The sequence below is a fragment of the Collinsella sp. TF11-5AC genome, from assembly GCF_003436775.1.
GTDB lineage: Bacteria > Actinomycetota > Coriobacteriia > Coriobacteriales > Coriobacteriaceae > Collinsella.
In genome coordinates, this window is sequence record NZ_QSQO01000001.1 from 171,868 (window position 1) to 254,853 (window position 82,986).

General features: G+C 61.0%; 78 protein-coding genes and 2 tRNA genes (1 of these 80 only partly in view). 16 read left to right on the forward strand and 64 right to left on the reverse strand.

Going from position 1 to position 82,986, the window contains the following annotated elements; genetic code table 11:
- The 14 genes from rpsT to pyrR all read right to left on the reverse strand — a co-directional run.
- Positions 1–126, reverse strand: partial view of a 30S ribosomal protein S20 gene (gene rpsT / locus DXD16_RS00840; protein WP_022094714.1) — the beginning only. 141 nt of this gene lie to the left of the window's left edge; the window shows 126 of its 267 coding nt (coding positions 1–126); it begins with the start codon at positions 124–126; its stop codon lies off the left edge, out of view.
- Positions 127–259: 133 nt separating this feature from the next.
- The gene (gene holA, locus DXD16_RS00845) at positions 260–1,222 is read right to left on the reverse strand and encodes a DNA polymerase III subunit delta (protein WP_117654809.1); all 963 of its coding nucleotides are present in this window, start codon (positions 1,220–1,222) and stop codon (positions 260–262) included.
- 78 nt (positions 1,223–1,300) lie between these two features.
- A complete protein-coding gene (locus tag DXD16_RS00850) occupies positions 1,301–3,604 on the reverse strand; it encodes a DNA internalization-related competence protein ComEC/Rec2 (protein WP_117654810.1) in 2,304 nt (767 codons plus the stop codon).
- A complete protein-coding gene (locus tag DXD16_RS00855) occupies positions 3,601–4,314 on the reverse strand; it encodes a helix-hairpin-helix domain-containing protein (RefSeq protein WP_158551484.1) in 714 nt (237 codons plus the stop codon). Before DXD16_RS00855 ends, DXD16_RS00850 begins: the two co-directional genes overlap by 4 nt.
- A gap of 213 nt (positions 4,315–4,527) precedes the next feature.
- Positions 4,528–5,772, reverse strand: a complete 1,245-nt coding sequence (gene thiI / locus DXD16_RS00860; RefSeq protein ID WP_117654812.1) for a tRNA uracil 4-sulfurtransferase ThiI — start codon at positions 5,770–5,772, stop codon at positions 4,528–4,530.
- A complete protein-coding gene (locus DXD16_RS00865; RefSeq protein WP_035138532.1) occupies positions 5,773–6,054 on the reverse strand; it encodes a DNA-directed RNA polymerase subunit omega in 282 nt (93 codons plus the stop codon).
- A gap of 5 nt (positions 6,055–6,059) precedes the next feature.
- A complete protein-coding gene (gmk, locus tag DXD16_RS00870) occupies positions 6,060–6,629 on the reverse strand; it encodes a guanylate kinase (protein ID WP_099431806.1) in 570 nt (189 codons plus the stop codon).
- Entirely contained in the window at positions 6,630–6,938 is a 309-nt protein-coding gene (gene mihF / locus DXD16_RS00875; RefSeq protein WP_006236130.1) for an integration host factor, actinobacterial type, read from the reverse strand. It abuts the gene before it with no gap.
- 239 nt (positions 6,939–7,177) lie between these two features.
- A complete protein-coding gene (gene pyrF, locus DXD16_RS00880) occupies positions 7,178–7,894 on the reverse strand; it encodes an orotidine-5'-phosphate decarboxylase (RefSeq protein ID WP_117564271.1) in 717 nt (238 codons plus the stop codon).
- On the reverse strand, positions 7,888–8,796 hold the full coding sequence (locus tag DXD16_RS00885) for a dihydroorotate dehydrogenase (RefSeq protein ID WP_006236128.1): 909 nt from the start codon (positions 8,794–8,796) through the stop codon (positions 7,888–7,890). The genes pyrF and DXD16_RS00885 overlap by 7 nt, the downstream gene beginning before the upstream one ends.
- 14 nt (positions 8,797–8,810) lie before the next feature.
- The gene (locus DXD16_RS00890) at positions 8,811–9,578 is read right to left on the reverse strand and encodes a dihydroorotate dehydrogenase electron transfer subunit (protein ID WP_117564270.1); all 768 of its coding nucleotides are present in this window, start codon (positions 9,576–9,578) and stop codon (positions 8,811–8,813) included.
- A 116-nt stretch (positions 9,579–9,694) separates the two neighbouring features.
- Positions 9,695–10,984 (reverse strand): dihydroorotase, encoded by a 1,290-nt coding sequence (locus DXD16_RS00895; RefSeq protein ID WP_117635262.1) that lies wholly within the window; start codon positions 10,982–10,984, stop codon positions 9,695–9,697.
- On the reverse strand, positions 10,968–11,912 hold the full coding sequence (locus tag DXD16_RS00900; RefSeq protein ID WP_117654813.1) for an aspartate carbamoyltransferase catalytic subunit: 945 nt from the start codon (positions 11,910–11,912) through the stop codon (positions 10,968–10,970). The genes DXD16_RS00895 and DXD16_RS00900 overlap by 17 nt, the downstream gene beginning before the upstream one ends.
- A gap of 4 nt (positions 11,913–11,916) precedes the next feature.
- Positions 11,917–12,501 (reverse strand): bifunctional pyr operon transcriptional regulator/uracil phosphoribosyltransferase PyrR, encoded by a 585-nt coding sequence (pyrR, locus tag DXD16_RS00905; RefSeq protein WP_117654814.1) that lies wholly within the window; start codon positions 12,499–12,501, stop codon positions 11,917–11,919.
- A gap of 451 nt (positions 12,502–12,952) precedes the next feature.
- Here pyrR and rpmB point away from each other — a divergent pair, with 451 nt between their 5' ends.
- From rpmB to DXD16_RS00925, 3 genes are all read left to right on the forward strand, one after another.
- Complete coding sequence (rpmB, locus tag DXD16_RS00910; RefSeq protein WP_022094725.1) at positions 12,953–13,141, forward strand: 50S ribosomal protein L28; 189 nt, start codon at positions 12,953–12,955, stop codon at positions 13,139–13,141.
- Positions 13,142–13,657: 516 nt separating this feature from the next.
- On the forward strand, positions 13,658–16,306 hold the full coding sequence (adhE, locus tag DXD16_RS00920) for a bifunctional acetaldehyde-CoA/alcohol dehydrogenase (protein WP_055250041.1): 2,649 nt from the start codon (positions 13,658–13,660) through the stop codon (positions 16,304–16,306).
- A gap of 88 nt (positions 16,307–16,394) precedes the next feature.
- Positions 16,395–17,159 (forward strand): aminoglycoside phosphotransferase family protein, encoded by a 765-nt coding sequence (locus tag DXD16_RS00925; RefSeq protein ID WP_006236119.1) that lies wholly within the window; start codon positions 16,395–16,397, stop codon positions 17,157–17,159.
- Between the two features lie 176 nt (positions 17,160–17,335).
- Here the strand turns inward: DXD16_RS00925 and DXD16_RS00930 are convergent, their stop codons facing one another.
- The 26 genes from DXD16_RS00930 to rpsP form a co-directional block, all read right to left on the reverse strand.
- Complete coding sequence (locus tag DXD16_RS00930) at positions 17,336–19,057, reverse strand: proline--tRNA ligase (RefSeq protein WP_233502546.1); 1,722 nt, start codon at positions 19,055–19,057, stop codon at positions 17,336–17,338.
- A complete protein-coding gene (gene ispG, locus DXD16_RS00935) occupies positions 19,058–20,140 on the reverse strand; it encodes a flavodoxin-dependent (E)-4-hydroxy-3-methylbut-2-enyl-diphosphate synthase (protein ID WP_117654816.1) in 1,083 nt (360 codons plus the stop codon).
- Positions 20,141–20,153: 13 nt separating this feature from the next.
- A complete protein-coding gene (locus tag DXD16_RS00940) occupies positions 20,154–21,515 on the reverse strand; it encodes an RIP metalloprotease (protein WP_117654817.1) in 1,362 nt (453 codons plus the stop codon).
- A gap of 25 nt (positions 21,516–21,540) precedes the next feature.
- Complete coding sequence (gene dxr / locus DXD16_RS00945; protein ID WP_117654818.1) at positions 21,541–22,728, reverse strand: 1-deoxy-D-xylulose-5-phosphate reductoisomerase; 1,188 nt, start codon at positions 22,726–22,728, stop codon at positions 21,541–21,543.
- A complete protein-coding gene (locus DXD16_RS00950) occupies positions 22,728–23,627 on the reverse strand; it encodes a phosphatidate cytidylyltransferase (RefSeq protein WP_231500749.1) in 900 nt (299 codons plus the stop codon). The genes dxr and DXD16_RS00950 overlap by 1 nt, the downstream gene beginning before the upstream one ends.
- 2 nt (positions 23,628–23,629) lie before the next feature.
- Positions 23,630–24,424 (reverse strand): isoprenyl transferase, encoded by a 795-nt coding sequence (locus DXD16_RS00955; protein WP_117654819.1) that lies wholly within the window; start codon positions 24,422–24,424, stop codon positions 23,630–23,632.
- A 1-nt stretch (position 24,425) separates the two neighbouring features.
- On the reverse strand, positions 24,426–24,962 hold the full coding sequence (gene frr / locus DXD16_RS00960; RefSeq protein WP_117654820.1) for a ribosome recycling factor: 537 nt from the start codon (positions 24,960–24,962) through the stop codon (positions 24,426–24,428).
- Positions 24,963–24,964: 2 nt separating this feature from the next.
- Positions 24,965–25,687, reverse strand: a complete 723-nt coding sequence (pyrH, locus tag DXD16_RS00965) for a UMP kinase (protein ID WP_035138557.1) — start codon at positions 25,685–25,687, stop codon at positions 24,965–24,967.
- Between the two features lie 117 nt (positions 25,688–25,804).
- Positions 25,805–26,674, reverse strand: a complete 870-nt coding sequence (tsf, locus tag DXD16_RS00970; protein WP_022094736.1) for a translation elongation factor Ts — start codon at positions 26,672–26,674, stop codon at positions 25,805–25,807.
- Between the two features lie 45 nt (positions 26,675–26,719).
- The gene (gene rpsB / locus DXD16_RS00975; RefSeq protein WP_006236109.1) at positions 26,720–27,448 is read right to left on the reverse strand and encodes a 30S ribosomal protein S2; all 729 of its coding nucleotides are present in this window, start codon (positions 27,446–27,448) and stop codon (positions 26,720–26,722) included.
- A 219-nt stretch (positions 27,449–27,667) separates the two neighbouring features.
- A complete protein-coding gene (locus tag DXD16_RS00980; RefSeq protein WP_117654821.1) occupies positions 27,668–28,588 on the reverse strand; it encodes a tyrosine recombinase XerC in 921 nt (306 codons plus the stop codon).
- Positions 28,585–29,922 carry a methylenetetrahydrofolate--tRNA-(uracil(54)-C(5))-methyltransferase (FADH(2)-oxidizing) TrmFO gene (trmFO, locus tag DXD16_RS00985; protein WP_117654822.1) on the reverse strand — a complete coding sequence of 446 codons (1,338 nt, stop codon included), beginning with the start codon at positions 29,920–29,922 and terminating at the stop codon, positions 28,585–28,587. The genes DXD16_RS00980 and trmFO overlap by 4 nt, the downstream gene beginning before the upstream one ends.
- Positions 29,923–29,936: 14 nt before the next feature.
- Positions 29,937–30,872, reverse strand: a complete 936-nt coding sequence (locus tag DXD16_RS00990; RefSeq protein ID WP_117654823.1) for a DNA-processing protein DprA — start codon at positions 30,870–30,872, stop codon at positions 29,937–29,939.
- Positions 30,869–32,392 (reverse strand): YifB family Mg chelatase-like AAA ATPase, encoded by a 1,524-nt coding sequence (locus DXD16_RS00995; protein WP_117654824.1) that lies wholly within the window; start codon positions 32,390–32,392, stop codon positions 30,869–30,871. The genes DXD16_RS00990 and DXD16_RS00995 overlap by 4 nt, the downstream gene beginning before the upstream one ends.
- On the reverse strand, positions 32,392–32,877 hold the full coding sequence (locus DXD16_RS01000) for a YraN family protein (protein WP_117654825.1): 486 nt from the start codon (positions 32,875–32,877) through the stop codon (positions 32,392–32,394). Before DXD16_RS01000 ends, DXD16_RS00995 begins: the two co-directional genes overlap by 1 nt.
- Positions 32,878–33,066: 189 nt before the next feature.
- Positions 33,067–33,855: a ribonuclease HII gene (locus DXD16_RS01005; protein WP_117654826.1), complete on the reverse strand. Its 789-nt coding sequence runs from the start codon at positions 33,853–33,855 to the stop codon at positions 33,067–33,069.
- A gap of 93 nt (positions 33,856–33,948) precedes the next feature.
- The gene (gene rplS / locus DXD16_RS01010) at positions 33,949–34,290 is read right to left on the reverse strand and encodes a 50S ribosomal protein L19 (RefSeq protein WP_006236098.1); all 342 of its coding nucleotides are present in this window, start codon (positions 34,288–34,290) and stop codon (positions 33,949–33,951) included.
- Between the two features lie 209 nt (positions 34,291–34,499).
- Complete coding sequence (ppdK, locus tag DXD16_RS01015; protein ID WP_117654827.1) at positions 34,500–37,250, reverse strand: pyruvate, phosphate dikinase; 2,751 nt, start codon at positions 37,248–37,250, stop codon at positions 34,500–34,502.
- A gap of 327 nt (positions 37,251–37,577) precedes the next feature.
- Positions 37,578–38,453 carry a pyruvate, water dikinase regulatory protein gene (locus DXD16_RS01020; protein ID WP_117654828.1) on the reverse strand — a complete coding sequence of 292 codons (876 nt, stop codon included), beginning with the start codon at positions 38,451–38,453 and terminating at the stop codon, positions 37,578–37,580.
- 34 nt (positions 38,454–38,487) lie between these two features.
- A complete protein-coding gene (glyS, locus tag DXD16_RS01025) occupies positions 38,488–40,584 on the reverse strand; it encodes a glycine--tRNA ligase subunit beta (RefSeq protein WP_117654829.1) in 2,097 nt (698 codons plus the stop codon).
- A gap of 3 nt (positions 40,585–40,587) precedes the next feature.
- A complete protein-coding gene (locus DXD16_RS01030) occupies positions 40,588–41,499 on the reverse strand; it encodes a glycine--tRNA ligase subunit alpha (RefSeq protein ID WP_117654830.1) in 912 nt (303 codons plus the stop codon).
- Positions 41,500–41,558: 59 nt separating this feature from the next.
- Complete coding sequence (gene lepB, locus DXD16_RS01035) at positions 41,559–42,122, reverse strand: signal peptidase I (RefSeq protein WP_117654831.1); 564 nt, start codon at positions 42,120–42,122, stop codon at positions 41,559–41,561.
- Positions 42,123–42,124: 2 nt separating this feature from the next.
- Positions 42,125–42,883 (reverse strand): tRNA (guanosine(37)-N1)-methyltransferase TrmD, encoded by a 759-nt coding sequence (trmD, locus tag DXD16_RS01040; protein WP_117654832.1) that lies wholly within the window; start codon positions 42,881–42,883, stop codon positions 42,125–42,127.
- 10 nt (positions 42,884–42,893) lie between these two features.
- Complete coding sequence (gene rimM, locus DXD16_RS01045) at positions 42,894–43,385, reverse strand: ribosome maturation factor RimM (protein WP_233502560.1); 492 nt, start codon at positions 43,383–43,385, stop codon at positions 42,894–42,896.
- Between the two features lie 34 nt (positions 43,386–43,419).
- A complete protein-coding gene (locus DXD16_RS01050) occupies positions 43,420–43,665 on the reverse strand; it encodes a KH domain-containing protein (RefSeq protein ID WP_171021534.1) in 246 nt (81 codons plus the stop codon).
- Positions 43,666–43,707: 42 nt separating this feature from the next.
- A complete protein-coding gene (gene rpsP, locus DXD16_RS01055; RefSeq protein ID WP_022094749.1) occupies positions 43,708–44,049 on the reverse strand; it encodes a 30S ribosomal protein S16 in 342 nt (113 codons plus the stop codon).
- 201 nt (positions 44,050–44,250) lie between these two features.
- Between rpsP and dinB the strand changes: the two genes are divergently transcribed.
- Complete coding sequence (gene dinB, locus DXD16_RS01060; protein WP_117637234.1) at positions 44,251–45,504, forward strand: DNA polymerase IV; 1,254 nt, start codon at positions 44,251–44,253, stop codon at positions 45,502–45,504.
- A gap of 99 nt (positions 45,505–45,603) precedes the next feature.
- Here the strand turns inward: dinB and rsfS are convergent, their stop codons facing one another.
- From rsfS to DXD16_RS01155, 19 genes are all read right to left on the reverse strand, one after another.
- Positions 45,604–46,059, reverse strand: a complete 456-nt coding sequence (gene rsfS, locus DXD16_RS01065) for a ribosome silencing factor (protein ID WP_035138582.1) — start codon at positions 46,057–46,059, stop codon at positions 45,604–45,606.
- Between the two features lie 28 nt (positions 46,060–46,087).
- A complete protein-coding gene (yqeK, locus tag DXD16_RS01070; RefSeq protein WP_192924102.1) occupies positions 46,088–46,621 on the reverse strand; it encodes a bis(5'-nucleosyl)-tetraphosphatase (symmetrical) YqeK in 534 nt (177 codons plus the stop codon).
- An 86-nt stretch (positions 46,622–46,707) separates the two neighbouring features.
- On the reverse strand, positions 46,708–47,385 hold the full coding sequence (nadD, locus tag DXD16_RS01075; protein ID WP_117637231.1) for a nicotinate-nucleotide adenylyltransferase: 678 nt from the start codon (positions 47,383–47,385) through the stop codon (positions 46,708–46,710).
- A 3-nt stretch (positions 47,386–47,388) separates the two neighbouring features.
- Positions 47,389–48,855 carry a GTPase ObgE gene (gene obgE / locus DXD16_RS01080; RefSeq protein ID WP_199408034.1) on the reverse strand — a complete coding sequence of 489 codons (1,467 nt, stop codon included), beginning with the start codon at positions 48,853–48,855 and terminating at the stop codon, positions 47,389–47,391.
- Between the two features lie 84 nt (positions 48,856–48,939).
- Positions 48,940–49,197 carry a 50S ribosomal protein L27 gene (gene rpmA / locus DXD16_RS01085; protein WP_006236075.1) on the reverse strand — a complete coding sequence of 86 codons (258 nt, stop codon included), beginning with the start codon at positions 49,195–49,197 and terminating at the stop codon, positions 48,940–48,942.
- A gap of 33 nt (positions 49,198–49,230) precedes the next feature.
- Positions 49,231–49,605, reverse strand: coding sequence for a 50S ribosomal protein L21 (rplU, locus tag DXD16_RS01090; RefSeq protein ID WP_035138585.1), 375 nt, complete (start codon positions 49,603–49,605; stop codon positions 49,231–49,233).
- Between the two features lie 67 nt (positions 49,606–49,672).
- Positions 49,673–50,485: a TIGR03936 family radical SAM-associated protein gene (locus DXD16_RS01095; RefSeq protein ID WP_117654835.1), complete on the reverse strand. Its 813-nt coding sequence runs from the start codon at positions 50,483–50,485 to the stop codon at positions 49,673–49,675.
- The gene (locus DXD16_RS01100) at positions 50,482–52,359 is read right to left on the reverse strand and encodes a TIGR03960 family B12-binding radical SAM protein (RefSeq protein WP_117654836.1); all 1,878 of its coding nucleotides are present in this window, start codon (positions 52,357–52,359) and stop codon (positions 50,482–50,484) included. The genes DXD16_RS01095 and DXD16_RS01100 overlap by 4 nt, the downstream gene beginning before the upstream one ends.
- 10 nt (positions 52,360–52,369) lie before the next feature.
- The gene (locus DXD16_RS01105; RefSeq protein WP_117654837.1) at positions 52,370–53,299 is read right to left on the reverse strand and encodes a YcjF family protein; all 930 of its coding nucleotides are present in this window, start codon (positions 53,297–53,299) and stop codon (positions 52,370–52,372) included.
- 18 nt (positions 53,300–53,317) lie between these two features.
- Positions 53,318–54,544 (reverse strand): FtsW/RodA/SpoVE family cell cycle protein, encoded by a 1,227-nt coding sequence (locus DXD16_RS01110; protein WP_055249988.1) that lies wholly within the window; start codon positions 54,542–54,544, stop codon positions 53,318–53,320.
- A 9-nt stretch (positions 54,545–54,553) separates the two neighbouring features.
- A complete protein-coding gene (gene mrdA, locus DXD16_RS01115; protein WP_117654838.1) occupies positions 54,554–56,623 on the reverse strand; it encodes a penicillin-binding protein 2 in 2,070 nt (689 codons plus the stop codon).
- A gap of 13 nt (positions 56,624–56,636) precedes the next feature.
- On the reverse strand, positions 56,637–57,203 hold the full coding sequence (locus DXD16_RS01120) for a hypothetical protein (RefSeq protein WP_117646379.1): 567 nt from the start codon (positions 57,201–57,203) through the stop codon (positions 56,637–56,639).
- Positions 57,204–57,214: 11 nt separating this feature from the next.
- Entirely contained in the window at positions 57,215–58,156 is a 942-nt protein-coding gene (gene mreC, locus DXD16_RS01125; RefSeq protein WP_117564242.1) for a rod shape-determining protein MreC, read from the reverse strand.
- A gap of 78 nt (positions 58,157–58,234) precedes the next feature.
- Positions 58,235–59,266, reverse strand: coding sequence for a rod shape-determining protein (locus tag DXD16_RS01130; protein WP_006236061.1), 1,032 nt, complete (start codon positions 59,264–59,266; stop codon positions 58,235–58,237).
- A 127-nt stretch (positions 59,267–59,393) separates the two neighbouring features.
- A complete protein-coding gene (locus tag DXD16_RS01135) occupies positions 59,394–60,698 on the reverse strand; it encodes a tetratricopeptide repeat protein (RefSeq protein ID WP_233502548.1) in 1,305 nt (434 codons plus the stop codon).
- A gap of 11 nt (positions 60,699–60,709) precedes the next feature.
- Positions 60,710–61,252 (reverse strand): peptidylprolyl isomerase, encoded by a 543-nt coding sequence (locus DXD16_RS01140; protein WP_055249980.1) that lies wholly within the window; start codon positions 61,250–61,252, stop codon positions 60,710–60,712.
- 107 nt (positions 61,253–61,359) lie between these two features.
- Positions 61,360–62,502, reverse strand: a complete 1,143-nt coding sequence (locus DXD16_RS01145; protein ID WP_158551486.1) for a zinc ribbon domain-containing protein — start codon at positions 62,500–62,502, stop codon at positions 61,360–61,362.
- Between the two features lie 119 nt (positions 62,503–62,621).
- On the reverse strand, positions 62,622–65,342 hold the full coding sequence (locus tag DXD16_RS01150; protein ID WP_117654840.1) for an HAD-IC family P-type ATPase: 2,721 nt from the start codon (positions 65,340–65,342) through the stop codon (positions 62,622–62,624).
- 76 nt (positions 65,343–65,418) lie between these two features.
- A tRNA-Arg gene (locus DXD16_RS01155) sits at positions 65,419–65,495 on the reverse strand.
- A gap of 204 nt (positions 65,496–65,699) precedes the next feature.
- On the opposite strand from DXD16_RS01155, the gene aroF reads away from it, so the two are divergent.
- The 11 genes from aroF (at position 65,700) to glf (ending at position 77,007) form a co-directional block, all read left to right on the forward strand.
- Positions 65,700–66,722: a 3-deoxy-7-phosphoheptulonate synthase gene (gene aroF, locus DXD16_RS01160; RefSeq protein ID WP_117654841.1), complete on the forward strand. Its 1,023-nt coding sequence runs from the start codon at positions 65,700–65,702 to the stop codon at positions 66,720–66,722.
- 3 nt (positions 66,723–66,725) lie between these two features.
- Positions 66,726–67,640 (forward strand): prephenate dehydrogenase/arogenate dehydrogenase family protein, encoded by a 915-nt coding sequence (locus DXD16_RS01165; protein WP_117564237.1) that lies wholly within the window; start codon positions 66,726–66,728, stop codon positions 67,638–67,640.
- 36 nt (positions 67,641–67,676) lie between these two features.
- Positions 67,677–68,783 carry a 3-dehydroquinate synthase gene (gene aroB / locus DXD16_RS01170; RefSeq protein WP_117654842.1) on the forward strand — a complete coding sequence of 369 codons (1,107 nt, stop codon included), beginning with the start codon at positions 67,677–67,679 and terminating at the stop codon, positions 68,781–68,783.
- A complete protein-coding gene (gene aroA / locus DXD16_RS01175) occupies positions 68,777–70,096 on the forward strand; it encodes a 3-phosphoshikimate 1-carboxyvinyltransferase (RefSeq protein WP_117654843.1) in 1,320 nt (439 codons plus the stop codon). The genes aroB and aroA overlap by 7 nt, the downstream gene beginning before the upstream one ends.
- A 1-nt stretch (position 70,097) precedes the next feature.
- Positions 70,098–71,195 (forward strand): chorismate synthase, encoded by a 1,098-nt coding sequence (aroC, locus tag DXD16_RS01180; protein ID WP_117654844.1) that lies wholly within the window; start codon positions 70,098–70,100, stop codon positions 71,193–71,195.
- A gap of 43 nt (positions 71,196–71,238) precedes the next feature.
- Entirely contained in the window at positions 71,239–72,384 is a 1,146-nt protein-coding gene (locus DXD16_RS01185; protein WP_117654845.1) for a bifunctional chorismate mutase/prephenate dehydratase, read from the forward strand.
- Positions 72,385–73,635 carry a shikimate kinase gene (locus DXD16_RS01190; protein WP_117654846.1) on the forward strand — a complete coding sequence of 417 codons (1,251 nt, stop codon included), beginning with the start codon at positions 72,385–72,387 and terminating at the stop codon, positions 73,633–73,635.
- Between the two features lie 64 nt (positions 73,636–73,699).
- On the forward strand, positions 73,700–74,137 hold the full coding sequence (gene aroQ / locus DXD16_RS01195; RefSeq protein WP_117654847.1) for a type II 3-dehydroquinate dehydratase: 438 nt from the start codon (positions 73,700–73,702) through the stop codon (positions 74,135–74,137).
- Positions 74,138–74,267: 130 nt separating this feature from the next.
- Positions 74,268–74,717 (forward strand): DUF4869 domain-containing protein, encoded by a 450-nt coding sequence (locus tag DXD16_RS01200; RefSeq protein ID WP_117654848.1) that lies wholly within the window; start codon positions 74,268–74,270, stop codon positions 74,715–74,717.
- A complete protein-coding gene (locus DXD16_RS01205; protein WP_117654849.1) occupies positions 74,717–75,718 on the forward strand; it encodes a translation initiation factor 2 in 1,002 nt (333 codons plus the stop codon). The genes DXD16_RS01200 and DXD16_RS01205 overlap by 1 nt, the downstream gene beginning before the upstream one ends.
- 164 nt (positions 75,719–75,882) lie before the next feature.
- Complete coding sequence (gene glf, locus DXD16_RS01210; protein WP_117654850.1) at positions 75,883–77,007, forward strand: UDP-galactopyranose mutase; 1,125 nt, start codon at positions 75,883–75,885, stop codon at positions 77,005–77,007.
- Positions 77,008–77,231: 224 nt separating this feature from the next.
- Here glf and DXD16_RS01215 read toward each other — a convergent pair.
- The 3 genes from DXD16_RS01215 to DXD16_RS01225 all read right to left on the reverse strand — a co-directional run bounded on the left by DXD16_RS01215 (position 77,232) and on the right by DXD16_RS01225 (position 78,987).
- Positions 77,232–77,308, reverse strand: a tRNA-Arg gene (locus DXD16_RS01215).
- Positions 77,309–77,362: 54 nt separating this feature from the next.
- Positions 77,363–78,130, reverse strand: coding sequence for an ABC transporter ATP-binding protein (locus DXD16_RS01220; protein WP_022094777.1), 768 nt, complete (start codon positions 78,128–78,130; stop codon positions 77,363–77,365).
- Positions 78,131–78,141: 11 nt separating this feature from the next.
- Positions 78,142–78,987, reverse strand: a complete 846-nt coding sequence (locus DXD16_RS01225) for an ABC transporter permease (RefSeq protein ID WP_233502550.1) — start codon at positions 78,985–78,987, stop codon at positions 78,142–78,144.
- 160 nt (positions 78,988–79,147) lie between these two features.
- Here DXD16_RS01225 and DXD16_RS01230 point away from each other — a divergent pair, with 160 nt between their 5' ends.
- Positions 79,148–80,119 carry a glycosyltransferase family 2 protein gene (locus DXD16_RS01230; RefSeq protein ID WP_117654851.1) on the forward strand — a complete coding sequence of 324 codons (972 nt, stop codon included), beginning with the start codon at positions 79,148–79,150 and terminating at the stop codon, positions 80,117–80,119.
- A 102-nt stretch (positions 80,120–80,221) separates the two neighbouring features.
- Here DXD16_RS01230 and DXD16_RS01235 read toward each other — a convergent pair whose 3' ends face one another.
- Together DXD16_RS01235 and rfbB are read right to left on the reverse strand one after the other, a co-directional pair.
- A complete protein-coding gene (locus tag DXD16_RS01235) occupies positions 80,222–81,676 on the reverse strand; it encodes a sugar nucleotide-binding protein (protein WP_117654852.1) in 1,455 nt (484 codons plus the stop codon).
- A gap of 112 nt (positions 81,677–81,788) precedes the next feature.
- Positions 81,789–82,808 carry a dTDP-glucose 4,6-dehydratase gene (gene rfbB, locus DXD16_RS01240; protein WP_117654853.1) on the reverse strand — a complete coding sequence of 340 codons (1,020 nt, stop codon included), beginning with the start codon at positions 82,806–82,808 and terminating at the stop codon, positions 81,789–81,791.
- Positions 82,809–82,986: the final 178 nt, after the last annotated feature.

Sequence of the window (82,986 nt, forward strand, 5' to 3'; positions counted from 1 at the left end):
GCCCTCGGCGACGGCGGACTGGACGTGCTTGGTCAGCGTCTTGAGCTCGGACTTGACAGCCTTGTTACGCATGCGAGCTGCCTCATTGGTGCGGATACGCTTCTTCTGAGACTTGATGTTTGCCACTTCTGGAGTTCCTTTCGAGTTCCTTGCAAAAAATGTATGACACCTCTGAGACACGGTGAGGTCATGCAAGCGCCTACTATAGCACGCTCCCCCTCAAAGGGATAGAACGAATTTGTCAAATAGGCAGGTATCATCACGATTTTCTCAAGATGTTCGTAATCCAGAGCAAAAGCGCCGTCTGAGAATCGGCCGAACCCTTGAGCGCGAGCTCCACATCAACGGCACCCTCGAGCGCTGCGACGAGCTCGGTCATCGAAAAACGACGCGCCCAGGTAAGGTGATTCTTGACCTGCCAGGACTGGAGCTTGAGCGTTGCGGCCAGCTCGCGACCCTGCCCACGCGCGTCGAGCGCCTTGGCGACGATAAGCTCGCGAATGCGACCGCACAGCAATGTGTAAGTCCACACGTAGCTCTTGGAGGGCAGGAGCTTAAAGAGCTCGAGCGAACGCCGCATATCGCGAGCCGAGACGGCGTTGAGGAAGTCCCAGGGTTGGACCTCGGCCGTACGTACAATCCAGCGCTCAACATCGGCAAGTTCAATCTGGGGCGACTCGACCATCTGGGCAAGCTTAGCCAAGTCGTTATCGAGCATGCGCGTGTTTTCGCCCGAACGCGAGACGAGCTCCTCGGCGGCCGCCGTCGAAATCGACTTACCGCGCTGCGTCGCCATCTGCTGAACACGGCGCGGCAGTTCCCAGCGCTTGGTACCCGAGCAATCGACGATAGCCTTCTTGTCGATCTTGGCGATTGCCTTATACAGGCGCGTATTCTTGGCAAGTGAGTCAGCGATGATGAGGCAGACCGTTGTTGGGCTGGGACTCGCCAGATACCCAACGAGCGGCTCCGAGACCGCCTTGGCGAGCTTTGAGCAGCCATCGAGGATTACCAGACGAAACTCGCTGCCCATCGGAAAGGTGTTAAGCGATCCGATAATGGACTCGATATCGGGGTCCTTGGTCATGTCTCGCTCGTCGAGGTTGAACTCGACCATACCCGATTTTTCCAGACGCGCTTTCATACGCGAGACGGCGTGGTCGCGCTTAACTCCGTCGGTACCGACGATCAGATATGCCGGCAGCAAACCGGTTTCGGACATTGCGCTCCCCTCCCGCAGGCCTTCGTATTCGTTCCGTGCCATTCTAGCCCAGGGGCCCACCACACGCCAACGACGTCGTCACGGTAGCTGGCATCGCATCGCAAAGCCATTCGCAGTCGGTGTGACGGTAATGTCGCCGTGTTCGATGGTACACGCGAACACACCACCCGCTTCCTTAACGGCATCGATGCAGGCATCGGACGGATGGCCGTATCGATTCCCCTCACCGGCGCTTGCGAGGGAAAGCTCGGGCTTCAGGACGTCCAGCAACTCGCCATCGACTGAAACCTTGGAGCCGTGATGCCCAAGTTTAAGGACATCGATATCCCCCACCTCCTGCACGAATTCCCGCTCTTGGTCGAGCTCGGCATCACCGGTGAGAAGTATTCGCAGGCCCTTGCCTTCCTGAACATAAGAGAGCAGCAGGACAAGCGAGTCCTCATTTCCCTCGCCATCCACGAACTCGAATGGCCACATCACGCGAGCGCAAAATGAGCCAATGTCGACCGTATCCCCACGGCGCACCTGCCGATACTCCACGCCAGGTCGGTTCAATACCTCGGCAGGAGCATCCTCCAGCGCATCCGCCGCCACGGCAATCGTTCCGACCGAAAACTGTTCGAGCACGGCAGGCAAACCACCCCAGTGGTCCTCATCCCAATGCGTCACAAAGACGGCATCGATATGGTGCACGTTATTGCGAACCAACGCCGCAACCACACGCTCGTCGAGCCCGCAGTCGACGAGAGCTACTGCGCCGCCTTGGCGGATAAGAATCGCATCGGCCTGGCCCACATCGAGCACCGTCACTGAAGGCGGAGCGAATCGATCCCAATAGACGTACGGAATCGCAGCCAAGAGCATCAGGCATGCAAGCCCCACCGCCATAGGACGTGTACGGGGACGCGGCCACCAGACCAGCAGAACCGCCAGCAAACACGGCACTAGGTAAATCCACATGCTATCGGGCGGCACGCTCACGGATGCACCCGGCATGGCGGCAAACAGCTGCTCGAAGAACAGCGCGCAACGGGCGGCAATCATGGGCACAACGAGCGCCCAAGTCCGCAACGGTCCCACAAGCGAAAAGGGAGCCAGAACGATCGACACAGCGAGCAGTACGCTCACCACCGGACCGATGACCGCATTTGCCAACGGAGCAATGAGCGAGAATGTACCGAAGGCAGGAATGGTGATGGGAAGTGTCGCCAGTTGCGAGCATAGCGTGACGGAAAGCATGCTGGCAAAGCCCGATGGCACGCCCAGCTCACCCAAAGCGTAGGTCGCATAGGGGCAAAAGCACAGAATGGCTAAGACGCTGGCACATGAAAGCTGAAAGCCCATCTCGAACAGCACCGTCGGCCGCAGTAGCACAAAGATGGACATGGTTACGAAGAGTGCCGAAAGGCCGTGCCGACGACGCCCCGCGCCGTTTACGACAAGCGTCACGAACACCATGCAGCACGCGCGCACGGCCGAGGGAGACGCGCCCGTAAAGGCAGCGTAGCCCACAAGCGTTATCGCCAATATCGCCCGCTGAAGACCACGTGAGCACCGAGTCTTTTGCAATACGCCCTCGATTACAAACCCCACGATAGCCAAATGGCTGCCCGAGACTGCGATAAGATGCGCCGTTCCCGTCACCGAAAACCAGTCGCCCGCCGGCTGGGCGCGCAGCTCGGCCGAACGACCGCAGACGACACCGGCTATGAGCGCACGCGCCGGGTCGGTCGCAGGCGCGATGGACGCAAGCAGCCCATTTCGCAGCCGATGCAGCGGCCTCGGAGAACCCTCATCGACCGACACAATCCGAACGGCTTTAACCTTGCGCACCTCGCCTCGAAGCACGCGCGATCGTCCATACGCATCGTTCTCAAAACGTGACACGCGACCGATAACACGCACGTGCGCCCCGACCTTGAACTCACGGTCACACGATAGGCGAACCGTTGCCAAGTTCTTACCGTCCGAGCGTGCCTCGCAGGTATAGGAATACACGTCGTCATTTATGGATGGGTCACCCTGCACGACAAACTCGAGACTGCTTGCCGCTCGACCGTCGAGCGTCTTCGAGGCGTTGAGCGCACCCACGGCCCACCACGCCGAAACGACCGCACCCGCTATGAGACCGACGGACGCGGCATACAGCCACCGCTTCAAAGGGGCAAGCCTCGCACAAGAGTGAGCCAGCACAACGAAAACCGCTGCCGCAACGGGAATGGCCCATAGCGGCCCGACCGCCGTCGCCCGCTCCCTCAGCAGCGCATCAGCGGCTATGCTGAGCACCAAGGCGCAGCTCACGCACATGCCGGCACACAGGGCCATCGTCCACGGAATCAGGGGCCGCGGAGGCATCACGTGCTCTCGCTCGGTCGCACTCATACGCAGATGCAATCTTTGATTTTGGCAAGCTTCTTCTCGCCGATTCCCGACACGCGCATCAGATCGTCAACCGAAGCAAAAGCACCGTTCTTTGTCCGCTCATCGATAATCGACTGTGCCATTGAGGGACCGATTCCCGAGAGCGTCTGCAGCTCTGCCGAGCTTGCCGTATTAATGTTTACTAGGCCTGTTGCGCCACCGACGCCTGATGATGCGGAAGCCCCACCATCAACACCGGCTTCCGCAATGGACACCTGCTGCTCCCCTACCGTTGGAACGTGAATTTTTTGTCCATCAGTGACCTTGGATGCACGATTAAGCCCCGTAACGTCTGCTTCGGGCGCCAGCCCGCCGGCGGCATCAATCGCCTGAGCCACCCGCGCCCCGTCTTTGAGGCGATATACACCGGGTGACACCACGGCGCCATCAACATCGACATAGACCTCTGCCGCGGCAGACGCCTTAGGCGAAGAGCCTTCGGATGTCTTTCCGCTCGAAGCATCGCCGGATCCCGGCTCCACTAACGTGCCCGAACCATCAGTGCGCTCAAACGACACACCGCCGGCACCGCCGCCAAGGTTCGCCATCGCCAGCCCACTCGCCATCGCAATGACGACCAGTATCGCCATCACCACTGCCTTATGACCGAGCAGTTTGCCCGCCCAGCGGTCCATCTTTTTGACTCGTTCGTGTTGTTCGCGCTGCGCCATAGCAAAACCTCCCAACACCATCGTGTCAGGAAAGGAGCTCCACAACAGCCACGCCCCAAAACCGGTTTTTGCGGTCAAACCAAAAACCGACCAAAACCTTGCACAAATCTGTCCATTTATTCAGGCACACGTCAGCAAATGAACACTTAGCCGCAAAATGCCCAGATAGCAAAAGACCGACGATGCAGGCGCATCGTCGGTCTATGCACAAATTTACTCGTGATCTTGGTAAATCTCACGCGGAGCAAGCTCCGAATGTTTGCGTTTTAAGGTCTTAGGGGCCTTATATGTGTTGCTCTCGAAGTCGATGTACTCGGTCTGCTTGAGCAGGCGCTCAATCATCTCCTCGTGGTCGAACAGTTCCCAGGCCTCATGCACGGCATCGAGTTTAGCGTGCGTCTCGGGACGGCGCGGCATAAACAGCGTGCAGCAGTCGGGAGCGGCCTCAGTCGAGATATCGAACGTACCGATCTCCTCGGCGCGCGCGATGATCTCCTGCTTGTCCGAACCGATGAGAGGACGGAACACGGGGATCTTCACGGCCTCGTTGACGGCCATGATGTTCTCAAGCGTTTGGGAGGCAACCTGCCCAAGCGATTCGCCCGTAACGATGGCCTTGGCACCCTCGATGTGCGCAATGCGCTCGGCAACCGAATACATAATGCGACGATACATGATCACACGCAGGTTGCTGGGGCAGGTGACCGAAATCTCACGCTGGCAGTCGCCAAACGGCACCACGTACAGGCGGCCGATCTGGACACCCGGTTCAAGCGCACGGATGATATCCTGCACCAAATACTCGCTCGTATCGGGCGTCTGCGGACGACCGGAAAAATGCACCGGCACGCAGACCGCGCCGCGACGCGCGAGCATCCAAGTCGCCACCGGAGAATCGATACCCGACGACAGCAGCGTCACGACCTTGCCGGCAGAACCCACCGGCAGACCGCCCACGCCGCGCTCGGAGTGCGCGTACACATAAACGCTACCCTGGACCACCAGTACGTGCACCATCGCATCGGGGTCGTGCATTTGAACCTTTTTATCGGGAAAGGCCTCACATAGCACCTCGCCCACCTGACGATTGATATCGATCGAGGTGAGCTCATAGTCAGTATTGGAGCGCTTGGCGTGCACCTTAAACGAATCAAAGGAACCAAACTCGCGCAGCGCCTTCACAGCGGCGGCGCAGTACTCCTGCGGGTCGCGGTTGGTGTGATACGCCAAAGACACACGGGCAACGCCGGGGACGGTGCGGATGACACGCGCCGCCTCGTCGGCCTGATGCTCGTTAAAGGTCACGAGGATATAACCGGAAATTCGAGACACGGCATTCACGGAAAAGGCGGCCAAGGCCGCCTTGATGTTATCCATGAGGATATGCTCAAAATGTGCGCGGTTCTTGCCCTTCAGCCCAACCTCGTGATAGTGGACTAGGCAGACGCGAGCCGCCATTTAGGCTTCAGCAACCTTGTGGCCGAGCGCCTTCTCGTAACGGGCCTCGTCGTAAGAGATGTCACCGTCGACAATCTCGTCCATAGCCATCGAGATGGTATCGGCACCGGAAAGCCCGATGGTGATGTCATCGACATCCTGGACGGCAAGCACGCGGTTGTGCTGGCCACGCAGCATGCTATTGATGTCGCAGGCGCGCTTGGAGGCAAGCGAAGCGAGCAGGAAGCGGTTGTGATCGGTCTTCTCCAGAAGATCGTCAATGCAAGGCTTTACAACGGACACGGACCTCAGATCCTTTCATGCATATCGAGAACGCGAACGAGCTCATCGGTCGCGCGGTCGAGATCGTCATTCACCACGACGTCGTCGTAGCGGTCGGCAAGGGCAAGCTCATCGGCGGCGTTTGCCATACGCAGCTCAATCGTCTCGGGCGTCTCGGTACCGCGACCGACTAGACGCTCGCGGAGCACCTCAAGCGAAGGCGGCTTGATAAAGATCAGCACGGCCTCGGGGAAACGCTCCTTCACCTGCAGGGCGCCCTGGACATCGATCTCCAAAATCAGAGACGAGCCCGAGGCGAGCTTGGATGTGACCTCGCTCACCAACGTGCCGTAGCAATTACCGTGGACCTCGGCCCACTCAACAAACTCACCGTTTGCCACGCGGCGGTCGAACTCCTCGCGCGTCAGAAAAAAGTAGTTGACGCCGTCGACCTCACCTTTGCGTGGTGCTCGCGTGGTAGCCGAAACCGTCAGACCCAGGTTCGAGCGGCGCTCGCGCACACGAGTGACGAGCGTACCCTTGCCTGCGCCTGACGGTCCAGAAATCACAAAGAGCTTGGAATCCTGAGCGCTCACTTATTTGGTCAGCTGCTCGAGGAGCTGCTCGCGCTGACGGACGCCGAGGCCCTGGACGCGACGAGTAGCGGAGATACCGAGCTCCTCCATGATCTTGGCGGCCTTGGCCTTGCCATAACCGGGGAGAGACTCGATGAGGGTGGAAACCTTCATGCGGGAAGCGATGGGGTCATCGGAGTTGAGCACGGACTCGAGGGACTTCTCGCCCTTCTTGATCTGCTCGCGAAGCTCAGCGCGGGCGTGACGTGCGGCAGCAGCCTTCTCAAGAGCCTGCTTGCGCTGCTCGTCGGTAAGCTGAGGGAGTGCCATTCGTACCTCCAAATAGTTGGGTTATATCTGATTCAATAATTGGCATTTTAGCACGTAGAACGTACAAAATGCCTAATCGCGGCTCCATAGGTTAGACGATACCCGCAAAAAGTGCAATATACTGCGCCCAAAGTTAAGCCCCTGACCTGCGATTCCACACAAAGGATGGGAAAGTTTACGCAGGCACAGGGGCTATTTTGTGCTAATGAGACCCAAAAGTGGTGACTTAGGGGAATCTTTTACGCGACGTTTTCGACCAGCTCGGCGACGATGGCGTCAAAGGCGGCAACCGGATCGTCGGCACCGGTGATGGGACGGCCCACCACAATGTGGCTTGCGCCACGCTCGATAGCCTGGGAAGGCGTCGCCACGCGGGACTGGTCACCAAGGGCGGCACCCACCGGACGCACACCCGGAGTCACGATCAGGGCATCAGGACCCAGCAGCTCACGCATGTCGTGAGCCTCCATCGGTGAGCACACGATGCCATCGATGCCATTGGCCTGAGCAAGCTTTGCCAAGCGGGCGGCCTCCTCGGCCACGGGAGACTCGACGCCGATCTCGCTCAAGGCATCCTGATTCATGCTCGTGAGCACGGTGATGGCGACGAGCTTGGCGCGGTCCTCACGCGCCTCCTCGGCACCCTCGCGGCAGGCAGCGAGCATAGCACCCGAGCCCAGGCCGTGGACCGAAAGCAGGTCGGCACCAGCAAGCGAGGCCGAGCGGGCAGCGCCGCGCACCTGATGCGGAATGTCATGGAACTTAAGGTCGAGGAAGACCTTAAAGCCAAGGTCCTTAAAGGTCTTGACGATCTGGGGACCCTCAGCGTAATAGAGCGTCATGCCGACCTTGAGCCAGGCGGCATGGCCCGAAAGCTCGTGGGCGAGCTCGAGCGCGCGCTCACGGTCGCAGTCGAGGGCGACGATAACACGGTCGCGGGCATCATTCTCTAGCATTCGAAAGCACCCACCAGCTCGTTGATGTCCTTTACGCCCTGGGACTCGGCCCAGGCCTCGAGCTCATGCGCGATCTTAAGCGAAGCACACGGATCGACGAAGTTGGCCATGCCGACCGACACGCAGGTGGCGCCGGCCAGGATAAACTCAGCCGCATCCTCGCCGGTCATGACACCGCCGACACCGTTGATGGGGATATCGACGGCCTGAGCGACCTCCCAGACCATGCGAACGGCGATGTGGTGGCACAGCGGGCCCGAAAGGCCGCCCTTGGGCTTGGCAACACGGGACTTGCGGGTGTGCACGTCAATGGCCATGCCCTGGATGGAATTGATGACCGAAAGGCCGTCGGCGCCGGCGGCCTCGAGAGCCTTGGCAATCTCGGCGACATTAACCGGAGCCATCTTTACGAACAGCGGCTTATCGGTCACCTTGCGGCAGGCAGCCATAACGGAAGAGGCGCCCTCGGGCGTGGAGCCCATGGCGGCACCGCCGGCGGCGATATTAGGGCAGCTCACGTTGATCTCGTACCCGGCAGCCCAGGGGCACAGCTCGACATACATCTCGAGCGCGCGGACAAACTCGTCAACGGAGTGGCCGGCAACCTGACAGATGACCTGGCAGCCGTCCTTGGACAGCTGTTCGAGCCACGGGCCGGACTCACGGGCAAAGGCAGCCACGCCGGGGTTCTGAAGACCCACGGAGTTGATCATACCGCCGGGAATTTCGGCCATGCGGGGCGCGGGATTGCCGGGCCAGGGCTCGGCAGCGCAACCCTTGGTAGTGATGGCGCCCAGCTGGGAAACATCAAAGAAGTTCTGGAACTGCCAACCGTAGCCAAAGGTACCGGCTGCGGTGTTAATGGGGTTCTGCATCTTGACGCCGCCGAAATCGACGGCCATGTTCACGGTACCCACTAGAAGACCACCACCTTGGAAGCATCGAACACGGGGCCGCACATACAAGCACCCTTCATACCGTCAACCGTCTCGACATTGCAGGTGTTGCAGGCGCCAAAGCCACAGCTCATCATGCGCTCGAGCGACACCTCGCAGTACACACCGGCCTCGGCGGCAGCGGCGGCGACCTTCTTCATCATGACGGCGGGGCCGCAGCTGGCGACGTAGTCGTAGCCGCCCTCTCCAAGCAGCTCGGCTGCCGGATCGGTGCAAAAACCGTGCGTGCCGAGCGAACCGTCGTCGGTGCACACGTTAACCGTGGCGCCAAGCGCACGGAACTCATCGACACCCACGACTTTGGAAGCGGTGCCAAAGCCCAGGCACACGTCCACATCAACACCCTGCTCGGCAAGCATGCCGGCAAGACACAGCACAGGCGGAACGCCGATGCCACCGGCGACGAGCAGTGCCTTCCTGGTGCCCTCGGGTACCATCCAGCCACGGCCACCGGGGCCCAACAGGTTAGAGGTGGAGCCAGGGCCCATCTGGGACAAACGGCGGGTATCGTCGCCCACGACGGCGTACCACAGCTCGACGGTGCCGGCCTCGGCGTCGGCGCGATAGAAGCTCAGGGGCACGCGAAGCAGCGAGGAGGCATCGCCGGGCACGGCAATGTTCACAAACTGACCGGGCTTGAGCGCACTTGCAAGCTTGGGGGCCGAGATGACGAGCGAGAAGATGCCGTCGGCGATCTCCCGGTTCGAGACGACCTCGAAGTCGTGCATGCGTGCAGTGGAAGGTGTGGGCATAGACGCTCCAATCCCCCATGCGGTTGCATGGTCTAAACGAACAGAAAGCGCGGCACCGCAAGGGCGCCGCGCACAAAAGCGATAAGGCTATGCTAGCAGATGCAGCCGTCGGCGAGCGTCTGCTTGCCACCGACAAATACATCGGTGGCACGACCGGTGAGCGTGCGGCCGGCAAAACCGGAGTTCTCGGCGCGCGACTCGTAACCGTCCTCGCCAACCGTCCAGGTTGCGGAGGGGTCGAACACGGTCAGGTCGGCGACAGAGCCCGCCTTGACCTGAACCTGATCGAGGCCCAGAATCTCACGCGGCTTGATGGCCATGAGCTCGACCATGCGGCTCACGCTCATCTTGCCCGTGTTGACCAGCTCAGTGAGCACGAGCGACAGCGAAGTCTCGAGGCCAATCATTCCAAAGGGCGCGAGCTCGAACTCGCGGGCCTTCTCCCACGGGGTGTGGGGAGCGTGGTCGGTAACGATAGCGTCGACGGTACCGTCGATGACACCCTGACGGATGGCCTCGGCATCCTCGTCGGTGCGCAGCGGCGGATTGACCTTGAGCGAGGTGTTGTAGGTCTCGTCCAGGTCGTTCTCGGTCAGGAACATGTGGTGCGGGGTGGCCTCGCAGGTCACCTGGACACCGGCAGCCTTACCGGCACGCACGAGCTCCAGGCCATGAGCGGTGGAGATGTGCTGGATGTGCAGCTTGGCACCGGTCAGCTTGGCAATCTCGATGTCGCGGGCAATCTGAAGCTCCTCGCCGGCGGCCGGCCAACCCTCGAGGGCCAGACGGGTCGAGACCTTGCCCTCGTTGATCTGGCCGTGGCCGACCAGATCCTCGTCCTGGCAGTGGCTCATAAAGACCTTGCCGAACATCTTGCCGTAGTCCATGCAGCGACGGAGCATGCCCGCACCCTGCACGCCGCGACCGTCATCGGTGAAGGCGACGGCGCCGTGGGTGACCATATCGCCCATCTCGGACATAGCCTCGCCCTTAAGGCCGCGAGTCATAGCACCAGAAGGATAGACGCGGCAGTGGCCGACCTCGGCAGCGCGGGACTTGACGAACTCAACGACGGTTCCGTTATCGGTAACGGGGTCGGTGTTGGGCATGGCGCACACGCCGGTGAAGCCGCCCTTGGCAGCAGCGCGGGTGCCGCTCTCGATGTCCTCTTTGACCTCGTAGCCAGGCTCGCGAAGGTGAACGTGCATATCCACCAGGCCGGGGACGAGGTACTTGCCGGAAAGGTCGCGGACCTCGGCTCCCTCGACGGCGAGATTCTCGCCGACCTCGGCGATCTTATCGCCGTCAATCAGGACGTCAACGACACCGTCAAGCTCGACGGACGGGTCGACGACGTGGGCATTCTTAAGAAGCAAGGCCATTATCGGCACCTCCAAGCAGCAGATACAGGATAGCCATACGCACGCAGATACCGGCGTAGACCTGCTCCAGGATGACGGAGCGTTGCGGGTGGTCGGCCATATAGGAGTCGAACTCGACGCCGCGGTTGATGGGGCCCGGGTGACAGATGATCGCGTCGGGCTTCATGAGCTTCTCGCGGTCCTTGGTCAGACCGAAGAGCTTGTGGTACTCGCGAATGGTCGGGAACGGGGCACCCTCGAGGCGCTCCTGCTGCACGCGCAGCATATAGACGACGTCCAGCTCGGGCAGGACGGAATCGAGGTCGCTCGTCACGTGGTCGCAGCCCAGAACCTCGGGCGCCGGCGGCAGCAGCGTGCCGGGGGCGACGGCGTAGGTCTCGCAGCCCATAATCTTAAGGGCAGGGATCAGCGAGCCGCAGACGCGGGAGTGCGCGATATCGCCGACGACGGCGACCTTCAGACCGTGGAAGTCACCCTTGTGCTCCCAGATGGTGTACAGGTCGAGCAGGGCCTGCGTGGGATGGTTGTGCTTGCCGTCGCCGGCGCAGATAACGCTCGCGGGCGAGTTCTGCGTGACGATGTAGGGAGCACCGGCGTGCTTATCGCGCACGACGATGCAGTCGATCTTGTAGGCGTTGAGGGTCTCGACGGTGTCGACGAGGCTCTCACCCTTGACCGTGGAGGTCGAGGAGCCGCCAAAGTTGAGGCTGTCGGCCGAAAGACGCTTCTCGGCGAGTTCGAAGGAGCTGCGGGTGCGCGTCGAGGGCTCGTTGAACATGTTGACGATGGTCTTGCCCTTGAGCGTGGGGACCTTCTTGATCGCACGCTCGTTGACCTCGCAGAACGCCTTGGCGGTCTCGAGGATGAGCTTGATGTCCTCTTCGGAGTACTCGGTAATGTCGATCAGGTGCTTATGGTTGAACGCCACGGTACTACTCACCTCCCAGCGGCGCGGAGCCCACGTGGGAACCCGGCGCGACGTCGTTAATCTCGACAGCGGTGCGGCCGTCTACTTCCTTCATATATAGGTGCACGTTCTCCTCATGCGACGAGGGAACGTTCTTGCCGACAAAGTCCGGCGAGATGGGGAGCTCACGGTGACCGCGGTCAACGAGAACTGCCAGCTCGATGCGGCTCGGACGGCCCAGGTCCATAACGGCGTCCAGAGCGGCGCGGATAGTACGGCCCGTATACAGGATGTCGTCCACCAGCACGACGCGCTTGCCGTCGACGCTGAAGGGAATGTTGGTAGCGTGGATCGCGGGAGCGAAATTGGTCGCATAGTCATCGCGGTAGAAGCTGATGTCCAGGCTGCCGAGCGGAACGTCGACGCCCTCGATCTCCTTGATCTCCTCGGCGAGCTTCTTTGCCAGAAGGTCGCCGCGCGTGACGATGCCGACCAGAGCGAGGTCTTCACAGCCCTCGTTGCGCTCGAGAATCTCGTGCGCGATGCGGGTCATCGCTCGATTGACGGCGGTCTCGTCCATGATGACCGCCTTGGGGGAAGTCGTGCCCATCGATCTCCTTCCTCACATGTCTTGACTGCTGACACAGTCAAAAAAATAGATGCCCGACCGCTTAAAGCGGACCAGACACCCACAGGAAGGGCTGCTCTTTGGCAGCTATGTAATTCCATGTGGGTATCTCGTACCCCTTTAATGGTCAAGGGATAGTGTAGCCAACCTCGAGCTTAATTGCGAGCATAAATACAGAACAATCCGTAAACGGGCGCAGGCGCTCCATAAACCTATATATATTTGTGGGACGAGCTTGAAAACGCACGCACGAGCTGGCATAATCCCCTCTGCTGCACGCAAATCGGATCTACGTCCAGGGCCGTGGCGTGAGCACTATCGCCAAAAGAGGAATATCTCTGTGTAGATTACGCACAGGGAGCTGCTTCTGTGCTATAGTTCAGGCTTGTTTGTTAACGCGACATGTTCGTTTGTCGCCCAAGGAGGGTCAGTTATGTCCAAAGTTTGCGAAGTTTGCGGTAAGCACCCCGTTGCCGGTCGCTCCATCAGCCACTCTCACCGCGTCACCAACCGTAAGTTCCGCCCCAACATCCAGCGCGTTTACGTCGTCGTCGATGGTCACCGTCGCAAGATGAACGTTTGCTCCACCTGCCTCAAGTCCGGCAAGGTTGCGCGCTCCTAAATAAGGTCTTACCAACAAGTACCTCGGACTCTCCGGGTCAAAGACCTCGCGTTCATATAGAACTTACCAAAGGCGTCCTCCCCCACGGAGGGCGCCTTTTTGCACTCATTGGGGACAGACTTACATGAGTGTTTGCAGATGTCAAAGGAATCATAGCCCAGCTGATATGCCTTGAAGCTTGACCAGCGGTACGCATCGAGCGAGTCGAGCGCGCCTTTCACAGGATTGAGATGGATATAATCGAGCAACTGGACCGCCTGCGTGTCCGACTCGACCGCGACCCGCAAATAGCGATTGTCAAACAGGTGCCCCGTTCTCCCCGTTTTCCCATTGAAATACTCATATAAGTCTGTCCCCAATGAGCGGGGCGATGCATTGGGCTGATGGATTAAGTTGAAACGGTTCATTTGATTGAAGCGTTTTAGTATGCCTTTTACGGGAATCTTGCCGTTCGCCGAATAATTTCTTGCTATCATGCAAGTCGTAGGGTAAATCTCCGATCGCAAGGAGACACAAATGGTGAAAAAGTCACCGGAAAACACTACTCCCGCAATTGTGGACAACGTAGAAGCGCTTGAGGCTAAGCTCGCTCAGATGCGAGAGGCCCAGGCGCTTTTTGCTACGTACACGCAGGAGCAGGTCGACAAGATCTTCTATGAGGCCGCCATGGCCGCCAACAAGGCTCGTATCCCGTTGGCGAAGATGGCCATCGAGGAGACCGGCCGCGGCGTTCTTGAGGACAAGGTCATCAAGAACCACTACGCCGCAGAGTACATCTACAACGCTTACAAGAACACCAAGACCTGTGGCGTTCTGGAGCGCGACGAGGCTTACGGCATCACCAAGATCGCCGAGCCCATCGGCATCGTGGGCGCCGTCATCCCGACGACCAACCCCACCTCCACCGCGATCTTCAAGACGCTGATCAGCCTGAAGACCCGCAACGCCATCATCATCTCCCCGCACCCGGCTGCCGCCAAGTGCACCATCGCCGCCGCTAAGCTCGTGCTTGACGCCGCCGTCAAGGCCGGCGCCCCCGAGGGCATCATCGGCTGGGTCGATGTCCCCTCCATCGAGCTGACCAACATGGTCATGCGCGACGTCGACATCATCCTCGCCACCGGTGGCCCGGGCATGGTCAAGGCCGCCTACTCCTCGGGCAAGCCCGCCCTGGGCGTTGGCGCCGGTAACACCCCGGTCGTCATCGACGACACCGCCGACGTGCTGCTCGCCGTCAACTCCATCATCCACTCCAAGACCTTCGACAACGGCATGATCTGCGCTTCCGAGCAGTCCGTGACCGTCATCGACACCATCTATGACCAGGTCAAGGCCGAGTTCCAGAAGCGCGGCTGCTACTTCGTCAAGCAGGGTGCCGAGATGGAGGCACTGCGTGCCGCCATGTTCAAGAACGGCGCCCTCGATCACCGCATCCCCGGCATGGCTGCCGCCAAGATCGCCGAGCTCGCCGGCATCGAGGTTCCCGCCAAGACCAAGATCCTGATCGCCGAGGTCACCTCCACCGACCCCGCCAAGGAGGAGTTCTCCCACGAGAAGCTCTCCCCGGTCCTGGCCATGTACCACGCCAAGGACTTCCAGGAGGCCGTCGACAAGGCCGAGCACCTGGTGCTCGCCGGTGGCCCGGGCCACACCGCCTCTCTGTACGTGCACCCCGCCCAGGCCGAGAAGATCAGCCTGTTCGAGCACGTCATGAAGGCCTGCCGTATCGTCATCAACACCCCGTCCTCGCACGGCGGCATCGGTGACCTGTACAACTTTGGCATGAAGCCGTCTCTGACCCTGGGCTGCGGCTCCTGGGGCGGCAACTCCGTCTCCGAGAACGTTGGGGTGAAGCACTTGATCAACGTTAAGACTGTGGCCGAGCGCCGTGAGAACATGCTGTGGTTCCGCGCTCCCGAGAAGGTCTACTTCAAGAAGGGTTCCACGCCCGTCGCTCTCGACGAGCTCGGTACCGTCATGGGCAAGAAGCGCGCCTTCATCGTCACCGACCAGTTCCTCTTCAAGAATGGCAACACCCGCGCCATCGAGGCCAAGCTCGACGAGATGGGCATCGCCCACGACTGCTTCTACGACGTCGAGCCCGATCCGTCGCTGCAGTGCGCACGTCGCGGCGCCAAGCAGATGGCTCTCTTTGAGCCGGACGTCATCATCGCCGTCGGCGGTGGCTCCGCTATGGACGCCGGCAAGATCATGTGGATGATGTACGAGCACCCCGAGTGCAAGTTTGAGGACATGGCCATGGACTTCATGGACATCCGCAAGCGTATCTTCACTTTCCCCGAGATGGGCAAGAAGGCCTACTTCGTCGCCGTCCCGACCTCTTCGGGTACCGGCTCCGAGTGCACGCCGTTCGCCATCATCACCGACAAGGAGACCGGCATCAAGTGGCCGCTCGCCGACTACGCGCTGCTCCCCAACATGGCTATCGTCGACGCCGACAACTGCATGACCGCCCCGCGCGGCCTGACCGCTGCCTCCGGCATCGACGTCATGACCCACGCCATCGAGTCCTACGTCTCCATCATGGCTTCCGACTACACCAAGGGCCTCTCCGAGCGCGCTGCTAAGCTCGTCTTCGAGAACCTGCCCTCCAGCTTCACGAACGGCGCCAAGGACCCGCATGCCCGCGAGGAGATGCACAACGCCTCTTGCATGGCCGGTATGGCCTTCGCCAACGCCTTCCTGGGCCTCAACCACTCCATGGCTCACAAGCTCGGCGCCTTCCATCACCTGCCTCACGGCCTCGCCAACGCCGTCATCCTGACCCGCGTTATGCGCTACAACGCCGCCGAGGCTCCCGTCAAGATGGGTACCTTCTCCCAGTATCCTTACCCCAACGCGCTGCACAACTACGCCGAGATGGCCAAGTACTGCGGCATCGAGGGCAAGGACGACAAGGAGGTCTTCGAGAACTTCATCACGAAGCTCGAGGAACTCAAGGACTTCATCGGCGTCAAGAAGACCATCGCCGACTACGGTGTTGACGAGCAGTACTTCCTCGACACCCTCGACGAGATGACCGAGCAGGCATTCAACGACCAGTGCACCGGCGCAAACCCGCGCTACCCGCTCATGAGCGAGATCAAGGAGCTCTACCTGGACGCCTACTACGGCCGCGAGCCTCAGGACTACGCCGTCTGCTAGTTTTAGCACGGTTTTTAACGGCGGGGGTGCACGGGTGTTTCACACACCCCCGCCGTCGCTTCTATCGCATCGTTGAAAGGATGCAACCATGCTGCTACCCGATTCCAAGACCGAGCTCGTCCGCCGTGGCAACAAGGTCGTTTACGACCTGGGCGACAAGATCGTCAAGGTCTTTAACGAGACCAAGCCTGTCTCCGACGTGTTCAACGAGGCTTTGAATCTTGCCCGCATCAATGAGTGCGGCATCCGCAGCCCCAAGGCTCTCGAGGTTTCCCAGCTCGAGAACGCCAACGGCTGGGCGCTCGTGACCGAGAAGGTTCCGGGCACCACCCTTGCCGAGAAGATGACTGCCGAGCCCCAGCGCTTTGGTGAGTATCTCGAGATGTTCGTCGACCTCCAGATCGAGATCCACGGCTACACCTCCCCGCTGCTCAACCGTCAGCGCGACAAGTTCGCCCGCATGATCGACAGCCTTGATCAGCTCAATGCCACCACGCGCTACAACCTTCAGGAGCGTCTGGACGGCATGACCAAGGAGTTCAAGGTCTGCCACGGCGACTTCAACCCCTCCAACGTCATCGTCGGCGACGACGGCCAGCTCTATGTGTGCGACTGGGCACACGCCACCCAGGGCTCCCCTGCTGCCGACGTTGCCACCACCTACCTGCTCTTCGCCCTCAACAGCAAGGATCAGGCTGAGGCCTACCTGGAGCTCTACTGCGACCGCGCCGACATGCCCATGCAGGTCGTGCGTCAGTGGACGAGCATCGTCGCCGCTTCCGAGCTCGCTCGTAAGCGCAACGTGAACGATGAGTTCCTGAAGAACTGGATCGACGTCGTCGATTATCAGTAATATCTGAGCGATTTATTTCGCATCGGAGGCACAAGAAAACCCCGCAGCTCATATGGGCTGTGGGGTTTTCCTTTACCCATCGAGTTTATTCACGCAACAAAATAGACTGCTCCGCATCTCTTCCTAAGAGAGATACGGAGCAGTCCCGCGATTACATCTAATAGCAGAAACGTCGATTAACGGCGGGCCGCCTTAACAAGCTCGGCAACCTTGGCGACGACCTCGTCAATCGCCACGTCCTCGCGCTCGCCCGTGGCACGGTCCTTGAGCTCAACGGTGCCATTCTTAAGGCCACGCTTGCCAAGCACCACCTGATACGGGAATCCCATAAGGTCGTTATCGGCAAACTTAAAGCCGGGACGCTCGTCACGGTCGTCGACGACGACCTCGATACCCTCGGCGCACAAGCCCTCGACGATTTGGTCGCAGACGGTTGCGCACTCCTCCTTCTTGGGATCGAGCGGAATCACCGCGACCTCGTACGGGGCAACGGAAACCGGCCAGACGATACCGTGCTCGTCGTTGTGCTGCTCCACGACGGCAGCAAGCGAGCGGGACACGCCCACGCCGTAGCAACCCATGATAAGCGGCTTCTCCTTGCCGTCCTCGTCCATAAAGGTGGCGCCCATGGCCTCGGAATACTTGGTACCCAGCTGGAAGACCTGCGAAACCTCGATGCCGCGAGCAGCAGAGAGCGGCTTGCCGCAGTGCGGGCAGGGATCGCCGGCAACGACGGTTACCAGGTCGGCCCACTCGTCGACGGTAAAGTCGCGCTCGGGGCAGGCACCGGTAAAGTGATAATCGACCTCGTTGGCACCGCAGGCCCACTGCTTGGACTCGCGCAGGCTCTCGTCGCACACCAGGCGAATGCCCTCGGGCAGGTTAACCGGTCCGATAAAGCCCTTATGCAGACCGTAGGTCTGGAGCTCCTCATCAGTCATCATGCGATAGCCCTTGCCAAAGACATGCTCGGCCTTGCAATCGTTGAGCTCGTGGTCGCCCGGAACAATGGCCACGACGGGCTTGCCCTCGGCGTCGATGAGTGCCAGAGACTTACGCGTGCCGTTCTCGGGGAAGCCGAAGAACTTTGCAACGGCCTCGATGGTGCCCATGCCCGGAGTCTCGACCTTGGTAAGCGTACCGTCGCCAGGACCCTCGGTCACAACGACCTTGGTGCTTGCGGCCTCGTCATCGGCAGCAAAGCCGCAATCGTCGCAGTAGACGAGCGAAGCCTCGCCGGCGTCGGCCAAAGCCATGTACTCGACGGAGGTATCGCCACCGATCTCGCCGGAGTCGGCGACAACGGGCAGAGCCTTGATGTAGCAGCGCTCGCAAATGTTGGCATAGGCCTGCTTCATCTTGTCGTACTCCTCCTGCAGACTCTCCTGCGTGGCGGAGAAGCTGTAGGCGTCCTTCATGATGAACTCGCGACCGCGCATCAGGCCAAAGCGAGGGCGGAACTCGTCGCGGAACTTGTCCTGAATGTGATACAGGTTGACGGGCAGCTGCTTATAGGAGCGCAGCTCATTGCGCACTAGGGCCGTGACGGTCTCCTCGTGCGTGGGTCCGAGCACAAACTCGCGGCCGTGGCGGTCATCAAAGCGCACAAGCTCCTTGCCATAGGCATCGATACGGCCGGACTCACGCCACAGCTCGGCATCGACCATGATGGGCATCATAAGCTCCTGGGCGCCGGCAGCGTCCATCTCGTCGCGCACGATGTTCTCAATCTTGCGGATCGAGCGCCAAGCAAGCGGCAGATAGGAATACAGGCCGGCGGCCTCCTTGCGGATCATGCCGGCACGGAGCAACAGGCGGTGGCTGGCGAGCTCAGCGTCCGCCGGATCCTCTTTAAGCGTCGGCGCATAGAGCTTAGACATATACATTGCTCGAGTCATTTACTTCTCCTCAATAAGCTTGTCGACCTCGGCCATAAGCGCGTCGACAATTTGGTCCTCAGCTACTTTACCAATGATCTGGCCATGCGAAAAGAGCAAGGCCTGACCACGTCCGCAAGCAACGCCCAGGTCGGCATCAGAAGCCTCACCGGGGCCATTAACGGCACATCCCATGACGGCAATCGAAAGCGGCGCGGAATAGTTCTTAAGCCGCTCGGTGACCTCCTCGGCGATGGGAATGAGGTTAACCTGGCAGCGGGCGCACGTGGGGCACGAGACAATCTCGGGACCACGGCGACGCAGGCCCAGCGACTGTAGAATTCCCCAGGCGACCGGCGGCTCCTCAACCGGATCGGCCGTGAGCGACACACGCATGGTGTCGCCGATGCCTTCGGAAAGCAAGATACCCAAGCCTACAGAGCTCTTGATGGTGCCCTGAAGCTTGGTCCCCGCCTCCGTCACGCCCAGGTGAAGCGGAACGTGGGAAATCTCACGTGACAGGGCTCGATAGGTATCGAGCGTCGTTTGCACGCTATGGGCCTTGGCCGAAAGCACAATGTTCGTAAAGCCGCGATCCTCAAAGTGCTTGACGAAGCGCTCGCTCGACATCACGAGCTTTTCGGGCTGCGTGAGGTCGTCGCGCTCGGCAATATCTTGCTCAAGCGAGCCCGCGTTCACGCCAATGCGAATCGCACAGCCCGAGGCACCCGCAGCATCGATCACCGCGTCGACCTTGGCCCAATCGCCGATATTGCCGGGATTGATGCGCAGCTTGGCGGCACCGGCCTCAACGGCACCAATGGCGAGCTTATGGTTAAAATGGATATCGGCGACAATCGGCACCGGAGACTCGGCACAGATGGTGCGGAAGCCCTCAAGCGCGGCCTCGGAGGGCACGCTCACGCGCACGATATCGCAGCCAGCCTGCGCCAACGCGCACACTTGCGCAAGCGTTGCCTGGGCATCAGCGGTATCGGTGCAGGTCATAGATTGGACCACCACCGGCGCGCCGCCACCGATCTGCACGCCGCCCACATGCACGGGGCGCGTCAGCTCGCGAGGCAAAGGATGGGATAAAGACAATCCAAACACTCCCCTACAGAATAAATCGAAGGATGTCGGAACGAAGCATATAGACAAACAGCAGCGCAAAGAGCGCGATGCCCACATAGCTCACAATCGTCTGGACCTTGAGCGGAAGCTCGCGGCCCGCAATCTTCTGAATGATCTCGATGACTAGCTTGCCGCCATCGAGTGGCGGGATGGGCAGCAGGTTCATAAAGCCAAGCGAGAATGAAATGAGGGCGGCAAACGAAAGGAACGTGGCAGGGCCGGCAGCAGCAGCCTGTGAGGACATAACGCTAATACCCACGATCGAAGAGGACTGATCGAGAATCTCCATCGTATGCTGCGGCTGGAGCAGGCGCATCACGCCCTCCGCTGTCTGCACAACATAGGAGAACGACAGGCGAGCCGACGTGATGGGGTCTAAACGGACCACCTGCGTAGAGGCATACACACCTAGGCGATCGTCCTCTTTGAGCGCAACCGTGGTCGAATGCTGCTTGCCGTCACGCTCGTACTCAATGGCGATATCGTCCTTACCGGCAGCCTTGCCGATGGCATCGTAAACGTCCATCCAGGTAGAGCACGATAATCCGTCGACCGAAAGAATCGCGTCGCCGCCCTCGATTCCCGCCGAGGCGGCAATCGAGCCTTCGTCAACCTGGCCAATCACATTGGTATCCACCGGCACAGTGACACCTGCGATGGAATAGATGCTCATAAGGAGCAAAAAACCCGTCAGGATATTGACGATAATGCCCGCAAGCAGCATAAAGGCACGCTTGACAAAGCCCTGGCCCAAATAGGTGTGCGAGCGCTCTTGCGCAAGGAACTCGGCCTCGCCGAACGGCAGCTCCCACACATCGCCCTCGGCAGTCGCATGTTCGCGATCGAAACGGCGACCATCAAAGGTGGTATAGCCTGCCGTGTCTCGCGGCAACGTCTGATATTTGGTGGGATAGTAGCTCGGCGAGGGCTTCTCCCCTTCCTCATACCAGGGAGCGATAGAGCCCCAGCCCAACAGCAAAGCACAGGCCTCGAGCACATCCTCCTCGGACAGCTCGAGCTCGACGGCAAGATCGGCCACCGTCACCCGGCCGTGGCGATAGATGGCCGCGAGCACGCGATCGGCACACGAGACGTCGGTCGGATCCATACCGCAGATGGCAGCGTAGCCACCCAGCAGCAGCGGGGTCACGCCAAACTTGGTTCCAATGCGACGCGACGTGTAATGGATGTCAAAGCGGCACGGCAGACCCAAAAAGAACTCGGTCACACGGACGCCGCAGGCACGCGCCGCCAAAAAGTGGCCGCCCTCGTGCAAAAACACGAGGACGGAAAGCATCAGCAGGCCCCAAAAGACCGATGAGAGAACGCTCAGAACAGTATCCATAAAACGAAAAAGCAATCCTTATGGGTTAGGAACGGGTTGCGGCGAGCACCTGCGCAGCCTTTTCACGCGCCCACGCATCGGTGTCGCGAAGCTGCTCAAACGAATCGACCACCTGCATATCGTGGGCGTCCATGCAGGATTCCACAATGCGATCGATATCGGTAAAGCTGCAGCCATCGTGCAGGAAGGCATCGACGGCGACCTCGTTGGCGGCATTGAGCACGCACGGCATGGTGCCACCCGTCTTGCCGGCACGCTCGGCCAGTGCCAGACAGCGGAAGGTATCCATGTCGGCAGCATCAAACGTGAGCTGCCCCAGCTCGCGGAAATCGATACGAGGCGCCGGAGTATCCCAACGCTCGGGATACGAGAACGCGAACTGGATGGGAATACGCATGTCGGATGCACCGAGATGCGCCATCACGGAGCCGTCGGCGAACTCGACCATAGAGTGAATCTTGGACTGACGCTGCACGACCACGTTAATGAAATCGAGGTCGCAGTTAAACAGATGCATGGCCTCAATGCGCTCCAGGCCCTTGTTCATGAGGGTGGCGGAGTCAATGGTAATCTTGGCACCCATGGCCCACGTGGGATGCGCGAGGGCATCGGCACGCGTCACGCGATCGAGCTCGTCGCGCGTGCGGCCAAAGAACGGACCGCCCGAGCAGGTGAGCCAAATGCAGTGGGCCTCGCGCGGGTTCTCCCCCAGATAGCACTGGTAGATGGCGGAATGCTCAGAGTCGACCGGAATAAGCTGGCCCGGTTGTGCCAACGGCATAAGCAAGTCGCCACCGACGACGAGGGACTCCTTGTTGGCAAGGGCAAGGCGCTTATTCGAGGTCAAGGCCGCATGGCTCGCCTCGAGACCGGCGGCGCCCACAATAGCGACAAGCACGCAGTCGACATCGTCGCGATGCGCGAGCTCGCAAACCGCCTGCGCGCCAACGCCGAGCTTCGTTCCCTCGGGCAACTCCTGCAGCACGGCGTCATCGCCATGATCGACATCGGCCACGGCAACCGCCGGAACCGAGAACTCGCGGGCAGCGGCAACGAGCTCGGAGGTACTGGAGTTAACGGACAGCGCCGTCACCTGCAGGCGATCGGCATGCTGGCGGCACACATCGAGCGCCTGGGTGCCGATAGAGCCCGTACAACCCAGGATGGCAACGCGAAGGCGTCCATCGGGGCCATACGTCGTCTGGAAGGACATTACAGCACGCCTCCGATCATCAGCAACAGCTGCGCGGTGATGCAACCGAAGATAAGCGAATCGCTACGATCGAGCATGCCGCCGTGGCCCGGGATAAGGTTGCCGGAATCCTTGACGCCCACACCGCGCTTGATGCGCGACTCGATAAGGTCGCCGATAACGCCCAGAATGGACACGACCACGCCGCACAGCAGCGCATAGGGCAGGCTGAGCTTGTAGAAGTGCGTCGCCCACAGGATGAGCCAAATCAAAACCGAGCCCAAGATGCCGCCGGCAAACCCCTCCCAGCTCTTTTTGGGAGAGATCTTGGGAACCATCTTGTGCTTGCCGATACGGCTGCCCACGATGTAGGCAAACGAATCGGAGACCCAAAGGGACGCGCAAACGCCCACTGAAAGCAGGGCGCCGGCAAAACCGGGCACGGCATCGCGCAGCAGCACGATAGCCGACAGCATAAAGCCAGTGTAGATGGGACCCATGAGCGTCACGGCCACATCAGAGATGCGGGTACGCGGCGACCAGACATACCAAATGCCCACAGCGAGCATCAAGGCAAAAAGCAGGGCATTCAGCAACATCGAATCGCCCAACGCCGACAGCGGAAAGAGTACGGCGGCAGCGATACCCATGCGCTCGTTAGCCATCTTGCCATCGAGCCTTGTCATACGGAAAAACTCATAGCAGCACAGACCGCTCATGACAGAAACAAAGATGGCCGTGGGCACGATACCCAAAACCAGGCACAGGATAAAGACAACGGCGTAGACGATACCGGCGGCGGCACGGGTAATAAAGCCCGCCAGCCACGAACCGGTGCCGCTCTTCGCTGCAGGCGCTCCCGCAGTGGCAGCTTTGCGCACAGGCGTCTTGGGAGCAGATGCCTTGGGACGATCGGACACGATTAAGCCTCCTCGGTCTTGCTCAGTCCACCAAACCTACGGTCACGGCCCTGATAGGCCAAAATGGCGTCGACAAGGCCCCAACGATCAAAGTCGGGCCAATAGGTATCGGTGACGTAGAATTCGGAATAAGCCACCTGCCACAACAGATAGTTCGAAAGGCGCAGCTCACCTGAGGTGCGAATCACAAGCTCAGGATCGGGAAGGCCGGCGGTATAGAGGTGGGAAGCCACCATGTCGTCATCAATTGCGGCAGGATCGATCTTACCGGCGGCAGCGTCGAGTGCAATCTGACGGACAGCGCGGGTAATCTCGGCACGCGCGCCGTAGTTGACGGCAAGCGCCAGCGTCATACCGGTGTGATCGGCGCACTCGGCAAGACCGCGTTCAAAAACGTCGCGGGTCTTCTTGGGCAGCGCGGAAATGTCGCCCAAAAAGACAACACGCACATTTTCGCGCTTAAGAAGCGGCAGCTCGTCATTAAACGTCTTGGCAAACAGATGCATCAAGACGTTGACCTCATGCTGCGGACGGTTCCAGTTTTCGGTAGAAAACGCATAGGCAGAAAGCACGTCGACGCCCAGGCGCACGCAGGCGGTAATGATCTCGCGCAGCGAGAGGATACCTGCCTTATGACCCTCGGTGCGTGCAAGACCGCGCGACGTGGCCCAACGACCGTTGCCGTCCATGATGCACGAGATATGGTGCGGAATGTTATTGAGGTCAAGGTCGGAAAAACCGACGCCCGCAGGGGCGTCGGCAAAGTACTCGACCAGTTTATGCTCGTCGTATTGCACCTTAGATCTCCATGACCTCGGCTTCTTTTTCCTTCAGAAGCTCCTCGACCTTGGCGACATACTCATCGGTGTGCTTCTGGACCTTGGCCTGCTCGCGACGGACATCGTCCTCGGTGAGCTCCTCATCGCGCTCAAGCTTATTGTTGAAGTCGCGACGGATGTTACGGATAGATACCTTGGCCTGCTCGGCGTACTCGCGGCACTCCTTGACGAGTTCGCGACGGCGCTCCTCAGTGGGCGCCGGGAACGGCAGACGAACGACGGTGCCATCAGAGTTGGGGGTAATACCCAGATTGGAAGCGCCGATGGCCTTGACGATAGCATTGATGAGCGCCTTGTCCCACGGCTCGATGAGCAGCATGTGGGCCTCGGGGGTCTTGACGGCGGCAACCTGCGTGACCGGCGTGGGAACACCGTAATAATCAACGGTGATGTCGGACAGAATGTTGGCATTGGCGCGGCCGGTACGAACCTTGGAGAAGTTATGCTTGAGGGACTCGAGCGACTTGTCCATATGGGCGGTGATGTTCTCTGCCATGCTTAATCCTCCTGATAGACGAGCGTGCCGACGGGCTCACCCGAAAGCGCGCGCTTGACGGTGTCCTCGCCATCGATGTTGAGGACCAAAATCGGCATACGGTTATCCTGGCACAGAGCCGTAGCCGTGGAATCCATAACCTGCAGGCCGCGAACGAGAACCTCGTGATAGGTAATCTTGTCAAAACGGACGGCATCGGCGCACTTGACGGGATCCTTGTCGTAGATGCCGTCAACCTTGGTGGCTTTAATCAGAATCTCGGCGCCGATCTCGCACGCACGAAGAGCCGCGGCGGTGTCGGTCGTAAAGTACGGATTGCCCGAACCGGCGGCAAAAATAACGACGTTGCCCTTGGAAAGGTGGTTGATGGCGCGACGGCGAATATAGGGCTCGCAGATCTCGTTCATCTGGATAGCGCTCATCACGCGGCAGGGAACATCGTTATGCTCGAAGGCATCCTGCAGAGCGAGCGCGTTCATAACGGTTGCCAGCATGCCCATGTAGTCGGCCTGAGCACGCTCCATGCCACCGGCAGCGCCTGCCATGCCGCGGAAAATATTGCCGCCGCCGACAACGACGCCGACCTCATGGCCAACGGCGAGCAGCTCCTTGACCTGCTTGGCAAGATGATCGGTAACCTTGGGGTCGATGCCATATTGGCCGTCGCCCATCAGCGCTTCGCCGGAAAGCTTAAGAAGCACTCGTTTATATCGGATGTCGGACAAAGCGATCCTCCTTTAATTAGACTCTCAATATGATATCAAAGGCTCTGATAAGAGCCATGAAAAAGCAGGCTGTGAGTAAAACCCACAGCCTGCTCATTACCAGCTACAAGAGCTTATTTACTCGCCACGGACCAGACGGTCAAAGGCAACGACGGTAATGGTGTCGCCGAGCTCCTTGGAGACCTGCTCAGCGTACTTCTTGATGGTGAGGGAGCTGTCCTTGATGAACTCCTGCTCGGTGAGCACGGACTGCTTGTAGAACTTCTCCAGACGGCCAACAGCCATCTTCTCCTGGATAGCCTCGGGCTTGCCGGACTCGGCAGCCTGGGCCATGTAGATCTGCTTCTCGTGCTCGACGGTCTCGGCCGGAACCTGATCGCGGGTAGCGCAGATCGGGGCGACGGCGGCAACCTGAAGGGCAACGTCGTGAGCGAAGGTCTTGAAGGACTCAGCCTGAGCGGTCTCGGCCTTCTCGAAGGCGAACTCGACGAGGACGCCGATCTTACCACCCATGTGGATGTAAGAAGCGAGCGCGCCGTTCTCGGCCTTGCGGGCAGCGAAGCGGGAGATCTTCATGTTCTCGCCCATGATGTGAATCATCTCGGTGAGCTCGGAGGAAACGGTCTCCTCGCCCATCGGCTTCTCGAGCAGAGCGTCGACGTCAGCAGGCTCGGTGGTAGCGACAACCTCAGCGACCTTAGAAGCAAAGCCGGTGAACTTGGCGTTGGAGCCAACGAAGTCGGTCTCGCAGGAGAGCTCGAGCAGAGCGCCGGTCTTGCCATCCTCGGAGACGAATGCGGCGACAGCGCCCTCGTTGGTCTCACGGCCAGCCTTCTTGGCAGCCTTGGCAAGGCCGTTCTTACGCAGAACGTCGACAGCGGCGTCCATGTCGCCGTCAGCCTCGACGAGAGCCTTCTTGCACTCCATCATCGGGGAGTCGGTCATCTCGCGGAGCTGCTTGACCATAGCGGCGGTAATCTGGGCCATTGTGGTTCCTTTCAAAGAGATGAAAAAGAATTAACTAAGACTGATTTACTCGGCCTTGGGCTCAGCGGCCATCTCGGCCTCGGAGACCTGCTCCTTACCGGAGCCAGCGAGGCAGGCGTCAGCCATGAGCTCGCACATAAGGGTGACAGCGGAGATAGCGTCATCGTTGCAGGGGATGCCGTACTCGACCTCGTCGGGATCGGAGTTGGTGTCGATCAGAGCGACGACGGGGATGTTCAGGCGCTGAGCCTCCTTGATGGCGTTCTCCTCGCGCTTAGTGTCGATGACGAAGAGAGCCTGGGGCAGACCCTTCATGTCGCGGGCGCCACCGAGGTTGGTCTGGAGCTTGGTGAGCTCCTTGCCGAGCACAGCCTGCTCCTTCTTGGGGAGCACTGCCATGCGGCCGTCCTCGACCATGGCCTCGAGCTCCTCCATGCGGTTGATGCGGGAGCGGATGGTGACGAAGTTGGTCAGCATACCGCCGAGCCAACGCTGGTTGATGTAGGGCATATTAGCGCGCTCAGCAGCGTTCTTGACGGCCTCCTGAGCCTGCTTCTTGGTGCCGACGAACAGCACGTTGCCGCCCTTGGCGACGTTCTTGACGAAGGTGTAGGCCTGGTCGGCGTCGAGGATGGTCTGCTTGAGGTCGAGGATGTAGATGCCGTTGCGCTCACCGAAGATGAACGGCTTCATCTTGGGGTTCCAGCGACGGGTCTGGTGACCGAAGTGGCAGCCGGCCTCGAGCAGGGTGCGGATATTAATCTTGGTAGCCATGTTAAACCTCCTGTGGTTTGCCTCCGCGCGGGGTCATCCTCCAAAACCAACCCGGACATGTGCTACCAAAGCCCGGGCACCACGGTATGAAGTAGCCGCGCGTGCGTGATAAAAACCTGTTGCCGTGAAGCAACCCGACGAATGATAGCAGGAATGCATCTTCCTGCCAACCCGCAATCAAAACCACACACCTGAGCGCGGCGCGGGACGTCCCAGCCACTATTCGCCGCGGGGATGGGCTTGAGCCACAGCCCGCTTAAGCCGATCGGGTGTGAGATGCGTGTAGATCTGCGTCGTGGACAGGCTCGCATGACCTAGCAGCTCTTGAACCGAGCGCAGGTCCGCGCCGCCCTCGAGCAAGTCGGTCGCAAAGGTATGGCGCATCGCATGCGGGGCGATGTCGGCCGGAATGCCGGCGAGCGTCGCCAGCATATGAAACCGCCGCCTGAGCATGGCGGCACTCATACGGTTTCCGCGCGCCGAGATAAACAGCGGATGCACGCCGTTCACGCCGTCGCCGCGCTTTGCCTGTGCAAGGAGCTGTGGCCTCCCCTCCTCAATATAGTGACGAGTCGCCTCGAGAGCGCGCCGATACAAGGGTACGATACGCTCTTTGCTCCCCTTGCCCCAAAGTCGCAGCGTTCGCTCGGACCAAGCAATGGACTCCACGTTGAGCGCCGCGAGCTCCGAGATTCGCGCGCCGGAGGCATAAAGTAGCTCGAGCATCGCCGCATCGCGCAGCCCCGCAGGCGCCGAGGTATCGGGGGTCTTGAGCAATGACTCGACTTGCCGGGTCGTCAGCACACCGGGAAGATCGCGCGGCAGTTTGGGAGAGGATATCGCCGAGACCGCATCGCCCTCAACGATTTCCTCGGCAGCCATCCACCGATAGAGCGAGCGAATGGCAGACAGGTGTGCCGCAAGGGTCCGAGCCGCCACTTGGCCACGCGACAGCTCGGCCAAATAGGAACGAACGGTCCGTACGTCGGCGGCGCGAGCGTCGACGTCCTCACGTTCGCACCACGCGGCGAAGCGCTCGAGCCGCGAAGCGTAGGCTGTTACTGTATTGGGAGCGAGCCCTTCGACACGTGCGATATAGGTGATAAACGAGTCGACGGCATCGTACAGGTCAAAAGTTATGACCTCTCGCCTCCAAACAGATCGGAGCGCGTTTCCAGATAGGCATCCAGGGCCTTAAGGGCCCGGTCCGCGTAGGCCTGGTAACGATCGCGCTTGCTGCGACGCTTACCGTCCTCGAGCGGCGGCACGAGGCCAAAGTTGACGTGCATGGGCTGGTAGCCCACCGTAGCCGGGTCGGTCGCATACCCCACGAGCGCGCCCAGGGCGCCCACGCGCGGCAGCTCGACGGGAGCAGCCTCGACAGCCTCGGCATAGGTGTTGAGCGCGGCGAGCAGACCCGTCGCCACGGCTTCCATGTACCCCTCGGTGCCGGTAATCTGACCGGCCAGGCGCACGCTCGTGCCGGGCACGGCAAAGGTGCCATCGAGCACGTGCGGCGCATCGACAAAGGTGTTGCGGTGCATGACGCCGTAGCGGAAGAACTCGGCGTTCTCCAGTCCGGGAACCATACGAAAGACGCGCTTCTGTTCGCCGAAGGTCAGGTTGGTCTGGAAGCCAACCAGGTTATAGGCCGTCTTCTCCTTGTTCTCGGCGCGCAGCTGGATCGCCGCCCAGGGACGGCGACCGGTGCGCGGGTCGGTGAGCCCGACGGGCTTCATGGCACCAAAACGGATGGCATCCTTGCCCGTGCGCGCAACCTCCTCGGCAGGCTGGCAGGCCTGAAACAGGTCCCCGCCCTCAAAATCCTTGAGCACCACGCGATCGGCCGTGGTAAGCGCCTCGATAAAGGCCTCGTACTCTTCCTTGTTGAGCGGGGCATTGAGATAGTCGCCACTCCCCTGCTCCTCGTAGCGCGACTGCGAGAACAGCACGTCCATATCGAGCGTCGAGGCATCGACAATCGGGGCGGCCGCGTCAAAGAACGCCAGGGCGTCACCACCGACAAGCTTCATGACCTCCTCGCTCAATGCCGGCGAGCACAAGGGGCCCGCGGCGATAACCACATGGCCCTCGGGAATCTGGGTGACCTCACCGTGGACGACCTCGATATTGGGGCGGGCGGCAACCTCGGCCTCGACGAGCTCGGAGAATGTAACACGGTCGACCGCCAGGGCGCCGCCAGCGGGAACGGCGGCGCGATGAGCGCAGTCGAGCAGCACCGAGCCCATGCGCTCGAGCTCGGCCTTCAGCAGACCGGCGGCGGAATCGGGGCGGGTCGACTTAAACGAATTGGAGCAGACGAGCTCCGCCAAGTGATCGGTATGGTGGGCAGGAGAGCTTACTTGCGGGCGCATCTCGCACAGCTTTACGGCGAACCCGCGATCTGCCAGCTGAATCGCACATTCCGATCCCGCCAGACCGCCACCGATAACCGTCACCTGATCAAACAGCATCTGCAAACACCTTTCTAATTGACACGTTTTCCATTGTGACCGAAGGGCGTCTGGGCGTGAAGGGCAAACTTGGAGGGCGCATACCTTCCATCCATCATGCGCTCGATGAGGCCCTCAAGCTCGAGCGAACCCAGGAGCTTGAGTACGCCGACGGCATCGAGGGAGACGAGCGCGGCGATATCATCGACCTTGAGCGGCGAGGCAATGAGGGCATGCATCACGACCTGCTGCGTGGCATCCAGGTCGGCGATACCGGGCGCATCAGGGCGCGAGTAGCGCAGGGTGCCGTATATGCGAGAGATAGCCATCTCGATGGACTCCTCGTCGACAATGCAGCAGGCGCCGTTCGCAATGAGGTAATTCGTGCCACGCGACTCGGGCGATAGGATCGACCCCGGCACGACAAGAAGTTCGCGCCCCAAATCCATAGCAGCCTCGGCTGTAGAAAACGTTCCGGAAGGCATACCCGCCTCGGAAACAAAGAGGGCTTGCGACAGGGCCGCGATCACGCGATTGCGGCGCGGAAAGGCAAACTTGCGCGGACCCATGCCCCACGGAGAGATCGACACGACCGCGCCACCCGTATCGAGCGTGCGCATAATAAGCCCCGCGCTCGAACGCGGGTAGACCACGTCGGCGCCCGTCCCCAGCACCACGACGTGTTTGCCGCCGGCGTTGACCGCAGCCCAACCCGAGGCCTGGTCACAACCGACCGCGCCGCCCGAAACTACCGTCACTCCCGCCTCGACCGCCACCTTTGCCGCAAGCTCTGCCACGGCAAGACCATACGGCGAGGCCTTGCGCGCGCCGATGATGGAGAGCGCGGGTGTCGAAAGCACCTCGGGATTGCCGCGCACATAGAGCGTCTGGGGTACATCAGAAAGCTCCAAAACGGTCTCGGGATACAACGCATCACCTGGATGCAGCTCAAAGGTCCCCTCGGCTATCATTGGTCCCTCCTTCCCTGGTACATCGCCGCCTCGAGCACATGGTCCTGCGTCACCTGCTCGCTCTCGGCGACGTCAGCGATTGTACGCGCGATACGCACCAGGCGCACGATGCCGCGGCCCGTGAGATGCATGCGTTTGGACAGGCCGAGCACACACTTCTCCGCCGCATCATCGAGCTCAAAGGTCGAAACGACGCCGTCAATGGACCGTGTCTCGTCATCCTCGGCCCCGGCATCAGCATCGTCCATACGGGATTCGCGCCAAGCGCGAAAAGCGCGACCGCGCACAACGTAGTCACGTAACTCGGCAGACGACATACCCTCCGCACCCTCGATAATCACTTGGGGGTCGGGACGGGTCACATCGATCATCATGTCGATACGGTCGGCCAAAGGACCGCGCAGCTTTGACCGATAGCGCTCGACCATCGCCGCCGAGCAGCGGCATGGCACCTCACGGTCGCCCAAAAAGCCGCAGGGACAGGGATTGCTCGCAGCCAGCAGCTGAAAGCGCGACGGGAAGGTAAAGGCCCCGTCGACGCGCACGATCCTCACATAGCCGCGCTCGATGGGCTGACGCAGCGTCTGCAGCACACTCGTGGGAAACTCGGCAAGCTCGTCCAAAAAGAGCACGCCGCCATGAGCCAGGCTGATCTCACCCGGATGCACCGGGCGCCCTCCGCCAATGAGGCCAGCCGTTGATATGCTGTGATGGGGACTTCGAAATGGCCGATGACCTGCCAATAAGCCATCGATGTTCTCGCCCAAGACCGAATGGATGCACAGCGCCTCCTGCTGGTCCTCAACGGAAAGCTCGGGCAGGATGCCGGTCATACGACGGGCGAGCATCGTCTTGCCCGATCCCGGGGACCCGACCATAAGCAAACCGAGCTCACCCGCTGCCGCCAGCGCCATGCCGCGTTTGGCGACTTCCTGCCCCAGTACGTCGGCATAGTCGAGTTCGGGCTCAAAGGTCGCCTCGAGCACTTCAGAATCCAAGTAGTGCCGCGCGGCATCGCCCATGCCATGGGCAAGCTGAGACAAATGATCGATGAATCCACAATCCACGCCCGCGAGTGGCACATGCTGGTCTGACCTGCCGGCGATAAAAGACAGCCCCATATCACGCGCCAATAGCTGAAACGCCACCTCGCCCTTGACAGGAAGCACCGTACCGTCCAAGCCAAGCTCACCTGCGATAAGACAACGATCGAGGTTGTCGCGGGGAATCTGACCATCGGCCGCCAATACCGCGATGGCGATGGGCAGATCAAAGCCGCTACCGGTCTTGCGAATATCGCCAGGCGCCAGATTGACCGTAATGCCCGAGCGCGGGATTTCAAACCCGGCGGAGCGCATCGCGCAGCGAATACGACCGCGTGACTCCATCACCTCCATACTCGGAATGCCGAGCATCTGAATGCCCGGAACGCCGCCGGCAAGCGAGACCTCGACCGTGACGTGAATCGCCTCGACGCCACGGATGCAGGCCGCGTGAACGGCAAACGTCTCGAACGCCATCACGACACCTGCCAATCGAACGCGTTGTACTGATGCTCGATCTCGGCGATATGCCCGCCGCGAATGGTGACGCCCACGGCGTCGAAGCGAATCGCCTTGAGCGGATAATGCTCCATGAGATAGCAACTTGCGATGCGGCGGTAGCGGCGTTGCTTTTGGGCGTCCACGGCCTCCTCGGGAAAGACCCGCGTGGTGCAATCCAGGGCGACGCGTCTCGTCTTGACCTCGACCATCACCACGACATCGTCGAGCTCATCGAGCAGCACCAGATCGGCCTCGCCCTCGGTGCAACGATAACCCTGCTCCAGCAAGGAGTAGCCGCGCTCGTTAAAGTAGTCGATGGTGATCAGCTCGCCCAGCATACCCAGCTCGCGGGGACTGAGCCCCTTGATAAACTCGGGCGTCATCGCCCCGCAGTCGAGCTCGCCGTTTTCCCAACGCTCCTTGAGCTGCTGCGTCTTGCTCTTTTTGCTTGCGGCACTCATGGGGTCTCCTTTCCCGCACGCTGCATTGCCCCGATGATGAGGGCACCTTTCATGCGGGTAAGTACCGGAAGCAAACCAAAAGCTGACCAAATGCCGTCAAAAAACGGGCCGTACGCAGCAATGCTGTTGCATACGGCCCGCTACCAGCAGGTTTACAAAACCCCAGAGGTCCCTTTCTCCACAATTGACCTAGAAAAGGCGCTCAGTCTGCAGAAAGTTTCCGCAAAAGCTCACGCGGTGCAGCGGACAAAGTCCATGTTTGCGAATGGCCTCGATGTGCTCGGGGCTTGCATAGCCCTTCGACTCGGCCAGATGGTACTCGGGATACTCGGCGTCGTACTCGACCATCATCTCGTCACGCGTGACCTTCGCCATGATGGACGCCGCGGCGATGCAGGCGATTTTGGCATCGCCCTTCACCACATCGCGCTCGTTGGGAACGGCGCCCAAGGGGTTGCCATCCATGAGGACACAGTCGGGTTCAAGTCCCGTATCGGCCACGGCGCCCGCGACGGCGGCACGAATGGCACGCGCCATGCCCATCTCATCGATATCCTTAGGCGCGATATGGCAAAAACCGATCGCCGTCGCCACCTCGGCAATCTTCACCGAGAGCAGCTCGCGGCGCGCCGGCGTGAGCTTTTTGGAATCGTTGATGCCCCAGACGCGCGGCTTCATGGGAAGGCACACGGCGCACACCGTCAAGGGACCGGCAACCGATCCGCGACCCACCTCGTCGACACCAACGATCACCCCATCGCCGCCAAGCTCATGCATAAGCTCGTACATGCCATTGACGCGCTCGCGCTCGGCAACCTCTTTGGCATGGCGTTTGAGGGCGCGTTCACAAGCCTTGATCACCTGCTGGCGCGGGTCCTCGCGATAATGCTCCACGAGGGCGGGAATCTCCTCAAACGTAGCGCTCGCCAGCTCTCCGGCAACCTGCGATGCCGAAACCGAGCTCGTCATGTTGGCCATACCAGGCCCTCCTTGCATGCAAATCAGATAAAAAGAAGGGCCACCCGAAGGTGACCCTTGTGTCCAAACGAGTGGACAGACGCTGCGATCTTCTTAGCGCTTCTCGGGGATGCGAGCAGCCTTGCCCACCTTGTCGCGGAGGTAGTACAGCTTGGCGCGACGGACGCGACCATGACGAACGACCTCGAGCTTGGCGATCTTGGGGCTGTGAAGCGGGAAGGTACGCTCAACACCGACACCGAAGGACATCTTGCGGACGGTGAAGGTCTCGCGGGCACCGGCGCCGGCCATGCGGATGACGTCGCCCTGGAAAACCTGGATGCGCTCGCGGTCGCCTTCCTTAATGCGGTAGTGAACCTTGACGTTGTCGGCGACGCGAACCTGAGGAATGTCCTCGCGGATCTGCTGGCGCTCGATTGCGCGGATGTAATCCATGTGCAATTCCTTACTCTTCTAGAGGTGCCGTACCACCTTGGCCGGCACGTAGTTGAACAAACGTATTCGAGTATACACGCGCGGGTTTCTGCTGCAAGAACAATTTTTTACGCAGACAAAAAGACAAAACCCGCACATGATAACCGCCCGCCTCACGAATGAGACGGGCGGCATGAAGGGGGCTACGCTAGGCGTCTAAACCCAAAACGTTAGGCGGAGCGCTTCGCCTCGAGCTTGGCCTGGGCGGCAGCCAGGCGTGCGAGGGGCACGCGGTAGGGCGAGCAGGACACATAGTCCACATCGGCCACGTTAAACAGGCCCTTGATGGACTTGGGGTCGCCGCCGTGCTCGCCGCACACGCCAAAGTGCATGCCGGGGTTGATGGCGCGGCCCTTCTCGACGGCCAAGCGCACGAGCTCCAGCACCGCCGTGTCGATGGTCTCGAAGGGGTTGTCCTTCAGGATCTTCTTGTGCAGGTACAGCGGAATGAACTTGGCCTCGGCATCGTCGCGGGAGAAGCCGAAGGTCGTCTGGGTGAGGTCGTTGGTGCCAAAGCAGAAGAAGTCGGCATGCTGCGCAATCTCGTCGGCGACCATGCAAGCGCGCGGCAGCTCGAGCATAGTGCCCACGGGAATGTTGAGCTCGACGCCCTCCTCGGCGGAAACCTCGGCGATGACGCGCTCGATGACCTCGCGGGTCTGGACATGCTCGGCCGTGATGGAGACGAGCGGGACCATAATCTCGGGGCGCGGATCGACACCCTCCTTGATAAGGCGAGCGGCAGCCGTAGCGACAGCGCGAACCTGCATGAGCGGCAGGTCGGCAAAGACAACGGACAGGCGCACACCGCGCAGACCGAGCATGGGGTTCGACTCGACCATGCCGTCGATACGACGCAGGCGAGCACGAAGTGCAGCGAGCTCTTCCTCGCTGGCGCCAGCGGTTTCCTTCTTGGTGATGGCGACCTCGAGCTCGCGAGGATCATCCAGGAACTCATGAAGCGGCGGATCGAGCAGGCGAACGACTACATCGCGACCGGACATCGTCTTAAACATCGCCAGGAAGTCCTCAGTCTGGACCTTGAGCAGGTCGGCCAGGGCCTGCTGCTTCACGGCCTCGTCATCAGACAGGATGAAGCTCTGGATGATGTTCTTGCGATCGCCCAGGAACATGTGCTCGGTGCGGCACAGGCCGATGGCCTCGGCACCAAACTCAAGCGCGAGCTCGGCATCCTCGGGGTTGTCGGCATTGACGCGCACATGGTTGGCGTGGCCACAGCTCTCATCCAGGCGGATCTCGTCGGCCCAGGACAGGATGGTGTCCAGATCGCCGGTGAGCTCGGCGGAGACCAGGTCAACGGCGCCGTCGACGATGATGCCCTGGGTACCGTCGATGGAGATGATGTCGCCCTCGTGCAGTACGCGGTCGCTGCCATCGATGTGCACGACCTTCTCGGCGGCGTCGATGTGGAAGCGCTCGACACCGCAGACGCAGGGCGTACCCATGCCGCGGGCGATAACGGCTGCGTGGCTCGTCTTGCCACCATGGCTGGTGAGGATGCCCTCGGCAGCGACCATGCCCTTCAGATCGTCGGGGTTGGTCTCCCAGCGAACCAAAATGACCTTGTGACCCTCGTTGGCGCGCGCGACGGCGTCATCGCTCGAGAACACGACCTCGCCCACGGCGGCACCGGGGCTGGCGTTAAGGCCGGTAGCAAGTGCCTCATACTTCTTGGAGGCATCGAACTGCGGGTGCAGGAGCTGATCGAGCTGTGCGGGGTCGATGCGCCCCACGGCTTCCTCGCGGGTGATCAGGCCCTCCTCGACCATTTCGATAGCAATGCGCAGGGCGGCAGTGGCGGTGCGCTTGCCCACGCGGGTCTGGAGCATCCAGAGCTTGCCCTGCTCGATGGTGAACTCGATATCGCACATATCGCGGTAATGATCCTCGAGCGTCAGGAACACGCGCTCGAGCTCCTCGCCTGCGGACTCGAGGCCCGAGGTGGTCTTGAGGTCGGCGATGGGCTCGGTGTTTCGGATGCCGGCGACGACGTCCTCGCCCTGGGCGTTAACCAGAAAGTCGCCGTAAAACTCCTTGGTGCCGTCGGCCGGATTGCGCGTGAAGGCGACGCCGGTCGCGGAGGTCTCGCCCTTATTGCCAAAGGCCATAGCCTGAACGTTGACGGCGGTGCCGAGTTCGTCGGAGATACCATGCTGCTTGCGGTAGATGCAGGCGCGCTCGTTCATCCAGCTGCCAAAGACGGCCTGGATGGCAAGACGCAGCTGGAGCTCCGGGTCGTGCGGGAAGACGGGCTTGCCGTCAGCGACCTCGAGCTCGGGGTACAGGGCGGCCTCGACGTTCTCGGAGAAAATGCCCTTGAAGGTCTCGACGAGCTCCTGCAGGTCCTCGGCCGAAAGCTCGGAATCGACACGAACGCCGGCGACCAGGCGGGCCCGGGTCAGGGCGTTCTCGAACAGATCGGCATCGACGCCCATGACGACGTTGGAGAACATCTGGATAAAGCGGCGGTAGCTATCCCAGGCAAAACGCGGGTTTTGCGTCTGGGCGATAAGGCCCTGGACGGAATCATCGTTGAGGCCCAGGTTGAGAACCGTGTCCATCATGCCGGGCATGGAGAACGGAGCACCCGAGCGAACCGACACGAGCAGCGGATCGTTGGCGTCACCGAGCTTCTTGCCGCAGCGGGCCTCGAGGTCTGCCTCGGCGGAAACGATCTCATCGAGTGCGCCCTCGGGCCAGACGTTACCGGCACCGGAGTACGCAACACAGGTCTGGCAGGTAATGGTAAAGCCACCGGGGACCGGCAGGCCGATGCGGCTCATCTCGGCAAGGTTTGCGCCTTTGCCGCCAAGCACGAAGTTCATGGACTTGTCACCCTCGGTGACACAGGTGCCCTGGGCGTCGGTTCCAAAACGGTAAACCCTCTTGCAATCGCTCACGATACTTCCCCTTCCATGCGCTCTCGCGCACGACCGTGGTAACGAATTGGCCCGCCGGATGCGAGCCGTGAGGGAACTATACGGCGGGTTTTGGACAGGCTTGAGCAGAGGATGCGCGGTTTGGTAAACGTGGTAAATATGACGGTAAACGGTAGGTAAAGGTGGTTGCCTTATGAAGATACCAATGCAAGTAACTTGCAGGTCAAAAGCGGTAATAACTGCTAAATCGCTTTACCATAATCATGCATTATTTTGAGGTAATCTCTTTGGGTAGCTAATTTGGGACGGGGCTATTTTAGCTACCCAGACAAACCCGTCCCACATAAGCTAGCTTTGTTGAGCGCGACGGGCGGCACGGCGGGCCCTGGCTTCTCGGATCTCTTCGAGGTGGGCAATGATCTCGGAGGCGCTCTCCTCAATCGCCTTGCCGTCGGTACGCACTACAAAGCAGCCCAGGCGTTTCATGAGCGCGCGGGCTTCCGCAAGCTCACTACGCACGCTCTCGGGCTCCGCATAGGAGCCGGCAACGGCACGGGCGTAGTCATCGCCCAAGCGGCTATCGCGAATTTCGGAAATCACATCGACGGTCGAAATCAAGCCGAACAGGCGCATCGGGTCAACCTCGTAAATCGACTTGGGCGGCTCCATGCCATGCGCCAGTGGGACATTGGCAACCTTGTAGCCCTGATAGGCTAAATACATCGACAGCGGCGTCTTGGATGTACGCGACACACCCAGCAGCACGATATCGGCACCCGACAGATCGTCGCAACCACGACCGTCATCGTGCTCAACGAAATACTCCATGGCCTCGATACGATGGAAATAGCGGTCATCGGTCTTGTGAATCACGCCCGCAACGCACTTGGGCGGCACACCGATGAGCGACGACAGCACGGCAAGCGTCGGGCCGATCAGGTCGACCGAACGGATATGCAGCATACCCAGGTAATCGAGCACGCGGGCGCGAAGCGCCGGATCGACAATGGTATGGAACACGGCGACATCGCGATGGTCGGCATCGACGCGCGGCCCCACAAATGACTTGACCTGCTCCACCGAGGTCACCTTGGGCAGGCGCAAGAGACGAAAAGCCCCTTCATCAAATTGCCCGGACGCCGCAAGCACCACCTCACAAGCGGTATCGCCGAGCGAATCGGAGATAACGATAACGGTGGGACGAGCGGTGACCGGGCAATCCATGCGGGGCTCCTTTTGCGCTTATGCGCAGGCTGGCTTACTTTTTGCGGGCAAGCTCACCGATGTTGGCGATGCCGGAGAAAACGGCCTCGAAGCGGTTGAGCAGCTTAAGGCGATTATCGCGAAGCTGCTCGTCCTTGTCCATGACCATGACCTCGTCGAAGAAGCGGTCGATGGGGGCACGCAGGGCGGCGAGGGCAGCAAATGCGGCCGGGTAGTCCTCGGCAGCAAGGGCGGCATCGACAGCGGTCTGAGCAGCCTCGGAGGCGTCGGCGAGCGCGAGTTCGGCCTCGCCCATCAGGGCGCGGTCGTACTCCGCACCCAGCTCGGGCTTCGAGATATGCGCGGCACGGGCATAGGCGGTAGCCAGGTTGTCGAACGTCTCAGCGTCATTCTTGCGGGCCTCGTCGAGGGCAGCGCAGCGGGCAAAGAAGACGGACGGGGCGATGATATGCACCGCAGAGACGGCGGCGACGGTATCGGCCGGAATCTTCTCGTCGCGGGCCATGCTCACCAGGCGGCCGTGGAAGAAGTCGCGGACCTGCTGGGCGACCTCGGCGGCGTCGAACTCAATGCCCTGCTCGCTATAGAGCTCAAGGGCAAAGTCAATCAGCGACGTGGGGTCGATCGGCAGACGGTCGCGCAGGATGTTGATGATGCCGATAGCGGCACGACGCAGCGCGTACGGGTCGGAAGAGCCGGTCGGGGGCTCGCCGATGGCAAAGATACCGGCGATGGTATCGAGCTTGTCGGCGCAGGCCACGATGCAGCCGGCGGTACCCTCGGGCAGCTCGTCGCCGGCAAAGCGGGGACGATAGTGGTCGCGAATGGCGTGGGCGACTTCGTCGTTCTCCCCCATCGCGGTCGCGTAGTAACCACCCATCACGCCCTGTTGGCTCGTGAACTCGACGACGGCGTTGGACACCAGGTCGGCCTTGCACAGGTGAGCGGCGCGAGCGGCGTCGGCGGCCAGGTGGGCGCCCAGATGGGCCTCGCGGGCGATGGCGAGCGCGAGCTGCTCAACACGCTCGGACTTGGCGAGCACGCTGCCGAGCTTCTCCTGGAAGGCGACCTTGGCCAGACGCTCGCGGAACTCGTCGAGGGAGATCTTCAGGTCCTCCTCGTAGAAGAACTTGGCGTCGTCCAGGCGGGCGCGCACGACGCGCTCGTTGCCGTCGATCACACGCTCGGCGTTCTCGGGCTTGCTGTTGGAAACGACCACGAACTCACGCGTGAGCTTGCCCTCGCCGTCATAGATCGGGAAGTAGCGCTGGTTGGTGAGCATGGACTCGCAGATAATCTCGTGCGGGACCTTGAGGAACTCCTCGTCGAAGGTACCGACGAGCACCGTCGGCCACTCGCAGAGGTTGATGACCTCCTCAAAGACCTTCTTGGGCGTATCAACATGGCAGCCGGGGCGAACAGCCTCGACCTCGGCGATGCCGGCAAGGATGGCCTCACGACGACGCTCGGCAGAAAGCACGCCGGCGTCCTCGAGCACCTGCTCGTAGACGGCGGGGCTGGCGACAACATGGTCGCCGGCGCCCAAGACGCGATGACCGCGCGTGGTGTTGCCGCTCGTCACGTCAGCAAAGGTGACGGGCACGACGTCCTCGCCCAGAAGGCAGCAAATCCAGCGGACCGGACGCACGAACGTCGCGTGCTCGTGGCCCCAGCGCTGGGAGCGGTAGTTGGGCCACTGCAGGCCGGCGATGGTCTTCTCGCACAGGGCCGTCAGGATCGGAGTAGCCGGAGCGGAAGGAATGTTCTTCTCGGCAAAGACGTACTCACGACCGTCGGTGTCCTCGCGACGGACCAGATCCTCGGCAGCCACACCGAACTTACGGGCGAAGCCCTGGGCGGCCTTGGTGGTGTTACCGTCCGCGTCGAAGGCAATGTTGGCCGCGGGGCCACGCTTGACCTCGTGAACCTCATCGGTCGCGGTGGCGACGTCGGCCACGAGTGCAGCCAAACGACGCGGACTCGAGATCACGCGGACCTCGCCGTGGGCCAGACCGGCCTCGTCGAGACCCTTGGCGATCATGGTGCCAAGCTGCTTGACGGCATTGTTCAGCGGTGCGGAGGGCATTTCCTCCGTACCGATCTCAAACAGGAAATCCTTAGCGTCTGCCATGGCTTACGCCACCTCGCCTTCCTGGTTGGCATTCTCGTTGACTCCGGCGACCTCGGCCATATAGGCCTCGCAGCACGCCTTGGCGACGGCGCGGACACGCAGGATGTAGTTGGCACGCTCGACCGCAGACAGAGCGCCGCGGGCATCGAGCAGATTGAAAGCGTGGCTGCACTTCATGACGCAGTCGTATGCGGGCAACGGCAGCTTGCGCTCCAGGCAGGAATGGCACTCGGCCTCGTAGTCATCAAACTTCTGACGCATCATCTCGACGTTGGCGACCTCAAAGTTATAGGCACTGAATTCGCGCTCGTTCTCGAGGAACACGTCGCCGTAGGTCATGGGCGTGCCATCGGGCAGGTAGCTCCACACCAGATCGTAGACCGAGTTGACGCCCTGGGCGTACATGGCGATACGCTCCAGGCCATAGGTAATCTCGACGGGCACGGGGTCGACCTCGATACCGCCCACCTGCTGGAAGTACGTAAACTGCGTGACCTCCATGCCGTTGAGCCAGACCTCCCAGCCAAGGCCCCAGGCGCCGAGCGTCGGGCTCTCCCAGTCGTCCTCGACAAAGCGGACGTCATGGTCGTTGGGGTCCAGGCCAATGGCGGCAAGAGACCCCAGGTAGAGCTCCTGGGCGTTGACCGGCGAGGGCTTGATGAGCACCTGGAACTGATAGTAGTGCTGCATGCGGTTGGGGTTCTCGCCGTAGCGGCCGTCGGCGGGACGGCGGCAGGGCTGCGCATAGCAGGTGCGCCACTCGGCGGGACCGAGCGAGCGCAGCGTGGTCGCGGTGTGGAAGGTACCGGCACCGACCTCGGAGTCATAGGGCTGCATAATAACGCAGCCCTGCTCGCCCCAGTACTGCTGGAGGCGCAGGATGATGTCTTGGAAGGAAAGCGATGAAGCGTTCATGCCTCTAATATCCCCTCGTCGAAACGATTACACGGTTAGGTACTGTACTATAGCGGTTTTTAGTCGATAGCGCCCAGACGGTTAAGCGGCCAGTAACGCACGAGCGCCACGGCGATCAAATCAGAGCGATCAACGGGACCAAAGTAGCGTGAGTCGGCTGAGTTTTCGCGGTTGTCGCCCATCACCCACACGCACCCGTCGGGAACGGTGTAGGGATAACTCACCTGGGCGCCAGGCGCTTGGACCGAAAGCGGCCAACTCATGCCGGTCGTATAGTCCTCATCGAGCGCCTGGCCGTCGACGACGACCTTGCCGTCCTGCAGGTCGACCGTCTGGCCGGCCGTGGCAATAACACGCTTGACAAGAACATCATGCTCGGAAGTGGCATCGGGGTTGTGGAACACCACGATATCGCCCTGTTTGACGGGCTGACCGAGCTCGAGGCTCACCTTTTGTGCCAGGATCTGGTCGCCAATCTCGATCGTGTCCTCCATGGAGCCGGTGGGTACCACAAAGGGCTCGACCACAAAGGTGCGGATCAGGAAGGTGACCACGAGCGCGATCGCGATGACCGCGACCCACTCAAAAGCGCCCCTCAACGCGGAATGCTGCGATGGAACCATTCTCACTCCTCGCTCTGCGAATACGAAGCGTCCAGAATCTCCTGCGCGTATGCGCGCTCCTGGGGCGTAAGCCGTGCCGTCTCGATCAGGTCGGGACGCCAGCGGCAGGTGCGCTCGATGGCATTCTTACGGCGCCAGGCATCGACCTTGGCATGGTCACCGCTCACGAGCACCGGCGGCACGCCCTCGCCGTTGAATTCAGCAGGGCGAGTGTACTGCGCATACTCGAGCAGGCCTCCGTCCTCGGCGGTCGAGAACGACTCGTCGACGTTGCTCATCTCGTCACCAAGGGCGCCGGGAATCAGGCGTACGACGGCATCGGCAACGACCATAGCGGGAAGCTCGCCGCCCGTGAGCACGTAATCGCCGATCGACAGGCGCTCGTCGGCATACGCATAGGCACGCTCGTCGACACCCTCGTAACGGCTGCACACAAACAGCAAGCGCTCGCTTTTGAGCAGGCGCTCGGCCACATGCTGCGTAAAAGGCTCGCCGCACGGGGTGAAGAACACCACCGTCGGCTTGGGGCCCTCCGCGCTAATGGCCTCGATGGCCTCGGCGATAGGCTCGACCTTCATGAGCATGCCCTGCCCGCCGCCGTACGGCTCGTCATCGACGGTACGATGGCGGTCGTGCGTCCAGTCGCGCAGGTTATACGCCTTAAAATCAAAAAGGCCGGCCTTGCGGGCGCGGCCCAAAATCGATGTGGACATGACGGGCTCAAACATCTCGGGAAAGACCGAAAGGGTCTCAATCAGCATGTTGTCCTCCCTACTTGTCCATATCGATCAGGCCGTCCATAACGTGGACGGAAATTGTTCCTGTGTCGGGAAGATCGAGCACAACCTGCTCGATCACGGGAATCAGTACCTCGCCGTACCGATCGCCCTCGACATCCCAAACATCGTTAGCGGGCGTCGACATGATCTCGACAATCGTGCCGAGCGAACCGAAGCGCTCGTCAACCACCTCGCGACCCATCAGGTCGGTATAGGCGGCGTCGAGTGAATCGAGCTCAAAATCGTCACGATTTGCCAGCACATAGCATCCCGTGATGCCCTCGGCGGCCGTCAAGTCGTCAATGCCCTCAAATGAGACCAGATCGCCATCGCCCGTATCGGTGACGGACACAACCGTGCAAAAGCGGTCGCGCTTGAGCGCCGGCGGCGTCAGGGCGACGCGCATACCCGGCTCTAATACAGAAGGAAGCCCCCGCAGCGGCTGCGCGAGGACCTCCCCCTTCCTTCCGTGCGGCTTGACCACACGGGCGATGTTTTTGTACTGGGACCTCAAGGTCCTAGCCCAGAACCTCTACCTCGACAGCAGTGTCGAGGCGAGCGGCCAGCGCACGGGCGAGCGTGCGAATGGCCTTGATGGTACGGCCACGACGGCCGATGACCTTAGCGACGTCATCCTCGGCGACCGAAACCTCAATCGTAGAGGCGTCGTCACCATCGATGACCTCAAGGCTCACGGAATCCGGGTCGTCGACGATCTGAACAACGAGATATTCGACGAGATCGGCGATGCGATCTGAGAGCATTGCCTCACCCTCGAGCTGTGCAGCGTCAACCTCAGGCACGATTTACTCCTCGGCGCCCTCAGCGGCCTCAGCGGCAGCCTTAGCGGCCTCGGCCTCTTTGGCGAGCTGCTTCTTGGACTTCTTGACGACGGTCTCGGTCTTCTCGCCCTCGTTGGCGGCCTTGACCAGAGCGGCGACGGCGTCGGTGAGCTGAGCGCCCTTGGACTGCCAGTCGGCGATCTTCTCGAGGTCGAGGTTGATGGTCTTGGGGGCGGTCATCGGGTTGTAGCGGCCAACCTCCTCGATGATACGACCGTCACGCGGGGCGCGGGAATCGGCGACGACGACACGGTAGTACGGACGCTTCTTAGCGCCGTGACGAGCAAGGCGAATCTTGACTGCCAAAGGAAACTCCTCCAACCAAGCAGCTTTAGGCTGCAACTACAAACAAACAGTTGAATATAATACGCCATCGACGCGGGCAGGTGAAGTCCGTGAGACCAACTTCTTCGGTGTAGTCGAGGGCAAATCCATATCTTAGACAAGAATTCGGGATTTGCAAGCACATACACGCACCCCACATGAGCTACGCGGTATACTCATGACATGGAAAGACGCGAACATACATACGGTTATGAGGATGCCATGGGCGTCACACCGCCTCCCTGGACGGGTTCGGCGGTGGGCCTCATGGACCTCGATGCGTTTTTTGCGAGCGTGGAGATGCTCGATCATCCCGAATGGCGCGGAAAGCCGCTCATCGTGGGCGGAGACGCCGATTCGCGTGGCGTCGTGTCCACGTGTTCGTATGAGGCACGTCGCTTTGGCGTGCGCTCTGCCATGGCCTCGGCTGAGGCGCGGCGCTTGTGCCCGCAAGCCATTTGGACGCACGGGCACTTTGATCGCTACCGCGAGGTGAGCGCGCAGGTCATGGCGATTCTTGCCGAGGAGACGCCGCGCGTTGAGCGCGTATCCATCGACGAAGCCTTTATCGATATCACACCGGGTCGCTTTGCGCCCGAGGACCCACTGCTGGTTGCACGGCGTATAAGCGACCGTGTGGCAGCGCTGGGAGTGACGTGCTCCATTGGCGTGGGCTGCAACAAGACGGTCGCAAAGATCGCAAGCGAGCGGGATAAGCCGTTTGGGCTGACCATCGTGCGCCCCGGAACCGAGCAGCGCTTTTTGGCCGCGCTGCCGGTATCTGCCATGAGCGGCATCGGGCGCTCGGCCGAGGAGCGACTGCGCCGTATGCGCATCTACACGCTCGGCGAGCTGTCACGCGCGCCGGAATCCACCTTGGCCTCTATTTTTGGCGTCAACGGCGAACGTATGCGTCAGCGTGCGCTGGGACTTGAAATCTCCGAAGTCACGAGTCTCGATGAAGAGCGCAAGATCAAGTCGGTCAGCAATGAACGCACCTTTGCGAAAGATTTAACTGAGCGCGGAGACATCGAAGCGGCGATTGCACTGTTGGGCGAGTCAGTTGGACGCCGCCTGCGCCGTCAGGGACTGACGGGCGGCACGGTAACGCTCAAGCTCAAGTATTCGTATGGCAGCGGGCGTACGGCACAGCGCCGGCTGCCTCATCCGACCGACGATGAGAACATCTTTGTGGCGGTTGCGCTCGAACTGCTCGACAACATCTGGCAGGAAGGCATGCATGTTCGCTTAGCGGGCATCGGCATGAGCGACTTCGACCACCAAGGCGGCATCCAGACCGACCTGTTCTGCGAAGTCGACGACCGCGGAGCCCAATCAAGCGACCGTCGCGACCTCTCGGTCGCTATCGACGCCGTCCGAGACAAGTTCGGCGACACCGCCCTATCTTTCGGCCGCCAATCCCGCTTCAACGATTAACCGCCTTTAGGCAAAAAGAAAGCCGGGCAGGTGCGGAAAACCGCAACTGCCCGGCGAAATGCGCGAAGCTAGCTAAAAAGCCCCGTATCAAATGAGCTACTAGAGGAGATTGAGGGGGAGCTGGGGGGCGTCACCCCAGAGCTTTTCTAGGCGGTAGAAGTCGCGGGCTTCGGGAGTGAAGACGTGGACGACAACCGAGCCGTAGTCCATGAGCATCCAGGTCTTCTGCTCGCGGCCCTCGATGGAGAACGGATGCTCGCCGCAAGCCTCGGCGACCTTCTCCTCGATCTCGTCGACGATCGAATCGACCTGGCGGTTGTTGGTACCGGTGGCAAGCACAAAGTAGTCGCACACGTCGGAAAGCTCGGTCAGGTCGAGCACCTGCACGTCCTCGCCCTTCTTGTCGTAGGCGGCCTGCGCGGCGGCGCGGGCGACATCCTCGGCGGCGACACCGCTCGCGGACAGCGAGGCGGCGGTGCGGTCGGACGTGGCAACGAAACTCTTGTGCTCCACACCTTCAAGAATCTGCTCGTCAGTCATGGTCTCGTCGGCCATGGAATACCTCTTTCTAGACACACCCGAGCTAGCGCAGCTGGGCGTAATGGTTGTAAATCGTAATAGCCGTGGGATAAAGATAGCGCCCGGACTGGATCACATAGACCAGACCCTGCGCAAAACAGGAGAAGAACAACTCGTCAAGCGTCGACTCCCCCACCATCTTGCGCAGCGCATGGGCATAGTCGCCGTGGCGGTTGGGCTCGATGGCATCTGCCACAAAGACCACCATATCGAGCGGCGTCATGTCGCAGGCACCCACGGTGTGACGGTCGACAGCCTGGAAAACAGCCGGCGACAGCTCGGGAAAAAGCTGCGGAAGCTCATAGGCGGCAACAGGGCCATGCAAAAGCGGCGTCGCGGCGGAAGGAGAGCCGGCAACCTTGATGCCATAGTGAAGCGCGCGGGCCACGAGCTCGTCATCGGAAAGAACCTTGTCCCAGTCGTGAATTAAGCCGGCGGCAGCCGCATCAAAGCGGTCAACGCCGTAGACCTCGGCCAGATGAAGTGCGGTCTCGGCAACACCCAGCGAATGCACATAGCGCTTGCGCTTATCTTTCATGCGAACATCGAGCAGCTCTTGAATGCGCTTGAGCAGCGCGCGCTCATCGCCCTCAAACTGATCCTCTACCGACAACGTAGCCCCCATCACTCAAAATCTTCTTGGCCCAAATCGGCATATAGCCTGCGCTTGCGAATGTAGCCGAGCACAGACTCGCTCGTAAGATAGCGCACGCTCATGCCGCGGGCAACTCGCTTACGAATGTTCGTCGAGCTGATCGCCAGCGCCGGAATCTGAATATAGCGCACATCGAACGGCAGCCCCGACTCTTTGATTCGGGCACGCGCCGTATCGATATCAAAACCCGGTCGCGTCGCCGCAATAAAGGTAGCAAGCTCAGCGATTCGCTCGGCATCATGCCAGGTCACAATATCGATAATCGCGTCGGCGCCCGTAATAAAGTAGAGCTTTACCTGCGGCGGGTAAAAGTCGCGAAGGGCATGAAGCGTATCGGCCGTATAGGTTACGCCCGGACGGTCAATCTCGAACCGGCTCGCCAAAAAGGCCGGGTTCGCGGCGGTGGCGAGAACCGTCATGGCATAACGGTCCTCAGCAGGCGTCACCGGCTTGTCAAGCTTAAAGGCGGGAGAGCCCGCCGGCATAAAGAGCACGGCGTCCAAGTCGAGCGACTCGCGCGCCTGCTCGGCAGTCACCAGGTGCCCGTAATGAATCGGGTCGAATGTGCCGCCCATAATGCCAAGCCGAAACTCTTTGCCCTCTTTTATGGGCAGCTCGGGCAAACCGATTCCACCGCGCAGCGACATGGCTTACTCGCCCTCCGAGGTCTCGGCATCGTCCGCGGCATCAGCCGCATCGATAGCCTCGACGCCCTCATCCGCAGCATCGGCCACGTCAATGGCCTCAACGGCAACGTCCTCACCAGCGTCCTCGAGCTCCTCGTACTCCGAGAAGTCCTCAGCGCCCTCAAAGTCAAAGGCGCGCTGGCAAATGCGGACCTCGTCGCCCGCACGGCAACCGGCCTTCTCGAGCGCGTCGTCAACACCCATACGCGCAAACTTATGCTGCAGGTAGATGACGGCTTCCTCGTTTTCCCAGTCGGTCTGGATGACCATGCGCTCGATGGCACGACCGACCACGCGGAAGGCACCGGGCTCTTCCTGGACAATGCGGAAACGCTTCTCGCGCTGCAGACGGCGGCGCTCCCACTCCTCGTCGCGCAGATCGACCGGCTCAGCGGAGACCGCCAACTCGGCACGCAGCTTAGCCACCTGCTCGCCCACGGCAAGCATCAGCGTGTTGAGGCCGGCGCCCGTCACGGCGGACACGGCAAAGAACATATGGCCGTCGTCGAGTGCCGCACGCTTGAGGTCGGCAATCTTGTCGGCCGTGCCCGGCGCATCGCACTTGTTGGCGACGACGATCTGCGGACGCTCCGAAAGCTCGGCGCCATACTGCTCGAGCTCACGGTTGATGATACGGTAATCCTCAACCGGGTCGCGATCCTCAAACCCGCCCGTCATGTCAACGACATGCATGATGAGCGCCGTGCGCTCAATGTGGCGCAGGAACTGATGGCCCAGGCCCTTGCCCTCGCTTGCGCCCTCGATCAAACCAGGAACGTCGGCAACGACGTAAGAATACTCACCGGCACGCACCATGCCGAGGTTCGGCACGAGCGTTGTAAACGGATAGTCGGCGATCTTGGGACGGGCGGCACTCATGCGCGCGATAAGCGAGGACTTGCCCACCGAGGGGAAGCCCACGAGTGCGGCATCGGCCATAAGCTTCATCTCAAGCTCAATCCAGTGCTCCTCGGCCGGTTCGCCCAGCTGAGCGAACGCGGGCGCGCGGCGCACCGACGTCACAAAGTGCGTGTTGCCCAGGCCACCGGCACCGCCGGGCGCCACGACAACGCGCTCGCCATCGTGCACCAGGTCAGCAATCTCGAACATCGGGGTCTGCGTCTCGGGGTCGAGCTCGCGCACCACGGTGCCCATGGGAACCTTCAGGATCAGGTCCTCGCCGCTCTTGCCGTTACGACGGGCACCCTGCCCGTGCGTGCCGCGTTCGGCGCGGAAGTGATGCTTAAAGCGGTAATCGATCAACGAAGACAGCTGAGCATCGGCCTGGATGACGACATTGCCGCCACGACCGCCGTCGCCGCCATCGGGGCCGCCCTTGGGGACAAATGCCTCGCGCCTAAACGACATGCATCCGGCTCCGCCGTCGCCGCCGCACACGTTAATGCGGCTGATATCGGTGAACTGTGACAACAGAATCGCCTCCTACAAAAAGAGGGAGACCCTTGAATCCTAAAACTCAAGTGCCTCCCACATATGTGCTCTATGAAGGGTGAATTACGCGTTCGCGAGCGGGCGTACGCTGACCCTGTGCTTGATACCCTTGTGGAACTCAACGGTACCGTCGACCAGCGCGAACAGCGTGTCGTCCTTGCCACGGCCAACGTTCTCACCCGGGTGGATGTGCGTGCCGTGCTGACGGACGAGAATCGTGCCCGTGGTTACCGTCTGGCCGGCATAGCGCTTCGTGCCAAGGCGCTGACCGCGGGAGTCACGGCCATTACGGGAGGAACCGAGTCCTTTTTTGTGTGCCATTGTGTATACCTACTCTTTCGTTACGAGTGTAATCTACTCGGCGACGGGAGCCTCGGCAACAGCCTCGGCCTCTGCCTTGACAGCCTTCTTGGCGCGGGACGTAGCCTGGACCTTCACGATCTTCAGCTTGGTGAGCTGCTGACGGTGACCCTTCAGACGACGATAGCGCTTACGCTTGTGGAACTTGAAGACCAGCTGCTTCTCGCCCTTGAACTGCTCAACGATCTGAGCGGTAACCTTGGCCTTGGCCAGCTTGTCGGGATCGGTGACGATCTTCTTACCATCGTTGAGGAAGATGACCGGCAGGGTGACCTTATCGCCCTCATTGCCCTCGATCTTCTCGACGGTGATGACATCGTCGGTGGCGACCTTGTACTGCTTGCCGCCCGTGTTAACGATTGCGTACATGTTTACTTGCCCTTCATGCATCAGTTAGTGCAACAGCCGAATATAGTAGCAGGCGAAAATACCCCCGTCAACGAGTATGTGGAGCAAATCCACAAGTTCGCACAGGTATGGGGCTGACGAGTCGGCCCTCGTCGTCCTCGCATGCTTGATTCTGACGCTCGACATCGTAGGAGCAGATGGTCACGAGGTCTTGCATACCGGTGGAAACAATAGGTGCATCGACGCCCGGGGTCAAGCCCTGCAACAAAACATCAGCAGCAGAAAGCAAAATCTCCGGACGCATGGAGCCCTCGTTGTCGGCATGGGTGTCGAGCATGAGCACCAGATGGTCCGGACGCTCCCCCGCCGTGATCTCATAGCCCACCAGTGTGTGGTCAAGGTCTAAGCGCTTGCTCTTTTTGCCGCGCGCATAGTCAATACCATGACCCGCGCGCAGCGTGTCAATCGCAGCGCGCACCTCGTCGGCGCTCACGGGGGCTTCGGGGTCCAGGTGCAAGTCGATACGGTACGACAGACGCGTAAGCTGAGCCGTGAGCGCCGGCGTGCGCACGTCGATGTACGCCGCCTCGATGGGCGCCAGATCGGCCGGAGAGGCCGCAGCCAGGCGCCCAAACGCCTCGTCGAGCGCCACGAACTCGGTCATAAACAGGTCATACCACTCGCAGGCCGACGACGTACCCACCGGTAGCGCCGAAGAGAAGCCCACGCGCATGTGCGGAGAGAAGCCCTGCGTGACGGCATAGGGAAGTCCCGCACGGCGCACGATGCGCTCAATGGTATGGATTACTTCGAGATGGCCCAGGTACTTAAGGCGATCGCGTTTGCCATAGCGAACACGAAGTCTAAAGAGCGTGGGGCTGTCGGTCAGGCGCTCACTCATGCGCGATCACCCATCAATACATTCTTGGCGTGGAGCGTGGGGCAGATTCCGCAGCCGGTGCACGACGTGCGGGTGCAGTCGGGAGTCGTGACACCCTCGAGCGAGCGACGGTACTCGCGCTCGAGGAAGCCGCGCGTGCAGCCGGGGCTCACATGCTCCCACGGCAGACGCCAGTCCAACTCGTAGGGCAGGTGCACGAGCTCATTGAGGTCGATGCCGTTTTTGGCAGCAGCCTCCTTCCAGTTATCGAGCGAGAAATGCTCTACCCAGGCGTCAAAGCGAGACCCCGAGCGCCAAGCATCGATGATGACGGGCGTCATGTCACGACCGGCGCGGGAGAGCGCGGCCTCGATGAGCGAGGTCTCGGCATCGTGGTAATGCACGCGGACGGCACGGTTGCGAACGCTCGTGATAAGCAGCTTCTGGCGACGCTTGACGTCGTCGTAGTCGAGCTGCGGGCACCACTGGAACGGCGTGGCAGCCTTGGGAATAAAGACCGAAACCGAGATGGACACCGAGATGGAGCCGCGGCGCGCCTTGGGCACCACGGAACGGCCAAGTTCCAGCACGTGATCGGCCAGGTTGGCAATGGCCACGATGTCCTCGTCGCGCTCGCCGGGAAGGCCCATCATAAAGTAGAGCTTCATGCGGTTCCAGCCGGCCTCGAAGGCCGCCTTGGCCGCACGGTCCAGGTCCTCCTCGGTCACGTTCTTGTTAATGATGTCGCGCATGCGCTGGCTGCCGGCCTCGGGTGCGAACGTCAGGCCGCCCTTCTTTTCGCCGGCGACCGACTCGGCCATATCCACGCCAAATGAATCCAGGCGCTGCGACGGAATAGACACGCGAATACCCGTATCCTCCAGGCGACGGTTGAGCCTGCCGAGCACGTCACGAATGCAGGAGTGGTCGGTCGTGGAGAGCGAGGTCAGCGACACCTCGTCATAGCCGGTCTTTTCCAGACCCTGAATCACCGACGAGACGATCTGGTCGGCCGAGCGCTCGCGCACCGGGCGATACGTCATGCCGGCCTGGCAAAAACGACAGCCGCGGGCGCAGCCGCGCAGGATCTCGATAGACAGGCGGTCGTGGACCAGCTGCGCATAGGGCACGCACGACTGCGACAGCGGATTCGTGGCACCGAAATCCTCGACGACGCGCTTGTAGACCACGGTCGGCGCATCCTTGCCCTCACGCGGCACGGTGTAGCCATGCGGCGAGCAGGGCTCGTCATGGCGCACCTCATAGAGCGACGGCACGTAGTTGCCGGCAATGGATGCAAGCTGCTCAACAATCTGCGCGCGCGGGACTCCTTCGTCGCGCAGGCGGCGATGCAGCTGGCAGGTCTCGAGCAGCGATTCCTCACCCTCGCCGATGAGGACGGCATCGAAGAAGGCCGCGTACGGCTCGGGGTTGTACACCGAGGGACCGCCGGCGATGATGATGGGGTCGTCTTCGCCTCGGTCGGCCGCTAACAGCGGAATGCCAGCGAGATCGAGAGCCTCGAGGAAGTTCGTCACCGCCATCTCGTGCGGCACATGCAGGCCGACAATATCAAACGAAGCGACGGGGGCAGCGCCTTCGAGCGACAGCAGGGGAATACCCGCCTCGCGCATGGCGTCACCCATATCGGGCCACGGCACATAGCCACGCTCGCAGGAGATGCCCTCGGCCTGGTTAAGGATGTTGTAGAGGATGGCGATGCCCTGGTTGGGCAAACCAACCTCGTACACATCCGGATAGATCAGGCAGCAACGATAGTCGGCATCGGCCTTTGAAAGCGTGCCCCACTCGTGATCGATATAGCGACTCGGCTTTTCGACCTTGGCGAGCAGCGGCTCAATTAAATGAAAACAGTCTTGATACGGAACGCGCAACGGAAAACCCCTAAGCAGCGAGATCGGATGCGTCCTCATAGGACGCCATAGGACGGGTAGCGCCCGCGACCGTGGTCACCAGATCGCGAACGCGGGAGAACGTGGCAGTGACCACCTCGTTGGCACGGCTGTAGTCGACATCGCGCTCGTAGAGCGAAACGAGCGCACGGCCCATGCCATAGGTGCCCGCGGCAGCAGTGAGCGCCTTGACGGCAAACCCAATATGCGGCGTCTGCTTGACGAGCGCACGGGTGACCGCGCGGATCACAAGACCGCCGGCAAGCACGCCCGCGACCTCGTAGCCGCGCTCAGGCTTAATGCCGCGTCCAAAGACGGCAGCGAGCTCAAAGAGCATGCCCACCTGAGCCAGCGCCATAACGGGATAATCGGCGCCCGGCAAAAACACCAACGCACCGGTCGCCATATTGGTGAGCGCGCACGAGGTGATGATACGATTGGCCGCCGCGATGCGCATAAAGGCAAAGTTCGCCGCAAAAGCCGTTTCCTTTTCGGTGCGATCGAGAATCCAGCGGGCAAGCGTCTCGAGCAGATACGTCTTATCGGTTGCCGCTACCACGCCGAGCATAGGCGTGGACTCCTCGATAAACGGCACCTCCACAGCAGACTCGGCAAGCACGCACACGGGGGCGCCGGCGATCACGAGCTCCTGCACGGCACTCTCCAAGCGGTCGGAGCCGCACGAGAGCACCAGCACCACATCGGTATCGGTCTTTGGAGCAATTCGCTCCTCCCCCAGACGCTCGACGCGCACAATGCCCGAGGTCGTCTGCGGCACAAAGGCGTCACGCACCGTCTCGGCCAGAAAGCGCGAGGCGGACGAATCCAAATAGACCGAGACGCGCACCGGCGTATCGGAATCCTTCTTAACGGACGCGCCCATCTTAAAAGCGCGGGTCAGCTTATCTACGGGAATTTTCATAGCAAACCCCTCCAGCGGTTACGCGGCGCCCGAACGATGCCGCCATATGGATTGTACGATACCCACCGTCAGCAGCTGAATCATCATCGAAGACGAACCGAAGCTAATAAACGGTAGCGGAATACCGGTAATCGGCATCATGCCGATGCACATGCCGATGTTTTCGAAGGTCTGGAACGCCCACATGCCAACGATGCCCACACACGAAAGACGCAAGAACAGCGACTCACACTTAAAGGCGACGCGAATCGTCGAAAAGATCAGCAGCACGTAGAGGCACAGGAGCAAAAAGGAACCGCAAAAGCCAAAGGTCTCGGACAGGAAGGCGAAGACGAAGTCGGTATGGAACTCAGGCAGAAAGCCGCCGGCCGACTGCGTTGCGTGGCCCAAACCCTTACCAAAGAAGCCACCCGAGCCAACGGCGATAAGCGACTGCTGCAGGTTGTAGGCATCGTCCGAATCGGCATTATCGGGGTCGATAAAGACCGTCAGGCGGTTCATCTGATACTGCTTGATGAGCACATCGTGGCCGAGCAACGAATCAAAGACCGAATCGAGCGCCAGGACGAGGGCCACCAGGCCCACGAGCAGGGCCAGGGTCGACAGCACCCATTCGCGGCGTGCACCGCTCATGCAGATGACAATAGCGCCCGAGACCAGCACGACCAGGCCCGAGCCCAGGTCGCCCATGGCGACGACGGCCAAAAACGGAATGGACAGCATGCCGCAGAGCTTGACGTAGTCGCGAACGGTATCGATGCGGCCGTTATACTGCGAGCCAAGCGTGGCGATAAAGAAGATGGTGATGAGCTTGGCAAGCTCAACCGGCTGGAATGTCAAGCCGATACCGGGAATCTTGATCCAGCCCGTCATGCCTAGACCGCCTGTATAGGACAGACCCGGAATCTTGGGCGAGAAGATAACGATCAGGTCGATGACGAGCAACGCCGTCGAGAAATTGGAAATACCGCGCAGGTCGGTACGCCAGACCAGCACCGCCAGCACCGCCCCGATGCCAATTCCCAGAAGATGACGTGAGAACGAGGCATCGGCCTTAAACTGCGAAGCCGACCAAATAATGATGGCGCCATAGGCAACGAGCGCGACGGTAGCCAGCAGCACACCGATATGCACCTTTTGGCGAAACGTACCGCGCGAGGCCGAAAGTTGCTTGTTGACGCGGTCCAGGCTGCTGCGAGAGCCGGTCTTGGTTGAACGGAACAGATCCGCCGGAGAAAAATCCATCGCAACCTCCTATCGAACCGAAGAATCGCCCGAGGCCGAAGAGGTATCGGGCTCGTCATAAATCACGCCGAGCACATCGCGCACGACATGCATCGCGGTATCTGAGCCACCGCCGCCCTGCTCCAGGACAGTAGCGATGACATACTTGGGATCATCGGCCGGTGCATAGGCGCAGAACCACGCGTATTCGTCCTCGCCGCTTTTCTCGCCCGTGCCCGACTTGCCGTATACCTGCGGCGTCAGGGTGCCAAAGTGAGCCGCCAGGGACGTCGATGCCGTGTAAATCACGTCGTGCATGCCGTTGCGAACAAGAGCCAAATCCGAATCGCTGTTGATCTTGGCCTCCAGGCGCTTCTTCTTGCCCTTGCCGTTGTACTTATAGGCATCGCCGTCGCCATCGCGCGACACGGCAGACAAAAACACGTGAGGCACGTACTGTTTGCCGCCGTTGGCAAGACCCATATAGGCGCACGCCATCTGCAGGGGCGTCACCAGGATGTCGCCTTGGCCGATGGCAATGTTGGTCATATCGCCGGCATTCCACTTGCGGTCCTCGGCAGAGGCGTCGGTGAAGTACGACTCTTTCCACTCGGCATCGGGAATACGGCCCGCGCCCTCACTCGGCAAATCGATACCGCAGGTCTTGCCTAGGCCCCAGCGACGAAAGACCTCCTGCAGGCCCTCGGAATGTTGCTCGTCATAAAAGAACGCCTTGCCCATATCGTAGAAGACGGGGTCGCACGAGTTGGCAATACCCGACTGCAGCGTCATGGTGCCGTGTCCAGACGTCAGCCAGCAGCGCTTGCCCCAAGCCTTGCCCAGGCCCGTCCAATAGCCCGTGCAGTTGGTTGTCTGCGTTGAAGTGTAGGTTCCAAACTCAAGACCGGCCAGTGCCGAGAGCGGCTTGATGGTCGAGGCCGACATGTACTGTCCGCTAATGGCGCGGTTGAGCAGCGGGTGCGAACCCTTGTCATCATTGAGCTCGGTCCACACGTCATTTGAGACGCCGCCGATAAAGACGGACGGATCGAACTTGGGCTCGCTCGCCATGCCCAGGATCTCGCCATTGTTGGGATCGAGACACACCACAGCGCCGTTGCCGGCATTGCTGTAGCCAGTGGTCTTGGCAAGCTCGATGGCGCTCGCCAGCGCCGTCTCACAGGCCTGTTGGATCTTAAGGTCGAGCGTGAGCTTAATGTCGGAGCCGGCCTTGGCGGGCACGGCGCCGGCCTGACCGGTCACATTGCCCGAGGCATCGACCTTGACGGTCTGCTCGCCACGAATACCCTGCAGCAGGTTTTCGTAGTAGCTCTCAACACCCGCCTGGCCCACGATATCGCCCGACTGGTACGTAATCAGGCCAGCAGAAGCATCATCATCACCAGAGGTTTTCTTATTCTGGGCCTCGAGCTGCTCGGAGGTAATGGTGCCGGTATAGCCCAAGATATGGCATGCCGTCTCGCCATATGGATACTGGCGCTCGGTACGCTCGGCAATCTTGACGCCCGGGAACTCGCCGGCGTGCTCCTGAATATAGGCAACCGTGGAGCGACGGACGTCCGTCGCGATGGTATGCAGGCTCTGAGCGCCCTCGGAATTGTCCTGGATATTGCGCAGAACCGCCACGTAGGGCATACCGAGCACGTTGGCAAGATGGCGAACCAGAACCTCATCCTCGGCAAGGTCGCGGTAGGCCACGACAGCAAGTGAGGGACGGTTCTGGACAAGTGCCACGCCATTGCGGTCGAGGATGCGGCCGCGCACAGCGGGTGTGGTAACGGTGCGCGTCTGATTGCTATTAGCCTGCTTTTCGTAATAGTCCGACGAGACCATCTGCATGCCCCACAGCTTGACGGCAAGCGCCGCGAACATCGCGCCCACACCCGTGGTGAGGATGGAGAAGCGGCCCTTAAAGGCGGTCGCCGCGGTATTGCCCTCGCCCTCGGTGGCGCGCGGGGCCGTTCCATGCTGCGTATCGTAGGTAAAACGAGAATCGCCGCGACGCATGATGACCAGTGCGACCACGATGGCCACAACCAGCACGATACCGGCGATAATAACCGTCATCTGGGAAGACATCTACGAGCCTCCCCTATTTGAGCTTACGGGTCTTGGGCTTAAAGCGCATGCCCGTCTGGCGTCCGCCACGTGCGGAGAATCCATAACCGGACTGCGGCACGACGCCGGACATCAAAAACGGAATGGCAACCAGACCCGTCAGGATCGAAGACGGCAGTGCATGGCCGAAGATCGCCACGACAAAGCTCGTCTCCAAACCCATAAACAGCAAGATGATGCTGTAGATCACATTAATGACGAACGCGAAGGCGCCCACAGTGATGCCGCGCGCACTCGGGGTACCGCCCGTCTGACCGGCAGCGCTATGCACCAGGGCAAAAGAACCCACGGTCAGCAGGAGCGACATAACGCCCACCGGCACGGCAGCGGAAAGGTCATAGAACAAGCCGCTGCAAAAACCGCACACGACGGCACGGGTCGGGTCGCCCGAGAACACGCTTAGGCACACCAGGATAATCATAAAGTTGACGCGACCGCCCGCAATGGAGATCTGCGGTGCCAGGCCTGCCTGCAACAGCACGCACACGATGGCGGCGATTACAAACGTGCGGGAGCTCATCCCCTGCTCATGTAGATCCATGGACATGCCCCCTATTCGCTCGAGCCGGAATCGGTCGTCTCGGACGTGTCGGAACTGTCATCCGGGCTCTCGTCCTTCGTCTTGGTCGCAGCATCGCGCGACGTTCCCTGCGGCGTGCTGTTGGCCGTGTTCACGTCCTCATCCGAGGCCGACTGTTCGTCGGTCAGCGAGGTAATGACCAGCACTTCCTCGTTGTTCTCGGCCGTCGTCTGGGCGCGCACCACAATGGTGTAGTACACGTCGTTTGCCGATTTCTCAACCGACGAGACGGTGCCGAGCGGTAGACCCTTGGGGAACACACCGCCAATGCCCGAGGTCACGATGATGTCGCCAACCTTAACGTCGGAGTCGACGCTCACGTACTCAAGACGCAGCGTGCCGTCAGCCTGACCCTGCAGCATGCCCTGGGCGCGCGTGTCCTGCACCATAGCGGACACGCCCGAGTTCTCGTCGCCAATCAGGCGCACGGTGGACGTCTTGGCCGATACCTCGATAATCTGGCCTATGACACCGGCAGAACTCGTCACAGGCATGTTGATGGTAAGACCGTCGGCAGAACCCTTATCGATGGTGACGGTCGAGGTCCAGGCATCGCCCGAAGCGCCGACGATACGAGCTGCGGTTGATTTGAGGTTGTAGGTCGACTGCAGGCCGACCAGCCCCTCCAGTCGCTCGGCGGTCTTTTGAGCCTCGGAGAGCTCGGCAACCTTAGAGGTCAGTTCCTCGTTTTGCTTCTTAAGCTCGTCAAGCGTGTCCTGCGACGCCGTAAGGTTAGAGAACACGTTACCGATCGCATTGAAGGGAGCCGCCACAGCCGAGCCCACAAAGCGCACCGGCGAGGTAATCGTCGTCACGCCCGAGCGCACGGCATGAATCGGTCCTGCCTCGCCCTCGCGGATGTAAAACGTGAGCAGCAACACCGAAATCAGGCTGAAAACAATCAACGGGCGCATACCCGTTGATTGTCGCTTGGTATTCAGATTTGTGGAGAAACCCGAAGATCGTGCCAAATGGAATCCACCTTTTGGAAATTAAGCATTGGTCTGGACGAAGCCGCCATCAAACGCATTGGCCTCGAGCACGCGGGCACAGCCGTTAACAACGTTATCGAGCGCCGTAGGGCTGACATTGACCGAAACGCCGGTCTCATCGCGCAGGCGCACGTCGAGACCGCGCAGCAGCGCGCCGCCACCAGTCAGCAAAATGCCGTAGTACATAAGGTCCGAGGCAAGATCGGGAGGCGTAGCGTCGAGTGCGTCCTTGACGGCCTTGGCCATCTCGTCGAGCGGCTTGTTGAGTGCGCGACGAATCTCCTCGCTCTCGATGCGCACGGTCTTGGGCAGACCGGTGATCACGTCGCGACCGTTGACCTCGACGTCGAGCTCATCCTTGAGCGGCACGGCGGAGCCGACCTTGATCTTGATGTCCTCTGCCGTACGCTCGCCGATGGCCAGGTTGTAGGCATCACGAACGTGCGTGAGGATGGCCTGATCGAACTCGTCGCCGGCAATACGAATGGACTGCGAGACGACGATGCCGCCCATAGCGATAACGGCAACCTCGGTGGTACCGCCACCGATGTCGATGACCATGGAACCGGTGGGTTCCTCGACGGGCAGGTCGGCGCCGATGGCAGCCGCCATAGGCTCTTCGATCAGATAGGCCTGGCGGGCACCGGCCTGAATCGTGGCCTCAAAGACAGCGCGCTTCTCGACCGACGTGACACCGGAGGGAACGCAGACGACAACACGCGGACGCGGAGTCCACGGATAGCGCTTCTCGGACGCCTTGTCGATAAAGTAGCGAAGCATGGCCTCGGTAACATCGAAGTCGGCGATGACGCCGTCCTTCAGGGGACGAACGGCCACGATGTTGCCGGGCGTACGGCCGAGCATGCGCTTTGCCTCGATACCGACCGCCAGGATGCGCTCGTCGTTCTTGTCGATGGCGACAACGGAGGGCTCGCGAATGACGATGCCCTTGCCGCGCACGGAGACAAGCGTATTTGCGGTGCCGAGGTCGATGGCAAGATCGCCCGCATAGCTACCGAAGAACATATCCATCAAAGAAAACAACGCAACTCCTGATGTGTTGGATGATTGCTGGAAAACTACTAGCTCATCATACTAGCGCAAGCCCGGCACCTCACTTGCGGTGAAGCGCCGGGCAAAGCTAAATCCCATAAGGTCACTACTGGTTGTCAGCAGCCGAGAAATCCATATCAAGCGAAGAAACGGCCCAGCCGATATGGTTGTCGGAGCGCACGAATTTGACGGTGTACTCCTGCTCGCCGCCCTTGGACAGCGATGCCTTCACCTTGGCGGTCGTCTCGGTCATGGACTGATCCATGCCCTCGACGGACACGGTGGCACCCTGCGGAATCGAGGAGATAATCATCGACTTAGCGTCCTCGGACAGGCTCGAGGCCAGGCAAGACTCGGCCTTTGCGGCGTCACCGTCGCCGGCAGCCTGGAACAGATCGGTAACGACAGACTCCTGAGACGGGAAGCCAAAGCCGCGCGTGTAGGCAAAGCCCAGACCGCCCGCGGCGATCAAAATGAGCAGAAGCAGCACGATGAAGACTTTGAGACCCGTATGGCGATGGCGACGACGGACCTTGGCCTGCTTGCGATCCTGACGGTCCTGCTGGACCATCTCGGACTCGGACAGCGTAAAGAAGCCGGTGTCCGAGGGATCAGGCATAAACTGACCGGTCGCGCCCGTAGGATCGAGCGGATCGACGGCAGGAGCGTCCATCGCGGGCGCCGGAGCCGTGGCCATAGCCGTCTGGGCAGACAGCGCGGCAAGCGAATCCTGCACGCGGGCAAGCTCATCGGCCTGCTCGGAGGTGAGCTGGTAGATGCCATCGGCAGTAGCGGCATTAAAGGCGTCGAGTGCGTCGGAGGGACGGCCGGCGGCAGAAAGCGCCTGACCCATGCCGGCGTTGAGCGCACGCGTGTCGTCGCGGGGGCCGGCAAAGTCGATAGCCGTGCGATAAGTCTCCACGGCATCCGCCGGACGGCCGAGCTTAATGAAGCAACGACCGAGCTCGCCGAGTGCGGCGGCAGGAGCCGGATTGGCGCCGTCGATGGCAGCCTGACGGAAGGCGGTTCCCGCGTTGGCATAGTCGCCCGACTGGAACAGCGCATTGCCCAGGCCCAGATAGGCCTTGAACGGCGTGGCATAGGAAGCATCCTGCGTAGCAGCTGAGAACGCCTGGGCGGCCGTCGTGTAGTCGCCCACGGCGGCGAGCGCCTTGCCGCGGTTGGTGAGCAGCGCGCCGCGCTTGCCGTAGGTGCCGTCGTTGAGGGCGGCGGCATAGGCCTCGGCGGCCTCGGCATACATGCCCAGGTGCATCAAGGCGTTGCCACGAAGGTGATCGGCCTCGCCCATAATCTCATCGGGAGTCTTTGCCGCCCCAAGCATCTGGGCTGCAGCAGAAAAATCACCCGCGCGGTAAGCGGCGCGGCCCTGTTGGATCAGCTGGCTATTCAAGGAAGTCCCCTTTACTCGTGAACGATCTCGACATGGACGATCTCGTCGCCGGCACGCAGCTGCGAAATCACATCGAGACCCTCGACCGTGGTACCAAAGACGGTGTAACCAGAATCGAGGTTATGCTGGGCACCCAGGCAGAAGTAGAACTGCGAACCCGCGGAATCGGGATCCATGGAGCGTGCCATGGCAAGGGCGCCATCGACATGGCTGTTGCGCGGATTGGTGGCAAACTCGCCCTTGATGCAGTAGCCGGGGCCACCGGTACCGGGCATGCCGTCGGGGCCCTCAAGACCGGCAGCGACGTCGGCGCCGGACATGTCGCGGGTATTGGGGTCGCCGCCCTGGATAACAAAACCGGGCACATAGCGATGGAACTTAAGGCCATCATAGAAGCCCATCGTGGAAAGCTCGCAGAAGTTAGCGACATGAATGGGAGCGCCCTCGCCGTCAAACTTGACCTTGATGGTACCCTTCGACGTCTCGATTACGGCGCACTCGTCGCCGACAAGCTGATACTCGGGCGTGTAGAGCTCTTTCTTAAAACCAAACATGTGGTTCCTTCCTCGTGCGTTTAAAGCATATTTGTACGAATTGTAGCAATAAGCACGGGCTTACATCAATTGCGCACGTAGGTTATGCCGACTATGGCGAACTAATTTTAGGAACACTGCTGCGGCTTCCAGGAACCCACATTGGCGTCGTACTGGTTCAGCGCGCTGTTGCCACCCTGCGCGATGGGCGCCAGGATCTCGCTTTGGTGGGAACTCATCGACTCGCCATCGGGAATGGCCAGCGAGATATCCCAGCTCTGGCAGATCACGTCAACGCGCTCATACATCCACTCGGCAAGCTGCTTTAAGTGGGCGATGTCGTCCGCATAGACCGTATCGTCCTGATACTTAAGATTGTTGAGCTCATCTTGCGTCTTTTTGATCTGGTCGCGCAGGGCGTAGGCACTCTGCGACAGCTCCTGACGGGTGGACAGCGGCGTTCGGAGATAACCGTTGTTAAAGGAATCGATGACCTCGCCGATCTGGTCCTCGTCAGCGTAGGACACGATGGTCTGATACAGACCGTCGAGCCTGGTATAGAGCTGATCATCGGTGAGCACGGTTTCTTCCTGAACCACCTCGGCAGAATCGCCCTGCTTGGTATCGTCCTCAGTCGCCTCGCCCTTTTGACGCGTGGGGAAGGTGGTTTGTGCAGCTTGGCCAAACTGGTCGTAGAAGCCAGGCATAACACCCATGGGATCGGTCGTCACGAACCAATAGGCACCACCGCACACGACGGCAAGGACCGCGATGATAATGAGCGGCTTGGGAATATGACGCTTATGCTTGTGATAGGCGTCCTCGTCGGGGTGCACCTTGCGCTTGGGTTTTTGAGCATCGTCATGCAGGGAAACGGGCGTGGGAATATCGACCTTGGGGATACCGAAATCCTTATCGAAAGCCGGCAGCACGCAGGTCTCATTGGGGTCAGCGGCGTCCGAAAGCACCGCAGCGGCAGAGGCCGGCGCATGCGGCACCTCGGTATCGATCTGCTCTTGCGTTAGGCGCGGAAAGCCCGCCGTGCGGCCCGCTGCCAGGTCGGATGCGGCCGCGTCCTTGGAGAGGATACCCGGAGCGGGGCGTCCGCATTTGGGGCACGTACGATCATGCGGAGAAAGACGGGCACCGCAGCCCTCACAGAACACGAACTCGGTGTGCTCGGGACCATCGCCCGGACCCACATAGGCGTTGCAGTAGGGGCAGAACGAGGCGCCGTCCTCGATGGTCTTTAGGCAATGCGGGCAGATCACGGCATCCTCTTTCCGAAGCAATTCAAACAATCGAGGTTAGAGCATAACATCGACACGGCCCCACAAGCGCAAGGCACCAATTCAACATCGCCAGAAAAATCATCCCTGAAGGCAGCGAACTACTTCTTTTTCTTGGGCATCGAGACTTTGATGCCCTGGGGCGATTTGGTCACGCGGGAGCGCTTAACGCCGGCGCTCTTCTTTTTCTTGGGCTGGGTCTGGGCCACGCCCTCGAGTGCGCGGGCTTCGGCCTCACGAACGGTGCGAGCTTCGCGGCGCTGCGCCATGTCGGCGGCGACGCGCTTGGCAAAACGCTCCGCCGTCGAACCCGTCGAGCTCACCTTGCCGCCGCCGCGACCCAGGCGAACACGCACGCCACGGCCAAAGCCGGTGGCCGCATGACGGCGACGGGGCTTAAGCGAGTCCATCATCGTGGCAAGCTTAAAGAACACCGCACAGGTAAAGACGACGATAGCCGCCAAGATGACAATCTGACCCATCGACAAGTTGGCAATCGACAGCAGCTCCGGGAACCCGATAACGCCCGTCAAAATACCGGCGATGACAAACACGAAAAGCACCACGCGCAAAGGCGTGAGCGGCTGCGAAATGCGCCAGATCAGGCTGACACTCGCCGCGCACGACGTGAGCAGGCACATGGTCGAAAGCGTAAGCTGGCTAAAGCCAAACACGCGCGCCACAAAGATATCGAGCGCCGCGGCCAAAATGACCGCAATCGACGCCGGCAGTGCCCGCTTGAGCACGTTCGTCAGGAACGACCCCTTCACGCGAGCATTGTTGGGCTCCAGGCCCAACACAAAGCCCGGCGCGCCGATGCAGAAGAAGTTGATGAGCGTCATCTGAATCGGCTCGAAAGGGTACGGCGGCAGCGCGATGCACAGCGCCGCCAGGCCCATCGAGAACAGCGTCTTAGTCAGGAACAGCGAAGCCGAACGCTGCAGGTTGTTGATGGAGCGACGGCCCTCGGCCACCACGGCGGGCATCGAGGCAAAGTCGTTGTCGACGAGCACGATCTCGGCCACGTTACGCGCGGCATCGGAGCCGGCCGCCATGGCCACGGAGCAGTCGGCCTCCTTGAGCGCCAGCACGTCGTTGACGCCGTCGCCTGTCATGGCCACGGTGTGCTCGCGGCGCTTGAGCGCCTGCACGAGCTCGCGCTTCTGCTGCGGGGTCACACGACCAAAGACATGGTAGCGGTCCACTGCGGCATCGAGCTTGGCCGGCGTATCGAGCGTCGTGGCGTCCACATAAGCGTCCGCCCCCGGCACGCCCACCACGCGCGCGATCGACGACACCGTACGCGGGTCGTCGCCACTGATCACGTTGAGCGTCACGCCCTGCTCGTTAAAGTAGCCGATGGTCTCGGCCGCCGAGGTACGGATCTCGTCGCGGATGGTCACAAAGCCCACAGGCTCGGCCTCGCCCACCATATCGCCATCGGGCGTAAAGCCGTCAACGCGCGCCACCACGAGCACGCGGCAGGTATCGGCAAGCTCGGCGACACGGTTCTCGACCTGCGAAAACACACGATCAGAGAGCACAAACTGCGCGGCGCCCATTACGTAGGAGCCCTGCGCAAACGAAGCGCCACTCCATTTTTTAGACGACGAGAACGGAATGACCGACAGCGGCTCAGACACCTCGACCGGGCGATCGGCGTAATAGTTGAGCAGCGCCTGGCAGGTCTCGTTGGCATCGGCCGAAGTCGCACGCGCGACGTTAGCAAGGGCAAAATCGAGCACCGTGGTATCGACGGGAACAGCCGCCTCGTTCTCCCCCACGCCCAAGGCAACGCCCTCAACCGGCAGCGGATAGGTACCCTCGACCTCCATGCGACCCGACGTGATGGTGCCCGTCTTGTCCAGGCACAGTACGTCGACGCGAGCGAGCGTCTCGATGCAGTAGAGCTGCTGCGCCAGAACCTTGCGGCGGGCCAGGCGCACCGTGGCGATGGCGAGCACCGACGAGGTCAGCAGCACCAGGCCCTGCGGAATCATGCCCAGCAGGGCGCCCACCGTGGACAGCAGCGCCGACGAAGGCACGCGGCCGGCCAGCAGCTCGGAGAAGCACCAGGAAAGCGCGCTATCGCCCGGGGTTCCCGCGGCATCCCACAGCTCGCTCACACTCGAGGCAAACAACGCCAAACCGAGCGGGATCATGATGATGCTCGCAAAGCGCACGATGGCGTTAAGCGCGTTCATGATCTCGGAATTGACCTTTTTGACGTACTTGGCCTCGTTATTAATTTTGGCCACGTAGTTGTCGGCGCCGACATGGATCACGCGGGCGCGCAGCAGACCTGAGTCGATAAAGCTACCGCTCATGAGCTCGGAGCCGGGCTGCTTCTTAATAAGGTCGCTCTCGCCCGTCAGCAAGCTCTCGTTCACGAGCGCCTCGCCCGAAACCACCACGGCGTCGGCGGGAATCTGGTCACCGCGCCCCAAGCGGATAATGTCGTCGAGCACGATCTGGTCCAGGTCGAGCTCCACCTCAGCGCCGTCGCGCACCGCGATGGCCTTCTTGGAGGTTAGCAGCGTAAGCTTATCGACCATCTTCTTGGAACGCATGGACTGAATGACGCCAATAGCGGTATTGAGGAACACCACGAACAGGAACGTCAGATTCTTAAACGAACCGGTCAAAATGACCAGGAAAGCCAAGATCACGTTGATCAAATTGAACAACGTGCAGAGGTTCTCAATGATGAGCTCTTTGACCGACTTGGTCTTGAGCTCCATGTTGCGGTTGATCTTACCGGCGGCGATGCGCTCCTCGACCTCGGCGGTCGAGAGTCCGCGCTCGATATCCGTTGCTGCCATACCACGTCCCATCACGTCGCGTCGGTATAAGAAAAACCGCCCGGACCATGCGAGGTTCGGACGGTCTCACGTTCGATGGTGCCCCATGTTGGATTCGAACCAACGGCCTTCTGCTCCGGAGGCAGACGCTCTAATCCTCTGAGCTAATAGGGCGAACGGTAGGCATTATACCCAAGTGCGCCACGGGCTATCAAAATAAAAGAAAAAGCTTTGCAATTCCGAGGAAGACGCGGCGCAACGGCCCACTTTAGAAGGCAAAAGCGAATCAGATAGTATAAACTCTCATGCACCATATATACACGGCTCGCGATGCGGGCCGTTTTTACAAGGGTTATCCATCGAGGTGAGAGGCACACCATGATTGCAATTTTAAAGCAGAGCGCCAGCGACGAGGCCGTCAGCCATATCGTCAGCTGGATTGAAAAAAAGGGCCTGAAGACCGACGTCTCGCGCGGCGAGAACGAGACGATCATCGGCCTGGTGGGCGATACGACCAAGATCGACCCGTTCCTGCTCGAGTCCATGGACGTCGTCGAGCGCGTGCAGCGCGTCTCCGAGCCGTTCAAGCGCGCCAACCGCAAGTTCCACCCCGAGGACTCCGTCATCGACTGCGGCCACGGCGTCAAGATCGGCGGCGATCAGTTCCAGGTCATCGCCGGCCCGTGCTCCGTCGAGGGCGAGAACCTCATCCGCATCGCCCGCCGCGTGAAGGCCGCCGGTGCCACGATGCTGCGCGGCGGTGCCTACAAGCCCCGCACTTCCCCGTACGCCTACCAGGGCATGGGCCCCGCCGGTCTGGACCTGCTGTGCGAGGCGTCTGCCGAGCTCGACATGCCGATCGTCACCGAGATCATGGACCCGCGCGACGTGCAGGCCTTCCTGGACAAGAAGATCGACGTCATGCAGATCGGCGCCCGCAACGCCCAGAACTTCCCTCTGCTCAAAGAGGTCGGCAAGACCAAGACTCCGATCTTGCTTAAGCGCGGCATGTCCGGCACGATCGATGAGCTGCTCATGGCCGCCGAGTACATCATGAGCGAGGGCAACGACAACGTCATCCTGTGCGAGCGCGGCATCCGCACCTTCGAGACCCGCACCCGCAACACCTTCGACCTCAATGCCGTGCCGGTGCTGCACCACCTGTCGCACCTGCCCGTCGTCGCCGACCCCAGCCACGCCACCGGCTACACCCGCTACGTTGAGCCCATGGCGCTCGCCGCGACCGCCTGCGGTGCCAACGGCCTAGAGATCGAGGTCCACGACGAGCCCAGCCGCGCATGGTCCGACGGCGCTCAGGCCCTCACCCCCGATCAGTTCGACGACACCATGCGCCGCATCCGAGCCATTCGCGAGGTTGTCTGCCATGAGACCATGGAGTAGCCCATGGGTACAGTGAGAAACGCGCGCGTTAACCAGGGCGGCCCCAAGTGCGCCGGCATCGTCGGCCTGGGCCTCATCGGCGGCAGCTTTGCCCGCGGCTATGCGCAGGCGGGCGTCCGCGTGCTGGCCTGGGACCCCGATGACGATGTCATGACGGCCGCCAGCATGGGCACTGTCGCCGGAGAGCTTAACGACAAGACGCTCGGCGAATGCGACATCATCGTCCTTGCCTGCTATCCCGAGGCATGCATCGAGTGGCTCGAGGCGCACGCCCAGGCGCTCGCCGACGCCACCGACACCGAGGCCATCATGGGCCCCGTGGTGATCGACACGGTGGGCGTCAAGGGCATCGTGTGCGAGCGCGCCTTTGAGCTAGCCCGCGAGCACGGCTTTTACTTTGTGGGCGCGCACCCCATGGCGGGCACGCAGTACTCGGGCTATGCGCACTCCCGCGCCGACCTGTTCCAGGGCGCCCCGCTCGTGCTCGTACCGCCCGCGGTGGACGATGCGCTCAAACTGGAGCTTTTGGGCCAGGTGCGCGAGATGGTACGCCCCTTGGGCTTTGGCAAGTTCAGCGTGACCAGCGCCGCCGAGCACGACCGCGTCATCGCCTTTACGAGCCAGCTCGCGCACGTCGTCTCCAACGCCTATGTTAAGAGCCCGACCGCTCAGGTCCACCACGGCTTTTCGGCCGGTAGCTACCGCGATCTCACCCGCGTGGCGCACCTCAACCCGCAAATGTGGTCCGAGCTCATGATCGACGACGCCGACGCGCTCGCCTTCGAGATCGACCATCTGATCGAATCGCTTGGCGCCTACAGCCGCGCGCTCAAGGACCGCGACCAGCGCTATCTGGAGAATCTCCTTGCCGAGGGCGACCGCATTAAGCGCGCACTCGACGACGAGGCCTCCCACTAGACCACCCACCACGCCAGGTCGAAAGGACCGAAGCTTATGGCGATTACCATCGATATCGACACTGCACGCCCCTACCAGGTGCATGTTGGCACGTTTTTGCTGGAGCAGGCGGGGCCGCTCGTGCGCGCCACCGCCGGCGGCACCAAGGCCGTCATCGTGACGGACACCAACGTGGGCCCGCTCTACCAGATGCCCGTTAAGCAGAGCCTGGAGGCGTCAGGCTACGAGGTGAGCATCTGCACCTTCGAGGCCGGCGAGGCCCATAAGCGCGCTGAGACCTACGTTGCCATTTTGGAGTTTGTGGCCGAGCGCGAGCTTTCGCGCTCCGACGTGATCGTGGCACTCGGCGGCGGTGTCGTGGGCGACATGGCGGGCTTTGTGGCCGCCACCTACATGCGCGGCTGCAAGTTTGTGCAGATCCCGACGAGCCTGCTCGCCATGGTGGATTCGTCGGTGGGCGGCAAGACCGCCATAGACCTGGCTGCCGGCAAGAACCTGGCCGGCGCCTTTTGGCAGCCGAGCGTGGTTATCGCCGACGTGGGGTGCCTGGCCACCCTCACGCCCGAGCAGTTCGCCGATGGCTGCGGCGAGGTCGTCAAGCACGCCGTGATCGCCGACCCGGAGCTTTTCGCCGAACTGGAGAAGACCCCGCTCACGCTGGAGCTGCTCAACCGCGATGTGGCCCGCGTAGCGCTCATCATCGCCCGCAATATCGACATCAAGCGCGCCGTGGTCGTCGCCGACGAGCGCGAAACCAACCAGCGTAAGCTCCTCAATTTTGGACATAGCGCCGGGCATGCCGTCGAGGCCTGCGAGCACTTTGAGCTCGGACACGGCAACTGCGTTTCAATCGGCATGGGCATCATCACGCGCGCCGCGGCCCTGCACGGCATCTGCGACGCCGAGCTGCCGGGCCGCATCGAGGAGCTCTGCGCACGCCACGGTCTCAAGACCCGCTGCGAGCTTTCGGCCGACGCCGTCTTTGCCGAAGCACTGCACGATAAAAAGCGCGCCGGTGACACGATTGACCTGGTAATTCCGCACGGCATTGGCCGTTGCAGCATCGACCGCACGCCGCTTTCCACCTTCCACGATTTAATTGCCGAGGGCCTCGGCCAGAAGGGAGACGCTTCCGCATGCTAGCCCGCATCACCCCGTCCCCGCTCAAGGGCACCGTTCCCGCCATCGCGTCCAAGTCGATGGCGCATCGCCTCATCATCTGCGCTGCGCTTGCCAACGGCGAGACACACGTCACCTGCAATACCACCTGCGCCGACATCGAGGCTACGGTGCGTTGCCTTACGGCCCTGGGTGCTCGCATCGAGACCGTCGAGGACGGCTTCCAGGTCCACCCCACCATGAAGAGTGTTGAGTTTGGCCTGCTCAAGGCCCTTGCCGGCGGCACGCTTGACTGCGGCGAAAGTGGATCCACGCTCCGCTTTATGCTGCCTGTCGCCTGCGCGCTGGGTGCGGATGCCACCTTCGTAGGCCAGGGCCGCCTGGGCGCCCGCCCGCTCTCCCCGCTCTCGGACGAGATCATCGCCGCCGGCTGCGACCTACAGGGTCTGGGCGGTTTTCCGCTCAAGACGAGCGGACGCATGCGCCCGGGCACCTTTGTGCTTCCGGGCAACGTGAGCTCGCAGTATATCTCCGGCCTGCTGCTGGCAGCCCCGCTGCTGGCCCAGCCCTCCTGCGTGCAGGTAACCGGCCTCATTGAGAGCCGTCCCTACATCAACCTGACGATCCAGGCCATGAAGGCCTTTGGCGTCGAGGTCAACGTCGAGCGTATTCCGGCCAAGGACGGCCAGCCCGAAGTCACGAACTTCCGCGTGAGCAGCGGCTCGTACCGCACGCCCGGCAGCGTAGCCGTCGAGGGCGACTGGTCCAACGCCGCCTTTTGGCTGTGCGCCGGCGCTATCGGCGCCGACCCCATCACCGTGGAGGGCGTATCCCTGAGCTCCGCGCAGGGCGACCGAAACGTGCTCGCCGCGCTTTCGCGCTTTGGCGCCCGCATCGTGCGCTCCACCAACGCCGCCACCGTGAAGTCCGACAAGCTCGCCGGCTTTGAGATGAGCGCCCACGACATTCCTGACCTGGTGCCCGTCATCTCGGCCGTAGCCTCGCTGGCGCAGGGCCGCACCTTTATCCACGATTGCGCCCGTCTGCGCATCAAGGAATCCGACCGCCTGGTCACGACCACCCGCGAGCTCACCGCGCTGGGCGCGCAGGTGCGCATTGCCAGCGATGACCTCATCATCAAGGGTGTCGATGCCTTCACCGGCGGCGAAGTCGATTCGCACAACGACCATCGCATCGCCATGATGGCCGCGATCGCCGCGAGCCGCGCCACCGGCGAGGTCGTGATCCACGGCGCCGAGGCCGTCAACAAGTCCTATCCCGATTTCTTCGACCACTACCGCCTGCTGGGCGGCAAGGTCACACTCGAGGAGGAATAGCATGTCCTCGACCTTTGGCAACGTCTTGCACTTAAGCATCTTCGGCCAGTCGCACTCCCCCGCCATCGGCTGCTCCCTCGATGGCATTCCGGCGGGCATCGCTGTTGACCAGGGGCGGCTGCAGGCCTTCCTTGACCGTCGTGCCCCCGGTCGCGACGAGACCGCGACCAAACGCCGCGAGGCCGACGCCGCCCACATCATCGCCGGTGTGGTCGATGGACATACCACCGGCGCGCCCATCGCCGCGATTATCGAGAACACCAACACGCGCTCCAAGGATTACTCCGAGCTGCGCCGCAAGCCCCGCCCCGGACATGCGGACTTCCCTGCGCGCGTGAAGTATCACAACATGCACGATGTCGCCGGTGGCGGGCACTTCTCCGGCCGCCTAACGGCACCCCTGTGCATCGCCGGCGGCATTGCGCTGCAGGCACTCGAGGCCCGCGGCATTAAAGTAATGGCGCACGTCGCGCAGATCGGCGGTATCTCCGACCTGCCGATGGACGATATGGTCTATCGCGAGGCCGACCGCAAAGCGATCCAAACGAACGATCTTCCTTGCATTGACGCCGCCGCAGCCGGCCGCATGCGCGAGGAGATCCTAGCCGCACGCGACGAACTCGACAGCATCGGCGGCATCGTGGAGTGCGGCATTTATGGGCTTCCCGCGGGCATCGGCGACCCCATGTTCGACGGCATCGAGAACCGCATCGCGCAGATCGCGTTTGGCATTCCCGCCGTAAAGGGCGTGGAGTTTGGCATGGGCTTTGCCGTGGCCGCCATGCGCGGCAGCGAGAACAATGATCCGTATCGCATCGATGCCGAGACCGGCGAGATCGAGGTCGAGTCCAACAACGCCGGCGGCATCCTGGGCGGTATTTCGACCGGCGCGCCCGTCATGTGGCGCATGGCCGTAAAGCCGACGCCCTCCATTGGCCGCGAGCAGCAGACGGTGGACATGGACGCTATGGAAAATGCCGAGCTCTCGGTCCACGGCCGCCACGATCCCTGCATCGTCCCCCGAGCTGTCCCCGTAGCCGAGGCAGCCGCCGCCCTTGCCATCTGGGACGCCCTCCTCGAAGACGCCGCCCAGCGCTAACTACCCACCCCTCAACATCCCCCGACACGTGAAAGGGGTCTCCATGGACCTTGCTGACATCCGCCAGGCCATCGATGCCATCGACACCACGCTCCTCAACAGCTTTGTCGAGCGCATGGACATTGCCACCGAGGTCGCCAAGTCAAAAATCGAGATGGGCAAGGCCGTCTTCGACCCCGCCCGTGAGCGCTCCAAGCTCAACAACCTCGCCAGCCGCGCGCCCGAGCGCTACGAGGCGCAGACCATCACCCTGTTCCGTCTCCTCATGAGCATGAGCAAGGCCGAGCAGCAGCGCTATATCAACGAGCTCAAGGGCATCACGGTCTCGCAAAGGGCACACGCCACGACCGAGGCCTTCGATACGCCCTTCCCCCAGACGGCCACCGTCGCCTGCCAGGGTGTTGAGGGCGCTTACAGTCAAATCGCCGCGTGCAAACTCTTCGACGTGCCCGACATCGCGTTCTTCGAGACCTTCGAGGGCGTCATGCGCGCCGTGCGCGACGGCTTCTGCGAGTTTGGCGTGCTGCCCATCGAGAACTCCACCGCCGGCTCGGTTAACGCCGTCTACGACCTGCTCGCCCAGTTCGACTTCCATATCGTGCGCTCGCTGCGCCTCAAAATCGACCACAACTTGCTCGTCAAGCCCGGCGCCAAGCTTGCGGACGTGCACGAGGTCTACAGCCACGGCCAGGCCATTGCCCAATGCGCCGGCTTTATCGAGGCGCACGACCTGCACGCCACCAAGTACCCCAACACGGCCATGTCGGCCGAGATGGTCGCCAGCTCCGAACGCACCGATGTTGCCGCGATCGCATCGCGCAGCTGCGCCGCACTCTACGGCCTGGAGGTACTGGAGCCCAACATCCAGGACTCGGACAACAACTACACGCGCTTTGTCGTCATCAGCCGCGAGCCACGCGTCTACCCCGGCGCCAACCGCGCCTCGCTCATGATTACCACGGCCAACGAGCCGGGCGCACTCTATCGCGTACTCGAGCGCTTCTACGCGCTCAATATCAACCTCATCAAGCTCGAGAGCCGCCCCATCCCCGGGCACGACTTTGAGTTTATGTTCTACTTTGACCTGGACTGCCCCTTTGGCAGCAAGGCCCTCGATGACCTGCTCGATTCCATCGACGACGTGTGCGAGAGCTTCACCTACTTTGGCAGTTACACGGAGGTGCTCTAGATGACCGATGTCGCCGCAACCCGCCCCTACGGAGTGCTGGGCCGCGTGCTGGGCCACAGCTACACCCCGACCATCTACAAGGAGCTCGCGGGGCTCGAGTACGTACGATTTGAGCGCGAGCCCGAGGACCTCCAGGCTTTTATGACGGGTGACGAATGGGAGGGCACCAACGTGACCATCCCCTACAAGCGCGCCGTCATGGAATACCTGGACGAGCTGAGTCCACTCGCCGAGCGTATGGGAAACGTCAACACCATCACGCGCCTGCCCGACAGCCGCCTGCGCGGCGACAACACCGACTACTTTGGCTTCCAATGCCTGGTCGAGGAGCTGGGCGTCGAGGTTGCCGGCAAGAAGGCCCTCGTGCTCGGTGCCACCGGTGGCGCCGGCACCACTGCCAGCATGGTGCTCGGCGACCTGGGCGCCATCGTCGTGCCGGTCGGCCGCACGAGCGAAGTCAACTACGGCAACATCGCGCAGCAGTCCGACGCCGCCCTGCTCGTCAACTGCACGCCCGCCGGCATGTTCCCCCACTGTCCCGATGCCCCCTGCACGCTCGAAGGACTTAATGCGCTCGAGGGCATCATTGACATCGTCTACAACCCCGCCCGCACGGGCATGATGCTCGAGGCCGAGCGCTGCGGTATCCCTTGCATCGGCGGCCTGCTGATGCTCGTGGCCCAGGCGGCACAGGCTGTCGAGCGCTATACCGGCCAGATTACCCCGCACGAGCGCATCCTGGACGTAACGGAGCGTCTGTACTGCCGCGAACAGAACATCGCGCTGATCGGCATGCCGGGCTCGGGCAAGACCCGCGTAGGTGAGCAGATTGCCCTGCTCACGGGTCGCGAGCACATCGACCTGGACCGCGCCCTCGAGGAGCGCCTGGGCATGCCCTGCGCCGACTTTATCGTCGAGCGCGGCGAGGCGGCCTTCCGCGAGCAGGAGACGGCGGCGCTGGCCGACATCTCCAAGCGCAGCGGCCTGGTGCTTTCCACGGGTGGCGGCGTGGTCACGCGCGACGAGAACTATCCGCTGCTGCACCAGAACAGCCAGATCGTGATGCTCAACCGCAAGCTCGACGAGCTCGCCCACAAGGGCCGCCCCATCACGGCGCGCGATGGCATCGACAAGCTCGCCGAGCAGCGCATGCCGCGCTACCGCGCTTGGGCCGACTACATCATCGACTCACGCGACTGCGCCGCCAACACCGCCCAAGCCCTCCTCGACACCCTCCCACCCGCTCTCTAACCAAAACCACCACAAAGGGGACAAGCACCTTTGTGGTGGTTTTCCAACCGCAAAGGAAACATCCATGAAAGCACTCGTCATCAACGGCCCCAACCTCAACATGCTCGGCATTCGCGAGCCGGGCATCTATGGCAGCGACAACTACGACCGCTTAGTGCAGATCTGCCAGGAGGCAGGTGCCGCACAGGGCTTTAACGAGGTCGAGGTCTTCCAGTCTAACCACGAGGGCAGCATCGTCGACAAGATCCAGGAGGCCTACGGCAAGGTCGACGGCATCGTCATCAACCCGGCGGCATACACGCACACGAGCGTCGCGATCCTCGACGCCCTCAAGGCCGTCGCCATCCCTGCCGTCGAGGTCCACATCAGCGCCGTCGAGACCCGCGAGGACTTCCGTCAGGTGAGCTACGCCCGCCTGGCCTGCTTCGCCACCATCACCGGCGAAGGCCTCCAAGGCTACGCTCACGCGTTAGAGCTGCTGAAAGAGCGTCTCGAAAAGTAGCCTCGCGAGCAAATCCATCAACGCGATTCGCACGCCAATAATGCCAGTGCCGCCAGCAGCAACCTCACTACTGGCGGCACTTTATTACTGGCATATAATCGTTGCAGTCACAAAACGTCTGGAGACGCTCATGTTAAGCATCCATCTGGGAGATTACCCCCGTTCCATCTACGATACCGAAACCTATTTTAGGAACTCATACCTGGATTCCTGGTTCGAGGACCCTATGGCAGCGCAGATGATTAAAGGCGTTGACGGTTCAGAGCTCATCGGCCCCCACAACATCATCAGCAAACAGCTCGGTTCGATTACGCCCCTCGAGCTTTCCGGCGGCGTTAAAACGCTACTTCTGGTGCGCAATCTCCCAAACATGGTGTTCAATGCATCCACTTGCGGAGATAACTGCGCCCGCTGGCTGCTCAAAATTGGCAAAGAACAGGATGTGCTGGTAACCCTTTACCACATCATGAAATTCCCCTGGAGGCATTTTGAGATTCGCATTAATAACGATGGCCGCATCGTTAGAAACATGCAGGAGTTTGTCGGCGCCACGAATGACTTTTTGGATGTTGATGAGTAATGAAGGGAACACACACTGTTGTCGTGGAGCGCGCAAAAGTCAAATACACGCTCACCTTTAAACGCAATATTTCCTTCATCCGTGGCAACAGCGGCACGGGCAAAACGACGCTCATCTCGATGATTCGCGACTACAACGACCGAGGACCGGAAAGCGGCGTTGCACTTAGCTCCGACGTGCCTTGCGAAACGCTTTCCGGCAGACGCTGGGAGCGCGAGCTGTCGATCATCGAAGATTCAATCGTCTTTCTAGATGAGGGCAACGAGTTTATCTACTCAAAGGACTTCGCCAAAGCCGTAAACGGCTCATCCAACTATTTTGTCCTGATATCTCGTCGAGACGCCAGCGAACTCCCCTACAGTGTCGACGAAATCCTAAAGCTGGTAAACACCACGAGTAAAACAATCAATGGCCGAAAGAGCGATAAACGCTTCTACTCGGTAACAAAACCGATATACAGCCACACGGCAAGCATGCTATATCAGGACCTAAATGTTGGATTCGAAATACCCGATGCCGTGGTTGTGGAGGACAGCAAGTCTGGTTATCAGTTTTACAACGCTCTTTGCAAACGGCTCGGAATCCCCTGCTATACGGCCACCGGCGTTGCGAATCTAAAACGTACGATTCACGAATGCCCCGAGCAAAACGTTCTTGCCATAGGAGACGGCGCAGCGTTTGGTCCCTACATCGAAAAAGTGCTCGGACAGCGCGTTTACAAGAACGTTCGCCTATTCCTCCCGGAATCGTTTGAGTGGACACTCCTGCGCTCCGAGCTCATACCCAGCAGCGACATTCCCAAAATCCTCGAGGACCCCTCAAGCTATATCGAAAGTCGCGATTATTTAAGCTGGGAGCGGTTCTTCACCGATGTGCTGGTCAAATACTCAGCAGACACTCGCTACGCTTACAAAAAGGCGCGACTCAACGAGCAGTACCTAAAGCCGCAGGCAATGAATGCCGTATCGAAAGTCTTACCGGAGTGTTTGAAGACGAATTAGCAGATTCTTTAAATCATCTAGAAACCGGGGCTATGCACATGAGCTGAAGCCGCTGAAAGAAAGCCTACAACACGCCTGGTACACTAATCCTTGGAAAAGAATTATCAGGTTTATTTGTCCCAAATCTTAAGTAACTGTTTGATTACATACAAAGGAGCACATCCATGTCCCAGTACGATTACCTCGTCGTCGGCGCCGGCCTCTCTGGCGCCGTCTTTGCCAATGCCGCCAGGCGCGCCGGCAAGTCGGTCCTGGTCATCGATCGCCGCGACCACATCGCCGGCAACGTCTACACCGAGGACGTCGAGGGCATCCAGGTCCACCGCTACGGCGCGCATATCTTCCACACCTCCATGAGGGACGTCTGGGACTACGTCAACCGCTTCGCCGAGTTCAACAACTACGTCAACTCGCCGGTAGCCAACTTCCATGGCGACATGTACAACATGCCCTTCAACATGAACACCTTCGCCAAGATGTGGCCGGGCGTCGTCGCGCCGGCCGATGCCAAGGCCAAGATCGCCGAGCAGGTGGCCGCCGAGAACATCGGCGAGCCGCAGAACCTCGAGGAGCAGGCGCTGTCGCTCGTCGGCCGCGACATCTTCGAGACGCTCGTGAAGGGCTACACCGAGAAGCAGTGGGGCCGCGACTGCCGCGACCTGCCCGCGAGCATCATCAAGCGCCTCCCCTGCCGCTTCACCTACGACAACAACTACTTCAACGACCGCTACCAGGGCATCCCCATGGGCGGCTACACCAAGATGGTCGCCAACATGCTCGAGGGCGTCGAGGTGCGCTGCGGCGTGGAGTACAAGGAGCTGATCGCCGCCGAGCCCGATATCGCCGCCAAGACGATCTACTGCGGCCCCATCGACGCGTTCTACGACTTTAAGCTGGGCACGCTGGAGTACCGCAGCCTGCGCTTTGAGACCGTGACGCTCGACGAGCAGGACCACCAGGGCGTGGCCGTGGTCAACTACACCGAGCGCGAGGTCCCCTACACCCGCATCATCGAGCACAAGCACTTCGAGTTCGGCACGCAGGACAAGACCGTCATCACGCGCGAGTACCCGGCGGACTGGAAGCCCGGCGACGAGCCCTACTACCCCATCAACGACGCCAAGAACGAGGCCCTCTACAAGCAGTACGAGGAGCTAGCGGCACAGGAAGGCGACGTGATCTTCGCCGGTCGCCTGGGCGGCTACAAATACTACGACATGGACAAGGCCATCGCCGCAGCCTTCGATCTCGTCCGCAACGAGCTAGGCGTGGAGCCGACGGAGGCGTAGAGACAAAGGTGCATTAGCTAGCCATCATAAGCAAACAGAATGCCCGGTGCAGCGCGAACGCTGCACCGGGCATCTTTCTGTGACGATGAAAGCGCGCCACAGTCCAAATTAACAAATATGGCCGCAAGTCATCGCCATGTCTTGGGGTCTGTGTTTAAACAATAGCATGCCCATGCGCCCAAATAGCAAAGACCCGGCATTAAACCGGGTCTTCAAAAACTCTCTGGTGCTCCATGGCGGATTCGAACCGTCGACCTTGGGATTAGAAGTCCCCTGCTCTATCCAACTGAGCTAATGGAGCATATAACCGCACGCCCAAGCAAGCGCAAGCCTGTCAGGCGCAAGTAATTATAACCTAGTTGAACTGCTCGCGGTACGCCTTACAGACCTCATCGACCGGGCCGTCCATGCGAAGGTCACCCTTCTCGATCCAAACGGCACGCTGGCAGATGCGCTCAACCTGCTCCATGGAGTGCGAAACGAACAGAACCGTCACGTCGCCGCTCTGGATAAAGTGCTGGATACGGTCCTCGCACTTCTGCTGGAAGAACACGTCACCGACGGACAGCGTCTCGTCAACGATCAAAATATCGGGCTCGGTAATCGTCGCGATTGCAAAGGCGATACGCGCAACCATGCCCGAGGAGAAGTTCTTAAGCGGCATGTCGACAAAGTTCTGCAGCTCAGCGAACTCGATTATGCCGTCAAAGTTGGCGTCGATGAACTCCTTGGTATAGCCGAGCAGGGCGCCATTCAGATAGATGTTCTCGCGGGCCGTCAGCTCAGGATCAAAGCCGGCGCCGAGCTCAATCAGCGGTGCGATGTTGCCATGGACCTTAACGCTGCCCTCGCTAGGCTCAAGCACGCCAGCGATAATCTTGAGCATCGTAGACTTACCGGAACCATTGGTGCCAACCAGACCGACAACTTCGCCGCGATGAATATCGAACGAGATGTGCTTAAGTGCCCTAAACTCCTCAAAGAACAGCTCGTGCTTGGCAAGCTTAATGAAGTACTCCTTGAGGTTGGTCAGCGACTCGGACGCCATGTTAAAGATCATGGTGACGTCGTCGACCTCGACAGCCAGAGGCTGCTCGCTGTAATCAACAACAGATTCAGTCATCACAGCACTCCTTAGATGTAGAGGATAAACTTGCGCTCGGACTTATGGAACACGGTGTAGCCAATGACAAGCGCAAGGACCGCCCAAGCGACGCACATACCAAACGTCAAAAGCGAGGGCGTGGTCTGGAACAAGAAGATATCGCGCATAAACTGCAGGTAGTTATACATGGGGTTCGCATACATCAAGATACGCACGAGATGCGGCATTTGCGCAATATAGTCAGTCGTCCAGAAGATGGGCGTAATATAAGTCCACGCCGTAATGACGACGCTCCACAGATGCATAACGTCGCGGAAAAAGACCGTAAGGGCAGAGAGCATCATGCCCAGGCCCATGCAGAAGCACATAAGCAGCAGCAGGCAAACCGGCAGCAGAATCAAATGCCAAGAAGGCATAACGCGGAACCACAGCATAACGATGGCGACGGCGACCAGCGAGAAGGTAAAGTTGACCAGCGAGAAGAGCACCTTCTGCACCGGGAAGACCCAGCGGTGCACCTTAACCTTCTTGAGCAGAGGGGCAGCACCCACGATCGACGTCAGGGCCTGGTTCGTAGACTCGGACATGACGGCAAAGGTAACGTTACCCACGATCAAGTACAGCGGGTACATCTCGGGCGTCATTGAGCCATTGCGGCCCTGGCCAAAAATCGTCGAGAACACGATGGCCATGACGATCATCATCAGCAGCGGGTTGAGCACCGACCATGCGACGCCCAGAACGCTACGGCGATACTTGATCTTAAAATCCTTGGTAACCAGCTGACGAAGGATAAACGCGTCCTTCTCAAATTCGTTCTTAGCAAACGTCGCAGGCAGACTGCGAGCTTCTTGTTGCTTTGTCTGATCCGACACGGATGCAACTCCTTTACTCGTAATCGTTGACAAACGAACAGTATAGACCCGACGGCCATGCAAACGATTCGCGCAACAAAACTGGAGAACTAACCCACATCTTAGGATGCCAGGCCCAAACGGCTATACTTTCTAGGATTGAATGTATAAGGAGCATTAAGTGAATTCTGAATCCATCGCCGTCATCATCCCTTGCTACAACGAAGCGCTCACGATCGGCAAAGTCATCGACGACTTTCACCGCGAGCTTCCGCAGGCGACGGTCTATGTCTATGACAACAACTCGTCGGACGATACCTCACGCATTGCCACCGAGCACGGCGCCACAGTCCGCTTTGAGCCCCGTCAGGGAAAGGGCAACGTGTGCCGCCAGATGTTTCGCGATATCGACGCCGATTGCTACCTGATGGTCGACGGAGACGACACCTACCCCGCCGAGGCGGCCAAGGCCCTCTGCGAGCCCATCCTTAACGGCACGGCCGACATGACCGTAGGCGATCGCCTTTCCAACGGCACCTACGCCGAGGAGAACAAGCGTGCCTTCCACGGCTTTGGCAATAATCTGGTCCGCGCCATGATCAAGTGGATCTATGGCTACAGCTTCGATGACGTCATGACAGGCTACCGCGCCATGAGCCGCCCGTTCGTTAAAACCTTCCCAGTGCTTTCCGAGGGCTTCCAGATCGAAACCGAGCTCTCGATCCACGCCGTCGACCACCGCTGGCGCATCAAAGATGTGCCCATCGAGTACCGCGACCGTCCCGAGGGTTCCGAGTCCAAACTCAACACCGTGAGCGACGGCATTAAAGTCGTTGCGATGATCGGCACGCTGTTCAAGGACTACCGCCCGCTGAAGTTCTTCAGCCTCGTTGCGCTTCTGTTCGCGGTATTCGGCCTCGCCCTGGGCATGCCCATCGTTGTCGAATATTTCCAGACCGGCCTCGTCCCGCGCTTCCCCACCGCTGTGCTCGCCGCCTCGTTTATGTTCCTGTGCGGCCTGAGCCTTGCGACCGGCTTCATCCTAGATTCTGTAGCAAAGGTCGAAAAAAAGCAGTGGGAGGTCAACGTGTACAGCAAATACGCCTACGACGACCAGCCCGGCCACCCTACTTCCATGCCAAGCGAGAGGTAGATCTTCCGCAAAATACTATTGGCACCACTGCGCAGATAGCCACCAACAAGAAAAGCCGCCGTTAAAGAACGGCGGCTTTTACTCTCGAAAAGTTAATAGCGGCTAGAGCGTCTTGATGTACTCCCCCAGCTCTTCCTCCCAGTCGGGCATGTGGAAGCCCGCGGCCTCGAGCTTCGAGAGGTCGAGCGCGGAGTGGACCGGGCGCGGGGCGATGGGGTCCGAGGCGTTCGCGTAGTAGTCGGCGGTGCTGACCGGGACCACGTTCTCCCCGTTGCCGTTGGCGGCCTCGAAGACGGCGCGGGCGATGTCCGCCCAGGACTTCACCGCGCCGGATCCGGTGCAGTCGTAGGTGCCGTAGGGGGCGTGCGAGCCCAGCACGTGGAAGATGGCCTCGGCCATGTCGCGCGTGAAGGTCAGGCGGCCCAGCTGGTCGTCCACGACCGTGACCTGCGCGAGATTGTCCTCGGGGTCGGCGACGCGGTCGGACAGCCCCTTCATGGTCTTGACGAAGTTGCGGCCCTCGCCGATGACCCAGGAGCTGCGCATGATGTAGTGGCGCGGGCAGCCGGCCACGGCGATGTCGCCGGCGGCCTTGGTCTGGCCGTAGACGGACAGCGGGGAGAACGGCTCGTCCTCCGTATGGACCTCGGCGGTGCCGTCGAAGACGTAGTCGGAGGACACGTGGACGAGCGTGATGCCGTGCCCGGCGCAGGTGCGGGCGAGCAGGGCCGGCCCCGTCGCGTTGGCCTTCCAGGCGGTCACGCGGCCCTCGGGGGCCTCCGCCTTATCCACGGCCGTGTAGGCGCCGCAGTTGATGACGGTGCCGTAGAGCGACCAGTCGTATTCGGAGTAGGCGTCCGGGTCGGACATGTCGAAGGTGTCGATGTCGCAGAAGTCGAAGTCCTTCGCCACGCCGCGCTCCTCGGCGAGCTTTCGCACCGCATGGCCCAGCTGGCCGTTGCAGCCGGTGACGAGGGTGCGCTTCGGCGCCATCGGGATGACGTCCCTCAGCATCGGGTGGTTGAGGTCGGCCTCGGAGACGGTGGCCTGGTCCAGCGGGATCGGCCACTCGATGGCGAGCTCGGGGTCGGCGAGGTTCACGAAGGTGTAGGTCTTCTTCAGCTCCAGCGACCAGTGGGCGTCCACCAGGTAGGTGTAGGCGGTGCCGTCCTCCAGGGCCTGGAAGGAGTTGCCCACGCCGCGCGGGACGTAGATGGCCCTGGACGGGTCGAGCGTGCAGGTGAACACCCTGCCGAAGGTCTCGCTGCCCTCGCGCAGGTCCACCCAGGCGCCGAAGACAGAGCCGCGCGCGACGGAGATGAACTTGTCCCAGGGCTCCGCGTGGATGCCGCGGGTGACGCCGCGGCTGTCGTTGTAGGAGACGTTGTTCTGGACGACGCGGAGGTCCGGGATGCCGAGTTCGGTCATCTTGGCGCGCTGCCAGTTCTCCTTGAACCAGCCGCGCGAGTCGCCGTGGACGGCGAGGTCGACGACCTTGAGGCCCTCTATGCCGGTCTCGGCGACGGCAAGTTCCTTCTCGAATGAGATGTCAGCCATGTGGTTAATTCCAATCGTGTTGCGGGCGCCCCTCGCGGTGCCGCAGGATCATCCCCATGCCCTGCGGCACCGCGAGGGGCGCTCGAAAAGGTAAACGTCCGGGAATCCGGGCCTACTGCCCCTGCGCCCTGTAGCGGGCCTCGGTGGCCTCCTTGGCCGGGCGCCACCAGGACTCGTTGGCCACGTACCAGTCGATGGTCTGCTTGAGCCCCTCGGCGAAGTCGGTGTGCGCCGGCCTCCAGCCCAGCTCGCGCTGGAGCTTGGTGGAGTCGATGGCGTAGCGGCGGTCGTGGCCGGGGCGGTCGGCGACCCAGTCGAAGTCCTCGGGATCGCGTCCCATCGCCTCCAGGATCATGCGCAGGACCGTGATGTTGTTCCTCTCCCCGTCGGCCCCGATGAGGTAGGTCTCCCCCATGCGGCCGCGGGTCAAGATGTCCCAGACGGCCGAGGAGTGGTCCTCGGTGTGGATCCAGTCGCGGACGTTCTCGCCGCGACCGTAGAGCTTGGGGCGCACGCCGTCGACGATGTTCGTGATCTGCCTGGGGATGAACTTCTCCACGTGCTGGTAGGGGCCGTAGTTGTTGGAGCAGTTGGAGATCGTGGCGCGCAGGCCGTAGGTGCGGGTCCAGGCGCGCACGAGCATGTCGGAGCTGGCCTTGGTACTCGAGTACGGCGAGGACGGGTGGTACGGCGTCTCCTCGGTGAACTTCGCCGGGTCGTCGAGCGCCAGGTCGCCGTAGACCTCGTCGGTGGAGACGTGGTGGTAGCGGATGCCGTACTTCCTCACGGCCTCCAACAGGCGGAAGGTGCCCTCGACGTTGGTGCGCAGGAAGGGCTCCGGGTCCGCGATGGAGTTGTCGTTGTGGCTCTCGGCGGCGTAGTGGACGATCGCGTCGTGGCCCGGCACCAACTCATCGAGCAGCTCGGCGTCGCAGATGTCGCCGACGACGAGCTCCACGCGGTCGGAGGGCAGGCCCGCGATGTTCTCGGGGTTGCCGGCGTAGGTCAGCTTGTCCAGGACGGTGACGTGGACGCCCGGGTGGTTGTTCACGACATAGTGGACGAAATTGCTGCCGATGAAGCCGCAGCCGCCCGTGACGATGATGTTCTTAGGTTCAAAAATCTCAGACATGAAAATCCAATCTGAAGCATGTACAGCTTCTTTAGTATGCCGCAGGAAGTGATGCCGCGACACTATTCAACAAAACTATCGGACATTTCGGCACGCGATAAGAGCCATAACCTTCGCAGAATTACTTCCCCTACAAAACGCCTCCGGAATGCAGTCTTTGTCGTACCGGAAGACCGAA

What these genes read in the sequence shown, in the direction of transcription:
- DXD16_RS00885 (WP_006236128.1), bottom strand. Translation starts at nt 8,796, where the DNA reads ATGGCCGTCGATTTCGGCGGCGTCAAGATGCAGAACCCCATTAACACC.
- mreC (WP_117564242.1), bottom strand. Translation starts at nt 58,156, where the DNA reads ATGCGCCCGTTGATTGTTTTCAGCCTGATTTCGGTGTTGCTGCTCACG.
- DXD16_RS01205 (WP_117654849.1), top strand. Translation starts at nt 74,717, where the DNA reads ATGAAGGGAACACACACTGTTGTCGTGGAGCGCGCAAAAGTCAAATAC.
- glyS (WP_117654829.1), bottom strand. Translation starts at nt 40,584, where the DNA reads ATGGCAGACGCTAAGGATTTCCTGTTTGAGATCGGTACGGAGGAAATG.
- DXD16_RS00850 (WP_117654810.1), bottom strand. Translation starts at nt 3,604, where the DNA reads ATGAGTGCGACCGAGCGAGAGCACGTGATGCCTCCGCGGCCCCTGATT.
- DXD16_RS01130 (WP_006236061.1), bottom strand. Translation starts at nt 59,266, where the DNA reads ATGGATATGTTCTTCGGTAGCTATGCGGGCGATCTTGCCATCGACCTC.
- DXD16_RS00855 (WP_158551484.1), bottom strand. Translation starts at nt 4,314, where the DNA reads ATGGCGCAGCGCGAACAACACGAACGAGTCAAAAAGATGGACCGCTGG.
- aroF (WP_117654841.1), top strand. Translation starts at nt 65,700, where the DNA reads ATGATTGCAATTTTAAAGCAGAGCGCCAGCGACGAGGCCGTCAGCCAT.
- aroA (WP_117654843.1), top strand. Translation starts at nt 68,777, where the DNA reads ATGCTAGCCCGCATCACCCCGTCCCCGCTCAAGGGCACCGTTCCCGCC.
- mrdA (WP_117654838.1), bottom strand. Translation starts at nt 56,623, where the DNA reads ATGTCTTCCCAGATGACGGTTATTATCGCCGGTATCGTGCTGGTTGTG.
- trmFO (WP_117654822.1), bottom strand. Translation starts at nt 29,922, where the DNA reads ATGCTGTTTGATCAGGTGACGGTTATCGGTGGCGGTCTGGCGGGATCG.
- pyrR (WP_117654814.1), bottom strand. Translation starts at nt 12,501, where the DNA reads ATGGGCACGACTTCCCCCAAGGCGGTCATCATGGACGAGACCGCCGTC.
- rpsB (WP_006236109.1), bottom strand. Translation starts at nt 27,448, where the DNA reads ATGGCTACCAAGATTAATATCCGCACCCTGCTCGAGGCCGGCTGCCAC.
- DXD16_RS01140 (WP_055249980.1), bottom strand. Translation starts at nt 61,252, where the DNA reads ATGTTTGGTTTTAAGAAAGAGCTCTACACGCCCGAGTATCAGCTTGTC.
- DXD16_RS01105 (WP_117654837.1), bottom strand. Translation starts at nt 53,299, where the DNA reads ATGAAAATTCCCGTAGATAAGCTGACCCGCGCTTTTAAGATGGGCGCG.
- glf (WP_117654850.1), top strand. Translation starts at nt 75,883, where the DNA reads ATGTCCCAGTACGATTACCTCGTCGTCGGCGCCGGCCTCTCTGGCGCC.
- DXD16_RS01185 (WP_117654845.1), top strand. Translation starts at nt 71,239, where the DNA reads ATGGACCTTGCTGACATCCGCCAGGCCATCGATGCCATCGACACCACG.
- rplS (WP_006236098.1), bottom strand. Translation starts at nt 34,290, where the DNA reads ATGGATTACATCCGCGCAATCGAGCGCCAGCAGATCCGCGAGGACATT.
- DXD16_RS01120 (WP_117646379.1), bottom strand. Translation starts at nt 57,203, where the DNA reads ATGGATCTACATGAGCAGGGGATGAGCTCCCGCACGTTTGTAATCGCC.
- holA (WP_117654809.1), bottom strand. Translation starts at nt 1,222, where the DNA reads ATGTCCGAAACCGGTTTGCTGCCGGCATATCTGATCGTCGGTACCGAC.
- mihF (WP_006236130.1), bottom strand. Translation starts at nt 6,938, where the DNA reads ATGGCACTCCCTCAGCTTACCGACGAGCAGCGCAAGCAGGCTCTTGAG.
- rpmB (WP_022094725.1), top strand. Translation starts at nt 12,953, where the DNA reads ATGTCCAAAGTTTGCGAAGTTTGCGGTAAGCACCCCGTTGCCGGTCGC.
- pyrF (WP_117564271.1), bottom strand. Translation starts at nt 7,894, where the DNA reads ATGCTAGAGAATGATGCCCGCGACCGTGTTATCGTCGCCCTCGACTGC.
- frr (WP_117654820.1), bottom strand. Translation starts at nt 24,962, where the DNA reads ATGGCAGAGAACATCACCGCCCATATGGACAAGTCGCTCGAGTCCCTC.
- tsf (WP_022094736.1), bottom strand. Translation starts at nt 26,674, where the DNA reads ATGGCCCAGATTACCGCCGCTATGGTCAAGCAGCTCCGCGAGATGACC.
- dinB (WP_117637234.1), top strand. Translation starts at nt 44,251, where the DNA reads ATGGAAAGACGCGAACATACATACGGTTATGAGGATGCCATGGGCGTC.
- thiI (WP_117654812.1), bottom strand. Translation starts at nt 5,772, where the DNA reads ATGGCGGCTCGCGTCTGCCTAGTCCACTATCACGAGGTTGGGCTGAAG.
- DXD16_RS00930 (WP_233502546.1), bottom strand. Translation starts at nt 19,057, where the DNA reads ATGACTCGAGCAATGTATATGTCTAAGCTCTATGCGCCGACGCTTAAA.
- trmD (WP_117654832.1), bottom strand. Translation starts at nt 42,883, where the DNA reads ATGCTGATTGAGACCCTTTCGGTCTTTCCCGAGATGTTTGAGCCCGTC.
- dxr (WP_117654818.1), bottom strand. Translation starts at nt 22,728, where the DNA reads ATGTCCTTCCAGACGACGTATGGCCCCGATGGACGCCTTCGCGTTGCC.
- DXD16_RS00890 (WP_117564270.1), bottom strand. Translation starts at nt 9,578, where the DNA reads ATGCACGACTTCGAGGTCGTCTCGAACCGGGAGATCGCCGACGGCATC.
- rplU (WP_035138585.1), bottom strand. Translation starts at nt 49,605, where the DNA reads ATGTACGCAATCGTTAACACGGGCGGCAAGCAGTACAAGGTCGCCACC.
- DXD16_RS01020 (WP_117654828.1), bottom strand. Translation starts at nt 38,453, where the DNA reads ATGGATTGCCCGGTCACCGCTCGTCCCACCGTTATCGTTATCTCCGAT.
- lepB (WP_117654831.1), bottom strand. Translation starts at nt 42,122, where the DNA reads ATGGTTCCATCGCAGCATTCCGCGTTGAGGGGCGCTTTTGAGTGGGTC.
- DXD16_RS00895 (WP_117635262.1), bottom strand. Translation starts at nt 10,984, where the DNA reads ATGGCCTTGCTTCTTAAGAATGCCCACGTCGTCGACCCGTCCGTCGAG.
- DXD16_RS01005 (WP_117654826.1), bottom strand. Translation starts at nt 33,855, where the DNA reads ATGGCCAACATGACGAGCTCGGTTTCGGCATCGCAGGTTGCCGGAGAG.
- rfbB (WP_117654853.1), bottom strand. Translation starts at nt 82,808, where the DNA reads ATGTCTGAGATTTTTGAACCTAAGAACATCATCGTCACGGGCGGCTGC.
- rpmA (WP_006236075.1), bottom strand. Translation starts at nt 49,197, where the DNA reads ATGGCACACAAAAAAGGACTCGGTTCCTCCCGTAATGGCCGTGACTCC.
- adhE (WP_055250041.1), top strand. Translation starts at nt 13,658, where the DNA reads ATGGTGAAAAAGTCACCGGAAAACACTACTCCCGCAATTGTGGACAAC.
- DXD16_RS01050 (WP_171021534.1), bottom strand. Translation starts at nt 43,665, where the DNA reads ATGCTCTCAGATCGCATCGCCGATCTCGTCGAATATCTCGTTGTTCAG.
- yqeK (WP_192924102.1), bottom strand. Translation starts at nt 46,621, where the DNA reads ATGAAAGATAAGCGCAAGCGCTATGTGCATTCGCTGGGTGTTGCCGAG.
- DXD16_RS01200 (WP_117654848.1), top strand. Translation starts at nt 74,268, where the DNA reads ATGTTAAGCATCCATCTGGGAGATTACCCCCGTTCCATCTACGATACC.
- DXD16_RS01220 (WP_022094777.1), bottom strand. Translation starts at nt 78,130, where the DNA reads ATGACTGAATCTGTTGTTGATTACAGCGAGCAGCCTCTGGCTGTCGAG.
- DXD16_RS00925 (WP_006236119.1), top strand. Translation starts at nt 16,395, where the DNA reads ATGCTGCTACCCGATTCCAAGACCGAGCTCGTCCGCCGTGGCAACAAG.
- DXD16_RS01030 (WP_117654830.1), bottom strand. Translation starts at nt 41,499, where the DNA reads ATGAACGCTTCATCGCTTTCCTTCCAAGACATCATCCTGCGCCTCCAG.
- DXD16_RS01000 (WP_117654825.1), bottom strand. Translation starts at nt 32,877, where the DNA reads ATGAGTGCCGCAAGCAAAAAGAGCAAGACGCAGCAGCTCAAGGAGCGT.
- aroB (WP_117654842.1), top strand. Translation starts at nt 67,677, where the DNA reads ATGGCGATTACCATCGATATCGACACTGCACGCCCCTACCAGGTGCAT.
- DXD16_RS01150 (WP_117654840.1), bottom strand. Translation starts at nt 65,342, where the DNA reads ATGGCAGCAACGGATATCGAGCGCGGACTCTCGACCGCCGAGGTCGAG.
- DXD16_RS00940 (WP_117654817.1), bottom strand. Translation starts at nt 21,515, where the DNA reads ATGGATACTGTTCTGAGCGTTCTCTCATCGGTCTTTTGGGGCCTGCTG.
- DXD16_RS01235 (WP_117654852.1), bottom strand. Translation starts at nt 81,676, where the DNA reads ATGGCTGACATCTCATTCGAGAAGGAACTTGCCGTCGCCGAGACCGGC.
- rsfS (WP_035138582.1), bottom strand. Translation starts at nt 46,059, where the DNA reads ATGGCCGACGAGACCATGACTGACGAGCAGATTCTTGAAGGTGTGGAG.
- aroC (WP_117654844.1), top strand. Translation starts at nt 70,098, where the DNA reads ATGTCCTCGACCTTTGGCAACGTCTTGCACTTAAGCATCTTCGGCCAG.
- DXD16_RS00995 (WP_117654824.1), bottom strand. Translation starts at nt 32,392, where the DNA reads ATGGCGTTCGAGACGTTTGCCGTTCACGCGGCCTGCATCCGTGGCGTC.
- DXD16_RS01165 (WP_117564237.1), top strand. Translation starts at nt 66,726, where the DNA reads ATGGGTACAGTGAGAAACGCGCGCGTTAACCAGGGCGGCCCCAAGTGC.
- nadD (WP_117637231.1), bottom strand. Translation starts at nt 47,385, where the DNA reads ATGTCGCTGCGCGGTGGAATCGGTTTGCCCGAGCTGCCCATAAAAGAG.
- DXD16_RS01110 (WP_055249988.1), bottom strand. Translation starts at nt 54,544, where the DNA reads ATGGATTTTTCTCCGGCGGATCTGTTCCGTTCAACCAAGACCGGCTCT.
- aroQ (WP_117654847.1), top strand. Translation starts at nt 73,700, where the DNA reads ATGAAAGCACTCGTCATCAACGGCCCCAACCTCAACATGCTCGGCATT.
- DXD16_RS01095 (WP_117654835.1), bottom strand. Translation starts at nt 50,485, where the DNA reads ATGAGTGAGCGCCTGACCGACAGCCCCACGCTCTTTAGACTTCGTGTT.
- DXD16_RS01190 (WP_117654846.1), top strand. Translation starts at nt 72,385, where the DNA reads ATGACCGATGTCGCCGCAACCCGCCCCTACGGAGTGCTGGGCCGCGTG.
- DXD16_RS00990 (WP_117654823.1), bottom strand. Translation starts at nt 30,872, where the DNA reads ATGATAGCCGAGGGGACCTTTGAGCTGCATCCAGGTGATGCGTTGTAT.